The sequence below is a fragment of the Duganella sp. HH101 genome (assembly GCF_001758795.1).
GTDB classification, from domain to species: Bacteria; Pseudomonadota; Gammaproteobacteria; order Burkholderiales; family Burkholderiaceae_D; genus Rugamonas; species Rugamonas rivuli.
Window position 1 is genome coordinate 113053 of sequence record NZ_LRON01000010.1, and the last position, 112218, is coordinate 225270.

Here is a 112218-nt window from a genome sequence, read left to right on the forward strand (position 1 = left end):
CTTTTTTAGCCATGCGTGTTACGCTGCTTGTGAAGTAGTGTTCGATCGGGAGTTTCTAATTATGCAGCAGGAAATTCGCTTTGCCACTTTCAATGTTTGCAATCTTTCCCAGCCTGGGGCGAAATTGTACGACAATCTGCCGCCGTTGACGCCGGCGGACTACCAAGCGAAAGTCCTGTGGACCGCGCAGCAGCTCGACCTGCTCGACGCCGACGTGGTCGGCCTGCAGGAAGTGTTCTCGCTGGCGGCGATGCGCGACGTGCTGTCCCACAGCAGCCGCTACCGCGAAGCCACGCTGGCCGGCTTCGACCCCGCGCCCGATCCGCACACCGGCGCCGCGCGCCTGCTGCCGCAGGTGGCGCTGATCTCGCGCCTGCCGCTGGCGCAACCGGCCGCCGAGTACAGCGTACAGCGCCCTTCCCCGACGGCGTGCGCTGCGCCGGCAGCCGCGACGCCGACCGCTTCGCCCGCGCGCCGCTGCACGCCCAGGTGCTGCTGCCGGACCAGCGCATCGTCGACGTCGTCGTGGTCCACCTCAAGTCCAAGCGCCCCGACTACAGCAGCGGCGACGACTACGCCGACCCCTTGCTGTACGCACAGGCCAACCTGCGCTCGCTGATACGGCGCGGCACCGAGGCGGTGGCCCTGCGCGCCCTGCTCAGCCAGCTCGAAAGCCGCGCGCGCCGGCCGCGCGTGGTGCTGGGCGACTTCAACGACACGGCCGACGCCGTCACCACCGCCATCGTCATGGGCTCCGGCGCGGCCGGCCTGCCGGGCGAGGAGCTGAGCGGCCGCATGTTCGACTGCAACCAGATCCAGCTGGGCCGCGACACCTTGCGCCACATCGGCTACACCAACATCCACGAGGGCCACTACATGACCATCGACCATGTGCTGGTGTCGGAGGAATTCAACCCCGCCTCGCGCTACGCGGTGGGCGAGGTGCTGGACGTGACCTATCTGAACGACCACCTGCTGCTGCACCGGCCGGAGGCGTCCGACCACGGCCAGGTGCTGGTGCGGCTGCGCCTGTTCGGCGCGCGCGACCACGCCGCCGCGTAGTCAGGCGCCGTCCAGCAAGCCATCCAGGCCGTCGAGCCAGCCGTTCTGCCGCACATAGTAGCCCTGCACCTGGTGGCAGCCGTGCTGCGCCAGGAAGCGCAACTGCGCCTCGGTCTCCACGCCCTCCGCCAGCACCGTCAGGTCCAGGCTGCGCGCCATCGCGATAATGGCCGTCACCACCGTCGGCGGCGTCGCGCCGTCGGCCGCGCCGTCGATGTCGCCGATGAAGGTGCGGTCTATCTTCAGCTTGTTGAACGGATACTCGCGCAGGTGGCCGATGCGCGTGTAGCCGGTGCCGAAGTCGTCGATCGCCAGCCGCACGCCCAGCTGCCGCAGCGCCCCCAGCGTGGCCGGCGCGGCGGCGCCATGCTGCATGATGACGGCCTCGGTCAGCTCCAGCTCCAGCAGTTCCGGCGCCAGGCCGGCCGCCGCCAGCGCCCGGTCGACGCCGGCCGCCAGGTCTTTTTGCAGGAACTGCGTCGGCGACAGGTTGACCGCCACCGCCAGCGCATGGCCGGCCTGCTGCCAGCGGCGCGCTTCGCGGCAGGCCTGCTCCAGCACCCACTGGCCGATCGGCACCATCAGGCCGCAGGCCTCGGCCACGCCGATGAAGCGCTCCGGCCGCAGCAGGCCCAGCGTCGGATGGCGCCAGCGCAGCAGCGCTTCCGCCGCCAGCGGCAGGCCGCTGGCGAGATCGACCTGGGCCTCGTACTCCAGCACGAACTGGCGTTCGCGCAGCGCGCGCTGCAAGTCGTTTTCCAGCGCCGCCCGCTCGACGATCAGCGCATTCATCTCGGCGCTGAAGAACTGGAAGCCGTTGCCGCCGTTTTCCTTGGCGTGGTACATGGCCAGGTCGGCGTGGCGCACCAGGGTGTCGAGGTCGGCGCCGTCGTCGGGAAAGATGCTGATGCCGATCGACGCGCCCACGTTCAGCCGGTACGGCTCCAGCACGAATTCCTGGCCCAGCGTATTGAGCACGGCCGCCGCCACGTGGGCGACCTGGTCGATGCCGCCGATCTCGGGCAGGATGATGACGAACTCGTCCCCGCCCTGGCGGCTGACGGTGTCGACGCTGCGCACGCAGCCGCGCAGCCGCAGCGCCACTTCCTGCAACAAGCGGTCGCCGACGTGGTGGCCCAGCGTATCGTTGATGTTCTTGAAGCGGTCGAGATCGAGGAACAGCAGGGCCAGCCGGCTGCGCCGGCGCCGCGCCGCCGCCAGCGCCAGCGTCAGGCGGTCGAGCAGCAGCACGCGGTTCGGCAGGTCGGTGAGGAAATCGTGCTCGGCCAGGTGGCGGGTCTGCTCCGCCGGCCGGCGGTCGGCGACATCGGCCAGCAGCCCCAGATACAAGGCTAGTTGCTCCTGCTTGCGGGCCGAAATGTCGCGGATCGCCGCACACAGGCGTTGCGGGCCAAGCGCCGTCAACACCACGTCGGCCCAGAACTGGCGGCCGCCGCACCCCACCCAGCACCATTCGAAGCGGCGGTTGCCGTCGCGCAGGGCGTCGGCCTGCAAGTCGGCCAGCGCGCGCGTCGACAGCACGCCCTCGGTTTGCTGCAATGGTGACAAATCGGCCAGATTGCGGCCCGGCAGCCGCTGCGCGCCGTTGCATTCGAACAGCGCCAGCGCCGCCGGATTGCAGTCGACAATGCAGCCATCCTGCAACACCAGCAAGGCGTCGCTGGTGTGCTGGTACAGCGCGCGGTAGTCCGCACTCGGATTGTCGTCTGCTTGTGCCACGTGGCCCTCTCCGGCGTCGCGCCTTCTCAGGCCTTGCTCATTCTTGCCCTTGGGGCGAATGGCTCATTGACCTCCCTCAAACGCGCTCGATCCCGCGTTTTCGCAGTTCATCCGCATTTTCGCGCCGCCCATCGCATTTTTCTGGAAGTTCGCCTTGCAAATACCTACAGTGACACCATGCGCAAATCAGCACAATCCTGCGCCGTGGCGACCTTTTAATAGAAGAACGATATGAAACTTGAAACCTTGCCCGTCTCCCCACAGCCCACCGCGAGCCGCAAGCGCTGGCGCAAACCCCTCGCAGTGCTGATCGTGATCGGCCTGGCCGGCGGCGGCTGGACCGTCATGCACGGCAAGAAAGAGGCGCCGCCCGCGACCGCGCAGGCAGGCAAGGACGACAAGAAGAAACAGGAAGTCTTCGAATTGGCCAGCGGCGATATCGCGGCCATCGATGCCCGGTCATTGGCGGTCAGCTTGCCCTTATCCGGCTCGCTGGCGCCCCTGAGTTCGGCCACCATCAAGTCCAAGGTCTCGGGCGTGGTGGAGGCCACCACGGTGCAGGAGGGCATGGCGGTGTCGGCCGGCCAGGTGCTGGCCCGCATCGACCAGTCCGACCTGCGCGCCCGCCTGCAGCAGCAGCAGGCCATGCTCGACGAAGCCCAGGCCAAGCTGTCGCTGGCGACCAAGAACGAGTCCAACAGCGGCGCCCTGCTCAAGCAGAAATACATTTCGCAAAACGCCTACGATTCGACGCAGAACAGCGTCGACCTGGCGCGCGCCAACGTCAAGTCGGCCGCCGCGATGGTGGAGATCGCCCGCATCGCGCTCAACGACGGCGTGATCAAGGCGCCCATCAGCGGCGTGGTCAGCAAGCGCCACGTGCAGGCCGGCGAGAAGCTGGCGCCGGACATGCCGGTCTACAGCATTGTCAACCTGGCCGAGCTGACACTGGAGGCGCAGGTGCCGGCCTCTGAAATCCCGCGCGTGAAAGTGGGCCAGGACGTCAAGTTCAAGGTCGACGGCTTCCAGGGCCGCGCCTTCGCCGGCAAGGTGGCGCGCATCAACCCCGCCACCGAGGCGGGCTCGCGCGCCATGCTGGTCTACATCTCGGTCAAGAACGAGGACAGCGCGCTGCGCGCCGGCATGTTCGCCAAGGGCAGCATCGTCACCGACCGTTCCGCCGTCATGCCCATCGTGCCGCTGCCGGCGCTGCGCACCGACAAGGGCCAGCAGGTGGTGTACCAGATCGTACAGGGCAAGGTCGTCGCGCAGCCGGTCAAGCTGGGCCTGCGCAACGAGGACGAAGGCTATGCCGAGGTGGTCGAAGGCCTGCAGCCGGGCGCCAGCGTCATCGTCTCCAAACTCGACAGCGTCAAGCCGGGCAGCCAGGTCAAGCTGCCGGCGAACGTCGCCACGCCGGCGCAGCCGCCGAAGTCCGCCATGCTGGCGCAGAAGGACTAAATCATGTGGATCACTAAAACCAGTATCCAGAACCCGGTCTTCGCCACCATGGTGATGGTGGCGCTGGTCGTGCTGGGCCTGTTCTCCTACCGGGGACTGGGCCTGGAGGCCATGCCCAACGTCGACATTCCCGGCGCGCTGATCGAGGTCAACTATCCGGGCGCGTCGCCGGAGGCGGTGGAGAACGACATCACGCGGCCGATGGAGGACGTGGTCAACACCGTCAGCGGCATCAAGACGCTGCGCGCCAACTCGTGGGAAGGCCGCGCCGGCCTGTACATCGACTTCGAACTGTCCACCAATATGGACAAGGCGATGCAGGACTTGCGCGACAAGGTGGCGCAGGTGCGCCCGCGCTTCCCGAAGGAAGCCAAGGATCCGTTCATCGTCCGCTTCGAAGGCGAGAACAGCCGCCCGATCGCGCAGATCGGCCTGACCGCCACCGACCACACGCTGCGCGAACTGTCGACCATGGCGGACCAGCTGATCGGCAAGCGCTTCCAGGGCGTGGCCGGCGTCGGCCAGGTGCGCCTGAACGGCACGGCCTCGCGCCAGATCCTGATCAGCCTGCGTCCCAACGACCTGACCGCGCAGGCCATCGGCGTCGATGAAGTGATCGCCGCGATCCAGGCCACCAACACCAACCTGCCGGCCGGCTCGATCAGCTACGGCGCCACCGAACAGCTGGTGCGCATCGAAGGCAAGATGAAGGATGCGCGCGACTTCAACAAGATCATCGTCGCCCGCCGCGCCAACGGCCCGGTGTTCCTGGAGCAGGTCGCCACGGTGATCGACGGCGCGCAGGAAGAGCTGTCGGTCTCGCGCCTCAGCGGCAAGCGCGCCATCACCATCGACATCACCAAGGTGCAGGACGCCAACGTGGTCGAGGTGGGCCGCCGCATCCAGAAAGTCGCCGCCGATCTGCAGAAGACGCTGCCGGCCGACATCACGCTGACCGTGCTCAACGATGAATCGCTGAAGGTGCAAAGCCAGCTCGACAACGTGAAGGAAACCATCATCGAAGGCGCGGTGCTGACGATGATCATCGTGTTCCTGTTCCTGCACTCGTGGCGCTCGACCATCATCACCGGCCTGACCTTGCCGATCTCGGTGATGGCCAGCTTCATCGCGATGAAATTCTTCGGCTTCACGCTGAACTTCCTGACGCTGATGGCGCTATCGCTGTGCATCGGCCTGCTGATCGACGACGCCATCGTGGTGCGCGAAAACATCGTGCGCCACCTCGGCATGGGCAAGAACCACCGCCGCGCGTCGGAAGACGGCACCAACGAAATCGGCCTGGCCGTGATGGCCACCACCTTCGCCATCGTCGCCGTGTTCATCCCCGTGGCCTTCATGCAGGGCGTGATCGGCCGCTTCTTCCTGCAGTTCGGCGTCACCGTCGCGGTGGCCGTGCTGGTGTCGCTGTTCGTCAGCTTCACGCTGGACCCGATGTTGTCGTCGGTGTGGCCGGACCCGGTCAAGGACCGCTTCAAATACGTGCCGTGGCTGGGCCGCTTCATGCACTGGCTGGAAGGCGGCGTCGAAGCGCTGCACGTGGTGTACGGCAAGGTGCTGGCCATCGCGCTGCGCTGGCGCAAGCTGACCTTGGCCTTCGCCGCCGCGCTGTTCGCCTCCAGCCTGATGCTGGTGCCGATGATAGGCGGCGAGATGTTCCCCGACCAGGACAACGGCTGGATCAACCTGCGCATGAAGACCCCGGTCGGCTCCAGCCTGGAGTACACCGACAACAAGGTGCAGCAGGTCGAGCAGGCGCTGAAGGAGTTCCCCGAAATCGCCAATGTGATCTCGGTGGTCGGCACCCAGGACGGCCGCAACACCGCGCAGATCGACATGAAGCTGCAGGACCGCAAGACCTACAAGCGCCGCTCGCAGAAGGAGCTGGAAGGCGCGGTGCGCGCGCGCCTGAGCAAGATCGCCGGCATCACCATGTCGGTGGGCTGGAAGCCCATCTTCATCGCCATCCTCGGCACCGACGAAGGCAAGCTGGACGCCGTGGCCCACCGCCTGATGGACAAGATGCGCAAGATCAAGGGCGTGGCCGACCTGGAGTACAGCCAGGAAGGCGCCAACCCGTCGACCACGGTGAAGATCAACAACGAGCTGGCCAGCGACCTGGGCCTGACGGTGCAGCAGATCGGCACCGCGCTGCGGCCGTTCGTGGCGGGCGACACCACCAGCCACTTCCTGGCCGACGATGGACAGAACTACGACGTCAACGTGCAGTTGCCGAAATCGGGCCGGCAGAAGATCGCCGACCTGGCCGACCTGTCGCTGGCCTCCAGCAAGCTGGGCCCCGACGGCCGGCCGGTGATGGTGCCGCTGCGCCAGGTGGTGGACTTCGTACCGTCGTTCAGCCCGCAGGTACTCAAGCGCCAGGCGCTGCAACGCCGGGTGGCGGTGTATGCCGGTGTCGAAGGCCGTCCGGGCGGCGACGTCGACAGCGACGTCAAGAAAGCCATGAAGGAAATCGACCTGCCGGCCGGCGTGCGCTTCGACGTCGGCGGCAACGCGCAGGAAATGGAGGAGAGCATGACGTCGGCCATGGTCGCGCTGGGCATCGCGGTGATCTTCATCTACCTGGTGCTGGCTTCGCAGTTCGGCAGCTTCCTGCAGCCGGTGGCGATCATGATGTCCCTGCCGCTGTCGCTGATCGGCGTGCTGGTCGCGCTATTGATCACGGGCAGCACGCTGAACATCTTCTCGGTGATCGGCTTCATCATGCTGATGGGCCTGGTAACGAAGAATGCGATTCTGCTGGTGGACTTCACCAACCACGCGCAGCGGGGCGGCATGGGCCAGTACGAGGCCATCATGTCGGCCGGCCAGGTGCGGCTGCGTCCGATCGTGATGACGACGCTGGCGATGGTGTTCGGCATGCTGCCGATGGCGATCGGCATGGGCGACGGCGGCGAGACGCAGGCGCCGATGGGCCGCGCGGTGATCGGCGGCGTGATCACCTCCACCCTGCTGACCTTGGTGGTGGTGCCGGTGGCCTACACCTACCTGGACAGCCTGGGCAAGCGCTGCGCCCGCTTCTTCAAGGGCAAGGCGCACGAGGAGGAAGCGGCGCTGCAGGACGCCATCGAACCGCTGCACGACGTCAAGGCCCGCAACGAAGTGGCCTGATCGGGAGGCATAAAGCAAAACCGGGCTGCATGCCCGGTTTTTTTTCGTGCTTACTCAGCGGCGGCGGTATCGCCGTCGGCGGCATCGTCGCCATCGGCTTCATCGAGCTCGCCTTCCTGGGCCAGCCCGGGATTCTGCTTCAGCTCGGCCTTGCGGCGGGCTTTTTCATCCGCTTTCTTTTTCTTTTCCAGCTCACGCTGCCGCTTTTCATACGCGAAATTTGTCTTTGCCATTTGCCACCTCTTCTTTATACGGTTCGATTACCTGCCCACATTATGACGCACTTACGGCCGACGCAAGTTTTTCAGCCGCGAGGATGATGTTGCGCATGCAAATGCTTGAGCCGCTCACGGGCGACGTGGGTGTAGATTTGGGTCGTCGAAATATCCGAATGGCCCAACAACAACTGTACCACCCGCAGGTCGGCGCCATGGTTCAGCAGATGGGTGGCGAAGGCGTGGCGCAGCGTGTGCGGCGACAGCGGCGCCGTGATGCCGGCCTTCAGGGCATGTTTTTTAATTAAGACCCAGAACATTTGCCGCGTCATCGGCCCACCGCGCCCGGTGACGAACAGCGCGTCGTCGACCTGGCCGTTGAGGATGACGCCGCGCGCTTCCTTGACGTAGCGCTCTATCCACACCCGCGCCTGCTGGCCGAACGGCACCAGCCGCGTCTTCGCGCCCTTGCCGGTGACGCGCAGCACGCCGTCGTTCAGGCTCAGCTCCAGCAGCTTGAGCGTGACCAGCTCGGACACCCGCAAGCCGCTGGCGTACATCAGCTCCAGCATGGTGCGCTCGCGCAGGCCCAGCGGCGTGGCGACGTCGGGCGCGGCCAGCAAGGCCTCCACTTGAATTTCGCTCAAGGTGTGGACGAAGCGCGCCGGCTGCCTGGCCGATACCAGTTTCAGCGTCGGGTCGTCGGCGATGCGGCGCTGGCGCAGCAGCAGCTGGTAAAAGCGCCGTAGCACCGACAGCCGCCGGTTGGACGAAGTGGCCTTGCCGCTGTCCTGGTGGCGGGCCGCGATATAGCCCTCGATATCGTGGGCGGCCACGGCCGCCAGCCCGGCCACGTCCGGCCGCTTCTTCTCCAGCCAGGTGGCGAACAGGCGCATGTCGCGCCGGTAGGCTTCCAGCGTGTTCTTCGACAGGCCGTCCTCCAGCCACAGGCTGTCGCAGAACTCGTCGATCAGAGCAGTGTTGTCTGTTGCCATGCGTATTCGCTCGACCCTTCGTGCGCCAGCAGCCAGCGCTTGATGCCCAGCAGGTAGCCGTTCGGGTCGTCGCTGTTGGCGAAGCCGCCCAGGCCGGAAGACGATGTCACGCGGTGGCAAGGGATCACCACCGGGAACCAGTTGGCGCCGCAAGCCTGGCCCACCGCGCGCGGCGCCGAGCCGATATGTTTGGCCAGCTCGCCGTAGGTCCGCACGCTGCCGCGCGGAATCGACCGGATGGCGTCCCAGACCTTGTGCTGGAACTCGGTGCCGGCGCGCTTGAGCGGCAGGTCGAAAACGAAATCCGCATCCTCGCAATACTTGCCCAGCTGCTCGGCCGCCAGTTCCGCGACCGCGTCCTGCGGCGCTTTTGCATCAAAATGGGGCGGCAGGTAACAGAGTTCAGTTATCAGACCACCCGCGGTGCGCACGCCCAATTTTCCAAGCGGCAAATCCAAGACGGCTGCAAACAATTCATGCTGCTGTTGTATTTTCATCACACCTTACGCACCAAAAAGACCGGCTGAAGTTGTCGAAATGCACCATTTTGTTGCATTCGAACTACATTAAAAAAACCACACAATTGCATTGTAAGTCCGCGCCGACGGCGGCAGCGATACGGCAGGCAAAAAAAAACGCACCTTGCGGTGCGTTTCCAAATCCTGCTTCACGTTCCCGGTCGTTTGCCTGTCCCCGTAGCACGCTTGTGGCGGCCTTCAGCGACTATAACAACGACATTCTGTAAAACGTGCGTCTCCTCGATCTATTGCCGGTATTCAGTACCGTTTCTCTACACACTCCCCACCTACAATTCTGGGCTCTTGCTACCGGGTCGCATATCGATATGCACTTCTCCCTGAGAGCGACGCAATCATAACGTATCTTTTTGCGTTTTTCCCAGTTTTTTTCGACCCGGTCCCACGCTTACTTTAAGAGTAAATTAAATTCGGGAGCCACAAAGAAATTTGTGGTACATATGTGATCAAAATCAGGAAGCCCAGCATCGTCAGCAACCATGGCCACACGGCAACGGTCAGCTCGGTGATGCCCATCTTGGTGATGCCCGACGCCACATACAGGTTCAGGCCCACCGGCGGATGGCACATGCCCACTTCCATGTTCACCACGATCAGGATGCCGAAGTGCACCGGATCGATGCCCAGCTTCATCGCCACCGGGAACAGGATAGGCGCCATGATCAGCACGATCGACGACGGCTCCATCACATTGCCCGCCAACAGCAGCAGAATGTTCACCACCAGCAGGAAGCTGACCACGCCCAGGCCCTGGCCGGTGATCCACTCGGCCATCGCCTGCGGGATGTTTTCGCTGGTCATCAGGAACGAGAACAGCACCGCGTTGGTGATGATGTACAGCAGCATCGCCGACATCGCCGCCGAATCCAGCAGCACCTTGCCCACCTGCTTGAGCTTCAGGTCCTTGTAGACGAACACGGCGATGATGAAGGCGTACACCGCCGCCATCGCGGCCGCCTCGGTCGGCGTGAACGAGCCGGTGTAGATGCCGCCCATGACGATGACGATCAGCAGCAGGCCCCAGGCGCTCTTGCGGAAGGTGCTCCAGCGCTCGCCCCAGCTGGCCTTGGCCATGCGCGGGTAGTTGTGCTTGCGCGCCAGCCACCAGGTGGTCAGGCCGAGGAAGAAGGCCAACATCACGCCCGGCACCACGCCGGCCATGAACAGCTTGCCCACCGAGGTGTTGGTCGTCACCGAGAACATCACCATCACGATCGACGGCGGGATCAGGATGCCCAGCGCGCCGGAGGTGGTGATGACGCCGGCGCCGAAGCTCTTCGGATAACCCTGGCGCACCATGGCCGGCAGGATGATGGAGCCGATCGCCACCACCGTCGCCGGCGACGAGCCGGACACCGCGGCAAACAGCGCGCAGGCCAGCACGCCGGCCAGGGCCAGGCCGCCGTGCCAGTGGCCCACCATCGAGCTGGCGAAGTTGATCATGCGCCGCGCCACCCCGCCGTGCGTGAGGAAGTTACCCGCCAAAATAAAGAACGGGATGGCCATGATCTCGAATTTCTCGATGCCGGTGAACAGCTTGAGCGCCACCGATTCGATCGGCACCTGGGTCATCGTGAACAGGAAGGTCAGCACTGTCAGGCCGAGCGAGATGGAGATCGGCATGCCGGTCAACATCAGCAACAGCAGCAGCACGAAAATAATCAGTGCGTTCATGCGCGGGCTCCTTTTTCTTCAGCCGTCAATTCGTCTTCCAGGCCCTCGACGTGCGAGTGGTCGTGCTTGGGCAGCTGGCCGGTCCTGGCGAAGGCCACCAGCACCTGCAGGAAGCGGAAGCACATCAGGTAGGAGCCGAGCGGCACCGCCAGGTAGACGATCCACATCGGCATTTCCAGGTCGGCCGAGGTCTGGTCGGTATGGCCGATCTCCCACACGAAGCTGGCGCCCAGCGTGCCGACGATGCCGGTGAACACGGCGCCGGCCAGCAGGCCGAAGATGACGAACTTGTTGCGCCACGGCGTGTTCATGCGGTTGATGATGACGTCGACGCCGACGTGGATGCCGGTGCGCACGCCATAGGCGGCGCCGAACTTGGCCATCCAGACGAACATATAGATGCAGGCCTCCTGGGCCCAGCTGGTGTTCAGTTGGATCAGGTAATCCTGCAAGCCGGGTATCGGCAAACCGGACAGGTAGCGGTGGACTACCGCGACGAAGATCAGGATGGTGGCTGCGGCCATCAGGGACGCAATCAACCATTCTTCGAGCTTATCGAGGAATTTCATGGTGGACCTTCAGTGGAGGAGATAAAAACGGGACGGCCTTGCGCCGCCCCGGCGGCAGACTTACTTGGCTGCTTCTTTATTGATGGCGGAGATCAGGTCTTTGCCGATGCGGCCTTCCATATCCTTCTGCACCGGCAGCAGCGCCTTGCGCCAGTCGGCCTGCTCTTTCACGCTCGGCGTGTAGATCTCGGTCTTGCCGGTCTTTTTGATCGCTTCCAGCGCCAGGTCGTTGTCGCGCTGGGCGATGGCTTTTTCAAACGTGGTGGCATCCTTCATCGCCTTGTCCAGCGCGGTGCGGATGTCGGCCGGCAGGCCGTCCCAGAACTTCTTGTTGACGATGACCGCATAGCCCAGGTAGCCGTGGTTGGACACCGTCACGTGCTTCTGCACTTCGTGCATCTTCTGGGTGTACATATTCGACGGCGGGTTCTCGGTGCCGTCCACCACGCCGGTTTGCAGCGCCTGGTACACCTCGGAGAAGGCCAGCACCTGCGGGTTGGCGCCCAGTGCGCGCATCTGCGCGTCCAGCACCTTCGACGACTGGATGCGCATCTTCAGGCCTTTGAAGTCGGCCACGTTGTGCAGCGGCTTGTTGGCCGACATGACCTTGAAGCCGTTGTCCCAGAACGCCAGGCCGGTGATGCCTTTCGGTTCCAGCTTCTTCATCAGGCTCTTGCCGATTTCGCCTTCGGTGACGTTATACAGCGCGGTCTTCGACGGGAAGATGTACGGCAGGTCGAACGCTTCGAATTCCTTCACGCCCAGCGGGCCGAATTTGGCCAGCGACGGCGCCAGCATCTGCACGGCGCCCAGCTGCAGCGCTTCCAGTTCTTCCTTGTCCTTGTACAGCTGGCTGTTCGGATAGACCTCGACCTTGACGCGGCCGTTGGTGGCCTTCTCGGCCAGCTGCTTGAAACGCTCAGCGGCCTGGCCTTTCGGCGTGTCCGTGGCGACCACGTGGCTGAATTTAATGACGATAGGAGCTTGGGCGTAGGCGTTGATGCTCAGTGCCGCGGTAACGGCCAGCAGGGCGATTTTCAGTTTCATGGAGTCTCCAGAAGGGATTTAAAATACGGTATTGTTCTAGTTTGAACGATTCTCACCAAAAGTAGCAAGTCCGGCTACTGTGGAAAACCACAATGGTGCCAGCCCCCCAAGGCTTTAACCTGACCTCCCATGACCGCCAAGCCCTCCCCGCCCACCGCCGCGCGCCGCACGCCGTACAGCTCTCCGCTGCGCTGGCTGCTGCCCATCATGCTGGTGCTGTTCTTCCTGGCGATCCTGATCTGGCTGCCGTGGCAGGCCCGCCAGATGGAGAGCAACGAGCGCCAGGAGCAGCTGATCGCCGACACGCTGTGGGTCGAGCAGACCATCCGCTTCCAGCTGGGCCGCGACGAGGAAAGCCTGCGCGGCCTGGGCGCCGACATCGCCGCCGGCCGCCTGCCGCCGGGGCAGGCCCACGAAAGGCTGGCGCGCCTGCTGAAGAACGGCCATGAACTGCTGCGCGTGATCTGGCTGCGGCCCGACGGCAAGCTGGCCGCCAGCAGCGATCCGCAGGCGGCGCCGGTGGAGCTGTCGGCCGCCTCCCAGGCCACCATGGAGCTGACCCGCAAGACCCGCCATCCGATGTACACGCAGCCGGAGGCGCAGACGCCCAACCAGTCGGCCGCCCCCGCCGCCGTGCTGATGGACTACCACGTGCCGCTGTTCCGCGGCGACGAATACATCGGCGACCTGGTCGCCACCTATCAAACCAGCGCGCTGCTGGAGGAAATGGTGCCGTGGTGGTTCGCGCAGGACAACCAGGTCTCGCTGATCGACCGCGACGACAAGGTGCTGGCGCGCCGCGCCGCCGCCGGCCCGGGCCACGGCGTCTACACCCACAAGCGCGCGCTGGACCTGCCGGGCGCCTCGATCACGCTGGTGACGGACAGCGTCAAGAGCGAACCGCAGCTGCTGCCCAACCTGCTGGTCGGCTCGGTGATCGTGCTGTCGCTGGGTTTGTTATGGAGCCTGCTGGCGTTGTGGGGCCACATCTCGCGGCGGCTGGAGGCCGAAGGCGCGCTGCGCCAGCAGATGTCGTTCCGCACCGCGATGGAAAACTCATTGGTGACTGGCCTGCGCGCGCGCGACCTCGAAGGCCGCATCACCTACGTCAACCCGGCCTTCTGCCAGATCGTCGGCTATCCGGCCGAGGAACTGGTCGGCATGCTGCCGCCCATGCCCTATTGGGCGGCCGAAGCCATGTCCGAATACCAGAGCCGCTTCGCCTCGGTCCTGGCGGGCAAGGTCACGCCGCAGTTCGAAACCATCTTCCAGCGTCCCGACGGCGAACGGGTGCCGGTGCTGATCTTCGAAGCGCCGCTGGTCGACAAGGACGGCAAGCAGACCGGCTGGATGGGCTCCATCCTCGACATCTCCGACCGCAAGCGCATCGAGGAACTGAACCGCCAGCAGCACGAAAAGCTGCAAACCAGCGCGCGCCTGGCGACCATGGGCGAAATCTCGTCGATGCTGGCGCATGAGCTGAACCAGCCGCTGGCCGCGATCTCCAGCTACACCACGGGCGCGCTCAACGTGCTGGCGCGCGCCGAGGGCAGCGGCGCGGCGGTCGATTGCGGCATCCTCAAGCCGGCGCTGGAACAGGCCAGCGCGCAGGCGCAGCGGGCAGGCCAGATCATCCGCAGCGTGCACGAATTCGTCAAGAAGAGCGAGCCGCAGCGGCAGGAGATCGCCATCGCCTCGCTGCTCGACGGCATCCGCGCGCTGATCGAACTGCAGGCGCGGCAAGCCTACGTCTCCTTCAACGCCAGCATCCCGGCCGACCTGCCGCCGGTGCGGGCCGACCGCGTGATGATCGAGCAGGTGCTGCTCAACCTGACCCGCAACGCCATCGAGGCGATGGCGCACATCCCGCCGCAGCGGCGCATGCTCAACGTGGTGGCGGCGTATGATGCGGCCAGCGCGCAGGTCAGCGTGGCGGTGATCGACCAGGGGCACGGCATCCAGGAGGACGTGGCGCAGCGGCTGTTCTCGCCGTTCTTCTCGACCAAGGCGGAAGGCATGGGCATGGGGCTCAACATCTGCCGCACCGCGATAGAATTCCACGGCGGCTCGCTGACCTACAGCGCCAACCCGCAAGGCGGCACCATATTTACCTTCGTGCTGCCGGCGATGCTGGCGGCCGCGGAACAGGAGACTTGAACCATGCTGCATATCGTCGATGATGAAGCGGTCGTGCGCGACTCGCTGACCTGGCTGGCCACTTCGCGCGGCATTCCCTCGCGCGCCTACGACTCGGCGCTGCAGCTGCTGGCCTACACCGACGCCGGCCAGTTCGACGCCGACGGCGACTGCGTGCTGCTCGACGTGCGCATGCCGGACATGAACGGCGTGGCGGCCTTCGACCAGCTGTCCGCGCGCGGCCTGACGCAGCGCATGCCGGTGATCTTCCTGACCGGCCACGGCGACGTGCCGATGGCGGTGGATGCGCTCAAGCGCGGCGCCTTCGATTTCTGCGAGAAGCCGTTCAACGACAACCAGTTGATGGACCGGGTGCAGGAAGCACTGGTCAACTCGCGCCAGGCCGGCGCCATGGCGGCGGTGCACGCGCGCCTGGCCACGTTGTCGGCGCGCGAGCGCGAGGTGCTGGACCTGATCCTGGCGGGTAAAATGAACAAGGTCGTGGCCGACCAGCTGGGCATCAGCATGCGCACCGTCGAAGTCCACCGCGCCCACATCTTCGACAAGATGCAGGTCAAGACCGCCGTCGAACTGGCCGGCCTGCTCAAGTAGGAATTACATGCTCATATCACTGGTTGTCGTCTTCATCCTCGCCTATACCGCCATCGCGCTCGAACATCCGCTGGGCATCAACAAATCCGCCTCGGCCCTGGTCGGCGCGGGCCTCATGTGGTGCATCTACGCGCTGGGCGTGGACGACCCGCAGCTGGTCGGCGGCAAGCTCGATACCACCGTGGCCGCGACCGCGCAGATCGTTTTCTTTTTGATCGGCGCCATGACCATCGTCGAAGTGGTCGACTCCCACCACGGATTCGACGTCATCACCTCGCGCATCGGCACCTCCAGCCTGTCGTCCTTGATGTGGCTGATCGGTATCGCGACCTTCTTCCTCAGCGCGGTGCTGGACAACCTGACCACCACCATCGTCATGATTTCCCTGACGAAGAAGCTGCTCGACCAGGCGGAAGACCGGCTGCACTTCGCCGGCATCATCGTGCTGGCGGCCAACGCCGGCGGCGCATGGTCGCCGATCGGCGACGTCACCACGACGATGCTGTGGATAGGCGGCCAGATCTCCAGCACCGGCATCATGCAGGCGGTGTTCCTGCCGTCGCTGGTCAATCTGCTGGTGCCGCTGGCGATATCGGCCTACGCGCTCAGAGGGCGCAGCATCGCCGTGTCCCAGCGTGACGGCCAGCCGGAGGCCAATGCGGGCAACGGCTTCGAACGCGCGCTGATGTTCTGCCTCGGCATGGGCATCCTGGTGGCGGTGCCGGTCTTCAAGACCGCCACGCACCTGCCGCCGTTCATGGGCATGCTCTTCGGCCTGGGCCTGTTATGGCTGGTGGGGGAACTGCTGCATCGGGACAAGGAGGTCGAATGCCGGGAAGCGCTGTCGCTGACCAGCGCGCTGCAGCGCATCGACCTGAGCGCGATCGTCTTCTTCATCGGCATCCTGCTGGCCGTGGCCACGCTGGAGCACACGCACATCCTGTCGGCGCTGGCGCTGTGGCTGGAGCAGACGATAGGCCGCCAGGACCTGATCGTGATCGCACTCGGCCTGCTGAGCGCCATCGTCGACAACGTGCCGCTGGTGGCCGCATCGATGGGCATGTACGACCTGTCGCAGTTCCCGCTCGACGACTTCCTCTGGCATTTCGTCGCCTACTGCGCCGGCACCGGCGGCTCCATCCTGATCATCGGCTCGGCCGCCGGCGTGGCCGCGATGAGCCTGGAGAAGATTCAGTTCATCTGGTACATGCGCAAGATCAGCGGCCTGGCCTTGCTGGGCTACTTCGCCGGCGCCGCCGTCTACGTCCTGCAATACCGCCTGCTGGGATAAGGCGCGGTTTCAGGCCGCTTGCGGCATGCCCCGGAACATCCGCGCCGTGCGTTCGGCGCCGTCTTCGGCGATGCAGATATCCATGCCCTGCGCCGATTGCCGCGCCGCCTGTTCGGCGCGGGTGAACATGGCGCGTTCGTAGCCGGCAATGGCGGCGCTGGCGTCGCTCTCGCGGACCAGCGCCAGTGCCAGTTCGGCGCCGTCCTGCATCGCCATATTGGCGCCGGCTCCCGCAAAGGGCGACATCAGGTGGGCGGCATCGCCCAGCAAGGTCAGGCCGGGCCGCGACGCCCAGCGCAATCCCACCGGCAGCGCATCCAATGGACGCACATGGTGGCCGTCGTCGCAGGCCATGATCAGCGCGGTCAGTTCCGGCGCCCAGCCGGCGAACTGCCGGGCGATGGCCTTGCGCGCGGCGTCGGGGCTGACGCCGTCCAGATGCAGGCCGCGCGCCGGCAAGCCGCCCGGCGGCACGCGGAAAGCGGCATAGATGCGGATGCGGCCATCGCCGCCGTGCTTGGCCAGTATGCCCATGTTGTCATCCAGCGCGAACAGGCTGCCGCTGCCGACCAGCACCGCGCACGCGGGATGCCGCCGCGCCGCATCGGCGATGCCGATCTCCACGAAGCTCACGCCGGTGTAGGCAGGCTGCGCGTCCGTCAGCAGAGGGCGCACGCCGGAATTGGCGCCGTCCGCTCCCACCACCACATCCGCGGAAAACGCCGTGCCGTCGGCAAAGCGCAGCAGATGGCCGCCTTGCGCGACGGCGCCCGGCTCGATGCCGGTGAGGCGGCTGTTCCAACGGATCGTATCCGGCTTCAGGGCATCGATCAGCAGATCGCGCAAGGCTTGCCGCTCCACCTCCGGCCGGTGCATGGCGGCGGGGTCGCTGATCTCGTCCCACAGCAGGTGGCCATGCTTGTTCATGACGCGCGTGTCCTCGCCCTGAGGCACGATCAGCTTGCGGAATTCGTCTTGCAGGCCAGCCGTCGCCAGCGCCCACTGGCCGGCCTCCTGGTGCATGTCCAGCAGGCCGCCCTGCTTGCGCGCACCGCGCGACGCGTCACGTTCGAACACCACGACCTCGCGGCCGTGCTGCTGCAGCGTACGCGCCAACACCAAGCCGCCCAGGCCTGCCCCGACAACCGCGATCGTTTGCATATCCATCCACCTTAGTAGTGATAACATAGGTGACTATACACATACATAGGCACCTATGCAATATACATTGGAACAGCACTTCGCCCAGCCCGGGCATTTGATCAACCGTCTGGCGCGGCTGATGGCGCGACTGGGGGAGCCGCGCGTGCGGGAGTTGGGTTTCGGCGTCGGCCAGATGCCGGTGCTGGCGACGTTGAAGGACGGCGCCGCCTATACGCAGACGCAGCTGGCCGCCATCGCCAAGATCGAGCAACCGTCAATGGCGCAGATGCTGACGCGGATGGAGCGCGACGGCCTGGTGCAGCGCGCACCGGATCCGAAGGACAAACGCAGCGTGCTGTTCTCGCTGACGCCCGAAGCGAAGCGCCGCCTGCCGAAACTGTGGAAGCTGCTGGGCGAAGCGAACAAGGAAGCGCTGGCGCCATTCACGCCTGAAGAAATCGCCACCCTGTGCTCGCTGCTGAGCCGCATGGTGCAGCACCTTGAAGCGACCGAGAACGGCGCAGCCTAGCCCGCTTGATTCCGCATCGGTTCATTGGACGCATTGGTCTATGGCGCAAAGGGCGTCGCAGTCACGGATGGTCGCCGGTCGAATGGTCATACCCTTCCCTACTAAACCGCCTTCTGCGCCGCGATCCACTCATCCACCACCTGCTCCAGCACCGGCAGCGGCACGTTGCCGGTCTCCAGCACCACGTTGTGGAAGGCCTTGATCGAGAACTTGTCGCCCAGCGCCTTCTGCGCCTTGGCGCGCAGGTCGAGGATGCGCATCATGCCGATCTTGTACGCGCAGGCCTGGCCGGGCATGGCGACATAACGCTCCACCTCCGCCGCAGGAATGCCGTAGTCGATGCCCTGCTGGCGCGTCCACTTCATCGCGTGCAGGCCCGTGTCCACCACCAGCCTGCGTGCGCGGAACAGTTCCGCATCCAGCTGCCCCAGATGACCGACTACATCGCCGTCATACCAGTTGTTTTCCGCCGCCAGCTGCTCCGCGTACAAAGCCCAGCCCTCGCCATACGCCGAGCCTACCGCGAACACGCGATCCCTGCGATAGCGCGGCAGCTTGTCGTTCTCCTGCTGCAGCGCGACCTGGAAGTGGTGGCCCGGCACACCCTCGTGATACACCAGCGTGCGCATGCCGACAATGCGGAACTCCGGCCCCGGCATCGGCGCCCAGAAGATGCCCGGCCGCGTGCCATCCCTGGCCGGTCCCGTGTAATGGGCCGCAGCCGTCTTCTCGGTGAACGACGGCTCGCGCTTGACCACCACCGGCGCCTTCGGCGTCACATCGAACAGCTCCTTCGCGCGCGCCTCGGCGTCGCGCAGCACGCTGTCGTAGCGCGCCAGCAGCGCCGGGCGCGGATCGGCTTCCTTCGGCTGCGAATCCTTTTCCAGCTGCGCCATGCGTTCCTTGATCGTGCCGGCGCTGTAGCCCAGCGACGCCAGCAAGCCATCCATCTCCTTCTCGATGCGCGCCACTTCCTGCAGGCCGATGTTGTGGATCTGCTCCGGCGTGTAGTCGGTGGACGTCATCTGCCTGAGCAGCAGCGCGTAGGCCTTGTCGCCATTGGGCAGGCGCCACAGGCCGGCGTCGTTGGTGGTGCGCGGCAGCTGCTCCTGCAGCATCGCGCGGGCGCGCTGGAATGCCGGGATGATGGACTGGCCGACGATCGCCTCGGCCGCCGCCGCAAACTTCGCCTGCTGTTCCGGCGACACGTCCTGCAGGCTAGCCATGCGCTGCTTCAGCGTGGCGACAAACACATTGCTCTCCGGCGTGCCATCAAGGAAGCGGTCCAGCTGCCCGATCGAGGACTGCGTCAGGAAGGTCGGCATCAAAATGCCACGGCCGGCCGCACCGCGCGCCTGCATGATGCCGGTGTCCATCTTGCCGGCCACCGCCTTCAACCGCACCAGGTAGTTCTCGACGTCGCGCCGGTTGCGGATCGGGTGCGCCTGCGTCAGGAAGTTCACCAGCTGCACATGCAGGCCGCCGAACTGGTTGAAGACGAAGTGGTAATCCATGTAGGGCCACGCATCCACCGCCCCCTGCAAGTTCCAGCCTATGCTGGCGGCGCTGGCGCGCTGCTGCGGCGTCAATGCCTGCTGGTCGATCTTGGCCAGCTGCGCCAATGCGGTCTTGGCGGCCGCCACTTCGCCGGCGCGGTGGACGATGGTGTTGGGCGTAAGCTTGCGGTCCAGTTGGTCCTGCTCCTTGCCGCTGAAATACTGCTTCTGCGTGGCCTGTTCAGGATCGTTGCGCACCTTGGCGTTGGCGATCTTATCGGCCCAGCTATCGAAGCTGACGCCATGCGCAGCAAGGGTGAACGACGCGCCGGCAAGCAGCGCAATGAATCTGGTTGAAGTATGCATGGACGTGGGCCTCGTGGAAGAACCGCACGAGTGTAGCGCAGTTCAAGCGTGGCAGGCCAGCGCCCATTCGACGTGCTCGCGCACCAGTTCCGATGGATGCTCGCGACGCGCCATCAGCGCCGCCACGATCGCCGCATCGCCCTTGGCGCCGGCCGCCGCCGCGTTACCCAATCCGACCGCGATATTGCGCAGCCATCGCTCATGGCCTATGCGGCGTATCGGACTGCCTTCCATCTTGCGGTTGAATTCTTCCTCGGTCCAGGCGAACAGTTCGACCATCGAAGCGCTGCCCAGGCCATGGCGCTCGTCGAAGTCCGGCAGCACCGCGCGCTGCGCGAACTTGTTCCACGGGCAGGCGGTCTGGCAATCGTCGCAGCCGTAGACGCGGTTGCCGATCAACGGCCGCATCTCCAGCGGGATCGCGCTTTTCAGTTCGATGGTCAGGTAGGACACGCAACGCCGCGCATCCAGCTTGCCCGGCCCGAGGATGGCCTGGGTCGGGCAGATGTCGATGCACGCCGAGCACTGGCCGCAATGGCGGCCGGTCGGCTCGTCCACCGGCAGCGGCAGGTCGACCAGGAACTCGCCCATGAAGAACATCGAGCCGGCGGTACGCGACAGCAGCAAGGTATGCTTGCCGCGCCATCCCAGGCCGGCCTTCTCCGCCAGCGGCAGCTCCATCACCGGCGCCGAGTCGGTGAAGACGCGGTAGCCGAAGTCGCCGATCTCCGCCTTGACCTTGTCGGCCAGCTGCTGCAGGCGGGCGCGCAGCACCTTGTGATAGTCCCTGCCCCGCGCATAGACCGAGATGACGGCCGCGCCGGGATCGGCCAGCCGCGCCGCCTCGCGGTCGCGCCAATCGTGCTCGCCGCCGGTTTCCGTGTCCCTCGGCAGATAGTTCATGCGGGCGCTGACCACGCGGATGGTGCCCGGCACCAGCTCTGCAGGACGGGCGCGCATCATGCCATGGGTGGCCATATAGTCCATTTCACCGTGCATGCCGGCGTCCAGCCACGCCTGCAGGCCGGCCTCGGCGTGACTGAGGTCGATGTCGGTAATGCGGATTTCGGCGAAGCCCAGCTCCACACCCCAGCGCTTGATGCTGAGGGCAAGTTCGGCTAAATTGGTTTCTGACAGGGACATCGGTAGCGGGTGGCGGTTACAATGGCTGGCGATCCAACCAACACGACATTCTAAATGATGCAGCACTTCCAAGCCCATCTCCACGACGAAGCCGGCACCGCCGCCCTGGGCGCGGCCCTGGCGCGCGCCATCTCGCCCGGCCTGGTGATCTACCTGCACGGCGACCTGGGGGCCGGCAAGACCGCCCTCACCCGCGCCCTGCTGCACGCCGCCGGCCATGTGGGCACGGTCAAAAGCCCGACCTACACCTTGTCCGAACCGTATGCGATCGAGCTCGAAGGCCGCAAGGTCAGCGTGATCCATTTCGACCTGTACCGCATGGGCAGCCCCGAGGAATTCCTCGACGCCGGCTTCCGTGAGGACTTCAACGGCGACAACATCTGCATCGTCGAATGGCCCGAAAAGGCCGACCGCGTGCTGCCTGCCGCCGATATCAACCTGTTCCTGACCGTGGCCGGCAACGGCCGTGATGTAGAATTGCAGGCGTCCACCGCCCTGGGTAACTCATGTCTTCAACGCCTCAAATTCGCCCCCAACATGTGAACAAGGGTGCTGTCTCGCGCCGCACCGTCCTCAAGGCCGGCGCCACACTGCTGCTTTCCGTGCTGGCCCCGGTGCGCGCCTACGCCGCGCAAATCCTGGCGGTGCGGGTCTGGCCGGCGGAGGACTACACCCGCGTCACGCTGGAAAACGACGCCGCCCTCAAGGCCACCCACTTCATCGTCAAGGACCCGGAACGCATGGTGGTCGACATCGAAGGCCTGGAGCTGAACCCCACGCTCAAAAGCCTGGTCGCCAAGATCCAGTCCAACGACCCGTACATCAAGCAGGTGCGCGTGGGCCAGAACCGGCCCAACGTGGTGCGCCTGGTGTTCGACCTGAAGGAAGAAATCAAGCCGCAGGTGTTCACGCTGGCCCCGGCCGGCAATTACAAGCACCGCTTGATCTTCGACCTGTATCCGGTCAAGGCGGCCGACCCGATCGCCGCGATGATCGAAAAAGGCGACTGGTCGGGCGACGGCAAGACGCCGCCATCCAGCGCAGCGGCAGCCGGCAGCACGCCGAAAGGCGACATGCCGCCGCTCAAGCCATCCGAGGCGCAGGCGGCGGCACAAGCCCCGCAGACCCCGCAGGCGCAGCTGGAGGCGCTCAAGCCGGACACCAAGGCCGATCCGCGCGCGGAACTGAAGAACGAGCTGAAAACGGCCGAGGCCCAGGCCCGCGCCGCCGAAAAGACCGACAAGAACGGCAAGCTGGTACGCATGCTGACCGTGGTGCTGGACCCCGGCCATGGCGGCGAAGACCCCGGCGCATCGGGCAAGAACGGCAGCCGCGAGAAGGACATCGTGCTGTCCATCGCCAAGCGCCTGAAGGCCAGGATCGAGGAATTCCCCAATATGCGCGTGATGCTCACGCGCGACGGCGACTACTTCGTGCCGCTCGGCACCCGCGTGGAAAAAGCCCGCAAGGTGCAGGCCGACCTGTTCGTCTCCATCCACGCCGACGCCTTCGTGCAGCCCACCGCGCGCGGCTCGTCGGTGTTCGTGCTGTCGGAAAAAGGCGCCAGCTCGACGGCGGCGCGCTGGCTGGCGGACAAGGAAAACCTGGCCGACACCATCGGCGGCGTCAACGTCAAGACCCAGGACCGGCAACTGGCCAGCGTGCTGCTGGACCTGTCGACCACCGCGCAGATCAACGATTCCCTCCGGCTGGGCAAGTCGGTGCTGGGCGAGATCGGCGGCATCAACCGCCTGCACAAAGGCTCGGTCGAGCAGGCCGGCTTCGCGGTGCTGAAGGCGCCGGACATTCCATCGATCCTGATCGAGACCGCCTTCATCTCCAACCCGGAAGAGGAGGCCAAGCTGCTCGACGACGGCTACCAGAACCAATTGGCCGATGCCATCGTCAAGGGCATCCGGCGTTATTTCGCGAAAAACCCACCGCTGGCAAAGAACCGGCTGACTTAAGTAAACGAGAGAGACATGGCTGTAGTAACGACGACGGAATACGCCGCACTGCCGGCAATTCAAATCACGGCGGCCGACGGCAGCCAGGCGACGGTGTCGCTGTTCGGCGCCCACCTGCTATCCTGGAAGACCGGCGACGGCAAGGAGCGCCTGTTCGTCAGCGCGCAGACGCCGCTGGACGGCAGCAAGGCCATACGCGGCGGCGTGCCGGTGATCTTCCCGCAGTTTAATGTGCGCGGCCCCGGCCTGCGCCACGGCTTCGCCCGCGTCAGCACCTGGCGCCTGAGCGCCAGCGGCGGCGACGGCGGCCAGTCCTTCCTCGAATTCAGCCTGAATCAAGACGACCTGGCGCCGGACCACGCGCAAGCCTGGCCGCACGCCTTCGAACTGACGCTGCGCTTCACGCTGCACGGCGACTCGCTCGACGCCCGCTTCACGGTGCACAACACCGGCGCGCAGGCCTTCCCGTTCGGCGTGGCGCTGCACACCTACTACGATGTGGGCCACCTGGCCGCGACCAGCATCAGCGGCCTGCAGCACGTGCGCTACACCGATCATCACCAGAACACGCGGGAGCAGGAGCATCCGGCGCTGCACTTCACCGAGAAGCACGACCGCATGTACCAGTCCACGCCGGCGCTGACGCTGAACACGGCCAACGCCACGCTGCGCCTGGAGCAGCAAGGCTACGACAACTGGGTGGTGTGGAATCCGGGCGAGGACGACGCCAAGGCGCTGGTGGACCTGGCGGATGACGAGTATCTGCGCTTCGTCTGCATCGAACCGGCGCGCATCGAGCAGCAGCAGCTCGATGCCGGCGCCACCTGGACCGGCAGCCACCGCATCACGGCAGACTAGTTAGATTCTTTGACGATCCGGCCGGAGCCCGGCTGGATGGGCCGCGCGTTCAACGGATACAGGCGGCTGAACAGCGCCATCTGCGCCGGCGAGGCTTGCACCGGCTCCTTCATCACCAGCCACAGCACGCCCTCGGTGCACGGCGGCGTGGTCAGGGAACCCATGAAGGTGAAGTAGTCGCGGCGAGCCGGGATCAGGTCCAGCGGATCGAGCACGGTCGATGGCGCCAGCGTTTCCAGCTTCTCCAGCGGCAGGTTGTTCCACACCGTCTGGATCACCGGCTGCGGCTTGCCGCGCTCCAGCAGCAGCGCCAGCACGGCCAGCTTGCCCTCGCCGTCCTTGTGCACCAGGTGCACCACCATCTCATAACCCTTGCCGTTGACGCGTTCCTCCGACGGGCGGTGGAAGTGGAACTGGATCAGCTCATACATCCGGTTGTTCACCGTCAGGAAATTGCCGCCGCTGAGCATGACCTGCACCGTGTGGCCGTTGTCGGTGACGTTGAACGAAGAGGGATGGTAGTCGAAGGTGATCTGCTCCAGCTCCACCTTCATGCCGTCGCGGATGTCGATCGGCGACTGGCGGTTGCCGGTGCTGCACTTGGACCATTCAGGATTGATCTTGCCCCAGTTGGCCGGGCCGTTCTCGCCCTCGTACGACCAGTGGTTGCTGTACACCTTGGGCGCCGGCGGCGTGGCGGCGGCGACCTTCTTGGCCTTGGCCGCGGCGGCCGCGCGGGCCTGCTGGTTGGCGCGCATGATGGCCAGGCGGGCAGCGATCTTGGCCGACAGGTCGGCTTCCGCCTCGGCTTCGCGTTCGCGCTCGGTCAGCTTGCGGGTCGGGGAGGAGGAGGAAGCGGATGCCGAGGCGCTGGCGGAACTAGGGCTGCCCGGACGGATGGACGCGATCGACCCCGAGCCAGCACCCGCCACCGCCGATTTCGTCGATGGCGAAATCAGCGGGTCGTTTGCAGCGCTGGCGGCCGTGATGGCGCAGCAGCAGGCAATGAGGGTGAGGAGAGTACGCATGAATATCCAGAAGGTAAGAATTACATACTGGTATACGGATGCATTTGGGCAAAACTTGAGCGGACTCGGCCTCGCAGACGGTATTTATTTGCGTTTGAGCACGCTTAGCGGCCCAGCATGCGGCGCGACAGCTTCCACATGCCGCCCAGCGCCATCGGCACCACGGCCACGCCGACGCCGACCAGGACGATCTCGGTCAGGTGTTCGCGGACGATGGCGATATTGCCGAAGAAGTAGCCTGCCGTGGTCAGCAGCACCACCCACAGCACGGCGCCGGTGATGTTGTACAGCTGGAAGCGGGCATGGGTCATGTCCGACACGCCGGCCACGAAGGGGGCGAAGGTACGCACCACCGGCACGAAGCGCGCCAGCACGATGGTCTTGCCGCCGTGTTTTTCGAAGAATTCGTGGGTGCGGCGCAGCGCTTCCTTGTTGAGCCAGCGGTAGTCGTGGGTGAACACGCGTTGCCCGATGGCCTCGCCTATCCAATAGTTGAGCGTGTTGCCGGTGACGGCGGCCGTAATCAGCAGCAGCATCAGCAGGGCCAGATTCATTTCGCCCAGCGCGCACAGGGCGCCGGCAATGAACAGCAGCGTGTCGCCGGGGAAGAAGAACAGCACCACCAGGCCGGTTTCGCAGAAGATGATCGCGAACAGCACGGCGTAGACCAAGGTTCCGTATTGCTGAATCAGCACTTCCAGTGTTTTGTCGACATGAAGGATCATGTCAAAAAATTGCATAAAATCCATATTCTTCCCATAAAGTCCGCGCCGGAATCATACACCACCCCGGCCCCGGTGGCAGAAGTTTCCAGACCTCCGATAACCATTTACAATCGCCCGACCGCCCGCAACAAGCGGATGCGACCAACCAAGGAGATAATGGATGTCCCCGACCCACCTGTTCCGCGCTGTTCCCCTCTCCGTCCTGGCGATCAGCCTGGCCACGCTGGCGCAAGCCGGCGACCTGCCGGTGCGCCCCAGCGCCGGCGAAGTCGTCAAGCAGTCCAAGCCCTCCGACTGGCGTCCGCTGGACCCGAACAACACCCTGTACATGGAGCTGCCGACCGGCCGCGTGGTGATCGAGCTGGCGCCGGACTTCGCGCCGCAGAATATCGCCAATATCAAGACCCTGGTCAAGGAGCGCTATTTCGACGGCCTGTCCATGCTGCGCTCCCAGGATAACTACGTGGCGCAATGGGGCGATCCGGACGCCGAGGGCCCCACGCCCAAGCCGCAGGGCTCGGCCAAGGCCAAGGTGGTGGGCGAGTTCACGGTGCCGATGAAGAACGACAAGCACTTCGTGCGCCAGCTCGATATCGACGGCTATGCGCCGCAGATCGGCCATTCCAACGGCTTCCCGGTGGGCCGCGATCCCAAGGCCGGCACCACCTGGCTGACGCACTGCTACGGCATGGTCGGCGTGGGCCGCAACAACGACACCGACAGCGGCAACGGCGCCGAGCTGTATGCGGTCAACGGCCACGCGCCGCGCCATCTGGACCGCAATATCACGGTGGTGGGCCGGGTGGTGTGGGGCATGCCGCTGCTGGCCACCTTGCCGCGCGGCGGCGAGGCCATGGGTTTCTACGGCGCCGGCGAGACGCGCATGCAGATTAAATCGGTGCGGCTGGAGGCGGACGTGCCGGAGGCGGAACGCAGCCACCTGGAAGTGATGCGCAGCGAAGCGCCTATTTACCAGGCCGTGATCGACGCGTCGCGCAACCGTGGCGGCCCGTGGAACAAATTCACGCCCAAGTACGTTGAGCTGTGCAACGCGCAGATTCCCGTGCGCGAGCATCCAAAGGACTAACCCCCACAGCATGGGATCTGACCCCGTACGGGGTCAGATCCCTGTCTCCGCAGTGCGGGGGAAACGATCGCGGCGAACAGTTATAATCTCGTGATGAACGCGCCCGACACTTCCCCCCGCACTCCCCGTCCTATTCAGGCCCTGCCTGACCAGCTGATTTCGCAGATCGCCGCCGGCGAGGTGGTCGAACGGCCGTCCGCCGTGGTCAAGGAGCTGCTGGAGAACGCGCTCGACGCGGGCTCCACCCAGATCACCATTCGGCTGGAGGAAGGCGGCGTCAAACGCATCGCCATCACCGACAACGGCCGCGGCATCCCGCCCGAGCAGATGCCGCTCGCGCTGGCGCGCCACGCCACCTCCAAGATCGCCTCGCTGGACGACCTGGAAAACGTCGGCACGCTGGGCTTCCGTGGCGAGGCGCTGGCCTCGATCGCCTCGGTGGCCGCCGTCACGCTGACCTCGCGCACCGCCGACGCCGCGCACGCCTGGGAAATCGTCGGTTCGCACAACGGCACGGTGGCGCCGTCGTCCGGCGCCCAGGGCACCACGGTCGACGTGCAGGACCTGTACTTCAATACGCCGGCCCGCCGCAAGTTCCTCAAATCCGAGCAGACCGAATTCGGCCACTGCGCCGAAGTCGTGCGCCGCATCGCGCTGGCGCGGCCGGACGTGTCGTTCTCGCTCAGCCACAACGGCCGCACCATCGACCACTGGAACGTCAGCGAGATGGCCAAGCGCAGCGCCCACATCCTCGGCGATGGCTTCGCCGAAGCGCGCCTGCCGATCGACGAAAGCGCCGGCCCGCTGCGCCTGCACGGCTACGCCGGCCTGCCGACCGCCTCCAAGGCGCGCGCCGACGGCCAGTTCTTCTACGTGAACGGCCGCTTCGTGCGCGACAAGGTGCTGGTGCACGCCGTCAAGGCGGCCTACCAGGACGTGCTGCACGGCGACCGCTTCCCTTCCTACGTGCTGGCGCTCGATCTCGATCCGGCGCTGGTGGACGTCAACGTGCACCCGTCGAAGATCGAAGTGCGCTTCCGCGACAGCCGCGCGGTGCATCAATTCGTATTCCATGCTGTGCAGCGCGCGCTGGCGCAGACTTCGGCCACGTCGCACGGCAGCGTGCCATCGCCGCTGCCTGCGGCCGAAAGCCTGGGCAGCTCCACCTGGCGCGGCGAGCAGACTTCATTCGGACCATTGCTGGCGCCCGACTATGCACCGACGTTCTCGCCGTCGCCTTTCGGCTCGCGTGAAGGCGGCGCAAGCGGCGCCGGTGGCGCAGGCTTCGGCACGCCGCGCTTCGGCGGCAGCGAAGGCGGCGTCGCACAGAGCACGGAAAAATACGGCGCCCTGTTCGGCGGCTCCGGCCCCGTCACCGGCTACCGCGCAGAATCGGACATGGCGCTGCCCCAGGCCAGCCCGTTCACCGTCTCGGCGGCGGCGATGGCGCAGGAAGAATTCCCGCTCGGCTTCGCGCTGGCGCAGCTGCACGGCATCTACATCCTCGCGCAGAACAACAAGGGCCTGGTGCTGGTGGACATGCACGCCGCGCACGAACGCATCCTGTACGAACAATTGAAGACCGCCCTGGACAGCCGCGTCGCCGGCGAGGAAATGCAGGTGCAGCCGCTGCTGATCCCCGTCACCTTCTACGCCGACGCGATCGAAGTCGGCACCGCCTCCGAACACCAGGAGACCTTGCAGGCATTGGGCTTCGACATCGCCACGCTGTCGCCGACCACGCTGGCGGTGCGCTCGGTGCCGGTGCTGCTGAAGAACGCCGACGCCCAGACGCTGGCGCGCGACGTGCTGCGCGACGTGCGCGAATTCGGCGGCTCGCGGGTGCTGATCGAGCGCCAGAACGAGCTGCTGGGCACACTGGCCTGCCACACGGCGGTGCGCGCCAACCGCATCCTGTCGACGCAGGAGATGAACGCCCTGCTGCGCCAGATGGAGATCACCGAACGCGCCGACCAGTGCAACCACGGCCGCCCGACCTGGGTGCAGGTGGAAATCGGCGCGCTCGACAAGCTGTTCCTGCGCGGTCAATAACATGAGCACCAACGTTTCAAAACCGCTGGCGGTCGCCATCATGGGGCCGACGGCATCGGGCAAGACCGCATCCGCGCTGGCGATCGCGCAGCGCATTCCGTCGGAGATCATCTCGGTCGATTCCGCACTGGTGTATCGCGGCATGGACATCGGCACCGCCAAGCCCACGCGCGAAGAACGCGCCGCCGCGCCGCACCACCTGATCGACATCATCGACCCGCTGGACTCGTACTCGGTGGCGCAGTTCCGCAACGATACGCTGCGTCTGGTCGACGACATCGTCGCACGCGGCAAACTGCCGCTGCTGGTGGGCGGCACCATGTTGTACTTCAAGGGACTGGCCGACGGCCTGGACGACCTGCCGGGCGCCGATCCCGCGCTGCGCGCCGAACTGGAAGACGAAGCGGCCCGCATCGGCTGGCCGGCCATGCACGCCAGGCTGGCGCTGCTCGATCCCGAAACCGCCGCCCGCCTGGCGCCGGCGGACGCGCAGCGCATCCAGCGCGCGCTGGAGATCTGCACGCTGAGCGGCAAGCCCATGTCCGAGCTGCTGGCCTTGAAGGAAAAGACCGAGCTGCCGTTCGAGCTGCTGTCGTTCGCGCTGGAGCCGTCGGACCGCGCCGTGCTGCACGAACGCATCGCGCGCCGCTTCGACATCATGCTGGAAGAAACGCCGGACGGGAATCTGATCACCGAAGTGGAAGTGCTGCGCCGCCGTGGCGACCTGCATCCCGGCCTGCCGTCGATGCGCTGCGTCGGCTACCGGCAGGCGTGGGAATACCTGGACGGCAGCATCGACTACAAGACCATGCGCGAGACCGGCATCATCGCCACCCGCCAGCTGGCCAAGCGCCAACTGACGTGGCTGCGCTCGATGCCGGAGCGCGTAGTGCTCGACTGCCTGGGCGGCGACCCGGCCGGCGCGATGCTGGCGCAGATCGCCGACAAGCGTAGCCATTAAAAATATGCCAAGCTTTTGGCGCTGCGCTTCAAATTTTTAAAAAAAGTTTGGAACGAGCGTTGACAGCTTCGGCGCCAACCCCCATAATGCTGGGCGTTGCAGGTGATATAGCTCAGTTGGTTAGAGCACAGCATTCATAATGCTGGGGTCGGTGGTTCAAGTCCACCTATCACCACCAAGAATTTCGAAGGGCGATAACTCGATGAGTTATCGCCCTTTTTGCATTCCGGCGCCGCGCCCTCAGCGCCGCGCCGAAGGCGGCACCGACTCCCATCGTTTGAACGCGCGGCGGAAGTTGGCGACGTCGCTGTAGCCCAGCGCGTAGCTGACCTCCTGCACGCTCAGCCGTCCGGCGCGCAGGTACTCCAGCGCCAGCATGCGGCGCACCTGTTCCAGTATCTGTTTATACGAAGTGCCCTCCTCCAGCAGGCGCCGGTGCAGCGTGCGCGGCGTCATGCACAACAGCCGCGCCGTCAGCTGCAGCGAAGGGAAGCTGCTGCGCTGTTCCAGCATCAGCCGCTGCACGCGCGCGCCCAGCGACACTTGCGCCGCCAGCTTGTCCAGCTCCCGCTGGCAGATCTGCACCGCGTGCGCCAGCGTGGCCGGGTCGCCCATCCGCAGCGGTACGTCGATGGCCGCCAGCGGCAGCACCATGCCGGTCCAGTCCTGGCCCTCGCGCACCTCGCAGCGAAACAGCTCGCGCGCCAGCGCGGCGTCGGATGACGCGGCAAAGCTGAAGGCCACGCTGCGGCATTGCGACGGCCCGCGCGGAATACAATCCAACACATTTTTGAATGCCAGCAGCGCCGCCTCCAGCACCGGCCGGGCGATGTCGCCCAGCGGTATGCGCTCGTGCAGGCGCACGCGGAACTCGTCGTCCCGCTGCTCGAAGTCGATGGCGAGCATCGTCGTGCGCAGCATGAAGAAGCGTTCCAGCAGTTCCAAGGCCTGGCGCAGCGTGCCGCAGTTCATGGCGGCGTAACCGAGGATGCCGTGCGTGTGCTCGCGCATGCGGTCGCCCACCAGCAGGCCCATGGCCGGCTCGCCGGTCAGTTCGACCGAATCGAGCACCAGCTGGCGGAACACCGGGAACGACACCGCCAGTTCGCCGTCGTCCAGCTGCTCCGCGCGCAGGCCGCTGCGCGCCAGCCAGTCGCCTGCGTCGCCGCCCATGCTGCTGATTTGTTCGGCGATCTGGCGCAGGTAACTGCTTGCCAGCGTGTGGTCGTTAGCCTGCATGGGGAGCCCTGGATTGAGTGCTATCGATTGTCAATAAATAACCCCTGCATGTCAATCCGGCACCTCCCTTGCGGCCCGCAGCGCTGCCTACAATGGACGTAATAACAACAAGGAGACCGCGCCGATGAACGTTCTGCACTACCTGAAGTTTTGCCTGTTCCATGTGGTCGGCCTGCTGGCCGCCACCGCGCTGTACGCGGGCGGCGACACGACCGCGCTGTCGCTGCTGGGCGTGGTGCTGTTCTATGTGGTCGGCGACCTGCTGGGCGGCGACGATCTGAGCACGCCGGCGCTGCGCCACCGCGCCATCCTGACCGGCCAACTGTGGCTGGCGTTGCCGCTGCTGATGCTGATCGTCGGCGCGGCCATGGACAGCTTCATCGCCGGCCGCTACGCCACGCCGCCGCAGCTGGCCGCCGCCGTGCTGCTGACAGGCCTGATGATAGGCATGATAGGCACCATCACCGCGCATGAACTGGTGCACCGCACCAAGGAGCCGGCATCGCTGCTGATCGGCCGCTGGCTGCTGGCGTTCAGCTTCGACACCGGCTTCGCCATCGAGCACGTGTACGGCCACCATCGCTACGTCTCCACCGGCGAAGACCCGGCCACCGCGCCGCGCGGACGCAACGTCTACTGGCACATCGTCTGCTCCACCGTCAGGGGCAATATCAGCGCGTGGAAGCTGGAACGCAAGCGCCTGGAGCGGCGCGGCCACCGCCAGTACAGCCGGCACAATATGGTGATACGCGGCCACCTGATGAGCGTACTGCTGCTGGCCGCCGCGTGGTACTGGGGCGGCGCTGCGGCGGCGCTGTTCTTCGCCGTCTGCGCCCTGTGGGGCAAGGCGCTGCTGGAAGTGGTCAACTACATGGAGCACTATGGGCTGGTGCGCAATCCGGCCAAGCCGGTGCAGCCGCGCCATTCGTGGAACACCAACAGGCGCCTGAGCTCCTGGACCATGTTCAACCTGACGCGCCACTCGCACCACCACGCCCGCGCCGGCGTGCCTTACCACGACCTGCATCCCTATCCGGATGCTCCGCAGATGATAGGCGGCTATCTGTCGACCATGCTGGTGGCGCTGGTGCCGCCGCTGTGGCGCCGCCTGATGGCGCCGCGCCTGCGGGCCTGGGACCGCAACCTCGCCAACGACGAGGAACGCCAGCTTGCCGCCCGGTTCGGCGGGGATTGACAGCGCTGCCGTTGCGGGGCAATCTAGCATGAACCGACCGCCGCGCCGGTTGCCTCCATCCGCAAAGGCAGCTGATGATCAAACGTGTTACGTTTTGGGAACGGCCTGGCTGGCTGTTCTGCATACTGCTGTTCCTGCTCCATTTCGCCAGCGTCAAACTGACGCTGTTCTGCGCCGTCACGCCGGAAAAAGTGGTGGTGGTCTGGCTGCCAAACGCCGTGCTGCTCGCGGCGCTGGTGCGCTTCAACGGCCAGCGCGCGCCGCTGATGGCGGCGCTGACGTTCAGCTCCGACATCCTGGGCAATCTCGGCACATTCCCCCTGCATGAAGCGGTCCTGCTCAGCATCATCAACCTGTTCGAGGTGATGCTGTCCTTCCTGCTGATGCGCCGCAGCGGCGCCACCTTCCGCCTGCAACGCACGCAGGACCTGCTGCGCTTCGTGGTGGCCGGGCCGATCGCCGGCACGCTGGCGGCCGCGCTGATGGCGGCGGTCGTGATGCAGCAGATCGGCGGCGACACCACGCCCTATCTGACGCTGGCCCGCCTGTGGTGGTTCGGCGACGCCCTCGGGCTGCTGATCTACACACCGATGCTGCTGGCCTTCACCTACCCTCCGCGCCAGCGCCGGCGCCGCACATGGATCGACGATACCGGCCTGGCGCTGACGCTGATGCTGGCCACCGCCGTGCTGTTTGCGCAAGGCCGGATGATCGACAGCTTCCCCGTCACGCCCACCCTGCTGCTGCCCGCGGTGGCGGTGATCGCCTTCCGTTTCGGCATCCGCATGACGACGTTGTTCGTGGCCCTCATTTCGCTGGGCATGGCGATGACGATGACGGCCCACTTCAAGCCCTTCGGCGACGTACCTGTGTATCTGCAGACGTTGCACGCCCAGGAGTTCATCCTGACCCTGTGCATCGTCGGCATCGGCTTCGCCGTCATGCTCAACGAACTGCGCATGCGCGAGCGCGAACTGGAAAGCCGGGTGCAGGAGCGCACGCAGGAACTCGAACAATCGAACCAGCTGCTGGCCGCCATGAGCGCCACCGACGGCCTGACCGGCATCGCCAACCGGCGCCGCTTCGACCAAATGCTGAACGCCGAATGGAGTCGCGCATGGCGCGGCCGCCAACCGCTGACGGTGGCGATGCTGGATGTGGACCTGTTCAAGCAATACAACGATCACTATGGCCACCAGGCTGGAGACGAAGTGCTGCGCGAGGTGGCGCAGGCACTGGCCGCCCAGGTGCGGCGCTGCGGCGATTTCGTCGCGCGCTACGGCGGCGAGGAATTTGCGGTGATCGCCCAGTCGACCGACGCCGAACACGCACGAACGACGGCGGGCATGATGTGCGCAGCGGTCGAGGCGCTGCGCATACCGCACGCGCTGTCGCCGCATGGCGTGGTGACGGTCAGCGTCGGCATGGCCGTGACGGTGCCGGATGCGGACAGCGACGCAGCCAGCCTGCTCAAACATGCCGACGCAGCGCTCTATCGCGCCAAGCAACTGGGGCGCAATCGCGCCGAGCTGGCCGATGTCCTCTAGCCGCTCTTGCCGGCCAACTGCCGGTACTGGGTCGGCGTGATGCCGGTGGTGGCCTTGAACTGGCGCGTGAAGGCGGAATGGTCGCCATAGCCGCAGGCCTGGGCGATTTCCGCCACGCTGGAGGAGCCTTTCAGCAGGCGCGACGCCGCTTCGACACGGGTCTGGATGATCATCTGGCGCGGCGTCAGGTGGAAGATGCGCAGGAAGTAGCGCTCGATCTGCGCCACCGACATATTCGCGGTGCGCGCCAGCTCGGCCAGTTGCAGCGTCTGGCCGTATTCCTGGTGGATCAGGTTGACCGCCGCCGCCACCTTGCGGTACGCCGGGTTCTTCTTGTCCGCCATCGCCAGGTCGCGCGACACGCCGGTCAGGCCGACGATGCGGCCCTGGGCGTCCCGCAGCGCGGTCTTGCGCGTCAGGCACCAGCCGGGGTCGCGGTTGGGATACAGGTGCAGCTCCAGCTGGTCCTCGATATTGCTGCCGCCGGCCAGCACCGCCATGTCCTGCGCCAGGTAGGTCTGGCCGAACGGACGGGCGAACACCTCGGCCGGCGTGCGTCCGATCAGCGCCGCTTTGTGCCGCTGGCCGCAACGCTGCACCAGCGTCTGATTGACCACGACATAGCGGCATTCCACGTCCTTGACGAAGAACACCACGTCCGGCAGCGCGTCGAACAGCGCTTCGGAAAAGAAGGGGTCGGCGATGCCGGCGCCCAGCGCGCGGCGGGCGTCATCATGAGGGGGTTCTCTATGCATGAAGGCGATTGTGCCAGCGGCCGCCGGCGGCGTCTCCTGTTTTATCGCCATTGTGCAGATTTCGTCATCCTATATGCGGAGGCGATGCAAGACAGCGCGCCGCCGGAAGCCTAAGATTTGAGCATGAAAACAATCTCCATCATCGACTCCCACACCGGCGGCGAACCGACCCGCCTGGTCATCGACGGCGGCCCCGAACTGGGCCACGGTCCGCTCAGCGAGCGGCTCGATCTGCTGAAACGCCAGCACGACCGCTTCCGCTCCGCCGTGGTCTGCGAACCGCGCGGCTCGGACGTGCTGGTGGGCGCGCTGCTGTGCGAACCGCACGCGCCCGATTGTGCGGCAGGCGTCATCTTCTTCAACAACGTCGGCTACCTCGGCATGTGCGGCCACGGCACCATCGGCCTGATCGCCTCGCTGGCCTTCATGGGCCGCATCGGCGCCGGCCGCCACCGCATCGATACGCCGGTCGGCGTGGTCGAGGCGGAGCTGCATGCCGACGGCAGCGTTACGGTGGACAATGTGGCCTCCTACCGCACGCAGACGCAGGTGACGGTCGAGGTGCCGGGCCATGGCCCTGTCACGGGCGACGTGGCCTGGGGCGGCAACTGGTTCTTCCTGGTTTCCGGCCATGGACTGGAACTGGGCGTCGCCAACGTCGAGGCGCTGACCGCCTACAGCGTGGCCGTGGGCGCGGCGCTGGAACGGGCCGGCATCACCGGCGAAGGTGGCGCGCTGATCGACCATATCGAATTGTTCGCGCCATCGCGCACCGGCGCCGACAGCCAGAGCTTCGTGCTCTGCCCCGGCAAGGCCTACGACCGCTCGCCATGCGGCACCGGCACCAGCGCCAAGCTGGCCTGCCTGGCCGCCGACGGCAAGCTGGCCGAGGGCGCGCTGTGGAAGCAGGAAAGCGTGATCGGCAGCGTGTTCGAAGCATCGTACAGCTATCGCGGCGAGCTGCTGATCCCGAGCATCCGCGGCCGGGCCTGGGTCAATGCGCAGGCGCAGCTGATACTCGATCCGACCGATCCCTTCGTATGGGGCATACGGTGATACAGACCGACGTCATCGTCATCGGCGCCGGCATCGTCGGCGCAGCCTGTGCGGATGCGCTGAGCCAGCGCGGCATGCGGGTCAAGGTGATCGAGCAGGACATGGCCGGCAGCGGCGCCACCGCCGCCGGCATGGGCCACCTGGTGGTCATGGACGACAACCCGGCGGAGCTGGCGTTGTCGGCGTATTCGGTCTCGCTGTGGAATTCGCTGGTCGGCGACCTGCCGCAGCGACACGAGTACAGCCGCTGCGGCACCATCTGGGTCGCCGCCGACGAGGAAGAAATGGCGGCGGCGCGCGCCAAGGCCGACACCCTGTCCGCCTACGGCATCGCCTGCGAGCTGCTGGCGCCTGCCGCGCTGTACGAGCGCGAACCGCAACTGCGCCCCGGCCTGGCCGGTGGCCTGCTGGTTTCCGGCGACGGCCTGGTGTACCCGCCCAAGAGCGCGCGCATCCTGCTGGACCGGGCGATCCGCCGTGGCGCCACCACGCTGCGCGGCAGCGTCGCCGCGATCGAGGACAACGGCGTGCTGCTGGCCGACGGCGCGCGCTATCAGGCGCAGCACGTGGTGCTGGCCGCGGGATCGCGCTCGACCGCGCTGCTGCCGGACCTGCCGGTGCAGCCGAAGAAGGGCCACATCGCCATCACCGACCGCTATCCCGGTTTTGTCCGCCACCAGCTGGTGGAACTTGGTTATATCAAAAGCGCCCACGCCGCCAGCGGCGATTCGGTCGCGTTCAATTTGCAGCCCCGTCCTACCGGACAAGTACTGATCGGCTCCTCCCGCCAGTTCGACACGATCGACCTGGCGGTGGAGCCGGCCATGCTGCAACGCATGCTGCGCCATGCCGCCGCGTTCACGCCAGCCCTGGCGCAACTGAACGTGCTGCGCTGCTGGACCGGCCTGCGTGCCGCCACGCCGGACGGCCTGCCGCTGATCGGCCCTCACGCCGCGCGGCGCGGACTGTGGCTGGCGACGGGACATGAAGGATTGGGCATCACCACCTCGCTGGCGACGGCGCAACTGCTGGCCGCCCAGATGAACGGCGACAGCACGCGCATCCCCGCCAGCCCTTACCTGCCGGGACGCTTCCATGCCTGACGTGGTCCTCAACATCAACGGCCACGATATCCGCGTGGCTCAAGGCGTCAGCGTGGCCGCCGCCATCGCGATGGCCGGCAGCGCCGTCACCCGGCACGCGGTCGGCGGCGCGGCGCGCGCGCCCTTGTGCGGCATGGGCGTGTGCCAGGAATGCCGCGTCACCATCGACGGCCGCATGCATCAGCTGTCGTGCCAGACGCTGTGCGCCGACGGCATGCGCGTCGCCACCTGCGAGGTCCGCCCATGAGCCGCTACGACGTGCTGGTGGCAGGCGCCGGGCCGGCCGGACTGGCGGCCGCGCATGCCGCCGCCGCGCACGGCGCGCGGGTCGGCATCGTCGACGACAACCCGCTGGCCGGCGGCCAGATATGGCGCGGCGGCCCGGATCAGCAAAAGGACGGACGCGCACAGAGAATGTGGAGCGACCTGCTGGCCGCATCCAATGTCATCCGCCTGCCGCAGACGCGCGTGCTGTATGCGCCGGCGCCGGGGCAGCTGCGCGTGCAGACGCCGACATCCGCCGCCACGCTGCACTACGAAAAACTGATACTGGCCACCGGCGCGCGCGAGCGGCTGCTGCCCTTCCCCGGCTGGACCCTGCCCGGCGTTACCGGCGCCGGCGGCCTGCAGGCGCTGTCCAAGGGCGGCTATCCGGTGCAGGGCAAGCGGGTGGTGGTGGCGGGCAGCGGCCCGTTGCTGCTGGCGGTGGCTGCGACCTTGCGCGCCAAGGGCGCGGAGATCGTCGCCGTCGTCGAGCAGGCGCCCTTGCGGGCATTGGCGCGCTTTGGAATCGGCCTGCTGGCGACGCCTTCGAAAATCACGCAGGCGCTGCAACTGGCGGCGCAGCTTGGCGGCATCCCCTACCTGCGCAACAGCCATGTGCATTCGGCGCACGGCGACGGCACGCTGCAATCGATACTGATACAGCGCGGCGGCGCGCGCGAGCTGGAGGCGCTGCAATGCGACTACCTGGCCTGCGGCTACGGCCTGCTCCCCAACGTCGAACTGGCGCAGGCGCTGGGCTGCGCCACCGTGTCGCGCAACGGGCACACCAGCGTGCAGGTGGACGAGGAACAGCACACTTCCGTCTCCGGCGTGTACTGCGCGGGTGAAGGCACGGGCGTCGGCGGCGTCGACCTGGCGCTGGCGGAGGGCCGCATCGCCGGCCTGATGGCAAGCGGCCAACACACCGCCGCGCAGGAGCTGCACGCCGAGCGCGCGCGCTGGGAAAAATTCGCGGCCCGGCTGGAACGCGCGTTTGCGCTGCGGCCGGAGCTGCTGGCACTGGCCGGCGACGACACCATCGTCTGCCGCTGCGAAGACGTTTGTCACGGCGAGCTGCGCACGCACACCAGCTGGCGCAGCGCCAAGCTGCAAACGCGCTGCGGCATGGGGCCGTGCCAGGGCCGGATCTGCGGCGGCGCCACCGAACTGCTGTACGGCTGGCGGCCGGACGCGGTGCGTGTGCCGATTTCACCGGCCCGCGTGGCCAGCATCATCAACGATTGAACAACCCGATAACAACCACCGATTCATCACAAGGAGAACAGCATGGCAGCAGCAAAATGGGAAGGGGTCTTCCCCGCAGTAACGACCAAGTTCAAAGAGAACGAGGATCTCGACCACGCAGAAATGGAAAAGCACTTCAACTTCCAGATCGACAGCGGCGTGCATGCGCTGCTGACCTGCGGCTCGCTGGGTGAAGCCAGCACGCTGTCGTTCGACGAGAAGCTGGCCGTGACCAAGACCGCGCTGAACGTCGCCGCCGGCCGCGTGCCGGTGCTGGTCAACGTCAGCGAAACCCGCACCGCCACCGCCTGCCGCTTCGTCGAGAAGGCGCACGAGATGGGCGTGCAAGGCCTGATGGTGATGCCGTCGGTGCTGTACGCGGCCGATTCGCGCGAGGCGATGGACAACCTGCGCGTGATCGCCAAGGCGGCGCAGCTGCCTATCATGGTCTACAACAATCCGGTGTCGTACAAGGTCGACCTGACGCCTGAGGACTTCAAGGAACTGGCCGATTGCGAGTGGATCGTCGCGATCAAGGAATCGACCGACAACGTGCGCCGCATCACCGACCTGCGCAACGCCGTCGGCCATCGCTATCAGCTTTTCATGGGCGTGGACGACCTGTCGTTCGAAGGCCTGGCAGTGGGCGCGGACGGCCTGCTGGCCGGCCTGGTGGTGGCCTTCCCGAAAGAGACCGTGGCGCTGTACAAGCTGATGAAGGCCAAGCGTTGGGATGAAGCGCTCAAGCTGTACCAGTGGTTCATGCCGCTGATGCACCTGGACGTGTCGACCAAGCTGGTACAGAACCTGAAGCTGGTGGAAACGCTGGCCGGCGTCGGCAACGAGTACGTGCGCCGTCCGCGCCAGCCGCTGCAAGGCGCCGACCGCGCCCGCGTCACGGCCGTGGTCCAGGCGGCCCTGGCGACCCGTCCGGACGTCAGCCTGCTGTTCTAAAATAAATCCGTAAATCCGGGGTCAAGTCTGACATTCGGACACGAGCTGGGCCGTAGCGCATGCTACGGCCCAGCTCGTGTCCGAATGTCAGACTTGACCCCGGAGTTTTAGCGTCTGATGGTCGAGCCGCGCAGGATCAGTTGCGGCTCGATCGTGGTGGCGCTGGTGGCGGGCTTGCCGTCGATGGCGGCGATCAGCTTTTCCATCGCGGCCACGCCCATGCGTTCGCTCTGCAGGTCCACCGTGGTCAGCGCCGGCGACGTGTATTGGCCGTACTCGATGTTGTCGAAGCCGGCCACCGACATCTGCTCCGGCAGCTTGAAGCCCAGCGTCTGCGCCGCTTTCATGAAGCCCAGCGCGATCAGATCGTTGTAGCAGATCAGCGCGTCCGGGTGCTCGGCGCCCAGCATGATGGACGAGCATACGCGCTCGCCTTCGGCCGCCGTCGGCGCTCCCGCTTCATACACCGTCAGTTCCAGGTCGTGCGCGGCCAGGCAGGCGCGGATGCCGGCCAGGCGCTCCTCGTCGCGCCGCGAACGCGGGAAGCGCAAATAGGCGATGCGCTTGTGCCCAAGCGAGACCAGGTGCCGCGCCAGCATGTAGGCGCCGCGATGGTCTTCGCTGATCACCCACGGTATCTCCAGCCGCGACAGGCGGCCGAAATACACCAGCGGCTTGCCCAGCTCCATCACCCAGTCCATCTCCGCTTCCAGCATGCGCGAGAACATGATGATGCCGTCCACCCGGCGGCTCAGCGCTTCGAGCAGCGGACGTTCGCGGTCCGGGTTCTCTTCGGTGTCGACCAGCAGCAGCGTGTAGCCATGCGCCAGCGCCACGCGGTTGGCGCCCTTGACGATGCTGGTGAAGTGCGGATTGCCCACGTCCAGCACCGACAGGCCGATGCTCTTGGTGCGGCCGGTGATCATCGACGCGGCCAGCGGATTGGAACGGTAGCCCAGCTTGGCGATGACTTCCTTGATGGTCGCCTCCACCGCCGGCGAGAAGCGCTGCGCGCCGTTGACGAACTTCGAGACGGTGGCGGTCGAGACGCCGGCGGCGGCGGCCACGTCACGGATGGTTGCTACGTTTTTTTTCATGTTCTGACTGTCGGAGAAGCTAGGCTGCCGGCATGCCGGCAGCGCCAAAGGACAATCTTAGCATGTCGGCATCTATCCGCCGCCGCCGCGTCGCATCACAGGTCGGTAATTTCCTTATGGCGCGGGACCAGCGTCTTCATCACGCACCACGCCACCAGGTAGGCCAGCGCGCAGATGCCGAACATGATCATGTAGCCGGTGCGGATGTCGTTGAGCGCCTTGTAGTGGTCGAACACCCAGCCGCCCAGCTTGGTCAGCAGCACGCCGCCGATGCCGCCGGCCATGCCGCCGATGCCGATCACCGAGGCCACCGACTTCTGCGGGAACATGTCGGACACGGTGGTGAAGATGTTGGCCGACCACGCCTGGTGCGCCGAGGCGCCGACGCCGATCAGCAGCACCGGCACCCAGAAGCTGATCGCGCCCAGCGGCTGCGCCAGCAGCACCACCAGCGGGAAGAAGGCGATCACCAGCATGGCTTTCATGCGGCCGTCGTACGGCGCGTAACCGCGCGCCATGAAGTAGCTGGGGAACCAGCCGCCGCCGATGGAACCGATCATCGTCATGCTGTACAGGACCGCCAGCGGCACGACGATGGCGTCGCCCTTCATGCCGTACTGCGCCGACAGATAGGTCGGCAGCCAGAACAGGAAGAACCACCACACGCCGTCGGTCATGAACTTGCCGAAGGCGAAGGCCCAGGTCTGGCGGTATTTCAGCAGCTGGAACCACGAGACTTTTTTGGCGTCGGCGGCCGGGGCCGCGCCGCCGGCCGGCGCCGGCTGGTCGCTGCGGATGTAGGCCAGCTCCTGCGCGGACAGGCGCGGCTGCTGGTCCGGCTTCTCGTACAGCGTGAGCCACACGCTCATCCAGATGAAGCCCAGCATGCCGATCATGATGAAGGCGGCCTGCCAGCCCCAGATGCCGGCGATCAGCGGCACGCAGATCGGCGCCAGGATGGCGCCGACGTTGGCGCCGGAGTTGAAGATGCCGGTGGCGAAGGAGCGTTCCTTCTTCGGGAAGTATTCGGCGGTGGCCTTGATCGCGGCCGGGAAGTTGCCGGCCTCGCCGACCGCCAGCACCGCGCGCGAGATCATGAAGCCGAGGATGGACGGCGCGGCGACGATGCCGAAGGCACCCAGCAGCACGCCGGCGCCCTCGCCCATGGGCACCGAGAACGCATGCATCAGCGCGCCCAGCGACCAGACCGTGATGGCCAGCACGTAGGCGGCCTTGGTGCCGATCTTGTCGACCACGCGGCCGGCAAACAGCATCGAGATGGCGTAGACGAACTGGAAGGCGGCGGCGATGTTGGCGTAGTCCGTATTGCTCCAGCCGAACTCCTTGGACAAATCCGGCGCCAGCAGGCTCAAGACCTGGCGGTCCAGGTAGTTGACGGTGGTGGCAAAAAACAACAGCGCACAGATGGTCCAGCGGTATTTACCGACGGTTTGTCCCACCGCTTGCGCGTTCACAGGCTCGCTCAGGTTCATGGCATCACTTCTATTTTGGTTTTTGGTGATGATCTCTCGGTCTCCACGAGATCACTCTAGTCGTATGTCATCGTACAACTATCAAACACCTTAAGCAAGCGGAAAGATGCGGCTGTCCAAGGACTGGCGGCGCGGGGATGGGCCGGCAGGCAGTCCATCACCGCAATGTCGTATGATGACATTAAATGCAACTAAGCGGTTTTGCCGCCGCTGGCCTTGGTCAGCAGCAGCGCCACCAGGCTGATCACCGCCGCGCCGGACAGATAGTAGCCGACATATTGCAGCCCGTAGTTGGTCGCCAGCCAGGTGGCGGCGTACGGCGCCAGCGAGGCGCCCAGGATGCCTGCCAGGTTGAACGTCAGCGAGGCGCCGGTGTAGCGCACCTCGGCCGGGAACAGCTCGGACAGCATGGTGCCCAGCGGGCCGTAGGTCATGCCCATCAGGCCCAGGCCCAGCGACAGGAACACCGTCACCTGCAGGCTGCTGCCGGAACCGAACATCGGCGCCATCGTCAGGCCGAACACGGCGATCGCGGCCGACACCCAGATCAGCGTGGTGCGGCGGCCGTAGCGGTCGGCCCACAGCGCGGCGACCGGGATGGTCAGGCCGAAGAAGATCACGGCGAACAGCTGCTGGATCAGGAAGTCCTTGCGGGTGAACTTGAGCGCGCTGGTGCCCCAGCTCAGCGCGAACACCGTCATCAGGTAGAACAGCACGAAGGTGGCCAGCGCGATCAGCGTGCCCAGCACCAGCACGCGGCGGTGGTCGCGCCACACCGTCACCACCGGCACCTTGACGCGCTCGTTCTTGTCCAGCACCTTCTGGAAGTCCGGCGTTTCATGGATCTTCAGGCGGATGTACAGGCCGACGATCACCAGCAGCGAGCTGGCCAGGAAGGGGATGCGCCAGCCGTAGCTGAAGAATTCGGCGTCGCTCAGCGTTTGGCTCAGCAGCAGGAAGATGCCGCCCGACAGGAAGAAGCCGATCGGCGCGCCCAGCTGCGGGAACATGCCGTACCAGGCGCGCTTGCCCGGCGGCGCGTTCTCGGTGGCCAGCAGCACGGCGCCGCCCCACTCGCCGCCCAGCCCCAGGCCCTGGCCGAAGCGGCACAGCGCCAGCAGCGCCGGCGCCAGCGTGCCGATCGAAGCGTAGGTCGGCAGCGCGCCGATCACCACGGTCGAGATACCCATGGTCAGCAGCGCCGCCACCAGCGTGGCCTTGCGGCCGATGCGGTCGCCGAAGTGGCCGAACACGGCCGAGCCCACCGGGCGCGCGAAGAAGGCGATGGCGAACGTGGCCAGCGATTGCAGCGTGGCGGCGGCGGGGTCGCTGGCGGGGAAGAACAGTTTGGGGAACACCAGCACGGCGGCGGTGGCGTAGATGTAGAAGTCGAAGAATTCGATCGTGGTGCCGATCAGGCTGGCAAACAGCACGGTGGCCGGGGAGTTGGCCTTGGGCGATCCGGGGTGAGGCTGAGACTGACTCATACTTGACGCTCCTGCAAGTGGGTGGTGCGGTCCATCATACACACCACCCTCGCCTGCTGCCAAGCGGATAAGTTTGCTCCCTAGCTATCGATTTGCGCGAAGGCGGCGGCGATCTCATCGGCCTTCAGCGGCCGCACCAGGCGGGCCACTTCCTGGCCGTCGCGCAGGAAGATCAGCGTCGGCCACAGCTTGACGCGGTAGGAGCGGCCCAAGGCGCGGCCGGGGCCGTCCTCGACCTTGTAGTGGCGCACGCCTTCGTGGCCGGCATAGGCTTGCGCCAGCGGCGCCTGCGCCGCCATGCAGTGGCCGCACCAGTTGGCGCCGAACTCCAGCAGCGTGGCGCCGGCCAGGGCGTCGACGGTGGCGCGGTCGGGCGCGGTGGGGAGGTAGACTTTTTCCATGTCAGGACTTGGCTTTGGGTTGGACCGCGGCGCACGGGTCGGGGCGCGGCTGCGGCGCAACGGTGTAGCTGGCGTCGTAGCGGCCGCTGTCGGCCTTGCCTTCGACATAGCCTTCGCTGCGCACCGTCAGCGCCGGCGCCACCGCGTTGATCCAGCGCGCCACGCCGATGTCCTTGCGCACGTGGCCGTTACCGGCGATCAGCACCACGTCGCGCGGCTGCTGGTCGCGCACGATCTTGGCCATCCAGATATCGCGCGAGATCTGGGCGTTGACCATGCCCTCGATCATCATCTCCGGCAGCATATTGCAGTGGCCGGCGACGATTTCCGTCTGCTGGCCGCCGCGCACGTCGGCCGGCAGCGGCTGGTCGAGGCGGTAGTCGCGGATGCTCTTCGGGTCGAAGGTGGCGGTGACGCCGTCGCGCACCACGCGCGAAGCGTCGGCGCGCGACAGGTTGCCGGCGATCAGCGGCAACTGGTAGGTCAGCGCCAGCTGGATCACCGGATAGTAGAGCTGCCAGTCCCAGCGCGGGCCGCCGACCACGCGGATCACGCATTGCGCGTCCAGGCAGCCTTTCTGGGCTTTGCTCAGCAAGTCCTGGTTTTCCCGGTCGAACTGTTCCATGACGATGGCCGGGCGCCAGCCCGCCTCCACCCGCTGGCGCAGCAGCTCGTAGCGCAGCTTGTGGCCGGCCGCGTTGTCGTGCACTTCGCCCAGCAGCAGCACCTGCGGATTGGCGCCCGCCGGCGCCGGTACGGCGCTGCCGACTGCGCTCTTGCCGCCGCTGGCGCAGCCGGCCAGCAAGGCCAGCGCGGCGGCGGCGAACATCCATCCCGGGCTGCGGCTATATGTGGAAATCATCTGGATCCGAGTCCTATGCTATCGAATTATTAGTTGTAAAGTTGAAATCGTCTGCGCCACTGGCTGGCAAGTAACAAGCGTTGTTGCGTTGCACGATTTGATTGCTTAAAGAAAAATAGAGATGGCAATATGTTATTAATTGTGGTTTAATGCTAGACAGTTGAGCACGGTTGGCAATTCGTCCGATCTTAGCTTAATGTTTATGTTTTAATGTAGCCTTAACGTCCTGCTTATGCAGCATAGTCAGGAGAGTATTGTGAAGAAGTCGACTTTTATAACGACCATATTGCTGGCCCTGGGCCTGGCGGGAGCTGTGCAAGCTCAGACCGTCAGCCCGGAAAATAGCAAAGTTGCACCTGCAGCAATTGTACTCGCACATTGCGATGAACATAACACCGCACCGTGCGCCATCGACAGCTCCGCTCCGGCGGAGAAGACCGCCTCGGATCGCGATCCAGAGGCGCTGCCGACGAACGATCCGAAAAACCCGCAGGCCGTCGAGCCTGTTGCCGAAGTACCGGAACCGCAAACCTTCGTCATGTTGATGCTGGGCCTGGTAGTACTGGGCTTTGCTACGCGCAGCAGCGGCGCGTCGGAGAAGTTTACCGACTGAGGCCAACCGGTCGCCCCATAAAAAATCCCGCAGGGCACTGAGCGCGATCTTGAGCGCGTTCAGGCTTGCGGGATTTTTTCATTAAGGCGTCAATCGCTACAGGCCGCACACCGAATGGATGTTGGTGATGGACACGCCGTGCAGGATGGCCCGGCCCATGCAGTACAGTTTTTGCACGCCGTTCTCGGTGCCCAGCACCGCGAATATCGCCACCGCCAGCGCCACGCCTATCAGTATCGCCAAGCCTTTGAGTGTGTCCTTGTCCATGACGGCATTCTAGCTTGGCGCCGGACGCCTAGGCAACGGCGGCGGCCAGCGTGTAGTCGAAATCGTAGTAGTGCTTGCCGCCCTCGATGCGGATGTGCAAGCTCCCCGCCAGGCCGGACAACTCTTCCTGGCCGGAATCGGCGACCACCGCCACCGTCAGGCCGGCCGCGCCGCGGTCCATGCTGCCGGTGTGGCACAGCAGGAAGCTGCCGCGCCGGCCGTCCAGCGTACCCTGTACTTTTTCCATCGCCACGTAAGCGCCCGAGCCCAGCGCGCGGTCCATAAAGGCCAGCATCTCGCCCTTGCCGACGGCGTCCAGCGCGCCATGGTATTGCTTGTCCAGCGACATGCGGCCGATGCCGCTCTCGGCCGCCACGGCCGACATGCTTTCGGGCGCCATCTTGACGTTGAATTCACCGCTGATCTTCGGCATTGCTCACCTTTCAAGTGTGGAGACGGGCATCGGGCTGCAGTGCGGCGGGATCGTCGACCGGCGTCACGCACGGCATGCGCAGCACGAAACTGGCGCCCTGGCCCAGGATGCTGGAGACGGTAATGGTGCCGCCAAACTGCTTGGCGATCAAGTTGAACACGATATTGAGTCCGAGGCCGGTGCCGCCCTGCCCGCGCCGCGTGGTGACGAAGGGATCGAACACCTTGTCCAGCATGTCCGGCGGGATGCCCTTGCCGTTGTCGACCACCTGCATCTCGATCCAGTCGGCCTGCTGGGCGACGCCGATGGTGATGCGGCCCTCGTCGCCCGCGTCGAAGGCGTGCTCGACGCAGTTGAGCGTCAGATTGGTGATGACCTGGGCCAGCGCGCCGGGATAGCTGTCGAGCATGATGTCCGGCGGGCAGGCGATGCTGACGGTGATGTGGGTCTTCTTCAGCTTGGGCTGCAGGCTGGACACCACCTCGTTGATGTAGTCGCGCAATTCGAAGCGGCGCCGCGCCTCGCTGACCTGGTCGACCGCGATCTGCTTGAAGCTGTGGATCAGGTGGGCCGCGCGGTAGGCGTTGTTCATGATCAGGCGCGTGCTCTCGGCCGCCGTCTCTAGGTAGCGCATGATGTCGGATTTCTTGATGTTGCCGTCCTCGACAGACTGGTGCACCTTCTCGGTGGCCTCCATCAGCACCGAGGCGCTGGTCAGCGCGATGCCGACCGGGGTGTTGATCTCGTGCGCGACGCCGGCCACCAGGCCGCCCAGCGAGGCCAGCCGCTCGGCCTGCAGCAGCGATTCCTGCGTGCGGCGCAGGTCGTCGAGCGCCTTGGCCGTGGTCTGGGCCGATTTGCGGGCCTCGTCCTCGGCCTCGCGGATGCGCTGGATATTCGACTTCACCTTGCGCTGGATGGCGTTGAAGCCGCGGATCACCTCGCCCAGTTCGTCGTGGCGGCTGTCGGGCAGCTCCTCCACCTCGTCGCTGCCGCGCGTGGCCAGGTCGAACAGGCCGTCGCGCAGGCGCTTGAGCGGATCGAACACGATGCGCAGCGACAGCGCCAGCGCCGCCACCAGGATCAGGTCCAGCAGCAGCACCTCGGTGACTTTGCGGCGCACTTCGGCGGCCAGCGTGGCGTCGATCTGGGCTCGGCTGAAGTTGACCACCACGCGGCCGACCACCACCGGCTTGAGCGAAGCGCCGGCGGCGCCGGAATCGCGGTAGGCCAGGTCGGCCACCACCGGCGAACCGCCGACGGCGGCGTCGTTCTCGATCGAGGTGACGGTGCCGTTATCGTTGCGCAGCTTGCCGGAGAACAGGCCGACCGAGGTGTCGTAGACGCGGATGGAAACCAGCTCGGGCGGCAGCATCTCGGCGGCGACGATGTTGTCGACCTTGGCCTTGTCCAGGTCCCACAGCGCCGACGGCAGGCTGGTTTGCAGACGGGTCAGCACGCCCTGGCGCAGGCGCTGGCTGCTCACTTCCAGCTCGTGGCCCAGGCTGTACTGGGCATAGGTGCCGGAAATCCCCAGCACCAGCGTCACGATGACCACGAACAGCAGCGTCAAGCGGCCTTGGATACCGAACATCGACCAACCTCCCTGCGTTTATAGAATTGACGGCAACGTCCCAATGTACGGTATGACATGCGACTTGGCAAGTTATGGCAAGGCACGGCAGACTTTGCTTGCACGCAATGGTAAGATCGTGCAATGTAGACGAGGTAGCAAAATGGGAGGGCATCATGGCGGGTAATTATCATCAACTGACGCTGGCGGAAGTACGGCCGGGCATGGTCCTGTCGGACGTGCTGCTGGACGTGCAGGGCCATGTGCTGCTGCCGCAGGGGACGGTGCTGACCGAGGCCATGCTGGCGCTGATGCCGCGCCACGGCATCGCCGTGCTGCCCATCCTGAAAGACGAAGTGTCGCCGGAAGTGGCGCAGGCCGCGCTGAGCCGCCACGAGGCGCGCATCGCCCGCCTGTTCCGCAAAAACGACGCCGACAGCGACAGCGACTGGGCCACCGCCCTGCTGCGCCGCTTCGTGTCGGATTTCCGCCTGGGCATGGAGGAGGCGCCCGAGCATGAGTAATACGCTGACTTACGACGACGTCGTCCGCACGCTCGACGACCTGCCCTCGCTGCCGGCGGTGGTGATGGAGCTGCTCAACAGCATAGACCAGGACGACGTCGATATCTCGGTGCTGGCCAAGAAGGTGTCCTACGACCAGGCGCTGACCGCCAAGACGCTGCGGCTGGCCAACTCCTCGCTGTACGGACTGCAGGTCAAAGTGACCACCATCCAGCAGGCGATCACCTACCTGGGCTTCCAGACCACGCGCAACCTGATCACGGCGGCCGCCGTCACCGGCTGCTTCGCCGAGGGCCACTGCCCGGGCTTCGACCACAAGGCCTTCTGGCGCCACTCGATCGCCACCGCCGCCTGCGCCAAGGTGCTGGCGCGGCAGATGCGCTTCAACCAGGACTACGCCTTCACGGCCGGGCTGCTGCACGACATTGGCAGGCTGGTGCTGGTCTCGTGCTTCCCGAACCAGTATTCGGAAACCATCGCCTACCGCGAAGAGCACGACTGCTATCTGCTGGAAGCGGAGCGCAGCGTGCTGGGCGTCGACCACGTCGACGCCGGCATGGCGCTGGCGGAGCACTGGAATTTTTCCGATACGATGCGGCTGGCCATCGGCGGCCACCATGACCCGGAAGCGCCGGGCGCAGGGTTCCTGGCGGCCATCATCCATGTGGCCGATGCTATCGTGCATGCGCTCGATCTGGCGCAAATGCCGGACGACCTGGTGCCGCCGGTGTCCACCGTGGCCTGGACTGCGCTGGGCCTCGATGAGGAAATCTATCTGCAATTGTTCCGCGAGACGGAACTGCAATATGAAGAAATTTCGATGGTGCTGCTGAGCTGATCAGTTGCAGCGGGCTCCCTGCCGGCCGGGCTCGACACCACGGCAACGGCAGGGGCAGGCGTGCGGGCGCATTAGTGACGCGCGTAGTTTCCGGCCTCGGCCTTTTCGGTGCGTTCCTCTGGCTTCGGGCGGCCCTGGGCGTCGGACAGGCGGTACTTGGTGCGGCGGTCGCCCATCAGGTCGCGCAGGTCGCGGATGCTCATGCCGGTCACTTCGTGCATGCGGATCAGCAGCGAGGCGCCAACCGGCAGGCGGTGGTGGCGGATCTTGCTGATGACCGGCGGCGCGACTTCCAGCAGACGCGACAATGCGGCGTCGTTTTTCAGTTGCATCTTGCCGAGCAAAATATCCAGCAGATGGTTGGGGTTGTAGCTTTCCTGTGAAGCGAGAGCGTGGTGTGCCATGATTTTCCTCGTTGGTTGGGTGAATGAAGTTTGCGGGCTTGAACTTAAGGGCAACTTAGATTCCTTAGCCTAAGTTCCCGACTCAGTTCCTGATTCAATCAGCCCATGCTGATTGCCTTTCGTGCAATATTATTCTATGCTCAAAAGGGCCTGTTTCTGCCGCTGTACGCCGAGCGAAGATTGTTCGACATCAATCACGAGCTAGAAACCTTAGCAACAATGCTATTTCATCACATGGGGCTGGAGGGTGTCGCACGCAAGAACTTGTAGGAAACTGTTACACAAAGCAAGCGCGTCTTTACACAGGCGGGGGCGGGGACAAAAGCCGCCGTGGCAGCGGGGAAATCAAGCGGTGGTGTCGATATGGCGGCCCAGGGTTTTCTCGCTCTGGCGGCGGTCCTGCTGGGTGTGCTTGTCGGCCGCCTGGGCCTGGCGGCGCTGCTGCGCCGCCGCGTCGTCGTTGGCCTGGGCGCGGGCGCGCTGGGTGTCGGTGTTCTGTTCCACGCGGTTCTGCACCGCGCGTTCGGCGGCGTCGCTGCGCTGCTCACGGTCGGCGCGCTCGGTCGAACTGGCCTGCTGGGCGCGCTGCTGTTCGCGGTTGGCGCGGGTTTCGCGCCGGTTGGCCGCCTGCACGCCATCGAGCGAAGTGCTGATGCGCGACGAGGAAATCGAATTGGCCGCCATGACTCACCTCCATAGAAATTGCCGGCAGGCTACTCTTTCAATGTAGAAGGCCGGGCCGCCGAAATCAAGGCCTATCGTGTCTGCGGCGGGCAAATTACGTTAAACTATCGCCTGTGCCGGCACTGCCGGCCTCTCTCATAAAGCATCCCATTGAAAACCAAAACTCCAGTCCAGCCGCACTACTTCGTCCCGGAGCCGCTCGATAACGCGCGCCTGGCCCACCTGTGCGGCCCCCTCGACGAAAACCTGCGCCAGATTTCCGCGGCGCTGGACGTCACCATCTTCCGCCGCGGCGAAAAATTCATCGTCAGCGGCCACAACGCCGAACGGGCGGTGCAGATCCTCGAACAGTTCTACGCGGTCGCCAACAAGATCGTACCGATCGAGGAAGTGCAACTGGCCCTGGTCGAGCAGCGCGCCGGCCTGGCCGTGGCCAACGCCGCCATCGCCGCCGCCTCGGCGCCGGACCAGCCGCGCGCGGTCGAGGCACCCTTCGTCGAGCCGGACATCAACAGCCCGATCCTGAAGACCCGCCGCGCCGACCTGCGCGGCCGCACGCCGCACCAGATCCGCTACCTGCGCAACATCCTGGAGCACGACATCAGCTTCGGCGTCGGCCCGGCCGGCACCGGCAAGACCTACCTGGCGGTGGCCTGCGCGGTCGACGCGCTGGAGCGCGACGCCGTCAAGCGCATCATCCTGACCCGCCCCGCCGTCGAAGCGGGCGAGCGCCTGGGCTTCCTGCCGGGCGACCTGGCGCAAAAGGTCGACCCGTACCTGCGTCCGCTGTACGACGCGCTGTACGACCTGCTCGGCTTCGACCGCACGCAGAAGATGTTCGAGAAGCAGGTGATCGAGATCGCGCCGCTGGCCTATATGCGCGGCCGCACGCTGAACCACGCCTTCGTCATCCTCGACGAGGCGCAGAACACCACCGTCGAACAGATGAAGATGTTCCTGACCCGCATAGGCTTCGGCAGCAAGGCCGTGGTCACGGGCGACGTCACCCAGGTCGATTTGCACAAGAGCCAGAAGAGCGGCCTGGTGGACGCCATCCAGGTGCTCAAGGACGTGCGCGGCATCGCCTTCAGCCACTTCAACAGCGAAGACGTGGTGCGCCATCCACTGGTGGCGCGCATCGTCGACGCCTACGAAACGGCGCACAACCACGAAGCGGAAATCGCCCCTTTACTCAAAGCCACAGCTCTCAAAAATGTCCGTAAAAAATAAACTGACGCTGTCGGTGCAATATCCCGACGCCCGCCTGCAGGAATCCATCACCCGGCCGAAGATCCGCCGCTGGGTGCAGGCCGCGCTGTTCGCGCCGGCCGAGCTGACGATACGCTTCGTCGACGCCGAGGAAGGCCGCACCCTGAACCGCGAGTACCGCGAAAAGGACTACGCCACCAACGTGCTGACCTTCGCCTACAACGAAGGCGAAGACATCCCGGACGACGCGCCGACCCAGGCCGACATCATCCTCTGCACCGACGTGCTGGAGCAGGAAGCGGCCGAGCAAAAGAAAACCGTGGAAGAACACACCGCCCACCTGATCGTCCACGGCGTGCTGCACGCCCAGGGCTACGACCACATGGACGACGAGGAAGCGGCCGAGATGGAAGGCATCGAAACGGAAATCCTGGGCGGCCTCGGCTACGCCGATCCGTATGCCGAGTAAGCGCTGGCTGCGCGGGCTGGCGGCCGGCCTGCTGCTTGCCCTGTCCCTGCCGCCGGCATTGGCCGACGACGCCAAGACCATCGAGATCAACGGCACCCGCAATCCCGAACTGAAGCGCTACCGCGTGATGCTGGCCGGGCTGGACGCCTTCGACGAATACCACGCGCTGGCGCCGAAAGCGCCCGCGCTGAACTTCCGGCTGCGCGTGCGTTCGGGCGCGCAGGAAGGCGCCACACTGGACAACCTGACGCTGCGCATCGCCGGCGACCAGGCCTCGGTGCCGGTACCGCTGGCGGGCGACGGCCTGTTCTCGCTGCCGCGCATCGCCGCGCTGGCCGACGAGGACGCAGACCTGGTGCTCAACCAGCGCAAGGGCAACTACCGCTGGGACGCCGACGTCCGCAGCGCCGGCGTGCCGCCGAATATGCGGCGCCTGGGCGACCTGCGGCTGGAATGCGAAGTGGTGGTGGCGGTGGCCAAGAAGGAAATCCCGATGTGGATACACGCCACCGTGACCACCCTGTTGCTGACCAACCACTGGTGCGGATCGGACAAGCTCAACTGGACCGGCCGCAGCCCGCGCAAGCTGCGCCAGGCCACGCTGGTGGCCGACGGGCAGCGGGTGGCACTGGAGCTGGGCGACGGCAACAAGACCTTCACCAGCCCGACCGGCAACCCGGCCTACCCCGACGACGCGCTGATCGAACTGGAATATGCCGACGACGCACCGTAGCAATTTTGACAAAAACCGGCCCGTCGCCGCTTTTAGTGTATCCTATACCCCTTCGAAACAACGGCTCACGCCTCCTATGCAAGAGCACTCTAGTGGCGTCAAGACTGACGCCAAACCCCATCGGTCACTGTTTGAACGCCTGACCGCACTGATTTCCCCCGAGCCAGAGAACCGCGCGGAACTGCTCGAAGTTCTGCACGACGCCCACGAACGCAACCTGATCGACGCCGACGCCCTGTCGATGATCGAAGGCGTGTTCCAGGTGTCGGATCTGTCTGCCCGCGACATCATGATCCCGCGCTCGCAGATGGACGTCATCGACATCTCCAAGCCTATCGACGAATGGTTGCCGCTGGTGCTGCAGACCGCCCACTCGCGCTTCCCCGCCATCGAAGGCGAGCGCGACAAGGTGATCGGCATCCTGCTGGCCAAGGACCTGCTGCGCTACTACGCCGAAGAATCGTTCGACGTGCGCGACATGCTGCGCCCCGCCATCTTCATCCCCGAATCGAAACGCCTGAATGTGCTGCTGCGCGACTTCCGCGCCAACCACAATCACATGGCCATCGTGGTGGACGAATACAGCGGCGTGGCCGGCCTGATCACCATCGAGGACGTGCTGGAACAGATCGTCGGCGACATCGAGGACGAATACGATTTCGACGAGGAAGAAGACAACATCCTGTCGATCAAGGAAGGCGTGCACGGCCCGCGCTGGCGCATCAAGGCGCTGACCGAGATCGAGCAATTCAACGAGGAACTCGACACCGCGCTGCCGGACGACGACGTCGACACCATCGGCGGCCTGGTCGCCAAGCACCTGGCGCGCATGCCGCACAAGGGCGACGTGTTCGACATGGAAGGCTTGCGCTTCGAAGTGCTGCGCGCAGACGCCCGCCAGATCCATGTGCTGCTGGTGGAAAAACTCCCGGCCGCCGCCGAAGCCGGCGACGACGCATAATGCGTTTTCGCCGCGCCCATCCGAACGATCCACCCAAGCCGCAACGCTCCACCCGTGGCCGCATGGCCATCACCGCCGTGGCCGGCGCGCTGTGCGTGTTCGCCTTCGCGCCGTTCGGCTGGTGGCCGCTGGAGATCCTCGGCCTGGCGACGCTGTTCTACCAGGTGCTGCGCAGCAGCGACGTCAAGGCGGCCGGCCTGATCGGCTGGGCCTTCGGCTTCGGCTGGACCGCCGCCGGCACCCACTGGCTCTACGTTTCCCTGCATACCTACGGCGCCATGCCGGCGCCGCTGGCGGCCGCCGCCGTGCTGCTGCTGGCCTGGGCCATGGGCTTCTACGTCGCGCTGGCGATGGGCGGCGCAGCCTGGCTGCGCAAGCGCTGGGCGCTGCCGCTGCCGGCCGCCAACCTGCTGGTGCTGCCGGCCATGTGGGCGCTGTTCGAATGGATACGCGGATGGCTGTTCACGGGTTTTCCGTGGCTGTCGGCCGGCTACGCCCACAACCACAGCCCGCTGGCCGGCTACGCGCCGGTGATCGGCATGTACGGCCTGGGCTGGCTGGCGGCGGTGATCGCCGGCGCCCTGCTGTTGCTGCTGCACCGCACGCGCCTGCGCGCGGCCGGGCTGATCGTCGCCGTTTCCGTGGCCGGCGTCGCCCTCGGCTTCCTGCACTGGACCTACCCGGAAGGCAAGCCGATCTCGGTGCGCCTGCTGCAAGGGAATATCCCGCAGGAAGAGAAATTCAACGGCGCCCACGTCATGGCCGCGCTCAAGCTGTACCAGGACGCCATCACGGCCGCCCCGGCCGACCTGATCGCCACGCCGGAGACGGCCATCGTCATGCTGCCGCAGCAGCTGCCGCCGGACTACCTGCCGGGCATAGCCCAGTTCCTCAACAAGACCAACAGCAACCTGATCCTGGGCATCCCGGTGGCCGACAGCCAGACCGCCTATTTCAACAGCGCGATCGGCATCCCCTCCAAGCTCGGCACCAGCTACTACCGCTATGACAAACACCATCTGGTGCCGTATGGCGAGTTCATTCCGTTCGGCTTCCGCTGGTTCGTCAACCTGATGTCGATCCCGCTGGGCGACCAGACCAGCGGCCGCGATATCCAGCCCTCGTTCGCTATCAAGGACCAGCGCGTGCTGCCCAACATCTGCTACGAAGACTTGTTCGGCGAAGAAATCGCCAGCCAGCTGAACAACCCGGCGCAAGGCCAGAAACCGGCCACCATGCTGCTCAACATCTCGAACCTGGCCTGGTTTGGCGACACCATCGCCATCCCCCAGCATTTGCAGATCTCGCAAATGCGCACGCTGGAGACCGGCCGCCCGATGCTGCGGGCGACCAACACCGGCGCCACCGCCATCATCAATGGCGAAGGCAAAGTGGTGCAGCAGCTGCCCGTGAACACCTACGGCGCGCTGGCGGCCTCGGTGCAGGGCATGGGCGGCAGCACCCCGTATATCCTGTGGGGAAACAAGCTGTTCCTGGCGCTGGCCGCGCTGTCGCTGGCGGGCGCCTGGTTTGGGGCCAAGCGCGCAAAAAACCAGCCTAAAGCCGCTTAATCTCTACAGGCTCCCAGTAAAACCCGCTAAAATTGCCCCTTTAGCGAAACTGCAACCGCGCGCCTTTGGGCTGCGCCACCGACCAAACAAGATGCTGACATTTCAACAAATTATCCTGACCTTGCAAACCTACTGGGACAAGCAAGGCTGCGCCCTGCTCCAGCCCTACGACATGGAAGTCGGCGCCGGCACCTTCCACACCGGCACCTTCCTGCGCGCGATCGGCCCGGAGCCTTGGCGCGCGGCCTACGTGCAGCCATCGCGCCGCCCGAAGGACGGCCGCTACGGCGAGAACCCCAACCGCGGCCAGCACTACTACCAGTACCAGGTGGTGATGAAGCCGGCCCCGGAAAACATCCTGGACCTGTACCTGGGTTCGCTGGAAGCGCTGGGCCTGGACCTGAAGCAGAACGATGTCCGCTTCGTCGAGGACGACTGGGAATCGCCAACGCTGGGCGCCTGGGGCCTGGGTTGGGAAGTCTGGCTGAACGGCATGGAAGTGACGCAGTTCACCTACTTCCAGCAAGTCGGCGGCCTCGATTGCAAACCGGTGCTGGGCGAGATCACCTATGGCATCGAACGCCTGGCCATGTATCTGCAAGGCGTCGAGAATATGTACGACCTGGTGTGGACCACCTGGGAAGAGAACGGCGTCACCAAGACGCTGAAGTACGGCGACGTGTTCCACCAGAACGAAGTGGAGCAGTCGGCCTACAACTTCGAGCACTCGAACACCGAGCTGCTGTTCGCCCAGTTCAACAACCACGAATCGGAAGCCAAGCGCCTGATCGAGCTGCAACTGACCCTGCCTGCGTATGAGCAGATCATGAAGGCTTCGCACAGCTTCAACCTGCTGGATGCGCGTGGCGCCATCTCCGTGACCGAGCGCGCCGCCTACATCGGCCGCGTGCGCGCCCTGTCGCGCCTGGTCGCCCAAGCCTACTACGATTCGCGCGAACGCCTGGGCTTCCCTATGGCTCCCGCCGCCGTCGCCGCCGAATAAAACGATATAAATAATATGACTCAAACTCTGCTCATCGAACTGCTGACCGAAGAACTGCCGCCGAAGGCGCTCGCCAAACTGGGCAAGGCTTTCGCGGACGGTATCGTCAACGGCCTGAAATCGCGCGACTTCCTGGAAGCCGACAGCGTCGCCACCTCGTTCGCCTCGCCACGCCGCCTGGCCGTCTCCATCACCAAGGTGCGCGCCACCTCGCCGGACAAGGCGATCCGCGAAAAAGTGCTGCCGGTGTCGGTGGCGCTGGACGCCGCCGGCAACGGCACGCCGCCGCTGGCCAAGAAACTGGCCGCGCTGGGCTTCCCGAACCTGACCGTGGCCGATCTGGAACGCACGCAGGACGGCAAGGCCGAAAGCTTCTTCTACACCTACACCGCCACCGGCAGCGCGCTGCAAGCTGGCCTGCAAGCGGCGCTGGAAGACTCGGTCTCCAAGCTGCCGATTCCTAAAGTGATGAGCTACCAGCGTCCCGACGGCGCCACCGTGCAGTTCGTGCGTCCGGCGCACAGCCTGATCGCGCTGCACGGCGCCACCGTGCTGCCACTGACCCTGCTGGGCCTGACCGCATCGAACGTCAGCGAAGGCCACCGCTTCCTGACCGCGCCGGGCCAGCGCATGATCACCATCGCCAACGCCGACAGCTACGCCGCCACCCTGGCGAGCGAAGGCAAGGTGCTGGCCAGCGTCGAAGACCGCAAAGAGAAAATCCGCGCCGAGCTGCTGGCCAAGGCCGGCGCCGACCAGGTGCTGATGCCTGAAGCGCTGCTGGACGAAGTGGCCGCGCTGGTCGAATGGCCGGTCGTCTACGAATGCAAGTTCGAGGAAGAGTTCCTGGCCGTGCCGCAGGAATGCCTGATCCTGACCATGCAGACCAACCAGAAATACTTCGCGCTGACCGACACCAACGGCAAGCTGCGTTCGCGCTTCCTGATCGTCTCCAACATCGCCACCGACACGCCAACCGCCATCATCGACGGCAACGAGCGCGTGGTGCGTCCGCGCCTGTCCGACGCCAAGTTCTTCTTCGAGCAGGACAAGAAGAAGACACTGGAATCGCGCCTGCCGCTGCTGGAAAAAATCGTCTACCACAACAAGCTGGGCACGCAGGCCGCACGCGGCGAACGCGTGGCCGCGCTGGCCAGCTACATCGCCACCCAGATCGGCGGCGACGCCGCGCTGGCCTCGCGCGCAGCCAAACTGTCGAAGGCCGACCTGGTCACGGAGATGGTCGGCGAATTCCCTGAGCTGCAAGGCATCATGGGCACCTACTACGCCCGCAACGACGGCGAGCCGGAAGACGTAGCGCTGGCCGCGTCCGAGCACTACCAGCCGCGCTTCGCCGGCGACGCATTGCCGTCGACCGTGACCGGCACCGCCGTCGCGCTGGCCGACAAGCTGGAAACCCTGGTCGGCATCTGGGCCATCGGCCTGGCGCCGACCGGCGACAAGGATCCGTTCGCGCTGCGCCGCCACGCGCTGGGCGTGCTGCGCATGCTGATCGAGAAGCGCCTGCCGCTGTCGATCTCCGGCCTGCTGTCGCACGCCGCAGGGCTGTTCGCATCCGTGGCCGGCTTCAAGGACCCGAGCGCCGACGTCTACACCTTCATGATCGACCGCCTGCGCGGCATCCTGCGCGAGCGCGGCTTCTCGCCGAACGAGATCGAAGCGGTGGTCGCCCAGAATCCCGACCGCCTGGACGACATCGTGCAGCGCCTGGAAGCCGTGCAAGCCTTCGCCGCGCTGCCGGAATCGGCCTCGCTGGCCGCCGCCAACAAGCGCATCACCAACATCCTGAAGAAGAACGAGGAAGCGCTGGCCGCCGCCGGCAACAGCGGCGTCAACACCGCGCTGCTGCAGGACGCCGCCGAGAAGAACCTGCATGCCGCCGTGGTGCGCGTGCTGCCGGAAATCGACGCCGCCTTCAACCAGGGCGACTTCGCCGGCACGCTGAAAACCCTGGCGCAGCTGCGCGAGGAAGTCGACGCCTTCTTCAACGACGTGATGGTGATGGCAGAGGATGTCGCGCTGCGCAACAACCGCCTGGCGCTGTTGTCGACACTGCACGGCATGATGAACCGCGTGGCCGACATTTCGAAACTGGCGGCCTAAATGGGTGCGCCGTCCATGAAACTGATCATTCTCGATCGCGACGGCGTCATCAACCACGATTCGCCGGACTTCATCAAGTCGCCGGCCGAGTGGATACCGGTCCCCGGCTCGCTCGAAGCGATCGCCCGCCTGAACCAGGCGGGTTATCGCGTGGTGGTGGCGTCGAACCAGTCGGGCATCGCCCGCGAGTTCTTCGACATGACGATCCTGAACGCGATCCACCAGAAGATGCACAACCTGGCGCAGCAGGTCGGCGCCAGTATCGACGCCATCTTCTTCTGCCCGCACGCGGCGGCCGACAGCTGCGATTGCCGCAAGCCGAAGCCGGGCATGTTCACGGAAATCTCGCAACGCTATAAAATCAGCCTGAAAGGCGTGCCGACCGTCGGCGATTCGCTGCGCGACCTGCAGGCCGGCTACGTCAGCGGCTGCGTGCCCTACCTGGTCCTGACCGGCAAGGGCGAGAAAACCCAGGCCACAGGCGGCCTGCCACCCGGTACAATGGTTTTCGCCGACCTGGCCGCGATGGTCAACCACCTGCTGAAAACCAGCGCGCCGCCGGCGCTGCACATCGTTAGCTAAACAGTTTTTGGAGTCTGCATTGGGTCATCCCGTCTTGTTTTTGCGTTCCCTGATTTTCACCATCGTCATGGTGGTATCGACCATCGTCTGGGCCTGCGTGTGCTTCCTGGCCGCGCCGCTGCCGTACAACAAACGCTTCTTCGTCACCGCGCGCTGGAACGTGTTCATGATCTGGTGCCTCAAGGTCATCTGCGGCATCCGCTACGAAATCAAGGGCGCCGAAAACTTCCCGGACGCGCCGGCCATCGTGCTGTCGAAGCACCAGTCGGCATGGGAAACCATCTTCCTGCTGCCTAACATGCCGCGCCCACTGGTGTTCGTGTTCAAGAAGGAGATCCTGTACATTCCCTTCTTCGGCTGGGCGATGGCGCTGCTGCGCATGATCCCGATCGACCGCAAGCAGGGCAAGAACGCCTTCATGGACGTGGTCCGCCACGGCAAGCGCCGCCTGGCCGACGGCCAGTGGATCATCATGTTCCCGGAAGGGACGCGCATCCCGGTCGGCAAAGCGGGCAAGTATAAAAGCGGCGGCACCCGCCTGGCCATCGAGACCGGCGCGGTGGTGGTGCCGATTGCCCACAACTCCGGCGAGTGCTGGCCAAAAAATTCTTTCATCAAGCGCCCAGGGCTTGTTACAGTATCGATAGGCAAACCGATTTCTCCGGAAGGACTCACCCCGGACGGCATGATGCAACAGGTGGAAAATTGGATAGAATCAGAAATGCGCGTCATTTCGCCCCACGCCTACAACGCTGGCTAGATGATCTAGCCACGCTGGTCAAGCCGGCGTCGCCGAAAGACGACGCCAGCCAACTGGACCTGTTTGGACGGGAGGCGCAGTCGTCTCTCAAGCCGGTGTACACCGCACCGGTATGGTCTATTCCGACCTCGCCCGCCTCGAATACGCCTCCCCCTGTTTCGCCCTACGTCGCGCCGCCGCAGACCGCCGTGCCGGTCAAGCCGCGCGCGCAGACTCCCCCGCCTTCCGACCAGCCGCCCAAGCGCCAGCTGATGGTGGGCGACTTCGTGCTTGAATATTCGCTGCGCCGTTCGACCCGCCGTTCGATCGGCTTCATGATCGACGACGAGGGCCTGCGCGTGACCGCGCCCAAGCGCATCAGCATCGCCGAAATCGACAACGCCATCCGCACCAAGCAGCACTGGATACTGAGCAAATTGAAGGAACGCCGCGAGCGCCGCGCCGCGCGGCTGGAGAAGCCGCCAGTGGAGTGGATCGACGGCGCGCAGCTGCCCTATCTCGGCGCCGACATCACGCTGCGGCTGCTGGTGGGCGGCCGCAATCGCAGCAGCTACAACCCGGCCACGCGCGAGCTGTCGATGGTGCTGGTGCCCGGCGCCACCGAGACGCTGCTCAAGGAACGCGTGAAGGCCTGGTATCAGCAAGAGGCCAAGGTGCTGTTCGAGCAGCGGCTGGACGTGTTTGCGGAGCGGCTGGGGGTGCGCTACCACTCGTTCGGCCTGTCGTCGGCCGGCACGCGCTGGGGCTCGTGCACGGTGGACCGCAAGATCCGCCTGAACTGGAAGCTGATCCACTTCTCGCAGCCGCTGATCGACTACGTGATCGCGCACGAACTGGCCCACATCCTGGAGATGAACCACAGCGCGCAGTTCTGGAACACGGTAGGCCTAATCTATCCCGAATACGAGGAAGCCAAGAACCTGCTGCGCAAGCGCGCGCAGGAGCTGCCGGTGCTGTTTGCATAATGTCGTAAAAGTTTACAGAGGCAGAACCAATGAGTTCAAATAAAAGTGTCGAATTGTTCACCCGCGTGATCAAAGAAAAGCACGCCGTACTTATCCAGTCCGCACATAAGCTGCTGTCAGATATCGCCGGAGACGATCTAGCCACTAAGAAAAATTCAGCCGAACTTGTACAGTCTGGAGCAACAGCGTTGAGGGTGTTACTCGCCCAAAATGACGTACCAAGCTGGCTCAACAACTTAATCAGTCAAACAGCCAATTTCGTTGCTGGGCAGTGGAAAGCAGGGGATTTTTTGCCTAATTTCATCAGTAGCAAGCAAGATCTCGAGCGGCATATTTGGCAATTTGATCAAACCTCAGAAAACGCCTTCGACTTCGATGCAATCTTTGAACACTACAAGAGCGGAAGCCGACTACCTGAACTGTTTGACGAGATCATTCGGATACTTGAAGAGATCGAAGCAAGCGACGAGGTGGATAGCGTCAGTATGCTTAAAGCGTTAGGGAAATTGATCGCAACAATTAAGAAATGCAAGAATGGCTCTTATTTTTCGCTAAACAGTGCCTGGGAATTCCTGCTAAGTTTCTTGAAAAACTATATGTGGGCCGAACTATCAAGCCTTCCGGTGGTGGGTAAGATGCTGGAAGCTCTAGAGAAAACAATTTTCCGAAACGAATGCTGAAATGTTTTCTTTACACAAAAAAGTGCAGGAAGAGATGGAGCTAACAATCAGCTCCGAGGTCAAAGCTCTGGCAAGCAAAACCTCATTCCCATTTCTTACCTACGACCAATCTGGACATACACCGCCTCCCTTGGCAATCACATGTTCGACGAACGTTCAAGCTTGACCTTTATGAGTCCTGACGTGAGTGCATGAGCCGAACGATTTCCATAACTTGCAACTTCGGCCGAACTCGATATACCAACACGATTTGATCCGCAACCCGAAATTCAAACGTTCCCTTGATTCGGCCTTTGTGGCCCAGCATCGGAAAGCCAGCAAGCAGCTCTACTGCTCGCCCGATTTTCTCATCCATCGAGAGCGCGCCTTGAATGCTACGCGCCTCAATGAAATCGAACAGGCGTTCCCTATCCCGCACTGCACGGGCCGACCAGTGCGCGATCATCGCTCAAACCTTGGACAGCTTCTTTAAAAGCTCTGTGCGTCTCGCGGCGAATTTTTCCTCTACGACTGAGTGGGGAATACTAGGACTGGGGTCGTCCAGTGCCTCCTGCACTTGCTGGCGAAACCACGCATTATGTTCTTCATTTTTTTGAGCCTCACGCAGTCTCTCTGCAACCGCAGGATCATTGGTAGTCCGGTCAAGTTTGCTAATGTCGACCAAGAAATGAGGTATTCCATGATCGCGAAGATAATCGTCCAGGGCCTCCAGCGTCGTAAAAATCCGCAAGCCACCATCTTCTAAGGCGAGCGCCTTCGCTGTTCCGCCATGATGAACGAGCAGATGCCATCCTTCTTTCAAACCGAATGCGCGCGCCACTCGAGATTTTTGTGGCGCCAGCAATTCCATCAATACAGTTTGATCTATGGGCTGGAACGTAGTCTCCATACTGCCTCCCACGATGGTCTTCATCGGTCTTTGAGTATAGCAAGATGCTCTGGTTTCAACCCGATTCGGGTCAATACCAGTTGGCCTTTTCGATCCACGCGCACGAGAAGCAGGCCTTATTCCTAAAGGCGTCCACGTAAGTGGTGTGGCGCCCGACCAAAACCAGTTGACGTTTCCACAATGCCGCCGTACCGTGTCATGATGGACACCAAACAAAAATTCAGCCTCGCCACCATCGCCCTGCACTGGCTAGTGGCGGCCAGCATCATCGGTCTGATCGCGCTCGGCATCTACATGGTCGAGACCGAATCCTGGCATCTATATCACATCCATAAGTCGATAGGCCTGCTGGCCTTCGCGGCGATCTTGGCGCGGCTGGCCTGGCGCTGGCGCAATGGCTTGCCGCAGCCGGTGCGGCCGATGTCGCGCATCGCACATGTCACCGCCGTCGCCGCCCACATCGTGCTGCTGATCCTGACCGTGGTGCTGCCCATTACCGGCATGATCTACTCAGGCGCCAGCGGCAACGGCTTCGGCATCTTCGACTGGGAAATCTTCCCCAGCCGCTACGACGCCGGCCAGGCCGTACCGCTCAGCGCACAATGGTCCGATATCGGCCAGGCCATGCACGGCTACCTCGGCTACCTGCTGCTGACGCTGATCGTGCTGCACGCCGCCGCCGCGCTCAAGCACCATGTCATCGACAAGGACGCCACCCTAAAACGCATGCTGGGCCGCACGCCGGGCTAAACATATCAACAACACAATTATCCGTTTCGCAAATATCGACCATTCGATATTGAAAGTTGCCGTACGGAATTTACCGTGTTACCTTATGCTGCATTGCCGCATAAGGATTAAACATAATGCAACAGAGTATCAAAAAGAAAACCGGTCTGGTCTTGGGCGGTGGCGCTCCGAATTCGCCGCTGATCGCCGGCGCGCTGGCTGCCTTCCTGGACCAGGAAGTCGAATTTGACGTGATCTCCGCCTCGGGCGCGGGCGTTCTGATGGGCTTGCTGTACGCAGCCCCGCTGGACGCCACGCCGCGCGAGGCCCTGAAACGCTGGGCCGATACCGGCGTCTCCGACACCATCTACAAGATGATGCCGGTGAATTACAAGATCTTCCACAAACCCGGCCAGGAAGCCGATGTGTTCCGCAACGCCTTCGCGCCGAGCGCCAGCCATCCGGTTTTTGGTGCGATGCAAAACGTGTTCGGCAAGGGCCAGCTGCCGTGGACCGACTGGAGCCAGCTGCTGATGTCGACCATGTCGCCATCCAACCTGTCCGCCAAGAGCCTGGGCCTGTGCGCGCATGCGCCGTTCCTGGAAGGCGTGGTCGATTTCTCCGCCATCGCCAGCATGAAGCCGGAGTTCTACATCAACGCCTACAATTTGAACCAGCATCGCATGAAGATCTGGGACAAGCATGAAATCCAGGCCGAGCATGTGCGCGCCGCGCTGTCCTTCCCCTTCCTCTACGCGCCGACCGAAATCGACGGCGAGGACTACATCGAAGGCGCCGCGCTGGAGACACTGAATTTCGATCCCTTCATCGAAGGCAAAGGCGAGCACCACGACACCGACACGCTGATCGTGCTCGATATCCTGGGCGACGAGCGCCTGCTGCGCAAGCCGCGCAATCTGTATGATGCGTGGGTGGGTTCGATGATCACGCCGCTGGTGAAGATTTCGCAGAACCAGATCCGCCTGTTCGAGTTGGAGCACAACACCGACCGCAAGACCGGCCTGCCGAAACGCCGCATGCTCAAGCTGGAGCTGATGGCCGCCGTGCCGGACGACCATATGCCGAACACCATGGACTGGTCGACGTCGAATATGCAGTTCCTGTTCGATATCGGCTACAAGGCGGCGACGCGCTTCTGCCGCCAGCACTCCACCGTGCTGCGCTACGCCGAAGAGACGGAACTGGCGGGTTAACGCAGGGGTTGGATCAGCGCCGGCAGCAATGCCAGCGTGCGGCGCGTGGCGCCGCGATGCTGGTTGGCGAAGGCCAGCGCGTTGCGGCCCATGGCCGTGCGCGCCGCTTCGTCGTTCAGCAAACGCCCGGCGGCGGATATCAGCTGCGCCGCATCGGCGACGCGCTGCGCGCCGCCCGCAGCCAGCGCATCTTCCGTCACCAGCGCGAAGTTGAAGGTGTGCTGGCCGATCAGCACCGGCTTGCCCAGCGCCGCCGGCTCGATCAGGTTCTGGCCGCCCAAGGGCAGCAGGCTGCCGCCCACAAAGGCCACATCGCAGGCCGCGTAGTAGGCGAACATCTCGCCCATCGAATCGCCCATCAGCACATCGACAAAGCCCGGCAGCACGGCATCGCCGCCATCCAGTGCCAGCTTGCTGCGGCGCTGCACGTTCAGGCCGTGCGCGCCGATCATCTTTTCCACCTCGTCGAAACGCTGCGGATGGCGGGGTACGATCAGCAGCAGCACATTGGCCGGCAACGCCGCCCGCTCGCGGCGGAAGGCGTCCAGTATCAGCTCTTCCTCGCCCTCGCGCGTGCTCGCGCACAGCAGCACCGGGCGATCGCCGATCACGCCGCGCAGCGCGGCGCCGACGGCCAGCGCCGCATCCGGCACCACCACGTCGAACTTGATGCTGCCGGTGATTTCCACGCGCTGCACGCCCAGCGAGCGCACGCGCTCCGCATCGGCCGCCGTCTGCGCGGCGACCAGCGAGATGCCGCGCGCCGCGTCCACCAGCAGGGAACCGAAACGGCGCGACCGGCGCAGCGAACGTTCGGACAGGCGGGCGTTAGCCAGCACCACCGGCACGCCGCGCTTGCCGCACACCGCGATCAGGTTGGGCCATACCTCCGTCTCCATCAGGATGCAGACGGCAGGCTTGAAATGTTTGATGAAGCTGCCGACCATGGTCGCCGTGTCATACGGCAGATAGGACTGCACCAGCCGCGCGCCATGCTTGGCGAACAGCGTCTTGCCGGTGGCGCGGCCGGTCGGCGTCATGTGGGTGAGGACGATGCGGCTGTGCGGATACTCGGCCAGCAGGGCGTCGACCAGCGGCTCGGCGGCGCGCGTCTCGCCCACCGACACGGCGTGTACCCACAAGGTCTGCGTGGTGGACGACGGGCCGCTGTAGAAGCCCAAACGCTCGCCCCAATGCTGGCGATAGCCCGGCTCCTTGCGGCCGCGCAGCCACAGGCGCGCCAGCACCAGCGGCAAGGCCAGCCACCACATCACGGAATAGAAAAGTCGCATAGTTACGCCAGCAGGCTGCGGGCCGCCGCCAGTACTTCGGCCACCGGCGGCGGTGTGCCCCGGTCGCCCAGGTTGATGATGCGCGGCGACCAGTTGCCTTCGGTTTTCCAGCGCGGCGAATCGGCGTAGATCTCCACCGTCGGCCGCACGAAGGCAGCGGCGATATGGGTCAATCCCGTATCGACGCCGATCACCAGGCCGGCGTGACGCGCCAGCAGCATCGCATCGGCCATCGACAACTTGGGCAGCACGCGCGCGTTCGGCAGGCCTGCGGCCAATACTTCGGCTTCGGCCTTCTCTTTCGGCGAGCCCCATGGCAGCAGGATGGGCATGGGCGCCAGTTCGCGGCCCAGCGCTATCCAGTTCTCCGGCGCCCACTTCTTCGGATCGCGCGCGGTGCCGTGGAAGTAGACGGCGTATGGCCCGGCAGGCATCCAGTCCGGACGCGGCTCGCTGGCCGATACCTCGGGCAGGCCGAAATCGGCCGGCGTATCGACCGCATAACCCAGCGCCGCACCGGCCACCAGGCGGCCGCGCGCCACCGCGTGCGTGCGCGGATCGGTCGGGATGCTCAGGTTGTGGAAGATGCGCGAGATGCCTTCATAGCCCGAGCCTTCGCTGCCGTTGGCCAGGCCGACCTTGCGGCCGCCCTTCACCACACGGGCCGCGCCCATGATGATGCCGGTCTTCAGCAATCCCTGCGTGTCGAATACATAGTCGTACTGCTGCTCGCGCAGGGTACGGAAGAAGTGCTTGATCTCGGCGCGGGTCTCGGGCTTGCCGAGACTCTTGCGCCAGCGCCGCAGCGCAAACGGAATGATGGTGCGCACGCGCGCGTTGAGCCGCACCAGGCTGACGTAGCCCTCTTCCACCACCCAGTCGATATTCGCGTCCGGGAAATGGCGGGCGATATCGGCCACCATCGGCAGGTTGTGCAGCACGTCGCCCAGCGAGGAGACGCGCACCAGCAAAATGTTCAGCGGCTTGCGGCCGCCCGTTCGCGCCGTCATGCGCTTAGAACGGCAGTTCCGCGTCCGGCTTGGCAGCCAGGATCACGCTCTTGAACTGGCCCTGGATGCGCGCCAGCGCGGCCGGCGTTTCAGCCTCGAAGCGCATCACGATCACCGGCGTGGTGTTGGACGAACGCGCCAGGCCGAAGCCGTCTTCGTATTCCACGCGCAGGCCGTCGATGGTGATGATCTGCACGTTGCCGGGGAACTTGGCGTCGCTGCGCAGCTTGTCCATGACGATGACGTTCTCGCCTTCGCTCAGGTGCAGGTGCAGCTCGGGCGTGCTGTCCGACTGCGGCAGCGAGTTCAGCAGCTTGGACGGATCGGCTACACGTGTCAGGATTTCCAGCAGGCGGGCGCCGGAATACAGGCCGTCGTCGAAACCGTACCAGCGGTCCTTGAAGAAGATGTGGCCGCTCATTTCGCCGCCCAGCGGGGCGCCGGTTTCGCGCAGCTTGGCCTTGACCAGCGAGTGGCCGGTCTTGTACATCAGCGGCACGCCGCCGTGCTTGCTGATCCATGGCGCCAGGTGGCGGGTGCACTTGACGTCGTACAGGATCTGTTCGCCCGGATGGCGGCTCAGCACGTCGGCCGCGAACAACATCATCTGGCGGTCCGGGTAGATGATCTGGCCGTCCTTGGTGACGACGCCCAGGCGGTCGCCGTCGCCGTCGAAGGCGATGCCCAGCTCGGCGTCGGTCTGCTGCAGGCAGCGGATCAGGTCTTGCAGGTTTTCCGGATGCGCAGGATCCGGGTGGTGGTTCGGGAAATTGCCGTCCACCTCGCAGAACAGTTCGACCACTTCGCAGCCCATGCCACGGAACAGGTCGCCCGCGAAGGCGCCGGCCACGCCGTTGCCGCAATCGACGGCGATCTTGATCGGGCGCGCCAGCTTGACGTCGCCGATGATGCGCTCCAGGTATTGCGCGCGGATGTCGTGGGTGCTGTAGGCGCCCTTGGTCGCGGCCGAGGAACCGTCATGGTCGACGATGCGCTGGTACAGCGCGGTGATCGCCTCGCCGTGGATGGCTTCGCCGGCCAGCACCATCTTGAAGCCGTTGTAGTCCGGCGGATTGTGGCTGCCCGTCACCATGATGCCGGACGCGGCGCCCAGCACATTGGTACCGAAGTAGACCATCGGCGTGGCCACCACGCCCAGGTCGATCACGTCCACGCCTGCCGCCTGCAGGCCCTCGGCCAGCGCCGCCGTCAGCACCGGGCCGGACAGGCGGCCATCGCGGCCGATCACAACCTTGGTCTCGCCCTTGGCCAGCGCGGCCTGGCCGAACGCCTGGCCGATCTGGCGCGCTACGCCCGCATCCAGGGTTTTATCGATGATGCCGCGAATGTCGTAAGCCTTGAAGATCGTTTTGGATAAAGAAACCATAGTGTGGGAATGTATGCGAAGGGGGTGTAGTGAAGCGGCCGGTCATGCCGGCCGCCGCTTATCGAAGTGCAGGCAGTTTAAACCTTTAAGCCGGCGATGTCTTTACCGGATTCCAGCCAATCCTTGACCCATTTGGGCTGGCGGCCACGGCCGGTCCACAGCTGGGTTGCGTCGGCCGGATTGCGGTAGCGCGGCGCCACGCTGCCGGTCTTGGCGCGTGCGCTGCCGGCGCCGCCGACCAGGTCTTTCAGCGGAACGCCCACGCTTTGGGCGATCGCCAGTATCTGTTCGCGCGCTTTGGCCAGGTCCTGGCTTTCGCGCTGCTTTAATTCATGTTTAACTTGTTCCTGCAGTTTCCGTAAATCCGCAGAGGACATATTCGACAGATCCATATGGTATTCCTTTTAAGTGAAGTGATATAAAGCCCGGCGGGAATATATTACATCAACATAAAAAATTCAGGTTTTCTTATGGCGTATCATCCAGCGCGGGGCTTTAAATCGGACGATGCGCACATAAATCCAGATGTAACTGCTGATAAACAAAATACAGAAACACATTAATGCCCAGGTATGGCGCCAGAATACCGTGGCCGGTATCACCGCCATCAGCGAAAACAGCCATAAATACGGCGACGTCATCGAATTGCGGCGTATCAGCGCCCTCGCCTCTTTGCGGCCGACCGCCCATTGCACAATGCGGCGGAAGATCAGGCTATGCAAATGGATACCGTCCGGCATGGCCGGCGACTTTCCACGGACAAACATTCGTCGATAAACGGAAAATAAGGTTTCAAAGGTCGGATAGATTAACAGCAGCGCCGCGTACCAGGTGGAAACCTGCGGATTGCGCATCACCAGCAGCAAGGCCAGCTCGCCCAGCATGAAGCCGATAAAATACGCGCCGCCGTCGCCCAGGAAGATCATGCCCACCGGGTAGTTCCAGATCAGGAAACCGGCCGTGGCGCCCGCCACCATCAGCGCCGCGATCAGCACGAACATATCGTTGACCTGCAGCGCCACGTAGCCCAGCGACAGCAGCATGCAGATGCACACCACGCTGGCCAGGCCGTTGAAACCGTCGATGATGTTGACCGCGTTCGCGATGCCGGCCACGGCCAGCACCGTCAGCGGCAGGGTCAGCCACATGTATTGCAGCGGCCAGGCGGAAAACGCCCAGTCGATGCGGTCGACGCGGGCGTCGAGCAGGAAATAGCCGAGTCCGGCGGCGGCCATGGTCAGCACCAGGCGGCGCGCGGCGCTGACGCGGCCGGTGTAATCCTCGACTATGCCGCCGACAAACGCCACGGCGGAACAGGCCAATAAGGACATCAGCCAATGCGTCATCGCCGGCACGCGCCAAATGGAAATGAAGGAGCTCAGCGCCACCGATAAAAAGATCGATAAGCCGCCGATACGGGCCACGTGGTGGGCGTGCACTTTTTGCACCCCCATGAAATCGGAATCGAGCGCAGGACCGTGCAATCTCGCTTCTTTAATCACCAGCAGGGTTAGCAGCGCGGAAGCGACAAAGCTCAGTAAAAAGGAAAACATATTTATCTATACGAAATTACCGGAGACGCTCACCGATAAGGATGGCCAGCAGGCTAACACGCGATTGTACCGGATTAAGCGGGGCGGTCTTAAATTGATAGCCGGTAATAACCGATCGGCATCAACCATTGGCCGGATTGCAACGCCGCGCGCGGCATGCGGGCGGCGGCGCGCCCGCATCATAGCAGCAGCCCATCCAGCGGGCGGCATTGCTTACCAATCGATACAACTCGGGGACGTTACTCCATGCACAGGTGCAAGGCGTCTTTCCAGTCCGGCAAATGGCAGAAGCGCGCCATCAGCCGCTCGGACGACATCACCGAGTACTGGGGACGTTTGGCCGGCACCGGATACTCGGCGCTGGTGATCGGCAGCACGCGGCATTCCAGCCCCGCCGCCGCGACGATGGCCTGGGTGAACTCGAACCAGGTGGTCTGGCCCTGGGCGCTCAGGTGATACACGCCGCTGTTCTGCACCCACCACTCGCGTCCGCCCGCGTGGGCTTGCGACAGCACCAGCGCGGTGGTGTCGGCGATGGTGCGGCTCCAGGTCGGCGCGCCGTGCTGGTCGGCCACCACGCGCAGCTCGTCGCGCTCTCTGGCCAGGCGCAGCATGGTCAGCAGGAAGTTCTTGCCGCGCATGCCGTACACCCAGCTGGTGCGGAAGATCAGGTGCGGAATGCCGGCCGCGGCGATGGCCTGTTCGCCGGCCAGCTTGCTGGCGCCGTAGACGTTGAGCGGGCCGGTCGCATCGTCCTCCACCCGCGCCGACGGCGCGCTGCCGTCGAACACATAATCGGTCGAGTAATGCACCATGGCCGCGCCCAGCAGCTTGGCTTCCTGCGCCATCAGGCCGGGCGCCTCGGCGTTGACGCGGTGCGCCAGCTCCGGCTCGCTCTCGGCCTTGTCGACCGCCGTGTAGGCGGCCGGGTTGACGATCAATTGCGGCTTTTCACGGCGGATGACGTCGCGCACCTGGTCCAGGTCGGACAAATCCATCACCTTGCGGTCCACCGCCACCACCTCGCCTATGCCCTGCAGGCTGCGCGCCAGCTCGTAGCCCACCTGGCCCGTACTGCCGGTCAGCAGGACTTTCATGCAAACACCTCGGCGTCGGCCAGCAGCGCGGCGGCCTGGTCCTTGCCGGACAGCAGCGGCGCGGCGTCCAGCGCCGGCCAGAGTATGCCGATGGCGGGATCGTTCCACAGTATCGAGCGCTCGTGCTCGGGCGCCCAGTAGTCGGTGGTCTTGTAGAGGAATTCGGCGGCGTCGCTGGTGACGACGAAACCGTGGGCAAAGCCCGGCGGTATCCACATCTGCTTCTTGTTCTCGGCCGACAGTTCGATGCCGTACCACTGGCCGAAGGTCGGCGAGCTCTTGCGCAAATCGACGGCGACGTCGTACACGCTGCCGGCGGTGGCGCGCACCAGCTTGCCCTGCGCCTGCTGGATCTGGTAGTGCAGGCCGCGCAGCACGCCCTTGGCCGAGCGCGAATGGTTGTCCTGCACGAAGGGCAAGCTCACGCCGGTCAGCTCGGCGAAGCGGCGGGCGTTGAAGCTCTCGTAGAAAAAGCCGCGGTCGTCGCCGAACACGCGCGGCTCCAGCACCAGCAAGCCCTCCAGCGGTGTCGCGATCACATTCATCGTGGGACGACCTTGTCTTCGAGGATTTGCAGCAGGTACTGGCCGTAATTGTTTTTCTTCAGCGGCTCGGCCAGCTTGCGCAGCTGGGCGGCGTCGATATACCCCTTGCGGTAGGCGATCTCTTCCGGGCACGCCACTTTCAAGCCCTGGCGTTTTTCGATGGTGGCGATGAATTGCGAGGCATCGAGCAGCGACTCGTGGGTGCCGGTATCCAGCCAGGCCATGCCGCGCCCCATCACCTCGACGTTGAGCTGCTGCTTTTCCAGGTAGACGCGGTTGACGTCGGTAATCTCCAGCTCGCCGCGCGCGGACGGCTTGATGCTGGCGGCGATGTCGCACACCTGGTTGTCGTAGAAATACAGGCCGGTGACGGCGTAGTTCGATTTCGGCTTCAGCGGTTTTTCCTCGATCGACACGGCGCTGCGGTTCGCATCGAACTCGACCACGCCGTAGCGTTCCGGATCCTGCACGTGGTAGGCGAACACGGTGGCGCCGTCGGTCTGCTCGGTGGCGTGGCGCAGCAAGGCGTCCAGGTCGTTGCCGTAGTAGATGTTATCGCCGAGGATCAGCGCCGACGGCGCATCGCCGACGAATTCCTTGCCGATGATGAACGCTTGCGCCAGGCCGTCCGGCGAGGGCTGCACCGCGTAGCTGATGCTGATGCCCCACTGGCTGCCGTCGCCCAGCAGATCCTGGAAGCGCGGCGTGTCCTGCGGCGTCGAGATCAGCAGGATCTCGGTCATGCCGGCCAACATCAGCACCGTCAGCGGATGGTAGATCATCGGCTTGTCGTAGATCGGCAGCAGTTGCTTGGAGACGCTCATCGTCACCGGATACAGGCGGGTGCCGGAGCCGCCGGCCAGGATGATGCCTTTGCGGTTAGGGATGCTCATTGCTGGCCTTCGCGGTTAAAGTAATTGGTTTCCACCCACTTGGCGTAGCTGCCCGACTGCACGTCGGCCACCCAGGCCTGGTTGTCCAGGTACCACTGCACGGTCTTGGCGATGCCGGTCTGGAAGGTCTCGGCCGGTTTCCAGCCCAGTTCGCGCTCCAGCTTGCGGGCGTCGATGGCGTAGCGGCGGTCGTGGCCGGGCCTGTCCTTGACGTAGGTGATTTGCGCGCGGTAGCTGGCGCCGTCGGCCTTCGGTTTCAGCTGGTCCAGCATGTCGCACAGCGTGTGCACCACGTCCAGGTTGGCCATCTCGTTCCAGCCGCCGACGTTGTAGGTCTCGCCCAGGCGGCCCGCTTCCAGCACGCGGCGGATCGCGGCGCAGTGGTCGCTGACGTACAACCAGTCGCGCACCTGCTGGCCGTCGCCGTAGATCGGCAGCGGCTTGCCGGCCTGCGCGTTGGAGATGATCAGCGGGATCAGCTTTTCCGGGAAGTGGTAGGGGCCGTAGTTGTTGGAGCAGTTGGTGGTCAGCGCCGGCAGGCCGTAGGTGTGGTGATACGAGCGCACCAGGTGGTCCGAGGCGGCCTTCGACGCCGAGTACGGGCTGTTCGGCGCGAACGCGGTGGTCTCGCTGAACGGCGCGTCGTCCGGGCCCAGTGTGCCGTAGACCTCGTCGGTGGACACGTGCAGGAAGCGGAAGGCGGCCTTCTCGTCCTCCGGCAGCGCCGACCAGTAGGCGCGCGTGGCTTCGAGCAGGCTGAAGGTGCCGTTGATGTTGGTGTTGATGAACTCGCCAGGGCCGAGGATGGAGCGGTCCACATGGCTCTCGGCGGCGAAGTGCACCACCGCGCGCGGCTTGTGCTGCTGGAACAGCGCCAGCACCTGGGCCTGGTCGCAGATGTCGCCGCGCACAAAGGTGTGGCGCGCGTCCTGCTTCAGCGAGGCCAGGTTGTTCAGATTGCCGGCATACGTCAGCTTATCGTAGTTGATGACTGGCTCATCCGACTGGGCCAGCCAGTCGAGGACAAAATTCGAGCCGATGAAACCCGCACCACCTGTCACAAAAATCATTTAGTATCCCGCAGCAAGAGTCAAATTAGTCGTAAGCATGATTTTATGTGAAACTGCCCTGCTACCGGGCAAAAATCGACACCCCGCACTCTGATTTCAGGGTATTTCAGATTTCAAAGCAACGAACCACAGAGCATCCATATGAAAACCTATGTAATCGGGGATTTACAGGGCTGCCACGAGCAGACCCTGGCGCTGCTGGAGCGCGTCCACGCGCATGCCGGCGAGGACGAGCCCGTCATCCTGTTCGCAGGCGACCTGATCAATCGCGGCCCGGATTCGCTGGCCACGCTGCGCCACGTGCGCGCGCTGGCCATGGGCAGCGGCGGCCGCATCGACAGCGTGCTCGGCAATCATGACCTGCATTTGCTGGCCGTGGCCTATGGCATCCGGCCCGAGCACAAGTCCGACACGCTGGCCGAGATCCTGCACGCGCCCGACCGCGACGAGCTGATCGACTGGCTGCGGCGCCGTCCGCTGGCCATCCACACCCAGGGCCACGTGCTGGTGCACGCCGGCCTGCTGCCGCAATGGACGGCGGCGCAGGCGATGGCGCTGGCCGGCGAAGTGCAGCAGATGCTGCGCGGCCCGAACATGGCGGAATTCCTGGCCGAGATGTACGGCAACCTGCCCGACCAATGGAGCGATGCGCTGCAGGGCGCGGACCGGCTGCGCTGCATCATCAACGCCATGACGCGGCTGCGCTTCTGCGACGCCGACGGCGTGATGGATTTCAAGATGAAGGAAAGCGGCAAGGCCGAGGAAGGCTCGGGCCTGATGCCGTGGTTCGAGGTGCCGGGCCGGCGCAGCCGCAAGGAGACGGTGGTGTTCGGCCACTGGTCGGCGCTGGGGCTGACCTTGAAGCCGCATTTGATCGGCCTCGACAGTGGCTGCGTGTGGGGCGGCCAGCTGAGCGCCGTGTGCCTGGAAGACCGCAGCCTGCTGCAAGTGCAGTGCCCGGAGTTCCAGCAGCACGGCGGCAAGAAGACTTAGTGAGGCGCCGCCGTCACGCCCAGCGCGGCGGCGACGGCCTGGTGCGTGGCCTCCGCCAGGTCGCGCCGGTGCGCGCCGATGCTGGCCATGGCCGGCAGTATCGTCAACCGCGCCTTCACCGGCGGCCCATCCAGGATCAGCATGATGCTCTCGGCGAAGGTGGTCTCGCCGATGAAGTCCACCGACGGATGCGAAGCGCCCGACGGATCGCGGTAGGACAATGCGATCGCCTGCACCGGCACCTTGGCGTCGATGGCCGCCTCGAACAGATTGGCGTGGAACGGCAGCAGGCTGCCCTGCGCCGCCGTGGTGCCTTCCGGGAAGAAGGCCACGCGCTCGCCGCGCTCCAGGCTGTTCACCAGACCCTTGAAGATATGCCGCAGGTCGCGCCGGTTGCCGCGCGCGATGAACACGGTGCCGGCCTTCTCCGCCAGCCAGCCGGCCAGCGGCCACGCGCGGATCTCGGCCTTGGCCACGAAATGGCTGGGATGCAGGCTGTGGATGACGAAGATGTCCAGCCACGACACGTGATTGGCCACCACCATCGCCCGGTCCAGCAGCGGCACGCCGGCGCTCTGCTCCACCGTCACATTGCACATTGCCAGCAGCCGGGTCGACCAGCGGCGGATGTGGCCGTTACGCTTTTCCTGTCCACTCCAGGGGAACACGGTCGCGCAGATCGCCATTCCCCACAGCACATGCACAAACACCCGCGCGAGGCGGAAGATCATCGAAATCTTCATGCCATCCGATCAGCTGCGCTGGAAGGCGACGTGCCCAGCCACGATGGTGGTGCGGACCTGGCCGGCCAGGTTGTAGCCGACGAAAGGCGTGTGCTTGCCCTGGCTGGCCAGCGCCGAGGCTTCCACCGTCCAGCGCGCTTCAGCATCGAACAGGCAGACGTCGGCGGTAGCGCCGACCGACAAGGTGCCCGCGTCCAGCCCGGCCACGCGGGCCGCGTCGGACGTGATGCGGGCCAGCGCGCGCGCCAGCGGACGCACGGCGCCCGTGTCCTGGGTGGCGGCGTAGTCGTCGGCCCATTTCAGCGCCAGCGACAGCAGCAGTTCCAGGCCGGTGGCGCCGGGCGAGGCTTCGCCGAACGGCAGCAGCTTCTCGTCGTCGTCGACCGGCGTGTGGTCCGAGCACAGCGCATCGACCGTGCCGTCCAGCAGGCCGAGGCGGATCGCGTCGCGGTCGCGCTGGCTGCGGAACGGCGGCGTGACGCGCGCGTTCGAATCGAAGAAGCCGATGTCGGCGTCGGTCATATGGATGTGGTGGGCGCCGACGTCGCAGGTGACGGGCAAGCCTTCCTTCTTGGCGTTGCGCACCAGCTCCAGGCCGGCCGCCGACGACATGCGGCACAGGTGCACGCGGGCGCCGGTCGAGCGCATCAGTTCGAAGATGGTGTGCAGCGCGATCGTTTCCGACATCACCGGCACGCCGGACAGGCCCAGGCGCGAAGCCAGCGGGCCGCTGGCCGCGATGCCGCCGCGGCCGATGTGCGCATCCTGCGGACGCAGCCACACGGTGTAGTTGAAGGTCTTGGCGTACTGCATGGCGCGCAGCAGCACGTTGGTGTCTTCGATCGGCTCTTCGGCCTGGGCGAAGCCGATGCAGCCCGCTTCGGTCAGCTCGGCCATCTCGGTCAGCGCCTTGCCTTTGAGGCCGACGGTCAGCGCGCCCAGCGGGTGCACGTGCGCCTGGTTCAGCGTCTTGGCGCGGTACTTGAGCATCTCCACCAGGCCGGGTTCGTCCAGCACCGGATCGGTGTCCGGCGGGCAGATCAGGCTGGTGACGCCGCCCTGCATGGCGGCCTGCATTTCCGATTCCAGCGTGGCCTTGTATTCGTAGCCCGGCTCGCGCAGGCGCGCCGACAGGTCGACGAAGCCGGGCGAGACGATCAGGCCGGTGGCGTCGATGGTCTGGTCGGCCGTGAAGCCGGCAGGCGCTGCCCCCACCGCCAGCACCTTGCCGTCGGCGATGTAGAGGTCGTTCTTGCCGTCGATGCCGTTGGCCGGATCGATCAGGTGGCCGTTTTTAATGTGTAGTTTCATGCCTGCGTTCATCCCTGCGTCCCCGCCACTATGCTCATTACCGCCATGCGTACCGCGATCCCGAAAGTCACCTGCGGCAGTATCACCGCCTGCGGGCCGTCCGCCACCGCCGAGTCGATCTCGACGCCGCGGTTCATCGGGCCCGGGTGCATGACGATCGCATCCGGCTTGGCCAGCGCCAGGCGTTCCGGCGTCAGGCCGTAGCTCTTGAAGTATTCCTGCGCCGACGGCAGCAGCGCGCCGCTCATGCGCTCGTTCTGCAGGCGCAGCATGATGATGACGTCGACGCCCTTCAAGCCCTCTTCCATATTGGTGAAGGTGCGCACGCCCATCTGCTCCAGGCCGCCCGGCAGCAGCGTGTGCGGGCCGATGGCGCGCACTTCCGGCACGCCCAAGGTGGTCAGCGCGTGGATGTCCGAACGGGCCACGCGGCTGTGCAGGATGTCGCCGACGATGGCCACCGTCAGGTTGGTGAAGTCCTTCTTGTAGTGGCGGATGGTGTACATGTCCAGCAAGCCCTGCGTCGGGTGCGCGTGGCGGCCGTCGCCGGCGTTGACCACGTGCACGTGCGACTGCTTGGTGTCGTGCAGGTGCTTGGCGATCAGGTAGGGAGCGCCCGACTGCGCGTGGCGCACCACGAACATGTCGGCGTGCATGGCCGACAGGTTGTCGATGGTGTCGAGCAGCGATTCGCCCTTGCTGGCGGACGAGGCCTGGATGTTCAGGTTGATCACGTCGGCCGACAAGCGCTTCGAGGCGATCTCGAAGGTGGTGCGGGTGCGCGTGGAGTTCTCGAAGAACAGGTTGAACACCGACTTGCCGCGCATCAGCGGGACCTTCTTGACGTCGCGGTCGGAGATGCCGACGAACGACGAGGCGGTGTCCAGGATGTGGTTGACGATGGACTTCGGCAGTCCCTCGATCGACAGCAAGTGCTGGAGCTCGCCGTGTTTGTTCAGTTGCGGATTAAGCATGGTTTTATTCTATGGTTAGCGTGAATTTTCCATCGTCGGCGCGCTTGAGCACCAGCGCCTGTCCCGGCGGCACCTGCACATGGGCGGCGACGAAATCGGCCGCCACCGGCAGCTGGCGCTCGCCACGGTCGACCAGCGCGGCCAGCATGATGCGCGCCGGGCGGCCGTAGTCGAACAGCTCGTTGATCGCGGCGCGGGTGGTGCGGCCGGTGTACAGCACGTCGTCCACCAGCAGCAGGTTGGCGGCCGCCACTTCGAAACCGATGTTGGTCGGCTTGACGTCGGCCGGCAAGCCCTTCTTGGCGTAATCGTCGCGGTAGAAGGACACGTCCAGCACGCCGCAGCGGGCGGACAGGCCGAGGTCGGCCGCCAGGCGTTCGGCGATCCAGGCGCCGCCGGAGTGGATGCCGACAATGGCGACATCGGCCACGCCGGCCAGGCCGGCTTTGACGTCGGCCAGCAAGGTCGCGTACAGCGCTTCGGCGTCGAGTTGATTGGGGTTCAGTGTGGACATGGGATTTAGTGGGTGTCGAAATATTGTTGCAGGATGATGGCGGCCGCGCGGTCGTCGATGACCTCGCCGCGCTTGGCCGAAATCACGGCCGACGTATAGCGCTCGTCGACCAGTTCCACCGGCAGGCTGAAGCGGCCATGCAATTGATTGGCGAACTTGCGCGCGCGCGCCGTCATCTCGTGTTCGGCGCCGTCCGGATGCATGGGCAGGCCGACCACCAGCCGGGCCGGCTTCCATTCTTCCAGCAGCGCGCCGATGTCGGCAAAGCGCGTGGCGTTGTCGATGGCGCTGATGACTTTGACGGGCTCGGCCTGGCGGATCATCGTATTGCCCATGGCCACGCCGATGCGTTTGACGCCGAAATCGAAAGCGAAGATGGTCTCGATGGTCATTTAGGCGTGACCCGCCTCGGAGGTCAACATCAGCGGGTCGATGCCCAGCAGGCGCATGGCGGCCGTGTAGCGGTCCTCGATGGGCAGCTTGAACAGGATGTCGGGATCGGCGCCGACGGTCAGCCAGCCGTTGCGGCTGATCTCGTCCTCCAGCTGGCCCGGGCTCCAGCCCGAGTAGCCGATCGACACCAGCATGCGCTGCGGGCCGTCGCCGGCGGCCACGGCCTCCAGCACGTCGATCGAGGTGGTGAAGGCCACGTCCTTGGTCACGGTCAGCGACGACGAATAGCGCTGGCCCGGCGTGTGCAGCACGAAGCCGCGGTCGTCCTGCACCGGGCCGCCGAACATGATGGGGGCGTCGACGTCGACGCCGGCTTCCAGCTTGAGGTCGATGCGCTCGAACAGCACTTCCATCGTCATGTCGGTCGGCTTGTTGATGACCACGCCCAGCACGCCGTTCTCGTTGTGCTCGCACACGTACACCACGGTGCCGCCGAAAATCGGATCTTGCATGGAAGGCATTGCAATCAGGAAATGATTTGCCAGGTTCAGTGTCGTGGCCGTACCGCTGCCGGTGGCTTCCAATGGATCGCCGGCTTCCTGCAGCAGGCCGGGTACAGGGAGAGTTTTGCCGATTTTGCTTTTCTTCATATGCGTGTTCTTTCTGTGCTGCTGACAATTACTGTAGTATTCGCGCGGCTAGCAACTCTGTCTAAGCGATAGTTTACACTGAATTGCGGATGCGGCCATGTTTGCGTTCCCCCACGAGATTGACACAGACTCAATGAAACTGAATTCCTCCCTGGTCTGGCTGCGCCGCGATTTGCGCGTTTTCGACCATGTCGCCCTGCACCAGGCGCTGCAAAACAGCGCCCGCGTGTATTGCGTTTTCGTCTACGACACCACCATCCTGGACAGCCTGCCGCGCCGCGACCGGCGGGTCGACTTCATCCATGCCAGCATCGCCGAAGTGTCGGCGGAATTGCAACAGCTGGGCGGCCACCTGATCGTCAAACACGCCGACGCGGCCGCCGCGATCCCGGCCCTGGCCGCCGAACTGGGCGTGGACGCCGTGTTCTGCAACCACGACTATGAACCGCAGGCCATCGCCCGCGACGCCGCCGTGGAGCGCGCGCTGCGCGCCGACGGCCGCCAGTTCTTCAGCTACAAAGACCAGGTGATCTTCGAGAAAAGCGAAGTGCTGTCGCAGACCGGCGGCGTGTTCTCGGTGTTCACGCCGTACAAGAACGCCTGGCTGAAGAAGCTCGACGCCGATCCGTCGGTGCTGGCGCCCTACCATATCGAACCGCACGCCGCCCGCCTGGCGCCGCCGCCGGCCGACGCCCCGGCGCTGCCGACGCTGGCCGAACTCGGCTTCGAACCCAGCAACCTGGCCGAACTGAAAATCCCGACCGGCATGTCCGGCGCGGCCCGGTTGTTCGAGGATTTCCTGCCGCGCATCGCCGGCTACAAGGACGCGCGCGACTATCCGGCCGTGAAGGGGCCGTCCTACCTGTCGATGCATTTCCGCTTCGGCACGCTGTCGGTGCGGCACCTGGTGCGCACCGTGCTGGACCTGACGGCGCGCGGCGCCGGCGGCGAAGGCGCGCCGGTGTGGCTGGCGGAATTGATCTGGCGCGAGTTCTACGCCATGATCCTGTACCACAACCCGCACGTGGTGGGCGGCGCCTACAAGCCGGCCTACGACGCCATCCAGTGGGAAACGGGCCCCGAGGCCGACGAACTGTACGCCGCCTGGTGCGAAGGCCGCACCGGCTATCCGCTGGTGGACGCCGCCATGGCCCAGCTCAACCAGACCGGCTATATGCACAACCGCCTGCGCATGGTCACGGCCTGCTTCCTGATCAAGGACCTGGGCATAGACTGGCGCCGTGGCGAGGCGTATTTCGCGCTGCACCTGAACGACTTCGACCTGGCCTCCAACAACGGCGGCTGGCAGTGGGCCTCGTCGTCCGGCTGCGACGCCCAGCCCTACTTCCGCATCTTCAACCCGGTCACGCAATCGGAAAAGTTCGACAGCAAGGGCAAGTTCATCCGCCGCTACCTGCCGCAGCTGAAGGATTTGACCGACAAGGAAATCCACGCCCCATGGCTGGCGCCGCGCATGCTGCCGCTCGACTACCCCGAGCCGCTGGTCATGCACGACGAGGCGCGCAAGCGCACGCTGGAACGCTACGCGGTGGTCAAAAAGACGGACTGAAGTATTTGTGAGCGATTTGTGGGACGCTCGACACGACACTGGGAACACCGGGACTGCCGCAAGCAGGCCCGACGTCACCATTCCCAATGTCTACAGGAGTTCCCATGTTGCAAGTACCAACCGCCCCAACCCCGCTGCTTGGTTCCGTCGTCTGCACGCCCGCCGTGGCCGCCATCGGCGACAGCATCTGCGTCGAAGTGAAGGCGCCCAACGGCCAGTCCTACGATAACAACGAAAGCGGCAATATCTGCATCAACGGCGTGCCCGGCTCCAGGCAGTACCTGGTGTGGAACCGCGCCGGCAAGAAGAGCATCACCGTCACCGCCGGCAAGCGCGGCGCCATCGAGAAGCTCAAGGCCGAAGTCCAGATCAACGCCCCGGCCGACGGCAAGCAGCCGCCGCTGCTGACGGTGCGCGCCGCCCCGCACAACCCGACCGCGATGATACTGACGGTGCAGAACGCGCCCGAACGCCGCACCCAGGGCACGCCGCGCCCGCGCATCGAGATCAAGCCGCGCACGCCGGCCGTCCCCGCCGGCCCCATCCTGCCGCGCAAGACGCCGATGAGCGCGCAGACCATCGCCGCGCATGATGCCGCCAGCCATCCGATTTTGTCGCGCACCGCGCCGCCGCGCGCCGCCACCAACGCCGGCGGCGGCGCCACCGCCGCCGTCTACAACTGGCAGCTGGGCGCGGTCGCACTGGGCAGCAGCCACCCCACGCTGCAGCACGACTTCGCCGCCCAGCTCAATCCCAACCGGCCGCATACGGTGTTCCACGTGCAGGTGACGGTGCAGCAGCCGGGCGGCGCGCCGCGCGTGATCCAGCGCAGCGTCAGCGTGGCCAATCCCTACTTCCTGGCCCGCCAGCGCGGCGTGCTGCAACCGCCGGTGGAAAGCAGCGACTTCAGCGCGCAGTTCATCGACGGCAGCTACCGCGCCAGCTTCGTCGTGCGCAATCCGGAGGCGGTCAACGTGGCGCTCAGCAGCATGCAGCTGGAGCTGGCCTATGAAGACGGCCCACGCGAATTCGAACTGCGCCCCGCCAGCGGCTGCAATTTCGTGCTGAAGTCCCAGGCCACCACCCGCATCGACGTCGCCATCCCGAAAGCGCAGGTGCCGCCGCAAGCCATCGCCTTCAGCGTGCATTACAAGGGCACGGCGCCGAACGGCCTGCCGGTGCGCGTCAGCGCGCACTTCGACCTGCCCCAGCACATGGGCAGGAAGCTGCTGGTCAACGCCGCCGCGCAAACCCTGCTGAACAACCTGGCCAGCAACCAGCTGGTCGCCAACCCCACCTCGATCACGCTGGAGGAAGTGTCGCACCTGGGCCGCTACGGCATGCTGCCGCCGCTACACGCGCTGACGGCGATGGACATGCACGTGGAGCCGCCGTTCGCGGTGGAGGGCCAGGAGTGCAATCCATGGAACCTGCCGGACCACATCCCCGACGGCATGTTCTGCATGCCGACCCAGGAAAAAAAATGGATGCAGATGAAGCCGCGCTTCATGAACGCCAAGAAGGGCGACCTGATACTCAACCCCAGCAACGGCAGCCTGATCTCCGCCGTGCTGCAGACGGTGACGCCGCCGCAGCGCTATTCGCACTCCGGCATCATGACCCGCAACCATGACGAGATCACCCACTCCACCGCCTCGGAAGACCGCCTGATCGGATTCATCGACGGCGACGGCGCCCGTCCCGACGTGCTCAAATACCTGTGGCCCGGCGTGGTGACGCAGACCGTCGAACATGCGGTCGACGGCGAAGACATGGTCGATCCCGAAACCGGCGCCAAGCACCCGATCGCCGGCTTCGCCACCATCGAATCGAAGATGGACCTGGGCGGCGTGGCGCCGGAGATCGTGCCGGCCATGGTGGTCAAGCCCGATCCGCTGAAGGAAACGCTGGAGATCCGCCAGACGCTGCACGGCATCGCCGATTTCGCCGCCCAGCAGGCGGGCAAGAGCCACTACCGCTTCTACTGCTACACCAAGCCCGCCATCGGCCTGACCGACAAGGCGCCGGCCAGCGCCAAGTGGGCCGCCAACACCTTCCCCACCGTGTGCTCGTCGCTGCTGTGGATGTCGATCAAACAGTCCGGCGTGCCGATGGAAGGCGGCATGCTGGAACAGAGCGACCTGGCCAGCGGCGCGCAGATCGTGCCGTCGACGCCGGACGGCCTGTACGTCTACCAGTCCGACGAACGCATCGCCGCCGGCGAGATCCTGTACTCGAAGATCCACGAGATGGTGCTGGAGAGCGCCGGCTGGCTGGGCAACGCGCTGACCGACGCCGCCGACGATACCGCCAACCAGATGCTCAACGCCTTCGCCTCCGACTGGTGCGAGACCGACGCCAAGGACTCCGACGCCTGGCGCCAGACCGGCGACGCCAACGCCGTCAGTCCCGCCAACCTGTGCTTCTTCGACGCCCCGCTGTACGGCTACGCGGAACCGCTGATCTACCGGCCGGCGCGCTTCGAGGAAGTGACCATCTACAAATGGAAGAAGGTGGCGCAGACCGGCACGCTGCACGGCGTGGTGCATTCCGAGGGCAAGCCGGCGGCCGGCGTCAGCGTGCAGCTGTCGCAGAACCAGTTCACCCACACCGCCGCCGACGGCAGCTTCACGCTGACCGGCGTGCCGGTCGGCAGCGTGCTGGTGACGGCGGACAAGCAGGCGTGGCACGGCGAGGCGTCGGTGACGGTGGCGGCCAACAAGACCGCCAATGTGACGCTGGACCTGAAACCGCCGCCGCACTGGTTCCGCCGCGTGACCATCGACGGCTGGATGGCGACCACCGATTATGAATTCGCCGCCGCGGCCTATCCGCACAGCGTGGGCGATTTCTACAACATCGCCCAACTGGGGCCGTCGTCCAGCACCCATGTGGTCAAGGTGTTCGACCAGGTGGCCGACGATGCGATGGGACGCCTGATCCTGACGCTGGACCTGCTGGCCAACGACGTCATCCAGGTCAAGGCCACGCTGCGCTGCTACGGCGAAGGCTATGCCGACGGCGACAACTACCAGGAAGGCCATCTGGCGCCGTTCACCATCGGCCCGAACAAGGGCGGCACGTGGTGGATGTTCGTCGACGGCGACAACTACGCCGAAGCGCACTTCACGCTGACCAACAAGGTCGATCCGGTCTAAGGCCGTACACGAGGGGCGGCGCGGCATGGCCGCCCCTTGCAGCACGATAGTTGTGGAAATAAAAGATTTGTTCTTTTTATAATCAGACTTAAACTAGTGGTTCCGCGCCGTCCGCTTCAAGGAACCGCATCATGGCCTCCCTCGCCAAAACCTCCCGCCCCGTCGCCCGCCTGATCGGCCGCCACAGCGCCGTGCAGACCGTGCTCGACTCCCCCGCCACGCTGACCTGGATCTCCGCGCCGGCCGGTTCCGGCAAGACCAGCCTGGGGCTGGAGTTCTGCCAGGCGGCCGGCCCCACCGTGGCCTGGCTGCGGCTGGACGAAGCGGACATCGACCCGGCCAGCTTCCTGCTGTACTTCGAACAAGCCATCGCCAACGGCGGCGTGGCGCCGGGCTGGCAACCGCCGCCGCTGCTGCGCGAGCACCTGCCGGCGCTGCAAGGCTACCTGCGGCTGTATGCGCGCTCATTGGGCGCGGCGCTGGCGCCGGCCAGCTGCATCGTCATGGACGACGCCCACCGCTGCCAGGATGCGCCGTTCTTCCGCCAGTTCCTCGAAACACTGGCCACCGAACTGCCGCCGGCCAGCAAGGTCGTGGTGCTGAGCCGCGCACTGCCGCCTGCCGCCTGCGCGCGCCTGCTGGCGCACGGCGACATGCATGAACTGGACAGCGCAGCGCTGGCCTTCACCCGCGACGAAACCGAAATCCTGCTCAATGTGCTCGGCATAGGCCACGCCGAAACCGTGGCCGACAGCGTCTACACCTTCACGCGCGGCTGGGCCGCCGGCATCGCGCTGGTGGCCTCGTGGCTCAAGCGCCGCCCCGGCGCCGCGCTGGCGGCGGAGGACGTGCTGTCCGAAGCGATGATCGGCTACCTGGCCGAGGAAGTGTTCAGCGCCTACACCGACGAGGAACGCGCCACGCTGCTGGCGGTCTGCTGGCTGCCGCACTTCAGCGGCGCCTGGGCGGCGGCGCTGTCCGGCGCGCCGCACGCGGCGGACATCGTCGCCCGGCTGGCCGCGCAGGGCGCGCTGATCTACGAATATCCCGGCCGCCAGTACGCGCTGCATCCGCTGTTCCAGGGCTTCCTGCGCAAATGGGCCGCCACCCGCGTCGACGACGCGCAGCGCGGCGCATGGATCGCCGGCTGCATCGAGACCTTGCTGGCCGACGGCAGCGGCGACGCCGCCATCAAGCTGGCACTGGAGCATGGCATGCCCGAACGCGCGGCAGGCCTGATCGAAGAGCGCGCCGAAGCCATGCTGGCCAGCGCCCGCCACACCACGCTGGCGCGCTGGATCGACGCCCTGCCCGAAGCGCAGCGCAGCCCGTGGCACCACTACTGGCTGGGGATGGCCGTGTTCCTGAGCGACACCGCGCGCGCCCGCGCCGCCCTGCTCAAGGCGCTGCAAGCGTTCACGGAACGGCAGCAGCCCATGCACCGCTTCCTGGCGCTGGGCGCCATCATCAGCTCCTACTTCTTCGACGGCGCCGCCGAACAGCCGCTGCGCGCCTTCCTGCAGCAGCACGTGGACCCGGCGGCGGATTACGAGCGCCTGCCCGATCCCGGCCTGAAGGCGCACCTGACGCACGCCGTCTGGAGCGGCTTGTTCATGACCGATCCCGCCCACCAGGACATGGACCTGTGGGAGCAACGCGCGCTGGACGTGGTGCGCCAGTCGGCCGATCCCACGCTGAAGGTGCGGCTGGGCGCGATGCTGGGCCAGCACTACTACCAGTCCGGCCGCTACGCCGCGGTGCGCACGGTGCGCGTGCTGCTGGACGCGCTGCCCGAAGCGGCCGCGCTGCCGCCATATGCGCGCTACCTGTCGCACCTGGTGCAGATGTACGACGCGCTGGCCTGCATGGACCACGCCCGCTGCGACGCCGTCTTCGCCGCCTGCCGCGCCAGTTCGGAAACCAGCGGCATCCGCATCATGGATGCCCACTACGTGCTGCTGTACGCGACCGCCTGCCTGCTGCGCGGAGAGCTCGACAAGGCCGCCGCCACCACCGCCGAAGTGGCGGCGCAGACGCCGCCGCGGCATCACAACCTGGTGGCGCATCTCCAGCTGACGCAGACCTGGCTGGCCAGTTGCCAGGGCGACGGCCACGGTGCGCTGGAACACGCGCGGCTGGCGCACGAAGCGGCGCTGCGGTTCGGCAGCGTGCCGTACGAGATCTACGCGCAGACGGCCAGCTGCGTCGCCTATACGCTGCTGGACCGCGAACGCTGCGCCGCCGAAACCGTGGTGCTGCGCCAACACGCGGCCGACTACAACTCGCCGCTGGCGGAAACCTGGGCCGACCTGCTGGAGGTATGGCTCGTCATCACCGACGCCGACGGCCAGGCGCAGCCGCTGCACCAGCTGCAACGCGCGCAACCTGTGCAGCTGCTGCTGGCGCACGACAAGCTGCGGCGCGCGCTGAACCACATCGCATCGCAAGGCGGCGGCTACCTGACCTTCGCCACGCCGCGCATCCTGCAACCGCTGTGCGCCCACGCGCTGGCCGTCGGCATCATTCCCGGCGCGGCCAGTATGCTGGTGCGGGCCTGGCGCCTGGCGCCACCGGACGATGCCGGCGACAACTGGCCATGGCCGGTGCAGATACGAACCTTCGGCGGCTTCGAGCTGCGCATCGCCGGCGAGCCGCTGCGCTCGCAGGGCAAGTCCAAGCACCGCCAGCTCGACATCCTGAAACTGATCGCCGCGCACGCGCCCAACAGCATCTCGCTGGACCGCGCGGCAGAACTGCTGTGGCCCGACGCCGACGGCGACACCGCGCGCCACGCGCTGGAAACCACGCTGTCCCGGCTGCGCGCAACGGTGGGCGCAGGCTGCATCCTGTTGGAACAAGGCGCGCTTTCATTGGCGCCGCAGCAGTGCTGGAGCGATACGGCGGCGCTGGAGCGGCTGCTGCCACGCCTGCAAATGCTGACGCAGAAATGGGCCCATGCCGGCGTCGACACCGCGCCGTCGCACGAGGCCGCGCTGCTGACGGCCGCCACGCAGGTGCTGTCGCTGTACCGGGGGGAGCTGCTGCATGGGGAAGGCGCACCGTGGCTGATGGCGCGGCGCGAACTATGGCGCGGCAAGCTGGCGCGCGCATTGGGCGACGCAGGCCGCCAGCTGGCCCTTGGCGGCCGCGCAAGCGCCGCCGCGCAGCTGCTGGAACGGGCGCTGGAAGCGGACCCGTATTGCAAGACGCTCAGCGCGGACCTGATGCGCCTCCATCTGGACGACGCGCGATTCGAAGAGGGATTGTCGGTGTATCGGCGCTATCAACGCATGGCATTGAGCGCCCTGGGCGCACCGGTGGCGCCGGAGATCGAAGCGCTGGCGCAACAGCTGATGGCCGTTGCGGCAGGCGCCGCGCAGTCCAACCCTGCCCATTATGGAGGCAAGGCCGGACCGACACGAACTACATGATGTACTTCAGATGCTCGGCCGGGATGTTCATGGCCTTGGCCAGTTCCGGATTGGCGCGTATCTGTTCGGCCACGCCTTCCATCACCGGCACCGCATGCACGTCGGCGCGTATGGTACGGGCCTCCGCCGAGCCGCCCTCGGTGCGACGGCCCACCTTCTGCATGTCCGGCGACAGGCGCAGCACCACGCCGCCTTTGTCGCGGGTAGCGTTGAGCAGCGTGCCGTTATGGTCGTTGTGCACATTCAAACCCGTGTAGCCAGCCTCGCGCAACAGTGCGGAGATGGCCTCGACCAGTTTTTGATCCTTATCCATGTTCATTTTCCTTTTAAGCTAAGAGCAGGCCAAGCGAAGCGTCGCTGCTGGCGTTTTGTACGAAGGGGCCGGCAGTCTTGGTGCCGTTGCCGGGCAAGAAATAAGGCTTGGAGAATTTGACGTTGGCGATGGCCGACGTCAGTTGCGGCAGCAGATCCTGCACCTGCTTGCGCACGGCCGGCATGGCAGCCTTCAGCGCATCGGAAGCGGGACCGGCGCAGAACGGCGCACCGCCGTCGAACGAGAACCAGCTGCCGTCGACCGTCACGTGCAGATGCTTCTGGCCGTCGAGGAACATGAACAGGAACACCGAGATGGTGCCGTCGATGTCGCTGCAGAACCACGGGGTTTCGATATGAAAGTCGAAATTGACCTTGGCCAGCATGTCGAACGGCTTGTGCGCGGCGGGCGACTGGATGAAGTAAGGAACGCTGATCCACGGCATGGCCTGGACGCGGATGCCGCTGGTGAGCGAGGCGCCGGCGGAAATCAGTTGCTTGGCGACCATGCCGACATTGGCGTTGGTGTTAATCAGCTTGCCGAGATCGACCAGGTTCTCGCCGTTGGGACGGTGGACGGTGAACACGCCGCTGCCTGGAGGCGATTCGGAGAACGGCTGGTCTGCTGCGCTGACGGTATTCTGGCCGATAAAGACGCCGTTGAAGAACCCCTGTATGAATGAGTAAGTGCTAGTGACTGACATGATGCTTTCTTCCTGTAGAGATGTAGCGCCATCGATGGAATATCGTTGACCGCTGGAAGAACGTTAATCTTGTCGTACCCACAAATGACTTGCAAATGCCCGGGCAAGCTCGCGCCCCGCATCGCGCAAGCGGAGGTAGACTATGTGCTCGTCCAACAAAGGAGGTTGAAGATGAAAAAGAACACGCTCTGCCTGTGGTACGACCATGACGCGGAAGAAGCCGCGCACTTCTACGCCAGCACTTTCCCCGACAGCAAGGTCGGCGCCGTGCTCCACGCGCCGTCCAATTTCCCGGGTGGGAAGGCGGGTACCGTTTTGACAGTCGAGTTCACCGTGTGCGGCATCCCGTGCGTCGGGCTCAACGGCGGCAAGGCCTTCAAGCACAGCGAAGCCTTCTCGTTCCAGGTCGCCACCGACGACCAGGCGGAAACCGACCGCTACTGGAACGCCATCGTCGGCAACGGCGGCACGGAGAGCGCTTGCGGCTGGTGCAAGGATAAATGGGGGCTGTCGTGGCAGATCACGCCGCGCGTGCTGACCGACGCCATGGCCCAGGGCGGCGACGTCGCCAAGCGCGCGTTCGCGGCGATGATGGAGATGGGGAAGATCGACGTCGCCAAGATTGAAGCGGCGGTGCGCGGCTAAGCCATAGCAGTGGGGTCAACGGCGGCCTTGATGTCGATGAGGTCTTGCATCACGGCCTTCTTCGCCACGCCTTTGAAGAACAAGCTCATTGGTATCGACATCAGTTTCGCGACCAGGCTTTGAGGCTGGGAGATGTGCGTCTCAGCCAGCGTGGTGCCGCCGCTGGTCTCGGCTATGCGCTTGATGCACAGGAAGACAAAGCCATCGCTTTCCGCCTTGGTGGTGTATGTCTCGTTCTCGACCGCCTCGATGATCCACTTTTCCGCAGTGGCTGGTTTGCCGAACAGCATGCGGGTTTCCCGCCACCGCAGCCCTACCAGCCCGTTCGCCGGCTTCTCGACGATCTCAATATCGTCGATGCCGCTGATGGTTTTCGCGGCATTTTCGATATCGGTGATCGCGGCCCACACCGAGGCCTTGGGTGCGTTGATCGCAATTTGAACCTCAACAATCACGACGCTGTTCCGCGCAGCAGGCCTTCGATCGCATCCAGCAGCACCGGCTCCTGGAACGGTTTTCCGAAGTAGGCATTCACACCCAGTTGCAACGCGTAGTTGCGGTGCTTGTCCGCGCTGCGGGAAGTGATCATGATGATCGGGATATCCTTGGTGCGCTCGTCGCCGCGCACATTGCGCGTCAGGTCGAAGCCGTCCATGCGCGGCATCTCGATATCGACCAGCATCAGGTCTGGCCGCACGCCTTGCAGCTGCTCCAGCGCGTCCACGCCGTCCTTTGCCAGCACCACGTTGTAGCCTTCCCGCTCCAGCAGGCGCTGCGTCACACGGCGCACCGTCATCGAATCGTCCACCACCATGATCGAGCGGCCTTGCTGGCCAGGCGCCGGGCTGTCGCCAACCGCCTGCGCAAAGTGCTGCTTCATCTCGGGATGATGCGCGAGGTGCTGCGCCAGCGCGACCGGATTCAGGATCAAAACGATATCGCCCGAACCCAGCACCGTGGCGCCGGCTATGCCGACCATGCGCGCCAGCTGCGGGCCGATGTTCTTGATGACGACCTCGCGGTTGCCCAGCACCTCATCGACGCGCACGGCCAGCCGCTCGTTGCCGTTCTTGAGCATCATCACCGGGGCCGAACGCTGCGCCGGCGGATGCGCCGCCGCGTCGCCCAGCAACGCCGGCAGGTAGTGCAGCTCCGCGTGCTGGCCCTGGATAGGCACATAGCCGTTGTGATGCGCCTCGACCAGCGCGGCGTCCTTCATCTGCAGCACCTGCTCGACCAGGATGGCCGGCAGCGCGTAGGTCTTGCCGCCGGCGGAAATCAGCACGACCTGCGTGACGGCCAGCGTCAGCGGCAGGTGGATGGTGAAGCGGGTGCCTTTGCCGCGTTCGGAGAACATGTCGACGCGGCCGCCCAGCGCCTGCGCTTCGGACTGCACGACGTCCATGCCGACGCCACGGCCGGACAACTCCGTCAGCGATTCGGCGGTGGAGAAGCCGGGTTCGAAAATCAGGTCGGCGATCTGGGCGTCGGTCGCTTCTTCGTCCTCTTGCAGCAGGCCGTTGCTGATCGCCTTGGCGCGGATGCGCTCCAGATCGAGGCCGGCGCCGTCATCGGTGAATTCGATGACGACTTCATTGCCCTGCTGCGTGACCTGCACCAGCAGCTCGCCGGTTTCGTTCTTGCCTGCTTCGGTGCGGGCGGTGCGCGATTCCACGCCGTGGGCGATGGCGTTGCGCAGCAGGTGTTCGAACGGCGCTGCCATGCGTTCCAGTACGCTGCGGTCGACTTCGACCGCGCTGCCGCGGATGTCGAGGTTGACGCGCTTGTCGACTTCCTTGGCGCTCTGTCGGGCGACGCGGAACAGGCGTTCGGAGATGCTGGCAAACGGCACCATGCGCACGCGCATCAGGTCGCGTTGCAGGTCGCGCGTGAGACGGGCTTGCAGCACCAGGTCGTCGCCGGCGCTGTCGACGCTGCGGGTCAGGCTTTCGTGGAAGGAGGCGACGTCGTTGACGCTTTCCGCCATCATGCGGGTCAGCTCCTGCAGGCGCGTGAAGCGGTCGAATTCGAGCGGGTCGAATTCGCGCTCGCTGGAGATCGACATGCGGGAGGCGATCTGCGATTCGGCTTGCATTTCGACTTCGCGCAGCTGGCGACGCAGGCGGGTCAGGTTTTCGGAGAAGTCGAACAATGAGGCGCGCAGGGTTTCTACTTCGTTTTCCAGCTTGGAGCGGGAGATCGATACTTCGCCGGCCTGGTTCACCAGCCGGTCGAGGATGTCGGCGCGGACGCGGACCAGGGGCGACTTCGTGCCGGTTTGCAGGTCGTCGGCCGGGGCGTGCGGGGAGGCCGCGGCGGCGGCTCCTGCTGCTGCGATGCCTGCTGCGGCTGCGTCGCCGGCGGCGCTGGCGGCTCCGGTGGCGTCTGCGGTGAGGTCCGTGGCAATGTCGCTGCTGCCGGCGATGACTGGCGTGCCGGCATCCAGCCTGGTGACGTCGGCGGCCAGGCCGGCGGCGCCGTTGCTGGCGGCTTGCTGCAATGCGTCCGGGTGTTGGAGCTGTTCGAACAGCAGCAGCGCGTGGTCGTAGTGGGCCAGCAGCTCGTCAAACGCTTGCGGCGTGGCGGAGCCGGCGTGCACCATGTTTTCAATGTGCGTTTCGATTTCGTGGGCGTGTTGGCCCAGGCGCATCGCGCCGGCCATGCGTGCGCTGCCCTTCACGGTGTGCAGGAGGCGCAGCAGGCTTTGGGCGTGCGTGGTGTCGACAGGGTTGTGCTGCCAGGCCCGCAGTGCTTCGCCTACTTGCGGCAGCAGGTCCGCGCCTTCTTCCATGAAAACGGGCAGCAGGTCGGCGTCCAGTTCGTCGTGGAAGATGGCTGGGGCGGCGGCCAGGATTTCTGGTTCGGCTGGAGGGAGTTCGAGGATCTCGGCGTCCAGCTCCGGCTCCGGCGAAGGTTCAGGCAGCGGATCGGGCTCGGGCTCAGGCAGCGGCTCAGGCTCAGGCTCCGGTTCAGGCAGCGGTTCCGGCTCGGCGGCAGCGGGTGCCGGCTCCGGCTCGGGTTCCTGAGCAAAGGGTTCGGCTATCTTGAGCGGTGGCTCGGCGAAGGCGTCGTCAAACGCGGCATTGAACAAATCGTCGATGCTGTCATCTGCCCGCGCTTCGGTCTTTTTCGGCGCAGACGCACTTGCTGGCGCATCCGATTCCGGCACGCTGCCGCTAAGCGCATCAAACGTCTCGCGGAACAGCTTGTCCATCGCCGACTCCACCGGCGCTGGCGGTGCGGACGTGATGTCGTGCATCGTCTCCGCGACCAGGTCATCCAGTCGCGCCTCGATATCGTTGCTGGCAGCAGGCGGCGCCGCCTCCAGCTCCGCGCGCAGATCGTGCAATGCGGTGATCAGTTCCGGCTGCGCGGCCGGCATATCGCCCGCCGCAAAACTCTGCAGCATCTGGCGGATGCGCTCTATCGTAAAGTCCAGCAAATCGTGCTGCACCTGATCCAGATGCGGCGCAGGCGGCAGCAAGGCCTGTAGCGTGGACTCCAGCGCCAGCGCCAATTCGCGCAAAGCCTTGAAGCCGACCGTACCCGAAGTACCGGCCAGGGTATGCGAAGCCTGCAACGCCTCGGCGTTCACCGGCCGGCGCGGCTCGTGGCGCCATTCGCCAAAGTCCTGTGTCAGCAGGCGCACCAGTTCATCCGTCTCGTGCAGATAGATGTTGTACAGCGGCAGGGCGATTTCCAGCTCGCCGATATGCTTGACGTTGTCGTCGCGCGGCACCAGCGGCGTAATGGTCGGGAACTCGATGACGTTGCCGGCGGCGACAACGGTCGGCGGCACCCGTGGCTCCGTCGACGGAAGCTCCGTCAACGATGGCAACTCCACCGCCTCCGGCTCCTCCGTGGCCGCGAACGCCGACTCCTCGACAGCGGTCGACGCAGCCTCCACCAGCTCGGCATCCTGCACCGGCGCGGCATCCTCCGCCACTCCTGCCCCCGGCATCGCCGAGGGCTCGACCGTCGAAGGCGCATCGATGACAAATCCACCGCCATCCTGCACACGCGCAGCCGCAGCGACCAGCGCCTCCGCATTGCGCGCCGAGACGCCGGTGGCGACCAACTCCGCCACCCACGCCCCCATCTGCCGCGCCGCCTCGTTCAGCAAATCAAACAGCGCGTCCGTCGCCGGCCGCGCTTCCGCCAGCCACATATTCATCACACGCTCGATGCCATGCGCCGCATCGGCAAACTGGTTCAATCCCACCATCCGCCCGCTGCCCTTGAGCGTGTGGAAGGAACGCCGCAGCATGGTCAAATTCTCTTCGCTGCCCGACTCCGCGCGCGGCTTGGCCAGCGTCGCATCGACGAACTGCAATACCTCCTGCGCCTCGGAGATAAAGATCTCCAGCAGCTCCGCCTCCACCGCCGCATCGCTGCTGGCCGGCGCTGGCGCCTCGACAGGCATCGCCACCGGCGCCGGTGCAGGCACCTGATCCTCCAGCACCGGGATCGATTCCGAAGCCGGCATCTTCTTGAACGGCACCGAACGGAAAGCGCCATGCTCCGCATCGAACGCAAAGCGCTCGCGCGCGCCGGCCGCGTTCTGCGCCAGCATGTCGACAAAGAAGCCCAGCGCACCGACGTTCTGCGCGATGTCGTCCAACGCCTTCGGCTCCAGCGACGGATCGCCCTCGCCCGTCGCCAGCGCATGCACCGCCGCCTTCACATGCCGCGCCGCCTGCGTCGCATCGTCCTGGTCCAGGATCGCCAGCGCGCCCTGCAACTGGTGCAGCACCGGGTCCAGCTCCACCAGCGACGGCCGCTTCGACGGCTCGGCGTAGTACTCGTCGAGCACCTTCTCCACCTGCCGCAGGCCGGTCTTCATCTCCATCGCCAGCGCGACGACAGTGTCGTCCTGCTGCATCCGCTGCGCCAGGCCGCTCTGCCATTGCGCCGGCTCCGGCGGCGTGTCGCCGGCCACCAGCGCCAGCAGGCGCGCACCTATCGTATCGGCATGCGCCGCGAAATCGCCGGGCAGATGGCGGATCTGCTCCAGCCCATGCTCGGCAAACAGCAGCGCGGTCGCCATCTCCAGCGCCAGCTCCTCGCTGCGGCCGGCGGAAATGGCGGTACGCGCCACATCGGCCAGCTGCCGCAGCAGCACGCTCAGCGCCGGCATCTCCAGCTGGTCGCAAGCCGCCGCCACCTCGGCCAGCGCACCGCCAAAGGCCGCATCGAGCGCGGGATCGATTTCCGCGCTGGCCAAGCGGTCCCAGTTTGCCTTGGCCCTGGCCATGCCGGCCTTGGCGCGCTCCAGCGCATCGAGGTCGATCTGGCCGTAGCGGCGGCGTTCGTAATCGACCGGCACCAAGCCGTCCAGTGCGAACACGCGGCGTAGCTGCTGCACCGTTTCCGAAGCCGACGACGGACCGGCGGCAGCGATGAAGAACAGCGCGTCGCGCAGCATCGCATCCGGCTGCGCGGCTGCGCCCTGGCTCAGGCGGCGTATCTGCAGATTGATCAGGCCAAACAGCTGCTTGACGTACAAGCCGCCCGCCAGTTCGCCACTGGCCACCAGTTCGGCGAAGGCCTGCATCGCCAGCCAGAAGGTGCGGGCCTTGGCATCCTGCTGCGCGGCGGCGACCAGCTTCACGGCCTCCAGCAGCGCGGCGGCATGTTCCTGCTGCTGCGCCGCCTCGGTGCTCTTCAGGTAGGGCAGCAGCGATTTTTCAAACCGCTGGCGATACGCCGCGTAGTCGGCGGCCGGCGCATCGCCGGCCGCCGGCACACCGGCGCTGCGCGACAGGTCGGGATAGAACAGGTCCGCCGGATGGATGCGCTCCACAGCCATCATTTCCTGCACCGCGCGATAGTAAGGGAACAGCTTGACCGGCTGCGACGGCGCCCCCTCCAGCAACTCCTGCAGATACTCGACCAGCGCCTGGTACAAATCCGCCAGCGTCTGCGCATGGTCGGTGCTGCATTTGAGCGTGCCGGCCTTGAAGCGGTCCAGCGCCTCCTCGGCCACCTGCGTCACCAGGCCGACGCCATCCACGTCCACCATCATCAGCGCGCCGTGCGCCTGGTGCAGGTGCGACTTGGCGTGCTGCAGCTGGGTCGCCTGATCTTCCGGCGCCCGGCCGCCCGCTTCGAACAGGGCGGTTTTCGAGCGTGCCAGCGACTCGCGGATTTCCACCATCACCCACGACAAAGGGCCGGTATCGAACTGCGGTTGCGGCGGATTCGGAAAATCGGTTGTGGTCATGCTTGCCTCGGCCTTTCAATGATGGGCGGTTCAGGACGCGATACGGAATCGCGCCACCGAGTTTTTCAATTCCTGCGCCAACACTGACAGCTTGTGAATCGATTGCGCGGTTTGCTGGGTGCCGTCCTGGGTCTGCTCCGTCACCGTCAAGATATGTTGGATGTTCTGCGCCACGCCGCTCGCCGACGTGGCCTGCTGTCCGGTCGCCATCGAGATGCCGGAGATCAGCTCGGCCAGGCGGTTCGACACCTGCGAGATGTCGTTCAGCGCCGCGCCGGCCGCGTCGGACAGGCGCGCGCCTTCGACCACGCCCTGCGTCGACTTTTCCATCGCCGCCACGGCGTCGTGGGTATCGGTCTGAATCGTGCGCACCAGCGCGCCGATCTGCTTGGCCGCTTCGGCCGAGCGTTCGGCCAGGCGCTGCACCTCCTCCGCCACCACCGAGAAACCGCGCCCCGCCTCGCCGGCCGATGCGGCCTGGATCGCCGCGTTCAGCGCCAGCACGTTGGTCTGCTCGGTGATGTCGGAAATGAGTTCGGTGATCTCGCCGATCTCCTGCGACGATTCGCCCAGGCGCTTGATGCGCTTGGACGTATCCTGAATCTGCTCGCGGATCTCGTGCATGCCCTTGATGGCGTTTTCCACCGCCGTCGCGCCCTGCTGCGCCGCCGCCACCGATTGCCGCGCCACGTCGGCCGATTCGCTGGCCGAGCGCGACACGTCGGTGATCTCGTTGGCCATCTTGACCACCGTGGCCGAGGCATCCTGGATCTCGCGCGACTGCTGCTGGGACGCCAGCAGCAGGTCGCTGGAGATGCTCTGCGCGTGGGTGGACGCCTTGGTCACTTGCTCGGCGGTGGCGGTCACGCGGCCGACCAGGCCGCGCAGCTCTTCCACCGTGTAGTTGACCGAGTCGGCGATGGCGCCGGTGATGTCCTCGGACACCGTGGCCTGCACCGTCAAGTCGCCGTCCGCCACTTCCTGCAGCTCGTTCATCAGGCGCAGAATCGCCGCCTGGTTCTGGTCGTTCATGGCCTTGGCTTCCTCTTCCTTGCGCTGCGACTGCTGGCGCATGGATTCCGCTTCCTGGCGGCGGCGGTCGGCGCCACGGGTGCGGTTGTACGAATCCATCAGCAGCACGCGGCCGATGGCCGCCGCCGACACCAGCGTCAGCATGCCGCCGGCCACCATCAGCCAGAAGGTCATGCCCAGCGAATCCTGGTCTTCGCGGTAGGCCTGCTGCAGCACCGACAGGCGCTGGCGCAGGGCTTCGTTGTCGTTGAAGATCAGCTGTTCGGCGTTCTTGGCGGCGCCGAATTTATCCAGCTTGTCGAGGATGGCCGAGACCAGCTTCTGGTATTCCTCGAATTCGGTTTTCAGCGCGGTGAACTTGTCGCGCAGGTCAGGCTCGCGCACGGCGGCCAGCCCGAGCGGCGCGCTGCCGTTGAGGAAGCCGTCGACGGTGTTGCGGAACACGGTGGTGTCGCGGCCCAGCTGGAACGCGGTTTCCGAGCTGATGCCGCCGGCGGTGAGGAACTCGCCGGCGCTGCGGCTCATGCGCTGGGTCAGCATGGTCAGCTTGCCGAGCGCCGCGATCTCGCGCGCCGATCCGCCGCGCTGCACCTTGAGCGCGGAGATGTCTTCGGTGCGGTTGAGCAGGGCCGGCGACAGGTCGTTGAGCTTTTTCAGCGTCTTGTCGACGCCGCTCAAGTCGGCCTTCAGCAGCAGGATGGTGCCGGCGGCGATGTCGGACGGGCCCCATTGCTTGCGCGCCGCCGCCACCACGGGCGCCAGCGCGGAAATCGGTTCGCCGATCTCGCGGCCCTGATAGCGGCCGCCGCGCGTCATCAGCGCGAAGTCGTTGTTCAATTCCTTGCGGCTCTCCTCCAGCTGGCGGAAGCCTTCGGCGCTGCCCTGCACCGCGTTCGGCGTCGCCTTGCCGATGCGCTGCGAGTGCATCAGCGCATCGCTGGCGACCTGGGTCTGGGTGGAGCGGTTGGCGCTGTGGATGGTGTTCAGCGCGACGAACAAGGCGCTCAGCGCCAGGCTGACCGCCAATGCCGTCGAGAGTATGCTCAGCTGGCGCTGCGCCGGCAGGTGGCCGATCAGCGGCAGCTTGAAGCCGGTCCCCGGTTCGGCCGCAGCGACGGGAGCGCCGCCGCGACGGCCCAGTGCATCGCGCAGGCGCAGCGGCGCGGCGCTGTCCGCGTTATCGGCGGCTGCGGGCGGCTGGGCCTCGACGACGGCGGTATGCAAAAACTGCGAATCGCCCGCTTCGCCCAATTCTGAATTCGCTGCCATGTCCTGGCCGGCATTCCGGTTGCCACGCGAGAAAAACCCCATCTTGAAAGCCATGCCACCCTCTCCGGATTAGTTGCGGTCTACACCAGTATGCCGCCCTTACAAACCAACTTGCAGAAAACGCGATTCACGTACCAGCTGCGCCAAGTCGATGCGGGTCCATTGCCGGCCTTCGCCATCGGTGAAGTGCTGGCTGCTCCATTCGGGTCCGGCATCGGGCCCTGCCTCCACGGCCTGCATATCGGCCAGCTTGCGCAGCCCCAGCACGCGTTCGGCCAACAGCGCGCAATTGAAGCCCAGCGTGGGAGCGAAGGTGATCAGGCGGCGTTCGGATGCCGCCGCGTCGCCGGCGGCCTGGCCCTGGTAGCGCGCCAGGTCGATCACGCCGGTGAGATTACCGCGAATATTGGCCAGGCCTTGATACCAGTCTTGCGCCAGCGGCACCGGCGTTACCGGTTGCAGCGGCACGATTTCACTGATCTGGGTCAAGTCCAGCAAACAGTGGCGGCCGCCGATCATCACGCCGAGCTCACGGCCGCCGGCGGCGGCGCCGGTTTTGGCGGCCTGCATGCGCTCCAGCAGCTGCACCTGATATTGGCGCAGGCGGCTGCGGCGTTCCGGGCCGGCCGGAGTGGATGGGGTGTCGGGCGCCTGGCTGCTCATCGCTTAGCCGAGGGCGGCGATTTTGGCCAACAGCTCGGCCGCGTCGACCGGCTTGACCAGGTAGTCGCGCGCGCCCTGGCGCAGGCCCCAGATACGGTCGGTCTCCTGGTTCTTGCTGGAGCAGATAATCACCGGCACGTCCTGCAGCTCGGGATCGCGGGCGATGGAGCGCGTGACCTGGAAGCCGTTCGCGCCGGGCATGACCACGTCCATCAGGATCAGCTGGGGTTTGTCGGCCTTGATCTTGGCCAGCGCCTCCTCGCCGTTTTCGGCGGTGGAAACGGTAAAACCGTTTTTGACCAGGATGTCGGTCAGGTAGTAACGCTCCGTGGGCGAATCGTCGACGATCAGAATTCTTTGTATGGTCATGGTATTCCCCTGAAGCTTGCTTATTCTTGTGTGGCGACGGTGCCGCCGCCGGTGTGCTCGCGCACGGCGGCCAGCAGGCTGTCTTTGGTAAAAGGTTTGGTCAGATAGGCGGCCGAGCCGACCATGGCGCCGCGCGCACGGTCGAACAGCCCGTCCTTGGACGACAGCATCAGCACCGGCGTGGCGTGGAACTTGGCGCTCTTCTTGATCAGCGCGCAGGTCTGGTAGCCGTCCAGCCTTGGCATCAGGATATCGCAGAAGACCAGCGCCGGATGGTGGTCGTTGATCTTGGCCAGCGCGTCGAATCCATCCTCGGCCAGCACCACCTGGTAGCCTGCCTGGGTCAGGAAGATCTCGGCCGAACGACGTATCGTGCTGCTGTCGTCGATCACCATGATTTTCAGGGCATTAGCGTGCGGCGCGGTCGTCGTCATAATCGGTTCGCTGGTATGGTGGCTACACCATAGCATAGCCAAGCGGCGGCTGGCGCGATAGTCGCAATAGTGGTCATGCTTGGCAATGCCCCGCGCCGCCGGCGGCGGGGAATCAGATGGCTACCATCTCGAAATCGTCCTTGCGGGCGCCGCATTCCGGGCAGCTCCAGTTCATCGGCACATCCGACCAGCGGGTGCCCGGGGCGATGCCTTCGTCCGGCAAACCGGTTTCCTCGTCGTAGATCCAGCCACAGATCAGGCACATCCAGGTCTGGAACTCCTGCGTTGTTTCATTGCTACTCACGTTCTGCCACCCTTCAATCAAGTAAAATGCTGAATTAGGTATCTTAATCTACCCGCCGTGCAAAACCAAACTTCTCCTCTCATATTAAGCTTCGGCGCCGCCGATCCGGCCGGCGCGATCGGCGTCCAGGCCGACCTGGCGGTATTTTCCGCCCTCTCCTGCACCGGCCTTGCCGTGACCACCGCGTTGCTGATCGGCGACAGTGCCCGCGTCGAGGATGCGCAGGACATCGACCCAGACTGGGTTTCCGACCAGGCCCGCGTGGTGCTGGAGGATATGACCATGGCCGCCTTCAAGGTCGGCGCGCTGACCAATATCGAGCAGGTGGCGGCCATCGCCGAGATCCTGTCCGACTATCCGGACGCGCCGCTGATACTCGATCCGTTCAGCTCCCGCCTGGCCGATCCGGCCGACGCCGACGAGGCCGAGGAACTGCTGACGGCTTTGCGCCAGCTGCTGGTGCCGCAGGCCACGCTGCTGATGCTGTCGCAGGTGGAGCTGGGCCGGCTGGCCGAAACCTGGCGCGAAGGCGCCGAAGACACGATGGAGTCGGACGTCGAACACCTGCTGGCCCTGGGCTGCGAATTCGTGCTCGTCACCGGCACCCAGGCCGGCACGCCGCAGGGCGAGGCGGCCGCGCCGAACACCCTGGCCAACACCCTGTTCGGCGCCGACGGCATGATCAGCCATGACGCCTGGCAGCACATGCCCGGCCCCTTCCTCGGCGCGGGCGGCACGCTGTCGGCGGCGATCACCGCCTTCATGGCGCGCGGCGCCGAAGTGCCGGGCGCGGTGGCGGCGGCGCAGGAATACACCGTCGGCGCGCTGGCGCACGCCCATCGCTACGGCATGGGCAAGTTTATCCCGAACCGTTTTTTCCATATGCAGCAGGCTTTACCAACTTGATATTGAAGATGCCATCATGACTACGACTTCCAAGAACCAGGTTTCAAAAAACGACGAGTTGTTCGAACGCGCCCAGAAAACCACGCCCGGCGGCGTCAACTCGCCGGTGCGCGCCTTCCGCTCGGTGGGCGGCACGCCGCGCTTCATCACCCGCGCCGAAGGCCCGTACTTCTGGGACGCGGACGACAAGCGCTACATCGACTACATCGGTTCCTGGGGGCCGGCGATCGTCGGCCACGCGCATCCGGTGGTGGTCAAGGCGGTGCAGGAAGCGGCCGCGCGCGGCCTGTCGTTCGGCGCGCCGACCGAAGGCGAGATCCTGATGGCCGAGGAAATCTGCCGCCTGGTGCCGTCGATCGAGCAGGTGCGCCTGGTTTCGTCGGGCACCGAGGCGACCATGAGCGCGCTGCGCCTGGCGCGCGGCGCCACGGGCCGCGACAAGATCATCAAGTTCGAAGGCTGCTACCACGGCCACGCCGATTCGCTGCTGGTCAAGGCGGGCAGCGGCCTGCTCACCTTCGGCAATCCGACGTCGGCCGGCGTGCCGGAGGACTTCGTCAAACACACGCTGGTGCTGGACTATAACAACGTGGCCCAGTTGGAGCAGGCGTTCGCGGAATTCGGCGACGAAATCGCCTGCGTGATCGTCGAGCCGGTGGCCGGTAATATGAACCTGATCAAGGCCACCGAGGCCTTCCTCCAGGCGATGCGTACGCTGTGCACCAAGCATGGTTCGGTGCTGATCTTCGATGAAGTGATGTGCGGCTTCCGCGTGGCGCTGGGCGGCGCGCAGGAACTGTACGGCATCAAGCCGGACCTGACGGCGCTGGGCAAGGTGATCGGCGGCGGCCTGCCGGTGGCGGCCTTCGGCGGCAGCGCTGAGCTGATGAGCAAGATGGCGCCGCTGGGCGCCGTCTACCAGGCTGGCACCCTGTCGGGCAATCCGGTGGCGGTGGCGGCGGGCATGACGACCTTGAAGATCATCCAGCAGCCGGGCTTCTACGAGCAGTTGAGCGCGACGGCTGCGCGTCTGGCGGCCGGCTTGACCCAGGCGGCCAAGGATGCGGGCATCGTGTTCTGCGCGGATGCGGTGGGCGGCATGTTCGGCCTGTACTTCAGCGAGACGCCGCCGAACAACTACGCCGAGATGATGGCCGGCGACCGCGCGCGCTTCAACGTGTTCTTCCACGCGATGCTGGATGAAGGCGTGTACTTCGCGCCGGCCGCGTTCGAGGCGGGCTTCGTCTCGGCGCAGCACAGCGACGAAGTGATCGACGAGACCATCGCCGCCGCCGCCCGCGTGTTCAAGAAGCTGGCAGCCTAACCCCTAAGACGAAGGGGTCAGACCCCGCAGGGGTCTGACCCCGGCCAACGCAGTGCGGGGTTTGGCGGTGCCGCAAGCACTACATTTCGTCTTCCTCGTCCTCTTCGGACAGCTGGATCACGCCGGTGTTGAAGTTGTATTCGAACAGGTCGCCGTAGCGGCCCCACTCGATGGCCACGCGCAGCGCGCGCTCGGCCTCTTCTTCGCTGAGCGTGAAGCGCAGCAGCTTGAGGAACAGATCCTCCGGCAGGTCGCCCGACTTGTCCTGCTGCAGACCATGGCAGATGTAGGCGATCAGCGGCACATGCTCCAGCAGCTGCTTGCCGAAGATGTCCTGGCGCTCGGTGTTGGTCGCCGCAACGTACCTGCCGCCCAGCTCCGTCAACAGGATGTCGCCGTTGGTCAGGTAGGCAAAGCCCAGCAGGATCAAGCCATTCAGCACTTCCAGCAGCTCGGCGTCGGTCAGCTCCGTCTCTTCCGCCAGCTGCGGCAGGTCGGCGCGGCCGGAGAACGGTTCCTCGCCCAGCAGCTCCAGGATACCTTCCATGTGCGCGATGTCGGCCTGCGGCAGACGGTCGCCCAGCTGCAGCTTGACCTCCTTTTCGCTGATCAGGCCACGGCGGCCGGCGCCGGCGGTCATCAGCTCATACACCTTGTCGATCAGCTGGCGCACTTCCGCCCCCTCGGCCTTGCGCGGCTGCGGCAGCGATATCGGCAGCTCGGCGCGCACGCGGCCCGGGTCGCTGGCGAAGATCAGCACGCGGTCGGCCATCATCACCGCTTCCTCGATATTGTGCGACACCACCAGGATCGCCTTGGTCGGGATCTGGCCGGACTGCCACAGCTCCAGGATCTCTTCGCGCAGGCGCTCGCCGGTCAGCACGTCCAGCGCGGAAAACGCTTCGTCCATCAGCAGCACTTCCGGCTCCATCACCAACGCGCGGGCGATGCCGACGCGCTGGCGCATGCCGCCCGACAGCTCGCGCGGCAGCGCGCCCTCGAAGCCCGACAAGCCGATCAAGTCGATCACCTTCTCGGCGCGGCGCGCGCGTTCATCGGCCGGCATGCCCTGCGCCTCCAGCCCCAGCTCGACGTTCTTCTGCACCGTCAGCCAAGGGAACAGCGCGAACGACTGGAACACCATGCGGATACCGCGTGCGGTACCGTACAGCGGCATGCCGCGATACAGCACCTGGCCTTCATCGGCCTGTATCAGCCCCGCCATGATGCGCAGCATGGTCGACTTGCCGGAGCCGGACTGGCCCAGCAGCGCGACGATCTCGCCTTCGTTCAGCGTGAAGTCCACGCCTTCCAGCACCGAGCGCGCGGAGCCGTCGGCGGCGCGGAAGTGTTTGCCGACCGATTTCAGTTCGACGATAGGAGTGCTCATGATTCGATCCTAGAAATGCAGCCGGCTCTCGGCCATGGTGTACAGGCGGCGCCAGACGAAGTGGTTGAAGCCCATGACGAAGATGCACATGATGCCGATGCCCAGCGCGATGCGCGGGAAGTCGCCGGCGGTGGTCATCTCCTGGATGTAGCTGCCGATGCCGTGGGCCTTCAATGTGGTCGGCCCCCAGCTGACGTATTCGGCCACGATGCTGGCGTTCCACGAGCCGCCGGTGGCGGTGATGGCGCCGGTGACGAAGCTGGGGAAGATCGCCGGCAGCAGGTAGCGGCGCCATTTGAGCCAGCCGGTCAGGCCGAAGTTCTTGGCGGCGTGCCGCAGCTCGGTCGGTATCGTCGAGGCGCCGGCGATCACGTTGAACAGCAGGTACCACTGGGTACCGAGGATCATCAGCGGCGACAGCCAGATATCGGGATTGAGCTTGTAGCGCACAATGGCCACCACCGCCACCGGGAACACCAGGTTGGTCGGGAAGGCTGCCAGGAACTGCGCCACCGCCTGCGTGCGCGAGGCCCAGCGCGGATTCATGCCGATCCATACGCCGACCGGCACCCACACCAGCGCGGCCAATGCCAGCAGCAGGATCACGCGCGCCAGCGTGTACAGGCCAAGCACGAACACGTGGCCCACTTCGGCCCAACCCACTTCGGTACTGATGAAGTGGCCCAGGCTCCACAAGGCGTAGAACACCACGGCGGCGATCACCGCATCCCACACGCGCTGCGGCACCATGGACGGCTGGTCGCGGCGGGCGCGGATCGAGGTGCCGTCGTGGCTCAGGCGGAACAGCGCGATGGAGCGCGACAGCATGGCGCCAAACCATTCGACCATGGCCTGCGTGCGCTCGGTGCGGCGCAGCCAGGTGAGCAGCCACGATTGCTGGGCCGTGTCGCTGCCGGTTTCCTCGAAGCGGAACTTGTCGGCCCAGGCCAGCAAGGGACGGAAGAACAATTGGTCGTACATCAGCACCGCCACCAGCATGGCGCCGATGGCCCAGCCGATGGCGCCCATATCGCTCTTGGCGATGGCCAGCGCGATGTAGGAACCGATGCCGGGCAGCTTGATGTCCTGGCCGGAGACGGAAATCGCTTCCGACGCCACCACGAAGAACCAGCCGCCGGACATCGACATCATCATGTTCCACAGCAGGCCGGGCATGGCGAACGGCAGTTCCAGGCGCCAGAAGCGCTGCCAGCCCGACAGCTGGAACACGCTGGCCGCCTCCGACAGTTCGGCCGGCACGGAGCGGAAGCCCTGGTAGGCGGAAAACGCCATGTTCCAGGCTTGCGAGGTGAAGATGGCGAAGATGGCGGCGCACTCCACGCCCAGCAGGTTGCCGGGGAAGAGCGCGATGAAGGCCGTCACGGTGATCGACAGGAAGCCCAGGATGGGGATGGACTGCAGGATGTCGAGCAGCGGCACCAGCACTTTTTCGGCCAGGCGGTATTTGGTGGTGAGGGCGGCGAACACGCAGCTGAACACCACCGACGCGCCCAGCGCGATGAACATGCGCAGCGTGGTGCGCAGCAGGTAGTAAGGCAGGTAGCTCGGGTCCAGCGACAGCGGCAGGGCCTGGCCCAGCTCGTACGGGCGGGCCATTTGCTGGCTGCCGTAGGCCATCAGGACGAACAGCGCCAGCACGATGGGCAGCAGGGCCCAGTCCCAGCGGTTGCCGCCGGCTTCGACCACCTGACGGGGGAAAAATTGCCGTTTCTTGATCATGTATGTGCTTTCTTCGGCCAAGATACCCGATGCCAGTGACCGGAGAGTGACGCAGGCCGCCATTCTAAAGGATATCGTAAGTCAAATTTATTACAGTCGTGAAAGTTGGTGACTATTTGCGGCCCTTGTAGCAGGCATAATTCAGTGACTATCGAATCAATATTGCGGGTTATGAAACTGATCGCCGAAAAACGGTCCAAGACGGACAAATACGACGTGCTGCGCTTCGTGCGCAACAATGGCAGCTGTACCGACACGGTGATGCCGCGCCAGGGCATTTTGCCGCACGACCTGCTGCATTACGTGGTGGAGTCGGCTTTGCCGCTGCGGCACGGCTTCCTCAGCCTGCTGGCGCGCGGCGCCGACGCGCAGTTCGTCATGGAGGCGGTGCACGACGCGACCAACAAGGATGTGGAGACCGAGGCGGTGCAGGCGGAAGCGATCGTCGAGGGTTTGCAGGCGCAGTTATGGTCGGGCACGTTCGACGAGCAAGCCTTCCTGGCCGGCGCGGCCTCGGCCTGCACGGCGCGCGACAAGCAGCCGTTCGACTTCAGCAAGGTCGGCATCGACATCAAGGCGGCCCTGTACGACCGCGCGCTGTCGCTGAACGAGAAATGGAATACGGCGCCCTACTTCAGCACGCTGTCGCTGGAATTCAGCCCGCAGCCGGTTTGACCTTGCCCACGGTCTCGCAAGCAGACGAGGCCGGCGCAGCGCCGCGGTTCAGCAGCGGCACGGACATCAGCCAGCCACGCAGGGTTTTCAACAAGGATCGCCCGCACTGTTCATTTACCAGCTGAGCCCGCTCCACGACTTCCTGCTTGCCCTGGCGGTAGCGGAAAGTGCGGAAAGCGGAAGGCGGCGCCGGCGCGGCCGTCGCTTCCGCCGCGTGACTGAGGGCGATGTCCAGCGACATGGCCATCAGGCTTGCGCTCTCGGTCTTCAACTCCTGCCCCAGGTTATCGTGCCAGTAAGCCGGCAGGTCGCCGTGCTCGCGCACCTGGGAAACCACCCGCACCATGTTCTGATAGCTGGGCTGTTTCGGCGCCGCGCCCGGCTTGTAGATCTGCACCTGGTTTTCCAGCACCAGCGCGCTCTGGTCCTGGGTCATGTAAAACACCGGCGTGCTTTCCACCACCCAGTTTGCGCCGCCCGCCTCCTCGGCGCCGATCACTTTGCGGTCGTGGCCGAAGGCGGTTTGCGGCAGCGCGTTCGCCAGCAGTTCGCGATGACCATAGCCGGTCAAAATATCCTGATAGGGCAGCAGCACCTTGTCCGCCTCGACCTCGATCTTGCTCTTCTCTTCGTTGCGGCTGGAATTGACCAGCGCGCCGTGCGTCGCGATCGCGACCAGCAGTCCGGCCACGCCGGGCGCCGGATACAGCATGGTTCCCGGTCCTTGTCCGGCGCCGTCAAGATTGAGCACGCCCCTGAAAGCGACCCGGTCCTGCTGCGGCAGACGCAGTGCCCAGTCCGGCGACGGTGTCTGTGCGAATGCCGCGCCCGACAAGCATGCCAGCGCGCCAGCGCGCAGGAGAATATGCGAAATGGTCATGCGAGTTTTCCCGGCCGCGAAAGCTGCCTGCAAAGTGTTAGTTGACGAAGGGTTGCACCAGGCTGTCCCGGGCGCCTTCAATGGCTTGGAAGTAGGCGTTGCTCAGGCTGGGGAAGGCTGGCGCTTCATCCCAGGCGCCGTTGGCGCTCTTGCTTTGCTTGAGCGGCAAATACCATTCGAAGGTATTGGTTTTCAGGTCGACCAGATAAGCGGAACCCGTCACCACACCCTTCGGATCGCTGGTCGGCACATAGGCCGAGTAGTTGCGCGAGATCCCCACTTCGACGATGTCGATCACGAGGATCTTGTCCAGCTTGTATTTTTTCTGCAGCCCGGAAAAGTCTTTCGAGGCCAGGTTGGGGCCTTGAACCGCAGCGTTCGGCAAATCGGCGATCTTGACGGCGTCATCGATCACGGTGACGTTCTGGCCTTTCTTGCGCAGCACGTCCGCCAACTCGCCTTTGACACGCAGCAGGTCATCCGCCGGCAGGGTCTGGGTGTGCTTGGTCAGCGAGGAGTTGGCCATCGATGCGGCCGCCATACACAGCAGGCATCCCGCGCCAGGGAAGCTGGTGTCGACTTTGGGCAGCGTGACCATCATCACGCCGATGCGCGCGTCGCCCGCCGATGGCAGCGCCGTCGGGCTCAAGGCCACGGGCATTTGCGGTGCCGTGGCACAGCCGGTCAGCAAGGCAAGGCTGGACAACAGGGCGAGGAAGATGCGGCTTTTCATAAATAATTCCTGGAAGTGGACGGGGTTTATAGTTCTGGATGGCAAAACTATTATATCCCACAGGAAATTACTTTTCAAAAAAGCATATAAAATTAAATTACCAAATGTGGCAAGATTTTTATTTCAACCACCCACGGCGGCGGAAGTACCAGAACGGGGCGATGGCGCTGGTGATCATCAGCACGATGGCGAAGGGGTAGCCCAGCTGCCATTCCAGCTCCGGCAGCCACTTGAAGTTCATGCCGTAGATCGAGGCGATCAGGGTCGGCGGCAGGAAGGCCACGCTGGCCACCGAGAAGATCTTGATGATCTTGTTCTGGTTGATGTTGATGAAGCCGACCGTGGCGTCCATCAGGAAGTTGATCTTGTCGAACAGGAAGGACGTGTGGCCGTCCAGCGATTCGATGTCGCGCAGGATCTGGCGCGCCTCCTCGAACTGCTCCGAATTCAACAGCCGACCGCGCATCAGGAAGCTGACCGCGCGCCGCGTATCCATCATGTTGCGGCGGATGCGGCCGTTCAAGTCTTCCTCGTGGGCGATGGCGTTCAGCGCGGCGGCCGCGTCCTGGTCGGTGAACTCTTCCTGCAGCACCCGGCCGCTGACTTCTTCCAGGTTCTGGTAGATGCCTTCCAGCGCGTCGGCCGAATACTCGGCGTCGGTCGCGTACAGGTCCAGCAGCACGTCCATGTAGTCGGCGATCGAGCCGGGCCGCGAGCGGGCGCGCATGCGCACCAGGCGGAACACCGGCAGGTCGTCGGTGTGCACCGAGAACAGCATCTTGCGCGCCAAAATAAACGCCACCGTGACGATGCGCGACGGGCCGTCCTCTTCTTCCAGCAAAAAGTCGGTGCGCAGGTGCAGGTCGCCGTTTTCCGCCTCGTAGTAGCGGGCCGACGCTTCGATGTCCTTGACCTCGTCCTCGCCCGGCAAGGTGACGCCGTAGATGGCCTTGACCCAGGCGCGTTCGTCGTCCGTCGGGTCGGTCAGGTCGACCCAGACCGGCTCGACCTGTTCCAGGTCTTCGCGACTGTCGATGGGTACCTGGTTGAGCCGGCCATTCTGGAGAACGAAAACATTAATCATGGGTACGCGAGCCTTCTGGAAACAGCGCAAGTGTACCCGCAAAGCCCCTGCCGAGGCCAGCCTGCCATGCGGTTTTTCAGCCTAGCGGGTCGCTTTTTCTATCATTTTGTCGGTGGCCGACTGCGGCGCGGCGTCGGCCGGGTCCGGCTTGGGCGATTTGGGCGCTTCGATGCCGCGCGTATCGATGGCCTTGACCACCTTGCCGTCCGGGCAGGCGACGTCCGACAGCACGGTTTTGCCGTCGATGACGCACTTGCGCAGCACGCCGGCCGGCGCCGCCGGCACGGCCACGGCCGCCGCCGAAACCGATGCGGCGGCCGATGAAGTAGCAGAAGCCGCCGGCGCCGGCTTGCCCGTCAGTTTGGACAGCCCTTCGGCAAAGAAGTTGCGCTCATGGCGGGCCGACATCAAGAACGCCATCGCTATCGCCGCCAGCGAGGCCATGACGATGGCCACCTGTATCAATCCGAGTCCACGCTGCTTGCTTAACATCGCTGCCTCCTAGGGTAGTTCAGCCGATCCCATGCGGCGCAGGATCACGCCGGTGCGCCGCGCCAGATAGCCCGAATCGCGGTGCTTGTCGAAAAAGCGCGGATTGGGCAGCATCACCGCCAGCTTGGCGGCCTGGGCCGCGCCCAGGTTGGCCGCGCTGGTGCCATAGTAATGCCTCGCCGCCGCTTCGGCGCCGAACGTGCCGGTGCCGAACTCCACCACGTTCAGGTAGATCTCGAAGATGCGCTCCTTGTCCATCAAGGTTTCCAGCATGTAGGTGATGACCAGCTCCTGCCCCTTGCGCACATAGCTGCGCGAGCCGGACAGGAACAAATTCTTGGCCAGCTGCTGGGTGATGGTCGAACCGCCCGACACCACCTTGTGTTTCTTGTTGTTCTTCTCGTAGGCCTTTTGCAGCGCCTCCCAGTCGACGCCCTCGTGCTCGGAGAAGTTGGCGTCCTCGGAAGCGATGATGGCGCGCTTGAGGTTGTTCGAGATGCGGTTGTACGGCACCCACATCTGCTGGATATTGGCGTTGGGATTCTTCTCGCGCAGCGCAGACTGCTGCTCGCGCATGAAGCTGGTCATCGACGGGTTATGGTCGACCCACCACCAGATCTGCAGGAAGAAATACAGCTGCACAGCCACGACCAGCAGCAGCGGCACGATGAAGATCCACTTCAGCCAGCGCCATTTGCCCGACTTGGCCGCGCTCATAGCTGGTCCCGCAGCGATTGCAGCACGCCGGCGGTGGCCGGCTGCACGCCGCGCCACAGGCTGAAGGCCTCGGCAGCCTGCTCGACCAGCATGCCCAGGCCGTCGCGCAAGCGCGCGCCATGCCGGCCCGCGAACTGCAAGAATACCGTGGGGGAGGCTGCGTACATCATGTCGTAAGCCAGCGAACCGGGCGCGAATACCGACGCCGGCACCGGCGGCAGCTCCGCGCTCAGGCTGGCCGAAGTGGCGTTGATGACGACGTCGAAAGCACCTTCAATATCGGCATAGCCGCATGCGGCAACCACGCCCTCGCCGCCCAGCGCGGCAAACTGTTCCACCAGCGCCTCGGCCGTGGCCACGGTGCGGTTGGCGATCACCAGTTGCGCCGGACGATGTTCCAGTATCGGCAGCACCACGCCGCGCGCCGCGCCGCCCGCGCCCAGCAGCAACACGCGCTTGCCGATGATCTGCACGCCGGCGTTGTCGACGATGTCCGCCACCAGCCCGGCGCCGTCGGTGTTATCGCCGACGATGCCGTCTTCGGTGAAGTGCAAGGTGTTGACGGCGCCGGCCGCGCGCGCGCGTATGGTCAGCGCCTGCGCCACCTTCACGGCGTCGAGCTTGAACGGCACGGTGACGTTGGCGCCTTTGCCGCCCTCGGCGATGAAGGCTTGCACGGCGGCGGCGAAGCCGTCCACCGGCGCCAGCCGCTTTTCGTAGCTCAATGCCTGCCCGGTCTGGGCCGCGAACGCGGCATGTATCTCGGGCGATTTGCTATGGGCAATCGGATTGCCGAATACGCAGTAGCGGTCCATCAACGTCCTCCGCCGCTCAAGTCGGCTTGTAATTTGTCTTCGCGGGTGAATTTGAACGTGGTGACGACCACCCACAGATCGTCCCTGTCCACCGACAGCATATTGGGGGGGAACTTGCCGAACGGTGCGGAGCGGCGCACGATGCGGATCGCCGCCTCGTCCAGCGCCGGATTGCCGGAACTGCGCTCGACCTTGATCCCTTCCTTGTCGTAGATGGTGCCATCCTGAAACACCGGGATCGACAGCATCAGCTGGCCATACAGCTTGCGGCCGTTCACCTGGGGGAAATTGAGCGTGCCGGTGTCCTCGATCCGCTTTTGCATGGCTTTGTAGTAGCTGGCGTAGCCTGCCTCGCGCGTGCTCGGCGTGATCATGGTTTTTTTCGGACGCTTGTTCTGGTCCTCGATGGTTTCGCTGATCTCGGCCACGCGGCGCGCGATCGCCTTGCTCGACTCCAGCAAATCGGATCCGGTCGGCAGCGGATCGGGTTTGTTCTTTTCCGTCACCGGCGGCGCGGTCACGGCGGTCTGTTTGGCCGCCTGCGTCAGCAGGTTCTTTTGCTGTTCTTCCAGCTCGGCGATGCGGCGCTTGGCGGCCTTGATGCTGTCGCCGGTTTCCATCTTGCGCATGTCCGGCATCGGCGACTTGGAACGGCCCTTGTCGACCGTGCCGCCGCCGTCCAGGTTGGCCTGGGCCAGCGCGTCGGCCTTCAGCGGCGCCTTGCTGTGCTTGGCGTTCACCAGTATCACTTCCAGCCCCGGATCGGTGGGCTTCACCGGCGCCGGCGTGGGCGCGACAAAGTGCACCGCAAGCAAGACGCCATGCGCCATCAGCGACAGGCCGATGGCGAGGTACAGCAAGCGATTTTCTTTGAAAGACTTCACGCGAGGCCGGGGTAGAAAAGATAGGGCTGATTTTACGTCAAAGCGAACGCGGGCCTGCGGGTTTTATTCCGAAGCCGGCTCCTCGGCGGCCGCCTCCACCGCCACTTCCGGCGCATCGACCGCTTCTTCCGGCGCGTCGCCGGCTTCCTCTTCCTCGTAGTCCAGCTCGGCATCGGCGGCCACCGCGTCGGTGGTCGGGATTTCCAGGATGCGGGCTTCGATGGTCAGGTCGACCTCGTCCCAGCGCAGGATGTCCAGCTTGACCTGGGCGCCGCGCGCCACCTGCGGCATGCCCGGCAGGCGGATGATCAGCGGAATATCGACCAGGCGCAGCACCTCGTCCTTGAGCACCACGGCCTCGACCTGGCGCGCCTCCTGCTGGCCCAGCCAGCGCAGGCACCAGTAGCGCTCCATGTTGGACTGGTGGTCGCCGTAGGCGGCGTAGGCGGCGTCGAACTGCGAGACGATCGCGAACAGGTTGGCGTCCTTGTGCTTGAAGTAAGCCACCAGCGGCGCGGTCACGCCATGCTCGGCGCAGGCCAGGATCTGCCACTGGTTGACCAGGTCGGTATAGCGGCGCAGCGGCGACGTGCTCCACGCGTACTGGTCCACGCCCAGGCCCTGGTGCGGCGCCGCATGGGTCAGCATGCGCACCTGCATCTTGGCGGCCCAGCCGCCCACGCCCTGGCCCTGGCTGCGGTAGATGCCCGGCACGCCATGGTCGTGCATCAGCTTGCCCCAGGTGCTGTTGGCGAAGATCATCAGCTCGGCGACGATCTTGTCCAGCGGCGCGCCGCGCTTGCGGCGGCTGACGGTGACGACATCGTCTTCCACGTAGAAGTTGAAGTCGACGCGGTTGTTCTGTTCCGGCTTCAGGCCGAAGCCTTCGCGCTTGACCATGCGCGCCGCTTCCAGCACCTGCGCCCATTGCCAGATCAGGCCCAGCGATTCCTTGTGCGGATACTCGCCCTCGCCGCTGGCCAGGGTTTCCTCGTTGACCAGGTCGTCGAGGTCGTTGTGGCGCAGGTTGTTCGCGATCGGCACCATCTCGGCGCGGGTCTCGGTGGCGATCACCGACCAGTCGGCCGGGTTCAGCGTGGCGTACAGCGACAGCGCCGGGCAGGTCTTGCCTTCGGCCAGCGTGAACGCTTCGACGATGGCGTCCGGCAGCATGGTGATCTTATCGCCAGGCATGTAGACGGTGGACATGCGCGCGCGCGCCATCTTGTCGACCGCGTCGTCCGGCTTGATGCCCAGGCCCGGCGCGGCGATGTGGATGCCGATCTTGACGTTGCCGTCGGCCAGTTTCGTGACCGAGAAGGCGTCGTCGATCTCGGTGGTGGTGACGTCGTCGATCGAGAACGCCTGCACATCGGCCAGCGGCAGGTCGGTCGGCGGCACCGGCACGGCGACTTCCGGGAAACCGGCGCCGCGCGGGAAATTCTCGAACAGGAACTTGGCCATGTGCAGCGCCTTCGGCGACGCCACGCCGCCGGCCGCCAGCATCAGGCGCTGCGGATTGGTGTGCAGCTCGTTGCAGGCCGCTTCCAGCGCCTTGTATTCGATGGAGTTCTTGTCCGGCTTGAACAGCAGTTGCATGACGAGGTTCTGCATCGAGGCCGGCAGCTTGTTGGCCTTCAGTTCTTCGACGTACTCGGCCTGCACCAGCGCCTGCTGTTTCTTTTTCTCGATGCCGGCCTGGGCGGCGCGCAGCGATTGCTCGGGCGCGGCCTTGTAGCGGCCACGGCCCTTTTTGTAGAAGTAGATCGGCGCCGAGTGCAGGCTCAGGATCAGGCCGGCGGCTTCGGCCGGCAGCGGCGTGTGGCCGAAGTATTCCGCGCCCAGTTCGGCGAAACCGAATTCCTCTTCGCCCGCCACTTCCCACAGGAAGTCGAGGTCGATGTCGGCGGCGACCGCCTTGGCCTGTTCCATCAAATCCGTCGGCGACGGCTTCTCGTACTGCAGCAGCACGTCCTTGATCTTGACCTTGGTGCGCTTGCCGCTGGCCATTTCAACCTGGTAGGCCTCGCCGGCTTGCGACATCATGGTGCCGACCTTGAAATCGCCGGATTCTTCGAAAAATAGATTCATTGCTAGCTTCTGTTCGTTGTTATTAGTTTCAATTCCAGCACGGAAGGCAGAAACACTTCCGTCACCAGCAGGGTACCCTGACGGCGCCTGTATAAACAGCGCCGTGCATATAATATGAGTTCTTGCGGACCATCCAGCCCGAGCGCCCTGCGCGTGCGCTGCGCCAAAGGATGCCCTTCCCG

The 112218-nt window shown here is 65.1% G+C and carries 107 protein-coding genes and 1 tRNA gene (2 of these 108 cut by a window edge); 46 read left to right on the plus strand and 62 right to left on the minus strand.

What is annotated here, in order from left to right; genetic code table 11:
- Positions 1-13, minus strand: partial view of a Cys-tRNA(Pro) deacylase gene (gene ybaK, locus DUGA2_RS17370; RefSeq protein ID WP_070270702.1) — the 5' end (the start) only. Its footprint begins 479 nt before the window's first position; only the first 13 of its 492 coding nucleotides appear in the window; it begins with the start codon at positions 11-13; its stop codon lies off the left edge, out of view.
- 111 nt (positions 14-124) lie between these two features.
- On the opposite strand from ybaK, the gene DUGA2_RS35020 reads away from it, so the two are divergent.
- A complete protein-coding gene (locus DUGA2_RS35020) occupies positions 125-619 on the plus strand; it encodes a hypothetical protein (RefSeq protein WP_373994838.1) in 495 nt (164 codons plus the stop codon).
- A gap of 20 nt (positions 620-639) precedes the next feature.
- The gene (locus DUGA2_RS34530) at positions 640-1062 is read left to right on the plus strand and encodes an endonuclease/exonuclease/phosphatase family protein (RefSeq protein WP_373994839.1); all 423 of its coding nucleotides are present in this window, start codon (positions 640-642) and stop codon (positions 1060-1062) included.
- Here DUGA2_RS34530 and DUGA2_RS17380 read toward each other — a convergent pair whose 3' ends face one another.
- Positions 1063-2802 (minus strand): bifunctional diguanylate cyclase/phosphodiesterase, encoded by a 1740-nt coding sequence (locus DUGA2_RS17380; protein ID WP_070270704.1) that lies wholly within the window; start codon positions 2800-2802, stop codon positions 1063-1065.
- Positions 2803-3033: 231 nt separating this feature from the next.
- On the opposite strand from DUGA2_RS17380, the gene DUGA2_RS17385 reads away from it, so the two are divergent.
- Together DUGA2_RS17385 and DUGA2_RS17390 are read left to right on the plus strand one after the other, a co-directional pair.
- The gene (locus DUGA2_RS17385; protein WP_070270706.1) at positions 3034-4263 is read left to right on the plus strand and encodes an efflux RND transporter periplasmic adaptor subunit; all 1230 of its coding nucleotides are present in this window, start codon (positions 3034-3036) and stop codon (positions 4261-4263) included.
- 3 nt (positions 4264-4266) lie between these two features.
- Positions 4267-7413 (plus strand): efflux RND transporter permease subunit, encoded by a 3147-nt coding sequence (locus DUGA2_RS17390; protein WP_070270708.1) that lies wholly within the window; start codon positions 4267-4269, stop codon positions 7411-7413.
- Between the two features lie 50 nt (positions 7414-7463).
- Here the strand turns inward: DUGA2_RS17390 and DUGA2_RS17395 are convergent, their stop codons facing one another.
- From DUGA2_RS17395 to DUGA2_RS17420, 6 genes are all read right to left on the minus strand, one after another.
- Entirely contained in the window at positions 7464-7646 is a 183-nt protein-coding gene (locus tag DUGA2_RS17395) for a hypothetical protein (protein WP_008451904.1), read from the minus strand.
- 71 nt (positions 7647-7717) lie between these two features.
- The gene (xerD, locus tag DUGA2_RS17400) at positions 7718-8623 is read right to left on the minus strand and encodes a site-specific tyrosine recombinase XerD (protein ID WP_070270710.1); all 906 of its coding nucleotides are present in this window, start codon (positions 8621-8623) and stop codon (positions 7718-7720) included.
- Positions 8599-9120, minus strand: coding sequence for a methylated-DNA--[protein]-cysteine S-methyltransferase (locus DUGA2_RS17405; protein WP_070270712.1), 522 nt, complete (start codon positions 9118-9120; stop codon positions 8599-8601). Before DUGA2_RS17405 ends, xerD begins: the two co-directional genes overlap by 25 nt.
- Positions 9121-9552: 432 nt before the next feature.
- On the minus strand, positions 9553-10833 hold the full coding sequence (locus tag DUGA2_RS17410; RefSeq protein ID WP_008451909.1) for a TRAP transporter large permease: 1281 nt from the start codon (positions 10831-10833) through the stop codon (positions 9553-9555).
- Positions 10830-11402, minus strand: coding sequence for a TRAP transporter small permease (locus DUGA2_RS17415; RefSeq protein ID WP_070270714.1), 573 nt, complete (start codon positions 11400-11402; stop codon positions 10830-10832). Before DUGA2_RS17415 ends, DUGA2_RS17410 begins: the two co-directional genes overlap by 4 nt.
- 60 nt (positions 11403-11462) lie before the next feature.
- Entirely contained in the window at positions 11463-12449 is a 987-nt protein-coding gene (locus DUGA2_RS17420) for a TRAP transporter substrate-binding protein (RefSeq protein ID WP_008451911.1), read from the minus strand.
- Positions 12450-12578: 129 nt separating this feature from the next.
- Between DUGA2_RS17420 and DUGA2_RS17425 the strand changes: the two genes are divergently transcribed.
- The 3 genes from DUGA2_RS17425 to nhaD are packed head-to-tail and all read left to right on the plus strand — an operon-like array spanning position 12579 to position 16488.
- A complete protein-coding gene (locus tag DUGA2_RS17425) occupies positions 12579-14606 on the plus strand; it encodes a PAS domain S-box protein (protein WP_070270716.1) in 2028 nt (675 codons plus the stop codon).
- 3 nt (positions 14607-14609) lie between these two features.
- Complete coding sequence (locus DUGA2_RS17430) at positions 14610-15197, plus strand: response regulator transcription factor (protein ID WP_008451914.1); 588 nt, start codon at positions 14610-14612, stop codon at positions 15195-15197.
- 7 nt (positions 15198-15204) lie between these two features.
- Positions 15205-16488, plus strand: coding sequence for a sodium:proton antiporter NhaD (nhaD, locus tag DUGA2_RS17435; protein WP_070270718.1), 1284 nt, complete (start codon positions 15205-15207; stop codon positions 16486-16488).
- Between the two features lie 9 nt (positions 16489-16497).
- Here nhaD and DUGA2_RS17440 read toward each other — a convergent pair whose 3' ends face one another.
- On the minus strand, positions 16498-17649 hold the full coding sequence (locus DUGA2_RS17440) for an NAD(P)/FAD-dependent oxidoreductase (protein WP_070270858.1): 1152 nt from the start codon (positions 17647-17649) through the stop codon (positions 16498-16500).
- Between the two features lie 55 nt (positions 17650-17704).
- On the opposite strand from DUGA2_RS17440, the gene DUGA2_RS17445 reads away from it, so the two are divergent.
- The gene (locus tag DUGA2_RS17445; RefSeq protein ID WP_070270719.1) at positions 17705-18160 is read left to right on the plus strand and encodes a MarR family winged helix-turn-helix transcriptional regulator; all 456 of its coding nucleotides are present in this window, start codon (positions 17705-17707) and stop codon (positions 18158-18160) included.
- 101 nt (positions 18161-18261) lie between these two features.
- On the opposite strand, the gene DUGA2_RS17450 is transcribed toward DUGA2_RS17445, so the two are convergent.
- Together DUGA2_RS17450 and queG are read right to left on the minus strand one after the other, a co-directional pair.
- Positions 18262-20022: a DUF885 family protein gene (locus DUGA2_RS17450; RefSeq protein ID WP_070270720.1), complete on the minus strand. Its 1761-nt coding sequence runs from the start codon at positions 20020-20022 to the stop codon at positions 18262-18264.
- Between the two features lie 42 nt (positions 20023-20064).
- Positions 20065-21165, minus strand: a complete 1101-nt coding sequence (gene queG / locus DUGA2_RS17455; RefSeq protein ID WP_070270722.1) for a tRNA epoxyqueuosine(34) reductase QueG — start codon at positions 21163-21165, stop codon at positions 20065-20067.
- 57 nt (positions 21166-21222) lie between these two features.
- On the opposite strand from queG, the gene tsaE reads away from it, so the two are divergent.
- From tsaE to DUGA2_RS17470, 3 genes are read left to right on the plus strand one after another with little or no spacing between them, the layout of a single operon-like run.
- The gene (tsaE, locus tag DUGA2_RS17460; protein WP_070270859.1) at positions 21223-21708 is read left to right on the plus strand and encodes a tRNA (adenosine(37)-N6)-threonylcarbamoyltransferase complex ATPase subunit type 1 TsaE; all 486 of its coding nucleotides are present in this window, start codon (positions 21223-21225) and stop codon (positions 21706-21708) included.
- Positions 21672-23132, plus strand: a complete 1461-nt coding sequence (locus DUGA2_RS17465) for an N-acetylmuramoyl-L-alanine amidase (RefSeq protein ID WP_070270724.1) — start codon at positions 21672-21674, stop codon at positions 23130-23132. The genes tsaE and DUGA2_RS17465 overlap by 37 nt, the downstream gene beginning before the upstream one ends.
- A gap of 15 nt (positions 23133-23147) precedes the next feature.
- On the plus strand, positions 23148-23990 hold the full coding sequence (locus DUGA2_RS17470) for a D-hexose-6-phosphate mutarotase (RefSeq protein ID WP_070270726.1): 843 nt from the start codon (positions 23148-23150) through the stop codon (positions 23988-23990).
- Here DUGA2_RS17470 and DUGA2_RS17475 read toward each other — a convergent pair.
- Entirely contained in the window at positions 23987-25018 is a 1032-nt protein-coding gene (locus DUGA2_RS17475) for a carbonic anhydrase (RefSeq protein WP_070270728.1), read from the minus strand. The two genes, DUGA2_RS17470 and DUGA2_RS17475, sit on opposite strands and share 4 nt — an antisense overlap.
- A 104-nt stretch (positions 25019-25122) precedes the next feature.
- Positions 25123-25767 (minus strand): VTT domain-containing protein, encoded by a 645-nt coding sequence (locus tag DUGA2_RS17480; RefSeq protein WP_008451925.1) that lies wholly within the window; start codon positions 25765-25767, stop codon positions 25123-25125.
- A 136-nt stretch (positions 25768-25903) separates the two neighbouring features.
- Here DUGA2_RS17480 and DUGA2_RS17485 point away from each other — a divergent pair, with 136 nt between their 5' ends.
- The 4 genes from DUGA2_RS17485 (at position 25904) to DUGA2_RS17500 (ending at position 30021) form a co-directional block, all read left to right on the plus strand.
- Positions 25904-26830: a peptidylprolyl isomerase gene (locus DUGA2_RS17485; protein ID WP_070270730.1), complete on the plus strand. Its 927-nt coding sequence runs from the start codon at positions 25904-25906 to the stop codon at positions 26828-26830.
- Between the two features lie 93 nt (positions 26831-26923).
- Positions 26924-28882 carry a DNA mismatch repair endonuclease MutL gene (gene mutL / locus DUGA2_RS17490; protein WP_070270731.1) on the plus strand — a complete coding sequence of 653 codons (1959 nt, stop codon included), beginning with the start codon at positions 26924-26926 and terminating at the stop codon, positions 28880-28882.
- A 1-nt stretch (position 28883) separates the two neighbouring features.
- On the plus strand, positions 28884-29843 hold the full coding sequence (miaA, locus tag DUGA2_RS17495; protein WP_070270734.1) for a tRNA (adenosine(37)-N6)-dimethylallyltransferase MiaA: 960 nt from the start codon (positions 28884-28886) through the stop codon (positions 29841-29843).
- A 101-nt stretch (positions 29844-29944) separates the two neighbouring features.
- Positions 29945-30021 (plus strand) — tRNA-Met (locus tag DUGA2_RS17500).
- 62 nt (positions 30022-30083) lie between these two features.
- Here DUGA2_RS17500 and DUGA2_RS17505 read toward each other — a convergent pair.
- Positions 30084-31082 (minus strand): AraC family transcriptional regulator, encoded by a 999-nt coding sequence (locus DUGA2_RS17505; RefSeq protein ID WP_070270736.1) that lies wholly within the window; start codon positions 31080-31082, stop codon positions 30084-30086.
- A 124-nt stretch (positions 31083-31206) separates the two neighbouring features.
- On the opposite strand from DUGA2_RS17505, the gene DUGA2_RS17510 reads away from it, so the two are divergent.
- Both DUGA2_RS17510 and DUGA2_RS17515 read left to right on the plus strand, forming a co-directional pair.
- A complete protein-coding gene (locus DUGA2_RS17510) occupies positions 31207-32277 on the plus strand; it encodes an alkane 1-monooxygenase (protein WP_070270737.1) in 1071 nt (356 codons plus the stop codon).
- Between the two features lie 74 nt (positions 32278-32351).
- A complete protein-coding gene (locus DUGA2_RS17515; RefSeq protein ID WP_070270739.1) occupies positions 32352-33824 on the plus strand; it encodes a diguanylate cyclase in 1473 nt (490 codons plus the stop codon).
- On the opposite strand, the gene DUGA2_RS17520 is transcribed toward DUGA2_RS17515, so the two are convergent.
- Positions 33821-34630, minus strand: a complete 810-nt coding sequence (locus DUGA2_RS17520; protein ID WP_070270741.1) for an AraC family transcriptional regulator — start codon at positions 34628-34630, stop codon at positions 33821-33823. The genes DUGA2_RS17515 and DUGA2_RS17520 overlap by 4 nt on opposite strands.
- Before the next feature lie 72 nt (positions 34631-34702).
- Between DUGA2_RS17520 and DUGA2_RS17525 the strand changes: the two genes are divergently transcribed.
- From DUGA2_RS17525 to DUGA2_RS17545, 5 genes are read left to right on the plus strand one after another with little or no spacing between them, the layout of a single operon-like run.
- Positions 34703-35635 (plus strand): 4-hydroxyproline epimerase, encoded by a 933-nt coding sequence (locus DUGA2_RS17525; protein ID WP_070270744.1) that lies wholly within the window; start codon positions 34703-34705, stop codon positions 35633-35635.
- Positions 35620-36738 carry an FAD-binding oxidoreductase gene (locus DUGA2_RS17530; protein WP_070270746.1) on the plus strand — a complete coding sequence of 373 codons (1119 nt, stop codon included), beginning with the start codon at positions 35620-35622 and terminating at the stop codon, positions 36736-36738. The genes DUGA2_RS17525 and DUGA2_RS17530 overlap by 16 nt, the downstream gene beginning before the upstream one ends.
- Positions 36731-36985 carry a 2Fe-2S iron-sulfur cluster-binding protein gene (locus DUGA2_RS17535; protein WP_070270750.1) on the plus strand — a complete coding sequence of 85 codons (255 nt, stop codon included), beginning with the start codon at positions 36731-36733 and terminating at the stop codon, positions 36983-36985. The genes DUGA2_RS17530 and DUGA2_RS17535 overlap by 8 nt, the downstream gene beginning before the upstream one ends.
- On the plus strand, positions 36982-38247 hold the full coding sequence (locus DUGA2_RS17540; protein WP_070270752.1) for an FAD/NAD(P)-binding oxidoreductase: 1266 nt from the start codon (positions 36982-36984) through the stop codon (positions 38245-38247). The genes DUGA2_RS17535 and DUGA2_RS17540 overlap by 4 nt, the downstream gene beginning before the upstream one ends.
- 42 nt (positions 38248-38289) lie before the next feature.
- Complete coding sequence (locus DUGA2_RS17545; RefSeq protein WP_070270754.1) at positions 38290-39201, plus strand: dihydrodipicolinate synthase family protein; 912 nt, start codon at positions 38290-38292, stop codon at positions 39199-39201.
- Positions 39202-39308: 107 nt separating this feature from the next.
- Here DUGA2_RS17545 and DUGA2_RS17550 read toward each other — a convergent pair whose 3' ends face one another.
- The 5 genes from DUGA2_RS17550 to DUGA2_RS17570 form a co-directional block, all read right to left on the minus strand.
- Complete coding sequence (locus DUGA2_RS17550) at positions 39309-40298, minus strand: LacI family DNA-binding transcriptional regulator (protein ID WP_070270755.1); 990 nt, start codon at positions 40296-40298, stop codon at positions 39309-39311.
- A gap of 95 nt (positions 40299-40393) precedes the next feature.
- Positions 40394-41791 carry an MFS transporter gene (locus tag DUGA2_RS17555; RefSeq protein WP_070270756.1) on the minus strand — a complete coding sequence of 466 codons (1398 nt, stop codon included), beginning with the start codon at positions 41789-41791 and terminating at the stop codon, positions 40394-40396.
- Between the two features lie 191 nt (positions 41792-41982).
- On the minus strand, positions 41983-43278 hold the full coding sequence (locus tag DUGA2_RS17560; RefSeq protein WP_070270757.1) for an MFS transporter: 1296 nt from the start codon (positions 43276-43278) through the stop codon (positions 41983-41985).
- Between the two features lie 80 nt (positions 43279-43358).
- Positions 43359-43679 (minus strand): thioredoxin family protein, encoded by a 321-nt coding sequence (locus tag DUGA2_RS17565; RefSeq protein ID WP_070270759.1) that lies wholly within the window; start codon positions 43677-43679, stop codon positions 43359-43361.
- Between the two features lies 1 nt (position 43680).
- Positions 43681-44541: a ChaN family lipoprotein gene (locus DUGA2_RS17570; protein ID WP_070270761.1), complete on the minus strand. Its 861-nt coding sequence runs from the start codon at positions 44539-44541 to the stop codon at positions 43681-43683.
- A 256-nt stretch (positions 44542-44797) separates the two neighbouring features.
- Here DUGA2_RS17570 and DUGA2_RS17575 point away from each other — a divergent pair, with 256 nt between their 5' ends.
- Entirely contained in the window at positions 44798-45154 is a 357-nt protein-coding gene (locus DUGA2_RS17575; RefSeq protein ID WP_008451957.1) for a PEP-CTERM sorting domain-containing protein, read from the plus strand.
- A 96-nt stretch (positions 45155-45250) separates the two neighbouring features.
- Here DUGA2_RS17575 and DUGA2_RS34055 read toward each other — a convergent pair whose 3' ends face one another.
- Genes DUGA2_RS34055 through DUGA2_RS17585 form a run of 3 tightly spaced genes read right to left on the minus strand, consistent with a single transcriptional unit; the run spans position 45251 to position 47448 of the window.
- Complete coding sequence (locus tag DUGA2_RS34055; RefSeq protein ID WP_168167799.1) at positions 45251-45421, minus strand: hypothetical protein; 171 nt, start codon at positions 45419-45421, stop codon at positions 45251-45253.
- A 28-nt stretch (positions 45422-45449) separates the two neighbouring features.
- Positions 45450-45854, minus strand: coding sequence for a DUF3224 domain-containing protein (locus DUGA2_RS17580; RefSeq protein ID WP_070270763.1), 405 nt, complete (start codon positions 45852-45854; stop codon positions 45450-45452).
- Between the two features lie 10 nt (positions 45855-45864).
- Positions 45865-47448: a sensor histidine kinase gene (locus DUGA2_RS17585; RefSeq protein WP_070270766.1), complete on the minus strand. Its 1584-nt coding sequence runs from the start codon at positions 47446-47448 to the stop codon at positions 45865-45867.
- Positions 47449-47603: 155 nt separating this feature from the next.
- Between DUGA2_RS17585 and DUGA2_RS17590 the strand changes: the two genes are divergently transcribed.
- Both DUGA2_RS17590 and DUGA2_RS17595 read left to right on the plus strand, forming a co-directional pair.
- Complete coding sequence (locus tag DUGA2_RS17590; protein ID WP_070270769.1) at positions 47604-47951, plus strand: hypothetical protein; 348 nt, start codon at positions 47604-47606, stop codon at positions 47949-47951.
- On the plus strand, positions 47944-48789 hold the full coding sequence (locus DUGA2_RS17595; RefSeq protein WP_070270771.1) for an HDOD domain-containing protein: 846 nt from the start codon (positions 47944-47946) through the stop codon (positions 48787-48789). The genes DUGA2_RS17590 and DUGA2_RS17595 overlap by 8 nt, the downstream gene beginning before the upstream one ends.
- Before the next feature lie 71 nt (positions 48790-48860).
- Here the strand turns inward: DUGA2_RS17595 and DUGA2_RS17600 are convergent, their stop codons facing one another.
- Both DUGA2_RS17600 and DUGA2_RS17605 read right to left on the minus strand, forming a co-directional pair.
- Entirely contained in the window at positions 48861-49193 is a 333-nt protein-coding gene (locus tag DUGA2_RS17600; RefSeq protein ID WP_008451968.1) for a hypothetical protein, read from the minus strand.
- Between the two features lie 345 nt (positions 49194-49538).
- A complete protein-coding gene (locus DUGA2_RS17605; RefSeq protein WP_070270774.1) occupies positions 49539-49877 on the minus strand; it encodes a hypothetical protein in 339 nt (112 codons plus the stop codon).
- A gap of 150 nt (positions 49878-50027) precedes the next feature.
- Here DUGA2_RS17605 and DUGA2_RS17610 point away from each other — a divergent pair, with 150 nt between their 5' ends.
- The 11 genes from DUGA2_RS17610 (at position 50028) to DUGA2_RS17660 (ending at position 60934) form a co-directional block, all read left to right on the plus strand.
- Positions 50028-51107, plus strand: coding sequence for a PhoH family protein (locus DUGA2_RS17610; protein WP_070270776.1), 1080 nt, complete (start codon positions 50028-50030; stop codon positions 51105-51107).
- On the plus strand, positions 51091-51555 hold the full coding sequence (ybeY, locus tag DUGA2_RS17615) for an rRNA maturation RNase YbeY (protein ID WP_070270860.1): 465 nt from the start codon (positions 51091-51093) through the stop codon (positions 51553-51555). Before DUGA2_RS17610 ends, ybeY begins: the two co-directional genes overlap by 17 nt.
- Positions 51545-52288 carry a hypothetical protein gene (locus tag DUGA2_RS17620; protein WP_070270777.1) on the plus strand — a complete coding sequence of 248 codons (744 nt, stop codon included), beginning with the start codon at positions 51545-51547 and terminating at the stop codon, positions 52286-52288. Before ybeY ends, DUGA2_RS17620 begins: the two co-directional genes overlap by 11 nt.
- A 76-nt stretch (positions 52289-52364) precedes the next feature.
- Positions 52365-53249, plus strand: a complete 885-nt coding sequence (locus DUGA2_RS17625) for an HlyC/CorC family transporter (protein ID WP_008451979.1) — start codon at positions 52365-52367, stop codon at positions 53247-53249.
- Positions 53249-54820, plus strand: coding sequence for an apolipoprotein N-acyltransferase (lnt, locus tag DUGA2_RS17630; RefSeq protein ID WP_070270779.1), 1572 nt, complete (start codon positions 53249-53251; stop codon positions 54818-54820). Before DUGA2_RS17625 ends, lnt begins: the two co-directional genes overlap by 1 nt.
- 91 nt (positions 54821-54911) lie before the next feature.
- Positions 54912-55823, plus strand: coding sequence for a glycine--tRNA ligase subunit alpha (gene glyQ, locus DUGA2_RS17635; RefSeq protein ID WP_070270780.1), 912 nt, complete (start codon positions 54912-54914; stop codon positions 55821-55823).
- 15 nt (positions 55824-55838) lie between these two features.
- Positions 55839-57947, plus strand: coding sequence for a glycine--tRNA ligase subunit beta (gene glyS, locus DUGA2_RS17640; RefSeq protein ID WP_070270782.1), 2109 nt, complete (start codon positions 55839-55841; stop codon positions 57945-57947).
- Between the two features lie 15 nt (positions 57948-57962).
- Positions 57963-58529, plus strand: a complete 567-nt coding sequence (gene gmhB, locus DUGA2_RS17645; RefSeq protein WP_008451987.1) for a D-glycero-beta-D-manno-heptose 1,7-bisphosphate 7-phosphatase — start codon at positions 57963-57965, stop codon at positions 58527-58529.
- Between the two features lie 67 nt (positions 58530-58596).
- Positions 58597-59289, plus strand: coding sequence for a lysophospholipid acyltransferase family protein (locus tag DUGA2_RS17650; protein ID WP_373994840.1), 693 nt, complete (start codon positions 58597-58599; stop codon positions 59287-59289).
- Positions 59290-59303: 14 nt separating this feature from the next.
- The gene (locus DUGA2_RS17655) at positions 59304-60254 is read left to right on the plus strand and encodes a M48 family metallopeptidase (protein WP_070270861.1); all 951 of its coding nucleotides are present in this window, start codon (positions 59304-59306) and stop codon (positions 60252-60254) included.
- A 29-nt stretch (positions 60255-60283) separates the two neighbouring features.
- Complete coding sequence (locus DUGA2_RS17660; protein WP_083296362.1) at positions 60284-60934, plus strand: hypothetical protein; 651 nt, start codon at positions 60284-60286, stop codon at positions 60932-60934.
- A 169-nt stretch (positions 60935-61103) separates the two neighbouring features.
- Here DUGA2_RS17660 and DUGA2_RS17665 read toward each other — a convergent pair whose 3' ends face one another.
- Together DUGA2_RS17665 and DUGA2_RS33610 are read right to left on the minus strand one after the other, a co-directional pair.
- The gene (locus DUGA2_RS17665; protein ID WP_070270785.1) at positions 61104-61379 is read right to left on the minus strand and encodes a type II toxin-antitoxin system RelE/ParE family toxin; all 276 of its coding nucleotides are present in this window, start codon (positions 61377-61379) and stop codon (positions 61104-61106) included.
- 3 nt (positions 61380-61382) lie between these two features.
- Positions 61383-61847 (minus strand): hypothetical protein, encoded by a 465-nt coding sequence (locus tag DUGA2_RS33610; protein ID WP_141753305.1) that lies wholly within the window; start codon positions 61845-61847, stop codon positions 61383-61385.
- A 174-nt stretch (positions 61848-62021) separates the two neighbouring features.
- Here DUGA2_RS33610 and DUGA2_RS17675 point away from each other — a divergent pair, with 174 nt between their 5' ends.
- Both DUGA2_RS17675 and DUGA2_RS17680 read left to right on the plus strand, forming a co-directional pair.
- The gene (locus tag DUGA2_RS17675; RefSeq protein WP_229214716.1) at positions 62022-62573 is read left to right on the plus strand and encodes a cytochrome b; all 552 of its coding nucleotides are present in this window, start codon (positions 62022-62024) and stop codon (positions 62571-62573) included.
- A gap of 116 nt (positions 62574-62689) precedes the next feature.
- The gene (locus DUGA2_RS17680) at positions 62690-63766 is read left to right on the plus strand and encodes a patatin-like phospholipase family protein (protein WP_141753306.1); all 1077 of its coding nucleotides are present in this window, start codon (positions 62690-62692) and stop codon (positions 63764-63766) included.
- On the opposite strand, the gene waaA is transcribed toward DUGA2_RS17680, so the two are convergent.
- The 9 genes from waaA to rfbB all read right to left on the minus strand — a co-directional run bounded on the left by waaA (position 63763) and on the right by rfbB (position 72613).
- Positions 63763-65058, minus strand: coding sequence for a lipid IV(A) 3-deoxy-D-manno-octulosonic acid transferase (waaA, locus tag DUGA2_RS17685; RefSeq protein WP_070270789.1), 1296 nt, complete (start codon positions 65056-65058; stop codon positions 63763-63765). The two genes, DUGA2_RS17680 and waaA, sit on opposite strands and share 4 nt — an antisense overlap.
- 2 nt (positions 65059-65060) lie before the next feature.
- Positions 65061-66068: a lipopolysaccharide heptosyltransferase I gene (gene waaC, locus DUGA2_RS17690; RefSeq protein ID WP_070270791.1), complete on the minus strand. Its 1008-nt coding sequence runs from the start codon at positions 66066-66068 to the stop codon at positions 65061-65063.
- A gap of 4 nt (positions 66069-66072) precedes the next feature.
- Positions 66073-67455, minus strand: coding sequence for a phosphomannomutase/phosphoglucomutase (locus DUGA2_RS17695; RefSeq protein WP_070270792.1), 1383 nt, complete (start codon positions 67453-67455; stop codon positions 66073-66075).
- Positions 67456-67532: 77 nt separating this feature from the next.
- Positions 67533-67847: an H-NS family nucleoid-associated regulatory protein gene (locus DUGA2_RS17700; RefSeq protein WP_070270794.1), complete on the minus strand. Its 315-nt coding sequence runs from the start codon at positions 67845-67847 to the stop codon at positions 67533-67535.
- A gap of 66 nt (positions 67848-67913) precedes the next feature.
- Positions 67914-69008: a glycosyltransferase gene (locus DUGA2_RS17705; RefSeq protein ID WP_008452006.1), complete on the minus strand. Its 1095-nt coding sequence runs from the start codon at positions 69006-69008 to the stop codon at positions 67914-67916.
- A 239-nt stretch (positions 69009-69247) separates the two neighbouring features.
- Positions 69248-70105 carry a dTDP-4-dehydrorhamnose reductase gene (rfbD, locus tag DUGA2_RS17710; RefSeq protein WP_070270796.1) on the minus strand — a complete coding sequence of 286 codons (858 nt, stop codon included), beginning with the start codon at positions 70103-70105 and terminating at the stop codon, positions 69248-69250.
- Positions 70102-70650, minus strand: coding sequence for a dTDP-4-dehydrorhamnose 3,5-epimerase (rfbC, locus tag DUGA2_RS17715; protein WP_070270798.1), 549 nt, complete (start codon positions 70648-70650; stop codon positions 70102-70104). Before rfbC ends, rfbD begins: the two co-directional genes overlap by 4 nt.
- Complete coding sequence (gene rfbA, locus DUGA2_RS17720; RefSeq protein ID WP_070270801.1) at positions 70647-71543, minus strand: glucose-1-phosphate thymidylyltransferase RfbA; 897 nt, start codon at positions 71541-71543, stop codon at positions 70647-70649. The genes rfbC and rfbA overlap by 4 nt, the downstream gene beginning before the upstream one ends.
- Positions 71540-72613: a dTDP-glucose 4,6-dehydratase gene (gene rfbB, locus DUGA2_RS17725; RefSeq protein ID WP_070270804.1), complete on the minus strand. Its 1074-nt coding sequence runs from the start codon at positions 72611-72613 to the stop codon at positions 71540-71542. Before rfbB ends, rfbA begins: the two co-directional genes overlap by 4 nt.
- A gap of 141 nt (positions 72614-72754) precedes the next feature.
- Between rfbB and DUGA2_RS17730 the strand changes: the two genes are divergently transcribed.
- Positions 72755-73606 (plus strand): symmetrical bis(5'-nucleosyl)-tetraphosphatase, encoded by an 852-nt coding sequence (locus DUGA2_RS17730; RefSeq protein WP_070270806.1) that lies wholly within the window; start codon positions 72755-72757, stop codon positions 73604-73606.
- Here the strand turns inward: DUGA2_RS17730 and DUGA2_RS17735 are convergent.
- From DUGA2_RS17735 to DUGA2_RS17760, 6 genes are read right to left on the minus strand one after another with little or no spacing between them, the layout of a single operon-like run.
- Entirely contained in the window at positions 73603-74337 is a 735-nt protein-coding gene (locus DUGA2_RS17735; protein WP_229214717.1) for a 1-acyl-sn-glycerol-3-phosphate acyltransferase, read from the minus strand. The genes DUGA2_RS17730 and DUGA2_RS17735 overlap by 4 nt on opposite strands.
- A 21-nt stretch (positions 74338-74358) precedes the next feature.
- On the minus strand, positions 74359-75660 hold the full coding sequence (locus tag DUGA2_RS17740) for a dihydroorotase (RefSeq protein WP_070270864.1): 1302 nt from the start codon (positions 75658-75660) through the stop codon (positions 74359-74361).
- 8 nt (positions 75661-75668) lie between these two features.
- Positions 75669-76634 (minus strand): aspartate carbamoyltransferase catalytic subunit, encoded by a 966-nt coding sequence (locus DUGA2_RS17745; RefSeq protein ID WP_008452016.1) that lies wholly within the window; start codon positions 76632-76634, stop codon positions 75669-75671.
- Positions 76635-76638: 4 nt separating this feature from the next.
- On the minus strand, positions 76639-77148 hold the full coding sequence (pyrR, locus tag DUGA2_RS17750) for a bifunctional pyr operon transcriptional regulator/uracil phosphoribosyltransferase PyrR (protein ID WP_008452017.1): 510 nt from the start codon (positions 77146-77148) through the stop codon (positions 76639-76641).
- Positions 77149-77153: 5 nt separating this feature from the next.
- Entirely contained in the window at positions 77154-77540 is a 387-nt protein-coding gene (gene ruvX / locus DUGA2_RS17755) for a Holliday junction resolvase RuvX (RefSeq protein ID WP_210402569.1), read from the minus strand.
- On the minus strand, positions 77541-78191 hold the full coding sequence (locus DUGA2_RS17760) for a YqgE/AlgH family protein (protein WP_070270811.1): 651 nt from the start codon (positions 78189-78191) through the stop codon (positions 77541-77543). It abuts the gene before it with no gap.
- Between the two features lie 133 nt (positions 78192-78324).
- Between DUGA2_RS17760 and DUGA2_RS17765 the strand changes: the two genes are divergently transcribed.
- The 3 genes from DUGA2_RS17765 to DUGA2_RS17775 all read left to right on the plus strand — a co-directional run bounded on the left by DUGA2_RS17765 (position 78325) and on the right by DUGA2_RS17775 (position 86350).
- Complete coding sequence (locus DUGA2_RS17765) at positions 78325-79761, plus strand: deoxyribodipyrimidine photo-lyase (RefSeq protein WP_070270813.1); 1437 nt, start codon at positions 78325-78327, stop codon at positions 79759-79761.
- Positions 79762-79865: 104 nt separating this feature from the next.
- Entirely contained in the window at positions 79866-82919 is a 3054-nt protein-coding gene (locus tag DUGA2_RS17770; RefSeq protein ID WP_070270814.1) for a carboxypeptidase-like regulatory domain-containing protein, read from the plus strand.
- A 131-nt stretch (positions 82920-83050) separates the two neighbouring features.
- On the plus strand, positions 83051-86350 hold the full coding sequence (locus tag DUGA2_RS17775) for a BTAD domain-containing putative transcriptional regulator (protein ID WP_070270815.1): 3300 nt from the start codon (positions 83051-83053) through the stop codon (positions 86348-86350).
- Here DUGA2_RS17775 and DUGA2_RS17780 read toward each other — a convergent pair.
- Positions 86343-86663, minus strand: a complete 321-nt coding sequence (locus DUGA2_RS17780; protein ID WP_070270816.1) for a hypothetical protein — start codon at positions 86661-86663, stop codon at positions 86343-86345. The genes DUGA2_RS17775 and DUGA2_RS17780 overlap by 8 nt on opposite strands.
- A gap of 13 nt (positions 86664-86676) precedes the next feature.
- Entirely contained in the window at positions 86677-87366 is a 690-nt protein-coding gene (locus tag DUGA2_RS17785) for a hypothetical protein (RefSeq protein WP_070270817.1), read from the minus strand.
- Positions 87367-87537: 171 nt separating this feature from the next.
- Here DUGA2_RS17785 and DUGA2_RS17790 point away from each other — a divergent pair, with 171 nt between their 5' ends.
- The gene (locus DUGA2_RS17790; protein ID WP_070270818.1) at positions 87538-88011 is read left to right on the plus strand and encodes a VOC family protein; all 474 of its coding nucleotides are present in this window, start codon (positions 87538-87540) and stop codon (positions 88009-88011) included.
- Here DUGA2_RS17790 and DUGA2_RS17795 read toward each other — a convergent pair.
- From DUGA2_RS17795 to DUGA2_RS17825, 7 genes are all read right to left on the minus strand, one after another.
- Positions 88008-88466, minus strand: a complete 459-nt coding sequence (locus DUGA2_RS17795) for an SRPBCC family protein (RefSeq protein ID WP_070270819.1) — start codon at positions 88464-88466, stop codon at positions 88008-88010. The genes DUGA2_RS17790 and DUGA2_RS17795 overlap by 4 nt on opposite strands.
- On the minus strand, positions 88463-94234 hold the full coding sequence (locus tag DUGA2_RS17800; RefSeq protein WP_070270820.1) for an Hpt domain-containing protein: 5772 nt from the start codon (positions 94232-94234) through the stop codon (positions 88463-88465). The genes DUGA2_RS17795 and DUGA2_RS17800 overlap by 4 nt, the downstream gene beginning before the upstream one ends.
- A gap of 30 nt (positions 94235-94264) precedes the next feature.
- Entirely contained in the window at positions 94265-96535 is a 2271-nt protein-coding gene (locus DUGA2_RS17805) for a methyl-accepting chemotaxis protein (protein ID WP_070270865.1), read from the minus strand.
- A 99-nt stretch (positions 96536-96634) separates the two neighbouring features.
- Positions 96635-97198 (minus strand): chemotaxis protein CheW, encoded by a 564-nt coding sequence (locus DUGA2_RS17810; RefSeq protein ID WP_070270821.1) that lies wholly within the window; start codon positions 97196-97198, stop codon positions 96635-96637.
- 3 nt (positions 97199-97201) lie between these two features.
- Positions 97202-97567 (minus strand): PleD family two-component system response regulator, encoded by a 366-nt coding sequence (locus DUGA2_RS17815; RefSeq protein ID WP_008452046.1) that lies wholly within the window; start codon positions 97565-97567, stop codon positions 97202-97204.
- A 20-nt stretch (positions 97568-97587) separates the two neighbouring features.
- Positions 97588-98001: a PleD family two-component system response regulator gene (locus DUGA2_RS17820; RefSeq protein WP_070270822.1), complete on the minus strand. Its 414-nt coding sequence runs from the start codon at positions 97999-98001 to the stop codon at positions 97588-97590.
- Positions 98002-98113: 112 nt separating this feature from the next.
- Positions 98114-98266, minus strand: coding sequence for a rubredoxin (locus tag DUGA2_RS17825; RefSeq protein WP_070270823.1), 153 nt, complete (start codon positions 98264-98266; stop codon positions 98114-98116).
- A 96-nt stretch (positions 98267-98362) separates the two neighbouring features.
- Between DUGA2_RS17825 and DUGA2_RS17830 the strand changes: the two genes are divergently transcribed.
- Together DUGA2_RS17830 and hemL are read left to right on the plus strand one after the other, a co-directional pair.
- The gene (locus DUGA2_RS17830; RefSeq protein WP_070270824.1) at positions 98363-99211 is read left to right on the plus strand and encodes a bifunctional hydroxymethylpyrimidine kinase/phosphomethylpyrimidine kinase; all 849 of its coding nucleotides are present in this window, start codon (positions 98363-98365) and stop codon (positions 99209-99211) included.
- Between the two features lie 16 nt (positions 99212-99227).
- A complete protein-coding gene (gene hemL, locus DUGA2_RS17835) occupies positions 99228-100535 on the plus strand; it encodes a glutamate-1-semialdehyde 2,1-aminomutase (RefSeq protein WP_070270825.1) in 1308 nt (435 codons plus the stop codon).
- Between the two features lie 79 nt (positions 100536-100614).
- Here the strand turns inward: hemL and DUGA2_RS17840 are convergent, their stop codons facing one another.
- Both DUGA2_RS17840 and DUGA2_RS17845 read right to left on the minus strand, forming a co-directional pair.
- Positions 100615-101925, minus strand: coding sequence for a nitrate/sulfonate/bicarbonate ABC transporter ATP-binding protein (locus tag DUGA2_RS17840; protein WP_070270826.1), 1311 nt, complete (start codon positions 101923-101925; stop codon positions 100615-100617).
- Between the two features lie 9 nt (positions 101926-101934).
- Positions 101935-103665 carry an ABC transporter permease subunit gene (locus tag DUGA2_RS17845; RefSeq protein WP_070270866.1) on the minus strand — a complete coding sequence of 577 codons (1731 nt, stop codon included), beginning with the start codon at positions 103663-103665 and terminating at the stop codon, positions 101935-101937.
- Between the two features lie 171 nt (positions 103666-103836).
- Between DUGA2_RS17845 and DUGA2_RS17850 the strand changes: the two genes are divergently transcribed.
- The gene (locus DUGA2_RS17850; protein ID WP_070270827.1) at positions 103837-104340 is read left to right on the plus strand and encodes a hypothetical protein; all 504 of its coding nucleotides are present in this window, start codon (positions 103837-103839) and stop codon (positions 104338-104340) included.
- Here the strand turns inward: DUGA2_RS17850 and DUGA2_RS17855 are convergent.
- The 9 genes from DUGA2_RS17855 to DUGA2_RS17895 all read right to left on the minus strand — a co-directional run.
- Positions 104321-105220: a hypothetical protein gene (locus DUGA2_RS17855; RefSeq protein WP_070270828.1), complete on the minus strand. Its 900-nt coding sequence runs from the start codon at positions 105218-105220 to the stop codon at positions 104321-104323. The two genes, DUGA2_RS17850 and DUGA2_RS17855, sit on opposite strands and share 20 nt — an antisense overlap.
- 37 nt (positions 105221-105257) lie before the next feature.
- Positions 105258-105953 carry a hypothetical protein gene (locus tag DUGA2_RS17860; RefSeq protein ID WP_210402570.1) on the minus strand — a complete coding sequence of 232 codons (696 nt, stop codon included), beginning with the start codon at positions 105951-105953 and terminating at the stop codon, positions 105258-105260.
- Between the two features lie 118 nt (positions 105954-106071).
- On the minus strand, positions 106072-107037 hold the full coding sequence (corA, locus tag DUGA2_RS17865; RefSeq protein WP_008452071.1) for a magnesium/cobalt transporter CorA: 966 nt from the start codon (positions 107035-107037) through the stop codon (positions 106072-106074).
- Positions 107038-107118: 81 nt separating this feature from the next.
- Positions 107119-107529, minus strand: coding sequence for a DUF4124 domain-containing protein (locus DUGA2_RS17870; protein WP_070270829.1), 411 nt, complete (start codon positions 107527-107529; stop codon positions 107119-107121).
- 9 nt (positions 107530-107538) lie between these two features.
- Positions 107539-108246, minus strand: coding sequence for a monofunctional biosynthetic peptidoglycan transglycosylase (mtgA, locus tag DUGA2_RS17875; protein ID WP_008452076.1), 708 nt, complete (start codon positions 108244-108246; stop codon positions 107539-107541).
- Positions 108243-109061, minus strand: coding sequence for a shikimate dehydrogenase (aroE, locus tag DUGA2_RS17880; protein ID WP_070270830.1), 819 nt, complete (start codon positions 109059-109061; stop codon positions 108243-108245). The genes mtgA and aroE overlap by 4 nt, the downstream gene beginning before the upstream one ends.
- Positions 109061-109891: a TonB family protein gene (locus DUGA2_RS17885; protein WP_070270868.1), complete on the minus strand. Its 831-nt coding sequence runs from the start codon at positions 109889-109891 to the stop codon at positions 109061-109063. The genes aroE and DUGA2_RS17885 overlap by 1 nt, the downstream gene beginning before the upstream one ends.
- A gap of 117 nt (positions 109892-110008) precedes the next feature.
- A complete protein-coding gene (locus DUGA2_RS17890; RefSeq protein WP_070270831.1) occupies positions 110009-112036 on the minus strand; it encodes a ribonuclease catalytic domain-containing protein in 2028 nt (675 codons plus the stop codon).
- A 2-nt stretch (positions 112037-112038) separates the two neighbouring features.
- Positions 112039-112218, minus strand: the final stretch of a protein-coding gene (locus DUGA2_RS17895; RefSeq protein ID WP_071658936.1) for a chorismate lyase. 414 nt of this gene lie beyond the right edge of the window; only the last 180 of its 594 coding nucleotides appear in the window; the start codon falls outside the window, past its right edge; its stop codon occupies positions 112039-112041.

Bases quoted from the DNA above. Each gene is read 5' to 3' on its own strand.
- DUGA2_RS17800 (WP_070270820.1), bottom strand. From the start codon at position 94,234: ATGACCACAACCGATTTTCCGAATCCGCCGCAACCGCAGTTCGATACC.
- ruvX (WP_210402569.1), bottom strand. From the start codon at position 77,540: ATGACCATCGAGACCATCTTCGCTTTCGATTTCGGCGTCAAACGCATC.
- DUGA2_RS17445 (WP_070270719.1), top strand. From the start codon at position 17,705: ATGCAATATACATTGGAACAGCACTTCGCCCAGCCCGGGCATTTGATC.
- DUGA2_RS17470 (WP_070270726.1), top strand. From the start codon at position 23,148: ATGGCTGTAGTAACGACGACGGAATACGCCGCACTGCCGGCAATTCAA.
- DUGA2_RS33610 (WP_141753305.1), bottom strand. From the start codon at position 61,847: ATGAAGACCATCGTGGGAGGCAGTATGGAGACTACGTTCCAGCCCATA.
- DUGA2_RS17580 (WP_070270763.1), bottom strand. From the start codon at position 45,854: ATGCCGAAGATCAGCGGTGAATTCAACGTCAAGATGGCGCCCGAAAGC.
- DUGA2_RS17415 (WP_070270714.1), bottom strand. From the start codon at position 11,402: ATGAAATTCCTCGATAAGCTCGAAGAATGGTTGATTGCGTCCCTGATG.
- pyrR (WP_008452017.1), bottom strand. From the start codon at position 77,148: ATGTCCACACTGAACCCCAATCAACTCGACGCCGAAGCGCTGTACGCG.
- DUGA2_RS17855 (WP_070270828.1), bottom strand. From the start codon at position 105,220: ATGACCATTTCGCATATTCTCCTGCGCGCTGGCGCGCTGGCATGCTTG.
- mtgA (WP_008452076.1), bottom strand. From the start codon at position 108,246: ATGAGCGCGGCCAAGTCGGGCAAATGGCGCTGGCTGAAGTGGATCTTC.
- DUGA2_RS17820 (WP_070270822.1), bottom strand. From the start codon at position 98,001: ATGACGACGACCGCGCCGCACGCTAATGCCCTGAAAATCATGGTGATC.
- DUGA2_RS17390 (WP_070270708.1), top strand. From the start codon at position 4,267: ATGTGGATCACTAAAACCAGTATCCAGAACCCGGTCTTCGCCACCATG.
- rfbB (WP_070270804.1), bottom strand. From the start codon at position 72,613: ATGATTTTTGTGACAGGTGGTGCGGGTTTCATCGGCTCGAATTTTGTC.
- DUGA2_RS17600 (WP_008451968.1), bottom strand. From the start codon at position 49,193: ATGGCACACCACGCTCTCGCTTCACAGGAAAGCTACAACCCCAACCAT.
- DUGA2_RS17695 (WP_070270792.1), bottom strand. From the start codon at position 67,455: ATGGTTTCTTTATCCAAAACGATCTTCAAGGCTTACGACATTCGCGGC.
- DUGA2_RS17860 (WP_210402570.1), bottom strand. From the start codon at position 105,953: ATGAAAAGCCGCATCTTCCTCGCCCTGTTGTCCAGCCTTGCCTTGCTG.
- DUGA2_RS17660 (WP_083296362.1), top strand. From the start codon at position 60,284: ATGAGTTCAAATAAAAGTGTCGAATTGTTCACCCGCGTGATCAAAGAA.
- DUGA2_RS17735 (WP_229214717.1), bottom strand. From the start codon at position 74,337: ATGATCTTCCGCCTCGCGCGGGTGTTTGTGCATGTGCTGTGGGGAATG.
- DUGA2_RS17740 (WP_070270864.1), bottom strand. From the start codon at position 75,660: ATGAAACTACACATTAAAAACGGCCACCTGATCGATCCGGCCAACGGC.
- DUGA2_RS17745 (WP_008452016.1), bottom strand. From the start codon at position 76,634: ATGCTTAATCCGCAACTGAACAAACACGGCGAGCTCCAGCACTTGCTG.
- DUGA2_RS17785 (WP_070270817.1), bottom strand. From the start codon at position 87,366: ATGTCAGTCACTAGCACTTACTCATTCATACAGGGGTTCTTCAACGGC.
- DUGA2_RS17705 (WP_008452006.1), bottom strand. From the start codon at position 69,008: ATGTTTTCCTTTTTACTGAGCTTTGTCGCTTCCGCGCTGCTAACCCTG.
- DUGA2_RS17790 (WP_070270818.1), top strand. From the start codon at position 87,538: ATGAAAAAGAACACGCTCTGCCTGTGGTACGACCATGACGCGGAAGAA.
- waaC (WP_070270791.1), bottom strand. From the start codon at position 66,068: ATGACGGCGCGAACGGGCGGCCGCAAGCCGCTGAACATTTTGCTGGTG.
- DUGA2_RS17515 (WP_070270739.1), top strand. From the start codon at position 32,352: ATGATCAAACGTGTTACGTTTTGGGAACGGCCTGGCTGGCTGTTCTGC.
- DUGA2_RS17520 (WP_070270741.1), bottom strand. From the start codon at position 34,630: ATGGCGATAAAACAGGAGACGCCGCCGGCGGCCGCTGGCACAATCGCC.
- DUGA2_RS17885 (WP_070270868.1), bottom strand. From the start codon at position 109,891: ATGGCGCATGGCGTCTTGCTTGCGGTGCACTTTGTCGCGCCCACGCCG.
- DUGA2_RS17620 (WP_070270777.1), top strand. From the start codon at position 51,545: ATGCCGAGTAAGCGCTGGCTGCGCGGGCTGGCGGCCGGCCTGCTGCTT.
- mutL (WP_070270731.1), top strand. From the start codon at position 26,924: ATGAACGCGCCCGACACTTCCCCCCGCACTCCCCGTCCTATTCAGGCC.
- DUGA2_RS17505 (WP_070270736.1), bottom strand. From the start codon at position 31,082: ATGCAGGCTAACGACCACACGCTGGCAAGCAGTTACCTGCGCCAGATC.
- miaA (WP_070270734.1), top strand. From the start codon at position 28,884: ATGAGCACCAACGTTTCAAAACCGCTGGCGGTCGCCATCATGGGGCCG.
- DUGA2_RS17540 (WP_070270752.1), top strand. From the start codon at position 36,982: ATGAGCCGCTACGACGTGCTGGTGGCAGGCGCCGGGCCGGCCGGACTG.
- DUGA2_RS17605 (WP_070270774.1), bottom strand. From the start codon at position 49,877: ATGGCGGCCAATTCGATTTCCTCGTCGCGCATCAGCACTTCGCTCGAT.
- ybeY (WP_070270860.1), top strand. From the start codon at position 51,091: ATGTCCGTAAAAAATAAACTGACGCTGTCGGTGCAATATCCCGACGCC.
- DUGA2_RS17510 (WP_070270737.1), top strand. From the start codon at position 31,207: ATGAACGTTCTGCACTACCTGAAGTTTTGCCTGTTCCATGTGGTCGGC.
- DUGA2_RS17700 (WP_070270794.1), bottom strand. From the start codon at position 67,847: ATGGATCTGTCGAATATGTCCTCTGCGGATTTACGGAAACTGCAGGAA.
- DUGA2_RS17650 (WP_373994840.1), top strand. From the start codon at position 58,597: ATGGTGGTATCGACCATCGTCTGGGCCTGCGTGTGCTTCCTGGCCGCG.
- DUGA2_RS17625 (WP_008451979.1), top strand. From the start codon at position 52,365: ATGCAAGAGCACTCTAGTGGCGTCAAGACTGACGCCAAACCCCATCGG.
- rfbD (WP_070270796.1), bottom strand. From the start codon at position 70,105: ATGAAAGTCCTGCTGACCGGCAGTACGGGCCAGGTGGGCTACGAGCTG.
- DUGA2_RS17815 (WP_008452046.1), bottom strand. From the start codon at position 97,567: ATGACCATACAAAGAATTCTGATCGTCGACGATTCGCCCACGGAGCGT.
- glyQ (WP_070270780.1), top strand. From the start codon at position 54,912: ATGCTGACATTTCAACAAATTATCCTGACCTTGCAAACCTACTGGGAC.
- tsaE (WP_070270859.1), top strand. From the start codon at position 21,223: ATGCAGCACTTCCAAGCCCATCTCCACGACGAAGCCGGCACCGCCGCC.
- DUGA2_RS17440 (WP_070270858.1), bottom strand. From the start codon at position 17,649: ATGCAAACGATCGCGGTTGTCGGGGCAGGCCTGGGCGGCTTGGTGTTG.
- DUGA2_RS17480 (WP_008451925.1), bottom strand. From the start codon at position 25,767: ATGGATTTTATGCAATTTTTTGACATGATCCTTCATGTCGACAAAACA.
- DUGA2_RS17680 (WP_141753306.1), top strand. From the start codon at position 62,690: ATGCAACAGAGTATCAAAAAGAAAACCGGTCTGGTCTTGGGCGGTGGC.
- DUGA2_RS17840 (WP_070270826.1), bottom strand. From the start codon at position 101,925: ATGAGCACTCCTATCGTCGAACTGAAATCGGTCGGCAAACACTTCCGC.
- DUGA2_RS17675 (WP_229214716.1), top strand. From the start codon at position 62,022: ATGATGGACACCAAACAAAAATTCAGCCTCGCCACCATCGCCCTGCAC.
- DUGA2_RS17395 (WP_008451904.1), bottom strand. From the start codon at position 7,646: ATGGCAAAGACAAATTTCGCGTATGAAAAGCGGCAGCGTGAGCTGGAA.
- DUGA2_RS17870 (WP_070270829.1), bottom strand. From the start codon at position 107,529: ATGTTAAGCAAGCAGCGTGGACTCGGATTGATACAGGTGGCCATCGTC.
- DUGA2_RS17810 (WP_070270821.1), bottom strand. From the start codon at position 97,198: ATGAGCAGCCAGGCGCCCGACACCCCATCCACTCCGGCCGGCCCGGAA.
- corA (WP_008452071.1), bottom strand. From the start codon at position 107,037: ATGATTAATGTTTTCGTTCTCCAGAATGGCCGGCTCAACCAGGTACCC.
- gmhB (WP_008451987.1), top strand. From the start codon at position 57,963: ATGAAACTGATCATTCTCGATCGCGACGGCGTCATCAACCACGATTCG.
- DUGA2_RS17465 (WP_070270724.1), top strand. From the start codon at position 21,672: ATGTCTTCAACGCCTCAAATTCGCCCCCAACATGTGAACAAGGGTGCT.
- waaA (WP_070270789.1), bottom strand. From the start codon at position 65,058: ATGCGACTTTTCTATTCCGTGATGTGGTGGCTGGCCTTGCCGCTGGTG.
- DUGA2_RS17450 (WP_070270720.1), bottom strand. From the start codon at position 20,022: ATGCATACTTCAACCAGATTCATTGCGCTGCTTGCCGGCGCGTCGTTC.
- xerD (WP_070270710.1), bottom strand. From the start codon at position 8,623: ATGGCAACAGACAACACTGCTCTGATCGACGAGTTCTGCGACAGCCTG.
- DUGA2_RS17760 (WP_070270811.1), bottom strand. From the start codon at position 78,191: ATGAAGAAAAGCAAAATCGGCAAAACTCTCCCTGTACCCGGCCTGCTG.
- DUGA2_RS17550 (WP_070270755.1), bottom strand. From the start codon at position 40,298: ATGAAAAAAAACGTAGCAACCATCCGTGACGTGGCCGCCGCCGCCGGC.
- DUGA2_RS17420 (WP_008451911.1), bottom strand. From the start codon at position 12,449: ATGAAACTGAAAATCGCCCTGCTGGCCGTTACCGCGGCACTGAGCATC.
- DUGA2_RS17405 (WP_070270712.1), bottom strand. From the start codon at position 9,120: ATGAAAATACAACAGCAGCATGAATTGTTTGCAGCCGTCTTGGATTTG.
- DUGA2_RS17570 (WP_070270761.1), bottom strand. From the start codon at position 44,541: ATGATTTCCACATATAGCCGCAGCCCGGGATGGATGTTCGCCGCCGCC.
- glyS (WP_070270782.1), top strand. From the start codon at position 55,839: ATGACTCAAACTCTGCTCATCGAACTGCTGACCGAAGAACTGCCGCCG.
- DUGA2_RS17485 (WP_070270730.1), top strand. From the start codon at position 25,904: ATGTCCCCGACCCACCTGTTCCGCGCTGTTCCCCTCTCCGTCCTGGCG.
- DUGA2_RS17535 (WP_070270750.1), top strand. From the start codon at position 36,731: ATGCCTGACGTGGTCCTCAACATCAACGGCCACGATATCCGCGTGGCT.
- DUGA2_RS17590 (WP_070270769.1), top strand. From the start codon at position 47,604: ATGGCGGGTAATTATCATCAACTGACGCTGGCGGAAGTACGGCCGGGC.
- DUGA2_RS34055 (WP_168167799.1), bottom strand. From the start codon at position 45,421: ATGGACAAGGACACACTCAAAGGCTTGGCGATACTGATAGGCGTGGCG.
- DUGA2_RS17560 (WP_070270757.1), bottom strand. From the start codon at position 43,278: ATGAGTCAGTCTCAGCCTCACCCCGGATCGCCCAAGGCCAACTCCCCG.
- DUGA2_RS17530 (WP_070270746.1), top strand. From the start codon at position 35,620: ATGGGGCATACGGTGATACAGACCGACGTCATCGTCATCGGCGCCGGC.
- DUGA2_RS17730 (WP_070270806.1), top strand. From the start codon at position 72,755: ATGAAAACCTATGTAATCGGGGATTTACAGGGCTGCCACGAGCAGACC.
- DUGA2_RS17890 (WP_070270831.1), bottom strand. From the start codon at position 112,036: ATGAATCTATTTTTCGAAGAATCCGGCGATTTCAAGGTCGGCACCATG.
- DUGA2_RS17780 (WP_070270816.1), bottom strand. From the start codon at position 86,663: ATGGATAAGGATCAAAAACTGGTCGAGGCCATCTCCGCACTGTTGCGC.
- rfbA (WP_070270801.1), bottom strand. From the start codon at position 71,543: ATGAGCATCCCTAACCGCAAAGGCATCATCCTGGCCGGCGGCTCCGGC.
- DUGA2_RS17770 (WP_070270814.1), top strand. From the start codon at position 79,866: ATGTTGCAAGTACCAACCGCCCCAACCCCGCTGCTTGGTTCCGTCGTC.
- DUGA2_RS17765 (WP_070270813.1), top strand. From the start codon at position 78,325: ATGAAACTGAATTCCTCCCTGGTCTGGCTGCGCCGCGATTTGCGCGTT.
- rfbC (WP_070270798.1), bottom strand. From the start codon at position 70,650: ATGAATGTGATCGCGACACCGCTGGAGGGCTTGCTGGTGCTGGAGCCG.
- DUGA2_RS17430 (WP_008451914.1), top strand. From the start codon at position 14,610: ATGCTGCATATCGTCGATGATGAAGCGGTCGTGCGCGACTCGCTGACC.
- hemL (WP_070270825.1), top strand. From the start codon at position 99,228: ATGACTACGACTTCCAAGAACCAGGTTTCAAAAAACGACGAGTTGTTC.
- DUGA2_RS17545 (WP_070270754.1), top strand. From the start codon at position 38,290: ATGGCAGCAGCAAAATGGGAAGGGGTCTTCCCCGCAGTAACGACCAAG.
- DUGA2_RS17555 (WP_070270756.1), bottom strand. From the start codon at position 41,791: ATGAACCTGAGCGAGCCTGTGAACGCGCAAGCGGTGGGACAAACCGTC.
- DUGA2_RS17565 (WP_070270759.1), bottom strand. From the start codon at position 43,679: ATGGAAAAAGTCTACCTCCCCACCGCGCCCGACCGCGCCACCGTCGAC.
- DUGA2_RS17850 (WP_070270827.1), top strand. From the start codon at position 103,837: ATGAAACTGATCGCCGAAAAACGGTCCAAGACGGACAAATACGACGTG.
- DUGA2_RS17525 (WP_070270744.1), top strand. From the start codon at position 34,703: ATGAAAACAATCTCCATCATCGACTCCCACACCGGCGGCGAACCGACC.
- DUGA2_RS17775 (WP_070270815.1), top strand. From the start codon at position 83,051: ATGGCCTCCCTCGCCAAAACCTCCCGCCCCGTCGCCCGCCTGATCGGC.
- DUGA2_RS17585 (WP_070270766.1), bottom strand. From the start codon at position 47,448: ATGTTCGGTATCCAAGGCCGCTTGACGCTGCTGTTCGTGGTCATCGTG.
- DUGA2_RS17385 (WP_070270706.1), top strand. From the start codon at position 3,034: ATGAAACTTGAAACCTTGCCCGTCTCCCCACAGCCCACCGCGAGCCGC.
- DUGA2_RS17425 (WP_070270716.1), top strand. From the start codon at position 12,579: ATGACCGCCAAGCCCTCCCCGCCCACCGCCGCGCGCCGCACGCCGTAC.
- DUGA2_RS17410 (WP_008451909.1), bottom strand. From the start codon at position 10,833: ATGAACGCACTGATTATTTTCGTGCTGCTGCTGTTGCTGATGTTGACC.
- nhaD (WP_070270718.1), top strand. From the start codon at position 15,205: ATGCTCATATCACTGGTTGTCGTCTTCATCCTCGCCTATACCGCCATC.
- DUGA2_RS17845 (WP_070270866.1), bottom strand. From the start codon at position 103,665: ATGATCAAGAAACGGCAATTTTTCCCCCGTCAGGTGGTCGAAGCCGGC.
- DUGA2_RS17805 (WP_070270865.1), bottom strand. From the start codon at position 96,535: ATGGCAGCGAATTCAGAATTGGGCGAAGCGGGCGATTCGCAGTTTTTG.
- DUGA2_RS17475 (WP_070270728.1), bottom strand. From the start codon at position 25,018: ATGCGTACTCTCCTCACCCTCATTGCCTGCTGCTGCGCCATCACGGCC.
- aroE (WP_070270830.1), bottom strand. From the start codon at position 109,061: ATGGACCGCTACTGCGTATTCGGCAATCCGATTGCCCATAGCAAATCG.
- DUGA2_RS17595 (WP_070270771.1), top strand. From the start codon at position 47,944: ATGAGTAATACGCTGACTTACGACGACGTCGTCCGCACGCTCGACGAC.
- lnt (WP_070270779.1), top strand. From the start codon at position 53,249: ATGCGTTTTCGCCGCGCCCATCCGAACGATCCACCCAAGCCGCAACGC.
- DUGA2_RS17825 (WP_070270823.1), bottom strand. From the start codon at position 98,266: ATGTGCCTGATCTGTGGCTGGATCTACGACGAGGAAACCGGTTTGCCG.
- DUGA2_RS17665 (WP_070270785.1), bottom strand. From the start codon at position 61,379: ATGATCGCGCACTGGTCGGCCCGTGCAGTGCGGGATAGGGAACGCCTG.
- queG (WP_070270722.1), bottom strand. From the start codon at position 21,165: ATGTCCCTGTCAGAAACCAATTTAGCCGAACTTGCCCTCAGCATCAAG.